A 115,343-nucleotide genomic window follows, 5' to 3' on the forward strand; every position below is an offset into this window, starting at 1 on the left:
GTAGACGACGTCGACGCGGTCGAGGCCGAGCCGCTCCAGGCTCTCCTCCAGGCCTCGGCGTACGCCGTCGGCGCTGAAGTCCCAGACGCGGCGGTGGGTGGCGGGCACGGCGAAGCCGCCCGCGAGGTCGTCGCCGGTGACCTCGTCGACCGGCTCCAGGCGTCGGCCCACCTTGGTGGAGACCGTGTACCCGGACCGGCCGCGCAGCATCGCGCCGACGCGCCGCTCCGACAGGCCGATCCCGTAGTGGGGGGCCGTGTCGAAGTAGCGGATCCCCGCATCCCAGGCGGTGTCGAGTGCGGCGTACGCCTGCTCGTCGCTCACCGGCGTGAACAGGCCCGCGATGCCCGCGGCGCCGAAGGCCAGCTCGGTGACCTGGACGCCGGATCGCCCCAGCCGCCGGGACCGTGTCGGCGTTCGCATCACTGCCCCGCGGGGCGCAGCCGCAGCCCCTGCATGCCGCCGTCCACCGCGAGTGCCGTGCCGGTGGTCGCGCCGGACAAGGGGCTCGCCAAGTAGGCTACGGCGCCCGCGACTTCTGGCGCGGAGACGAGCCGGCCGGTGGGCTGGCGGGCTTCCAGGGCGGCCCGTTCGGCGGCGGGATCCGCCGCGGCGTCCAGGAGGCGGCCGACCCATGGGGTGTCCGCGGTGCCGGGGTTCACGCAGTTGACGCGGATGCCCTCACGGACGTGGTCGGCGGCCATGGCAAGGGTCAGCGACAGGACTGCGCCCTTGGACGCGGAGTACAGGGCGCGTTGCGGGAGGCCCGCGGTGGCCGCGATGGAGCAGGTGTTCACGATGGCCGCGTGCACGGACTCGCGCAGGTGGGGCAGGGCCGCGCGGGCCGTACGCACCATGCCGAGCACGTTGACGTCCAGGACCCGGTGCCATTCGGCGTCGTCGTTGTCCTCGACGGTGCCCTGGGCGCCGATGCCCGCGTTGTTGACCAGCACGTCGAGTCCGCCGAGGTCCGCGACGGCGGCGGCGACGGCCTGGCGTACGGAGGTGTCGTCGCTGACGTCCGCCTGGTATCCGAGCAGGGGCTTGTCGACGCTCGACGGGTCCAGGTCGAGGACGGCGACCTGGGCGCCGCGAGCGGCCAGGAGTTCCGCGGTGGCCCGGCCGATGCCGGACGCGCCGCCCGTCACCAGCGCTTTGAGCCCCGCGAAGTCATGGGTGTCGGTCATGCCGCTGCCCCCTTCTGGCCGGTGACCCGCTGATCGGTGGATGCCTGCTGGGCGAGGTCGGCGGCCCAGAACGTGCCGCCGGGGAACGTGAATTCGGCGAGCGTCTCGGGTCGCATGGTGGCCGAGAAGCCCGGCGCGGTGGGTGCCATGTAGTGACCTTCTCTGATCACCACCGGGTCGAGGAAGTGGTCGTGCAGATGGTCGACGTACTCGATGACCCGGTCATCAGTGGTGCCGGAGAGGGCCACGTAGTCGAACATCGAGAGATGCTGGACGAGTTCGCACAGGCCGACGCCGCCCGCGTGCGGGCAGACGGGCACGCCGAACTTGGCCGCGAGCAGCAGGATCGCGAGGTTCTCGTTGACGCCGCCGACGCGGGCCGCGTCGATCTGCAGGACGTCGATGGCCCCGGCCTGGAGCAGCTGCTTGAAGACGATCCGGTTCTGGACGTGCTCGCCGGTGGCGACCTTGACCGGTGCGACGGCCTTACGGATCCTCGCGTGGCCGAGGACGTCGTCGGGGCTGGTGGGCTCCTCGATCCAGTACGGGTCGAACTCGGCGAGCGCCTTGGTCCACTCGATGGCCTCGTCGACGTTCCAGCGCTGGTTGGCATCGATGGCCATACGGATACCGGGCCCGACGACGGAGCGGGCCACGCGGCAGCGGCGCATGTCGTCGGCAAGGTCAGCGCCGACCTTGAGCTTGATCTGGGTGAAGCCGTCGGCCACGGCCTGGCGGGCAAGGCGGGTGAGCTTCTCGTCGGAGTAGCCCAGCCAGCCGGGCGAGGTGGTGTAGCCGGGGAACCCGCGTTCCTTCAGCAGTTCGGTGCGTTCTGCGGCCCCCTCTCTGCCGCCTCTGAGCAGGTGGAGCGCGTCCTCGGGGGTGAGGACGTCCGCGATGTAGCGGAAGTCGATCTGGGAGACGAGGAACTCGGGGCTGGCGTCGGCGAGCAGCTGCCACAGCGGCTTCTGGGCGCGCTTGGCGGCGAGGTCCCACACGGCGTTCAGGACGGCCCCGATCGCCATGTGCATCACGCCCTTCTCGGGTCCGAGCCAACGCAGCTGGCTGTCCCCGGTCAGGTCCCGGGCCAACGACCCCGGGTCCGCGCACAGTTCGTCCAGCGACCGCCCGAGGACATGCGGGCGCAGCGCGTCGATCGCGGCGACCTGGACCTCGTTGCCCCGCCCGATGGTGAAGGTGAATCCGTGCCCCTCCGGCCCGTCCTCGGCGTCGGTGCGCAGCACGACGTACGCGGCCGAGTAGTCGGGATCCGGATTCATCGCGTCCGAGCCGTCGAGCTCGCGCGAGGTCGGGAAGCGGATGTCGAAGGTGTCGACCGCGGTGATACGGGAGGCGGCAGGTGAGGACACAGAAGTGCCTTTCGGTCAGGAACAGGGAAGCGGACTTTGCCGAAGTCCGGTGCGGTACCGCGCCCCCAAGGAGGCCGCAGGCCTTTCAGGGGCGCGGGGCTGTATCAATGTGCAGCTCCGCCGGGATGGGGGTCCCCCCGCTCGAGCGGAGCCGAGAGCGGGTGAGCGACCAGCCACGACGAACCCGCAGCTTCGAACGTGCTTCCCAGCGGCACGCTTAATCCTGCGCACGGCCGGTCGTCACACGGGCAATCATGAGGGCTACCAGGATGATTCCTCCGTAAATGGCCTGGATCCAGAAGGACGGAACCTGCGCAAGGGTGAGCAGGTTCTGGACAACGCCAAGAAGGAGGACGCCCGTGAGGGCGCCGAACATCGTGCCCTTGCCGCCGTCGAGGCTGATCCCGCCGATGACCGCGGCAGCGAACACCGTGAAGATCATGTTCTGGCCCTGGTTGGCGTTGATCGCGCCGACATAGCCGGTCTGCAACAGCCCGCCGACCGCGGCGAGTGTGCCGGCGATGACGAACACGGCGAGCATCACGCGATCGACCCGGATACCGGCCGCGCGCGCCGCGTCCGCGTTGCCGCCGATCGCGTACAGGGCGCGTCCCCAGCGGTGGTACTTGAGCATGAGGCCCGCGGCACCGAACGCCGCCGCCGCCAGCCACACCGAGATGGGCACCGACAGGAAGGTGGTGGTGGCCAGCGTGTAGAAGGCGTCGGGCATGCCGAACAGCGTCTTGCCCTTGGTCGCGCCGACCAGCAGACCGCGCAGGACGATCAGCATCGCGAGCGTCACGATGAACGCGTTGAGCTTGAACTTCACCACGAGGATGCCGTTGAAGCCGCCGATGACCGCGCCCACGCCGAGGATCGCGAGCAGGGCGAGCCCCGCAGGGAGGTCGGTACCCCAGCCGGAGGCCGCGGCTGGCAGCACCAGCAGCGCGCCGACGGCGGGCGCGATGCCGACGACCGACTCCAGGGACAGGTCGAACTTGCCGGTGATCAGGACCAGCGACTCGGCGAGCACCACCATGGCGAGCGCCGCGGAGGCCCCGAGGATCGAGATCAGGTTGCGCTCGGTGAGGAACGAGTCGTTGACGAACGCACCGAGGACCAGGAGCAGCAACAGCGCCGGTACGAGGGCGAGTTCGCGGGCCCTTCGCAGGAGTACGGACTTGGCGTTGGCGCTGCTCCTCACCGGCTGCTTGGAGGTGGCGGGCGAGGCCGACGGGGCCTTCGTGTCAGCCATGGTCCACTCCTTCTATGGAGGCGATGAGCTCGTGGTCGCGCCAGCCCGCGGGGTGCTCGGCCACGACGCGGCCGTGGAAGAGGACGAGGACGCGGTCGCAGCGGCGCAGATCATCGAGTTCGTCGGAGACGACGAGGACGGCGGTCCCGTCGTCGCGGGCCGAGTCCATGCGGGCGAGCAGGGACTCCTTGGACTTCACGTCGACTCCCGCGGTGGGGTTGATGAGGACGAGAAGCCGTGGGTCGGAGGCGAGGGCGCGGGCCATGACGACCTTCTGGGCGTTGCCTCCGGAGAGGTCGGAGACGGGCTGGTCGGGGCCCTCGGCGTGGATGTCCAGCCGGTCGATCAGTTCGGTGGCGAAGCCACGCTTGCGGGCGGTGCCCACGAACCCGTACTTCCCGAGCCGGTCCAGGATGCTCATGGTGGCGTTGTCGCCGATGGTCATCCCGAAGACGAGCCCCTGGCCGTGCCGGTCGCGCGGGACGCAGCCGACGCCGGCCTTGAGGGCTGCCTGGACATCACCGAACGGCAGCGGCGTGCCGTCCAGAAGGGCAGTTCCCGAGCTGGGGGTGTGCAGTCCGGCGAAGGACTCGGCGAGCGTGATCTTCCCGCTGGCGCTGGAACCGGCGAGGCCGACGACCTCGCCGCGGCGGACCGTGAGGTCGACGTTCTCATACGTGTCGGAGGTCAGGCCTTTCGCCTCCAGCACGACCGGCGCGTCGGCACCGTTGTCCTCCAGCACGGCGTCGGCGTGTTCCAGCACCGCGTCCGCGGCAGCCGCCTGCTGTTCGGCGACCGCCTCCCCCGCCATCGCCTCCACCAGCGCGCCGCGTGGCAGTTGGGCGACCGGCGCCGTGGTGATCCAGCGCGCGTCGCGCAGCACCGTGACGGTCTGGCACACCTCGTACACCTCCTGGAGGTGATGCGAGATGAACAGGAACGTGACGCCGGACTCCTGGAGCGCGCGCATACGCGTGAAGAGGCGCTCGATCTCACGGTTGTCGAGCTGCGCGGTGGGCTCGTCGAGGACGATGAACCGGGCGCCGAAACTCAACGCCCGGGCGATCTCGACCATTTGACGGTCCTCGACCTTGAGATCGGCGGTACGCGCCTCCGGGTCGACGTGCACGTCCCAGGTCTGCAGGACCTCCGCCGCCTGGTCCTTCAGCCGGCGCCAGCTGATGAAGCCGCCGCGGCCCAGGGGCTGCCGGTTGATGAAGAGGTTCTCGGCGACCGACAGCTCCGGGACCACCGTGGGCTTCTGGTAGACGCAGGCCACCTTGCGGCGCCAGGCGTCCCGGTCGGCGAGCGGTGGCGCGGGCTCGCCGTCGAAGCGGACCGTGCCCTCGTCGGCGGCCTGGAGTCCGGTCAGGATCGTGACGAGCGTGGACTTGCCCGCGCCGTTGCGGCCCACGAGGGCGTGGGACTCGCCGGGGAGGACGGTGAGCTGACCGTCTTGGAGGGCGACGGTGGGACCGTACCGCTTGGTGATCCCCCGCGCCTCCACGAGTGGGGTGCTCATCCGACCGTGTTCCCCCACAGCTTCGGGTCGTCGACGTTCTCCTTGGTGACCAGGGGCGCGGGCAGCTGGTCCTCGAGGATGCCGCTGGGCAGCTTGACGATCGTGGAATCGTGGTCGGTCGGACCCGGCTTGAACGTCTTCCCCTGCATCGCCGCCTTGATGTAGTACATGCCGTACTTCGCGTACAGGTCGGCGGGCTGCGAGACGGTCGCGTCGATCTCGCCCTTGCGGATGGCGTCGTACTCCTGCGGGATGCCGTCGTTGGAGACGATCGAGATGTGCCCCTTCTCGCCGGCCTTCTTCAGCATCCCCTTGGACTTGAGGGTCTGCAGCGTCGGCGCGAGGTAGACGCCGCCCGCCTGCATGTATATGCCCTTGATGTCCGGGTTCGCATTGAGAAGCGTGTCCAGCTTGGAGGCCGCGGTGTCGGACTCCCACTTGGCGGGGATCTCCAGGACCTTCAGCTTCGGGTAGTTCTTCTTGACGCAGGCGCGGAACGCCTCCGAGCGGTCGCGGCCGTTGACCGAGGCGAGGTCGCCCATGATCTGTACGACCTTGCCGGACGGGATCTGCTGGCCGAGGTACTCGCAGGCCTTCTCGCCGTACGCCACGTTGTTGGCGCGTACGACCATCGCGACCTTGCCCTTCTCGGGCGCCACGTCGACGGCGACCACGGGCACACCCTTGCGCTCGGCCTGGTCGAGTCCGGCGGAGATCGCGGCGCTGTCCAGGGGGGCCACGACGAGGCCCTTCACGCCCTGGTTGAGCTGGTTGTTGATGTCGGTGATCTGCTGCGAGGGGTCGCTGTTGGAGTTGACGGTCTTGAGTGCGTCGACTCCCTCGGACTTCGCCATCTTCGGCACGTAGTCGTTGTACGACTGCCAGAACGGCGAGGTCAGCAGGGGCAGGATCACCCCGACCTTGCCTTCGCCGCCGCCCTCGCCACCGGAGGCGACGCTGTCCTCGGTGCTGCCGCATGCCGCGAGCACGAAGGTGGCGCAGGCTGCCGCAGCCGCCGTTCGCAGGGGGATCCGCCTCTTCCGCAGTCTCGTACCGGCTGTCTGTCGCCTCATCCGTCGGCTCCTCATCGAGCGAGATCTAGCAGGTGCCCGCATATTTATCAGACCACTTCCCCCTGACAACACCCTCAGACAGCAAACTTCCGCCATTTTGAGCGTAGTGGTCAGACCACTGGGCTGATTAGACTGCGGCACACCCGGTGACAGGAGGAGTGGCGTGGACGAGATCCTGCCCAGGCAGACGGAGCCCGCACCGCAGAAGGGCACCGTGACGCAGCGCGCCATCGAGCAGATCAAGGCGATGATCGCCGAGGGGCGGCTGGAGCCGGGTGCGCGGCTGCCGACCGAGCGCGAACTGGCGGTCCAGCTGGGCATCTCGCGCAGCTCGATGCGCGAGGCGATCCGCGCGCTGACCGTCCTTGGGGTGCTGGAGGCCCGGCACGGGTCCGGTATCTACGTCACCCAGTTGGAAGCCGGTGACCTGCTGGAGACCTTCGGTGTGGTCGCCGATCTCTCCCGCGGACCCCAACTGGTGGAGCTGCTGGAGGTGCGGCGGATCCTGGAGTCGACGGCGACGGCGCTGGCCGCCGCTCGGATCACTACCGGTGAACTCGCCGAGGTCGAGAAGCACTTGGCCGCCATGCATGCGACGGACGACCCGGAGGAGATCCTCTCCCACGACCTGGCGTTCCACCGCGCGATCGTTGCGGCAGCGCGCAACGACACGATGGCGGCGATCCTGGAAGGCCTGTCCTCGCGTACGTTCCGCGCCCGGGTCTGGCGGGGCTATCAGGAGGAGGGCGCCTTCGCGCGCACCCGCCGCGAGCACGCGGCGATTCATCGCGCGCTGGTCGCCCATGATCCGGAGGCGGCCCGGGCGGCTGCCGCCGCGCATGTGGGCGAGGTGGAGGAGTGGCTGCGGACCCAGCTCAGTCAGTAGCGGGGGCGCGGCACACAGGGCCCGTGATGCGGTAAGGCGGTGGCGCCGCGGCGGCCCTCAGGGTCAAGGGAGACGAAAATCGTTTCGCCTCCTTGAGGACTCAAGTGGATCGACACGGTAGAAAGGACCCATGCCGGAGCGTGAGGCACCCGTGATGGGTGTGGACGACGTCGACGAGGTGACCCGCGCGGTGCTGACCGCGTCGAGGTTGCTGGTCGCGGTGTCCGCCCGCTCACTGTCCGCGGTCGAGGAACGGGTGACGCTACCGCAGTTCCGGATGCTGGTGGCGCTGTCGACGAAGGGGGCCACCAAACTGGTCTCCCTGGCCGACCTGCTTCATGTGGCGCCGTCGACGGCCATGCGCATGGTGGACCGGCTGATCGCTGCCGGTCTCGCCGACCGGCAGACCAGTCCCGCCGATCGCCGGGTGACCCTGCTGCGGCTGACCGGCGAGGGCCGGCGCACGGTGCGGGAGGTCACGGCCCGGCGCCGCGCCGACCTCGCCGAGATCGTCAAACGACTCGATCCCGAGCAGCGGGTGGACCTCATCGAGGCGCTCACCGCCTTCAACGAGGCCGGCGGGGAACCTCCCGTTCCGACGGACGATCCCGAGTGCCATCCGCTGGGCTGGGCGGACGACGAGCTGGGACGCGGAGCCTGAAACCGTGTCGTCGATGTGCCGCCCAGTGTGCGCCCGCCCTCGTACGGACCGAGGGCGGGCAGTCAGCGTCACCCAGCCAACGCCGGGTTGGACGTCGAGTTGACCGAGGGCCCGGGGGTCGGCGGGCCGGGCGTCTTGATGTTCAGGTCCGGACGCGGCTTGAGGACCAGGACCGGCGACCCCGGCTGCGGCGGGGGCGGGGTGGTGTCGTCCTTGGGGAGCTTCGGCGGGGCGGTCTGCTGGAAGTTGTTCTGTTCGAAGTTCACCAGCTCTGTCTTCTCGAGAATCGTCATGTGGTCGAGGACCGTGGCATTGGCCAGGTCGGCGAGCTGACGAATCATGGTGTTCTGAGTGGAAGCCCGGATTTTGGCGATGACCGGGAAGATCTGACCGTGCGTCACCCGCATGATGCTGACCGCGGTGGAGTCGAACTGCTTGCCCGAGCTCCCGTCCACGGTTGCCACGAACTGCTGCTGCTGCGGAGACGCCTGGTTGGGCAGGGTGATGCCCAGCTCCGGGGCGATCTGGCGGCACATCACGTCGAGGTTGCCGTGCCCGACGACCAGGTGCTTGCCCGCCTCCTTCATCGCCGGGGTCGTGCCTCGCTCCATGGCCAACTCGCCAAGGGGGTACTCCCACAAGCCTGCCGCACGCACCTTCACCACGAAGTCGCGGTCTGCCTCCGTTATCGGCCCATAACGAGTGTTGGCGATGACACGCTCCGTGTTCGTGGACGTGTTCTCGAGGCCCAGCATCGCCGGGTAGGCGAGTGCGGCGATCGTCATCGTCATGCCGCCGACCACGAAAACAGTTCCCGCTACGTTCCGTGATATGCGCATACATCCTCCTGGCGTGACTGGCGCTGACGCCAGAAGGTACGGACGAATCCGGTGGAGCGATCATTGCACCCGGTAAATTTTTCCGCCCGCCGTGTGATTTGCGTCACACACGTTTAAGACCTGTGAGCGATACAGCGCGAACCCGCACGATACGCATAGCCCTGTGCGCCCCCGTAATCCGCAGCCCGCTGCCAGGTGCCGCCGCCGAGGCTCTCCATGGAGCCCTCTCCACCTGCCGGCAGCACCGACTCGCGGCCCGCCGAACGGAAGTAGACGCAGGTCAACTGCTCGGCGGTCTTGGGCGGTCCAGACCCGCCAGACCCTCGACGTGACGCCCCGACCCGGGCACAGTGCTCCCCATACCAGTGAGTAAGTTCACGCGAAACCCGTACAGAAGGAGCCTTCGTGACCACCTGGGCCGGCCGGACCGCCACCGAGATCGCCGCAGCCGTACGTGAGAAGCGGGTCACGCCCCGTGAGGTGGTGGCCGAGCACCTCGCGCGGATCGAACTGCTCGACGCCCGTGTGGGCGCCTTCCGTCGGCTGCGCGCGGCGGCGGCACTCGCCGAGGCCGACGAGGTGGCGGCCCGCGCCGATCTGGCCGGGCTCCCCCTGGCGGGCGTGCCGGTGGCGATCAAGGACAACCTGGCCGTACGCGGCGAGTCCACCCGCCTCGGTTCCGCCGCGACTTCCGAGACCCCGGCCGACCACGACCATGTCACGGTGGCCCGGATGCGTGCGGCGGGCGCGGTCGTCGTGGGTCTGACGAACGTGCCGGAACTCTGCGTCTTCGGCACCACGGAGGGCGTGCACGGCACCGCACGCAACCCGTGGGACACCACGCGCACTGCGGGCGGCTCGTCCGGCGGCAGCGCGGCCGCGGTCGCCGCCGGGATGGTGCCGATCGCTCTGGGCAACGACGGGATGGGCTCGCTGCGGATACCGGCCGCCAACTGCGGGCTGATAGGCCTCAAGCCGGGCTTCGGCACGGTCCCGGCGGGCATCGGCAACGGCGACTGGTTCGGCATGTCGGAGAACGGTCCGCTGGCGACCACGGTCGAGGATGCCCGGCTGATGTTCTCGGTGCTGGCCGCCACCGATGTCGTACGTGCGGCCGAGCCCGTCACGCACACGGTCGCCGTCTCCGTACGCAGCCCGCTGGTCGGCGTCACGATCAGCCGCCCCTACGCGACCGCGGCCCGTCAGGCGGCTCAACTGCTGGCCGAGGCGGGTCATCGGGTACGGCGGGCCGACCCGCCGTACCCCGTGTGGCTGGGCACGACCTCGCTCGCGCACTGGACGGCGGGGACGGCGGTGGACGCGGAGGGCCTCGACCCGCGGCAGCTCACGCGACGGACACGTGTGCACGCGGCTGTGGGGCGCCGCTTCGTGGGCTCCGTGCGAGGTGGTGCGCGCAGGGATCAGTTGCGCAGACGTATGGAGCCGTTCTTCGCGGAACACGACGTCCTGCTCACTCCGGCTCTCGCCCGGCGGGGGCCCGCCGCCGCGGACTGGCACGAGCGCGGCTGGCTGCGCAATCTGCTGGCCAACACGAACTACTCGCCGCTGACTCCGACTTGGAACCTGACGGGCTGGCCGGCGATGGCTGTGCCGTTCGGGACCCTGCCGTCGGGTGCCCCGTGCGCCGTACAGCTGGTGGGGCGGCCGGGTTCGGAGGCCGAACTCCTTGAGCTGGCCGGGCAGTTGGAGGAGCTACGGCCGTGGCGGCGTACGGCGCCGGTGGCATAGGAGGGCGTAGCAGGGGGTCGTAAATCCCTTGCTGGGGTCGTCTCCCGCGGATCAGGATGCCGCCATGCCTGCCTTCGCCGCCGACGACGGAACCGAACTCGCCTATCACGTCGTGGGCGAGGGCGAACCGCTGCTCTGTCTGCCCGGCGGCCCCATGCGGGCCTCCGCCTACCTGGGCGATCTCGGCGGCCTTTCGAGGCATCGGCAACTGGTCCTGCTCGACCTCCGGGGCACGGGTGACTCCGCGATCCCGGCCGACCCGGCCACGTACCGCTGCGACCGGCAGGTATCCGATGTCGAGGCCCTGCGCCGCCACCTCGGCCTGGAGCACATCGACGTGCTCGCGCACTCGGCGGCCGGAGACCTCGCCCTGCTCTACGCTGCCGGGCACCCCGAGCGCGTACGGAGCCTCACGCTGATCACCGCCCGGGCCCGCGCCCTCGGCGTCGACTTCACCGAGGAGCACCGTCGGGAGGCTGCCGCCCTGCGCTCGGCCGAGCCGTGGTTCGCTGCCACCCGCGTCTCCTTCGAGGCGTTCTTGGCCGGCACCGCGACCGACGCCGACTGGGACGCCATCGCGCCGTACTTCTACGGCCGTTGGGACGAGGCGGCGCAGGCACACGCCGCGCTGGACGTGGCCCAGAGCAACGACAAGGCCGGGGAAATCTACGCTTCGCCCGGCGCCTTCGAGCCCGCGACCACGTGCGCCGCCATCGCCGCGTTGCCCGCACCGGTCCTGCTCATGGCCGGTGAGCTGGACAGCGGCCCGCGCCCTCGCGTCGCCACCGCCATCGCGAGGCTGTTCCGCCATGCGGAGGTGGCCGTCCAGCCGGGCGCCGGTCACTTCCCGTGGCTGGACGATCCGGATCACTTCGCAAGGACGGTCAACGCGTTCCTCGCCTGAGCACTCCACCAAGCGCTCCACGGGGAAGGCGGTTCGAAGCTGCGGGTCCGTTGTGGCTGGTCACTCCCCCACTCTCGGCTCCGTTCGAGCGGGGGGATCCCCATCGCGGCGGGGCCGCACAGGTCACAGCCCCGCGCCCCTATGGGCGCGTCTCAGAGCGTCCGGTACATGATGTGCAGCCCTACCAGCCCATGCCGCGGATGCTCGAACGCCTCCGGAACGGTGCCCAGAATCCTGAAGCCGAGGGACGTCCACAGGTGAACAGCGGGGTTCGTCTCCACGACGGCGTTGAACACCATGCCGCGGTATCCCTCGTCCTTCGCCGTGGTCAGGATGTGTTCGGCGAGGTGGCGGCCGATGCCGCGGCCCGTGTGGTCCGGGTCGACCATGAAGCCGGCGTTGGCGATACGGGCCGCGGGCCCGCCGTAGTTGGGCGTGACATAGGCCGAGCCGACGACCGCTCCGGTGGCGTCCTCGGCGACGTACACGCGCTTGCCCGGTGCCATCCACAGGACGCGGGCGTCCTCTTCGGAGGTGGCCGGGTCCCAGGCGTAGGTCTCGGCGGCGGCGACGATGCGGTGCCAGAAAGGCCAAATCCGCGGCCAGTCGTCGGCCGCGGCTTCTCTGATCAGCATGGGCGTGAGTCTGGCACGCCCATGCCGTCAGCGATCGCGCTGATCCCTCGGGGAACGCCTTAGTCCACGCTGGGCAGGATGTGCGGTTCCGCGAGGTCGTCCTCGTAACCCGCCAGGCGGATCGGGGCGGACCTGGACCACACTTCGAGGCTGCCGAGCGTGTCCTCGGGCCCGCTGCCTCCGCGCTCCACACGTTCCTTGGGGCGCTGATCGCTGTTCTTCGTCTCCGGTGTCACCGCGCACTCCTTATGTGTCGGATCACCCTCAGGGCATGCAGGCCGGTCTACTACCGGTCACATGACGCCCGCTCGGGTCTGGATTACAGGCAGTACGGACGCGGTGGCGCCGGTAACTCAAGTGAGAGCAGGCCGTGGTGACCGGCTTGTCCCGGGACGGACCGTGGGTGTGGGTGGGACCCAATTATGCTGTCCGTTCCGGTACAGGGTACACAGATGAGCGGGGGTCCGCTCGATGGGGCTGAAAACAAAAGGTAACTGTTTCGAGTCGTTCCGCGACAAACCGGACATCAAGCACACCAGCCTCCCTTGGTTCTCCACTGGTTGTCCACAGGCACGGAGCCGGCCGTCCGGCTCTGTGCCAACATGATCAAACGCGCCACTTTCACGCGAAGGAGCCCGACATGGCCGCCCAGCAGGTACGGGGTGTCATCGCCCCCGGCAAGAACGAGCCGGTTGAGGTCCGCACGATCCTGGTTCCGGATCCGGGTCCGGGCGAAGCCGTGGTCCAGGTGCAGGCCTGCGGGGTCTGCCACACGGACCTGCACTACAAGCAGGGTGGCATCAGCGACGAGTATCCGTTCCTTCTCGGCCACGAGGCCGCCGGGATCGTGGAGTCGGTCGGCGAGGGCGTGACCGAGGTGGCGCCCGGCGACTTCGTGATCCTCAACTGGCGTGCGGTCTGCGGCCGTTGCCGGGCCTGTCTGCGCGGGCGGCCCTGGTACTGCTTCGACACGCACAACGCCAAGCAGAAGATGACCCTGGAGGACGGCACGGAGCTCTCGCCCGCCCTTGGGATCGGTGCGTTCGCGGAGAAGACCCTGGTCGCGGCCGGTCAGTGCACCAAGGTGGACCCGTCTGTGTCCCCCGCGGTCGCGGGTCTGCTCGGCTGCGGGGTGATGGCCGGCATCGGCGCGGCCATCAACACCGGTTCGGTGACACGTGGCGACTCGGTGGCGGTCATCGGCTGCGGTGGCGTGGGCGACGCGGCGATCGCCGGGGCCAGTCTGGCCGGCGCGGCACGCATCATCGCCGTCGACATCGACGACAAGAAGCTGGCCACGGCCCGGACGATGGGCGCCACCCACACGGTGAACTCGAAGGAGACCGACCCGGTCGAGGCCATCCGCGAACTGACCGGCGGATTCGGGGCGGACGTCGTCATCGAGGCGGTGGGCCGCCCGGAGACGTACAAGCAGGCGTTCTACGCCCGCGATCTTGCGGGCACGGTGGTCCTGGTCGGCGTCCCGACGCCGGACATGAAGCTTGAGTTGCCGCTGCTGGACGTTTTCGGCCGGGGTGGCGCGCTCAAGTCCTCCTGGTACGGGGACTGCCTGCCCTCGCGTGACTTCCCGATGCTGGTCGACCTGCACCAGCAGGGTCGCCTCGACCTGGCGGCGTTCGTCACCGAGACGATCGAGCTGGGAGCGGTGGAGCAGGCCTTCGACCGGATGCACCAGGGCGATGTGCTGCGTTCCGTGGTGGTGCTGTGATGGCCGCCCGTATCGAGCACCTGGTCACCTCCGGCACGTTCAGCCTGGACGGCGGTACGTGGGACGTCGACAACAACGTATGGATCGTGGGCGACGACTCCGAGGCCATAGTGATCGACGCCGCCCATGACGCCGACGCCATCGCCGAGGCGATCGGCGACCGCCGGCTCGTGGCCGTCGTCTGCACACACGCGCACAACGACCACATCGACGCGGCCCCCGCCCTGGCCGCCCGCACCGGCGCCCCGATCCTCCTCCACCCCGACGACCTCCCGCTGTGGAAGCAGACCCACCCGAACCGGTTGCCGGACGGTGAACTGACCGATGGGCAGCGGCTGTCGGTGGCCGGCACGGAGCTGACCGTGCTGCACACGCCGGGTCACGCCCCGGGCGCCGTCTGCCTGCACGCCCCACAGCTGAGCACCGTCTTCACGGGCGACACGCTCTTCCAGGGAGGACCCGGCGCGACGGGACGCTCCTTCTCCCACTTCCCGACCATCATCGAATCGATCCGCGACCGGCTGCTGACCCTGCCGCCCGAGACGGAGGCCCGTACCGGCCACGGCGACTCCACGACGATCGGCGCCGAGGCCCCGCACCTGAAGGAGTGGATCGACCGGGGCCACTGAGTCCGCGCGGTGAGACCGCGCTCGTTCGGGACGGCCGTGGGGTGCACTCGGTTCGCTATTCAGATCCTGTTGGTCCGGTTGAAAGCTGGCCATGATCTGCTGGCGCGGGACAACGGCCTTTCTCGCGGGCAGGGAGGACTGGCGCATGGAGCTGCGCAGTGTCGATGAGCTGATGGATCTGCTGCACGCCTGCCGGGGGGCCAGGGGCACCCCGGACCTCCCCCACTCGCGGACTCTCCCCCACTCGCGGCTTCGCTCGAGCGGGGAGACCCCCATGAGCGGAGGGCCCCCCGCCGACGGCTCGCTCGATCTGCATGATCACGCACTGCAGACCGCCGCGCTGTTGCGGCGCGGTCATCCCAGTGACAAGGAACTCCAGGTGGCCGGCCTGGTGCACGGCATAGGGCAGCTGCTGCACCCCGGTGACGAGGCCCGCCACGCGGACCACGCGGCGGACGCCGTGCAGTCCCTGCTCGGCGAGCGGGTCGCCCGTCTCGTACGCCTGCATGCCGCCCCGTGGGACGACGGCCCGTTCGACGACGACGTGCTGTCCCTGCGGCAGGCGGACGAGGCGGGCAAGGTCGCCGGGCTGAACGCCGGCGTGCTGGAGGACTGGCGCACCGTCCTGGAGCTGGTCGCGGCGCGCGCCACCGTCCGCCGCTGACGCACACCTCTGGTAGCTGACGGCCCGTCATGAGAACGTACGCGGATGACTTCGCCGTACGGGCTCACGGGCAGGGCCGCGATCGTCACCGGTGCTTCGCGCGGGATCGGGCGAGCGGTCGCGGAGGCCCTCGTCCGGGCGGGCGCACGGGTGTGCGTGACCGCGCGTGATCCGGCCGGGCTGAGCCGGGTCGCCGACGAGCTCGGGGTCGTCGGGCTCGCGGGCTCGGTCACCGAACCGGCGCATCTGCACGAGCTGACGGAGCTGACCCTGCGCGAGTTCGGGCGGATCGACCTGGTGGTGAACAACGCGGCGACGAACGAGCCGTACGGCCCTCTCATGGACGCCGACCCGGACCGCTGGCGCGAGGCGTTCACGGTCAACGTCGAGGCGCCGCTACGGCTGGTGCAGTGCGCCTGGCGGGCCTGGATGGCTCAGCACGGCGGGGCTGTGGTCAACGTCTGCACGGAGGGCGCCGCTCACGTGGGCCCCAACGTGGGCGCGTACGGCACCAGCAAAGCCGCCCTGCTGCACCTCACCCAGCAGCTCGCGGGCGAGCTGGCCCCAAAGGTGCGTGTCAACTCGGTCTCCCCCGGTCTCGTCCGGACCGAGATGGCGCGGTTCGTGTGGGAGCGGGATGAGGACGAGGTGGCCGCCGGGCTGCCCCTGGGCCGGATCGGCGAGCCCGAGGACATCGCGCGAGCAGTCATATGGCTGGCCTCGGACGCGGCGGAGTGGATCACGGGGGCAGACCTGCTGGTGGACGGCGGAACGAGAGTACGGGCGGCACACACGGCGACGGCGTACGCCGTCCACGAGCGCCTGCGGTCACAGGCGCCGCGGAATACCGACGGCAGCGCGTCCTGACACGGCTGAGCACTACACGACGTGTACAGGATGTGCACAGGGTGCCCGAGATCAAGGCGGCTACGCGATTGCCCGCCAACAGGGCAACAGGCCCGCGGAGGGCCTGCACGGAGTCGAACCACGAAGAACGCGTTGCCGGCGCACCGGGCACCCTCACGGTAGGACAGCGGCCCCCGCACGGGCCACCAGATTACCCCGGGCGGGCCCTACCACTTGCCGGGCGCGTAGTCCTTCAAGAACACCCCGTACAGGTCCTCGCCCTGCTCCCCCCGCACGATCGGGTCGTACACCCTCGCAGCCCCGTCGACCAGGTCGAGGGGTGCGTGGAACCCCGCGTCGGCGAGGCGCATCTTGTCCGGGTGAGGGCGCTCGTCGGTGATCCATCCGGTGTCGACGGCGGTCATCAGGATGCGGTCCTTCTCGAACATCTCCTGGGCGCTGGTGCGCGTGAGCATGTTGAGCGCGGCCTTGGCCATGTTGGTGTGCGGGTGCCCCGCGCCCTTGTAGCCGCGGCTGAAGACGCCCTCCATGGCGGACACGTTCACGATGTACGTACGGTTCGCCCCCGAGGCCGCCATCGTGGCGCGCAGCCGGCTGATGAGGATGAACGGCGCGGTGGAGTTGCAGAGCTGTACCTCGAGCAGCTCGACGGGCGTGACCTCCTCCACGGACTGGATCCAGCTGTTGGTGTCGTGCAGGTCGGGCACGAGACCGCCGGCGTCGATCGCCGTACCGGCCGCGATGCGCTCCAGGGAGGCTGACCCGGAGACCAGCGCGAGGTCCGTGACGTCCTGGGCGGTCAGCTCGCCGCCACCGGCCACCGGCAGCGCGGCCACGGCACCTGAGCCGAAGGTACCGATCACCTCGGCGGGCGGCAGCTCGCCCGCGGGGAGCGGGGCGGACTCGGCGGCCAGCAGTTCGCTGTAGGCCCCCGGGGAGCGGCGTACCGTCTGGGCCGCGTTGTTGATCAGGATGTCGAGCGGCCCGGCGGCGGCGACCGAGTCGGCGAGCGCGACCACCTGGGCGGGATCACGCAGGTCGATGCCGACGATCTTCAGGCGCCCGATCCACTCGTCGCTGTCGGGCATGGCCTTGAAGCGGCGGATCGCGTCGTTCGGGAAGCGGGTGGTGATCGTGGTGTGCGCACCGTCGCGCAGCAGCCGCAGCGCGATATACATGCCGATCTTGGCGCGGCCGCCGGTGAGCAGCGCGCGCTTGCCGGTGAGATCCGCGCGGGCGTCGCGGCGGGCCCGGTTCTCGGCGGCGCACTTCTGGCAGAGCTGGTGGTAGAAGTAGTCGACCTCGACGTACCGGGTCTTGCAGGTGTAGCAGGAGCGCGGGCGCTGGAGTATCCCCGCGATCTGCCCGGCATCGACGGCCGACGAGGGCAGGACGCCCTCGGTCTCGTCGTCGATGCGCTGGGCGGAGCCCGTCGCCGTCGCCTCCGTGACCGCCTTGTCGTGGGCGGTCTTGGCGGCCCGGCGTTCTTGGCGGCGGCGCTGCTTCACCGTGCGGTAGACGCCCGCGGTGGCGCGACGCACGGCAACGGCGTCGGGGTGGTCGACCTCCAGCTTGTCCAGCTCCTCGAGCACGCTGAGGCAGACAGCCAGCCGCTCCGGGTCGATGCCGGGACCGTACGAGGCCTCCGCCCCCTCTGCCGTGTCCACGGCGGGGGTCGCCTGGCTGTCCTGTGTCACCGTCATCGCCGTTGCTTCCTCGGGGTTCCGCGCCGCGCTCGAACCGCGCTCGCTTTCGAAGGCGGAATTTTACGGAGCGCGGGGCGAAGGCACCAAACCCGGCGTGATCACGGCTCCCGTCAGGGCGCGCAGGCGACGTTCAGCTCCTCCACCTCCGCGATCACCGCCTTGGCCAGCCGGTCCAGGTCCGGCACGGCCTCCGCATCGGCGACGAGCCCGTAGTGGACGCGCCCGCGGTAGGTGGAGACCGCGACCGCGAGGGACTGGCCGCGGGCGAGCGGGGCGAGCGGATAGACCTCGGTGAGCGGGCAGCCGCCGAGTTTCAGGCCGAGGCTGGGCAGCGGCACGCTGGTGACCAGGATGTCGAAGAGCAGCCGGGCGGCCTGGCCGACGACGGGTCCGCCGAGCCGGTGCCCCAGCGGCAGCACATGGTCGGCGAGCAGGGCGACGGCGCCCGCGCCCCGGTTGGGGCCCGCGTCCTTGTTGCGGTTCATGGCCGTACGCACCGTGTCGAGCCGACCGAGCGGGTCCGCGTCGTCGACGGGCAGCTTGATCAGATAGCCGGAGAGCCGGTTGCCCTGGGGGTGCGCGGTGCGCGGACGGCGTTTGGAGACGGGGATCAGGGCCCGGGGCTCGACGCCCTCGCTGCCGTCGCCGCGCTCGTCCAGCCAGCGGCGCAGAGCGCCCGCGACGATCGCGATCAGTACGTCGTTGACGGTGCCGCCCGCGCTCTTGCGGATCTTGTGCACCTCGTCGAGGTCCAGGTTCACGCCCGCGATACGGCGGGTGCCGGTGGGCTCCGACACCAGGGCGGAGGAGGAGCGTACGCCCAAGGTGGCGCGGGCGACGGAGGCGCCGATGTCGAGGGCCCGGCCCACGTCGGAGAGGGTGCCGCGGACGAGACCCGGCAGTTTGCGGACGTCCGGGAGAAGGCCACGTGCGGGCTCTTCGGGGCGCGGGCGGGGCTCGGGCAGGTCCATGGGGTCCATGACCGCCGCCGCGAGCATCAGCGCCCGCAGTCCGTCGGCGAGGGCGTGGTGGAACTTGAAGAGCACGGCGAACGACGTGCCGTCCACGCCGGGCAGCACATGCGCCTCCCACGGCGGCCTGCCGCGCTCCAGCGGGCGCTGCATGAGCTCGCCCGCCGATTCGTGGAAGTCCGCGGTCGGCGCGTGCAACCGGACATGGTCGAGCGGGTCGAAGTCGGGGGCGGGCTCGCGGACCGCGCCGCCGAAGGCCAGCGGCTGCCCGAAGGCCAGCGGCCGCCATACGTCACGGATCCGCATCCGCAGCCCGGGCACGCCCGCGGCGCGGGCCGCGAGCAGGTCGGCGGCGTGGGCGCCCGCTGCGGGCGAATGGGTCTCGAACACACCGAGAGCGCCGAGATGCATCGGGTGCTCGGCGGACTCGATGTTCCAGAACGCCAGGTCGAGTGGTGCAAGCAGGTCGGAGGTCAATGGCTTGCTCTCGCGTCGACGACGGGTGAACAAGCAGTCAACCCCCGACAAGCGATTACGGTCAAGTACGATCAAGCTACGCACAGTTAACAGCAGATTAAGTCCCATCGCCCATGTGAGTGATGGGACGCATGGGGTTCACGTGGTCGTTTCAGGGTGGTCGAAGCGGCCTGCGGGCCGGATACAGCCGGGTGGCCCGTCCGCCCGCCGCGAAGGTGGGCGGGCGGATTCCGCGCAGCGCGCCGGTCGCAGGATTCAGCCGGATGGCCGTCACGCGACCGGGCAGCCCGCAGTCCAGGGACGTGACGGAGATGACAAACGGCCCCGGTGCGTACTCCGCACCGAGGCCGTCTCGATGATCACCTTTTACGACACCTGCTGGCCCTTCCCCAGCGCGATCACACCGCCCTTGGAAACCGTGTAGAGCTCCTGGTCCCTTTCCGGATTGACGCCGATCGTCGCTCCCGGCGGTACCTGTACGTTCTTGTCGAGCACCGCGCCGCGTACCACCGCACCCCGCCCGATGTGGACGTTGTCGTGCAGCACGGAGCCCTGGACGACGGCGCCCGGGTCGACGACCACGCCCGGCGAGAGCACCGAGCGGCTGACCTGGCCGCGGATGAGGCAGCCGGCGCTGATGATCGACTCGCTGGCGATGCCGCCGGCGTTGAAGCGGGCCGGGGACAGCTGACCGGAGTGGGTGTAGATGGGCCACTGGCGGTTGTAGAGGTTGAAGGCGGGCCGCTCGGCGATCAGATCCATATGGGCGTCGAAGTACGCGTCGAGGGTGCCGACGTCACGCCAGTACCCCTTGTCGCGCACGGTCTCACCGGGCACATGGTTGGCGCTGAAGTCGTACAGCTGGGCCTCGCCGCGTTCAGTGAGCTGCGGCAGGATCGAGCCGCCCATGTCGTGTACGGAGTTCTCTTCCTCGGAGTCCCGCTGGAGGGCCTCGATGAGGGCCTTGGTGGTGAAGATGTAGTTGCCCATCGAGGCGAAGACGGACTCGGGATCGTCCGGGAGACCCGGCGGGTCGGCGGGCTTCTCCAGGAAGCTGTCGACGGTCTGGCCGTCGGATCCCGGGGCGATGACGCCGAAGGCCGACGACTCGCCCCGCGGCACCCGTATCCCGGCGACGGTCACGCCCGCCCCGCTCTCGATGTGCTGGGCGAGCATCTGCCGCGGATCCATGCGGTACACATGGTCGGCACCGAACACCGCGACGTACTCGGGCTGGTCGTCGTACACGAGGTTCAACGACTGCAGGATCGCGTCGGCGCTGCCCAGGTACCAGCGCGGGCCGAGCCGCTGCTGGGCCGGGACCGGCGTGACGTAGTTGCCCAGCAGGCTGGACATCCGCCAGGTCGTGGTGATGTGCCGGTCAAGCGAATGCGACTTGTACTGCGTGAGTACGCAGATGCGCAGGATGTCCGCGTTGACAAGGTTGGAAAGAACGAAGTCCACGAGGCGATACGTTCCGCCAAACGTGACCGCGGGTTTCGCACGGTCGGCGGTCAGGGGCATCAAACGCTTGCCCTCACCGCCCGCCAGTACGATTCCCAGCACCGAAGGTCCACCGCGTCGCATGCCGTGCCGCCCCTCTACCGCCCGGTTGTGCCACTTTCTTGTACTTCACCTGCTTGAGGCTTACCCCTCTTTGAGGAGTTCCTCATACAGCTGAACCGTGCGCCGGGCCACCGCGTCCCAGCCGAACTCCCGCACCGCCCGCTCCTTGCCCGCCTCGCCCATCCGCCGGGCTGTCCCGGGGTCGGCGAGCAGTGCGTCAAGGGCGCGCGCGAGCTGTGCCGCGTGCTGCTCGGCGTTCTCGTCGACGGATACGAGCAGACCCGTCTCGCCGTCCTCGACGACCTCGGGGATCCCGCCTACGCGCGAGGCGACCACGGCCGTGCCGCAGGCCATCGCCTCCAGGTTGACGATGCCCAGCGGCTCGTAGACCGAGGGGCACACGAACACGGCGGCGTGCGTGAGGAGTTGGATCACGTCCGGGCGCGGCAGCATCTGCGGGATCCAGAACACGCCCTGGCGTACGCGGCTGAGTTCCTGGAAGAGATCGCGGAACTCCCGGTCGATCTCCGGCGTGTCGGGAGCGCCCGCGCACAGGACGACCTGTGCGGCCGGGTCGATGTCCCGGACGGCACGCAGCAGTTGCGGCACGCCCTTCTGGCGGGTGATGCGGCCGACGAACAGGACGTACGGGCGGCCGGTATCGAGGCCCACGCGTTCGAGGACGTCCGTGCCGTGGTCCGGCTGGTACAGGGAGGTGTCGATGCCGTTGTGCACGACGCGCACCTTCGCCGGGTCCAGGGCCGGGTAGCAGCCGAGGATGTCCTCGCGCATGGCTCCGGAGACGGCGATCACGGCGTCGGCGGCCTCGATCGCGGTGCGTTCGGCCCAGCTCGACAGGGCGTAACCGCCGCCGAGCTGCTCGGCCTTCCAGGGGCGCAGCGGCTCCAGGGAGTGGGCGGTCATCACGTGCGGGATGCCGTACAGCATTTTCGCGAGGTGGCCGGCGAGATTGGCGTACCAGGTGTGCGAGTGGACGAGCTCGCGGCCTTCGAGGGCGGCGGTCATCGAGAGGTCCACGGAGAAGGTGCGCAGCGCGTCGTTGGCGCCGTCGAGCGTGGGCCAAGGCCGGTGACGGACGACTCCGCCCGCGGCGCCCTCGCCCCAACAGTGCACATCGAGGTCCGTCAGGGGCCGCAGCTCCCTGGCGAGGAACTCGACATGGACGCCCGCGCCGCCGTACACGTCCGGCGGGTACTCCCGGGTCAACAGGCCCACTCGCACCCGGTTACCCCCTGTCTCAGCAGCTTGTTCCCACATGGTCACCCAGAACAGGCCCGCGGGGGAAGAGCGCAAGTGACCGCGGGGGCCGGAACGGTGCGATGGGCGGGCGAAGCGAACAGAGTGCGACCTAACGGACACGGAACGTGGCCGCTGCCGAGATCCACGGAATTCGAGTAGACCAAACGGGCATACCGGTTCGAGCATGGGAGTTGTAGCCGGTGTCACCCAACCTGGGGAGGACGGGGCGCAGGTCGTACTCCATCGGCAGTAGGACCCAATGCCTGCTCAAGGACGACGACGCGAGCGCCTTGAAAGGGCATCGTAATCACCATGAAAACCGACCGTTCGCCGCGCCGGACTCCCCGCCAGCCGGAGCGCGCCAGCCAGACGCAGAGGAGGGACCCATGAGCGCCCTCGCACTGTCTGTGCTGCTTTCGCTCGTGTCCGCCGTCGCCTACGCCGGTGGCGCGATCGTGCAGGAACGGGTCGCCGTGGCGACGCCGGATCAGTCGTACGCTCCCATGCGCCGGCCCGCCTGGTGGGCCGCGGTGGGTCTCAACGGCCTCGGTGGTCTGCTGCACGTTGTGGCCCTCGCCTTCGGCCCTCTGAGTCTGGTGCAGCCGCTGGGCGCGCTGACCATTGTGTTCGCGCTTCCCATGGCGGCTCTCTTCGTTCGCCGCAAGGCCGGTGCGACAGCCTGGCGGGGCGCCATCATGGCGACGGTCGGCCTGGCCGGACTGCTGTCGCTGGTCGGCACGGCCGATTCGCAGTCCCTGGACAACTCCCAGCAGCTGGCGGTGGCCCTGGCCACCGGCGGCGCGGTGGTGGCGCTGATGACGGCGGCCCGCGCGGCACACCGGCACCCGGCGGTGCGCAGTGTGCTGCTGGCAATCGCCTCCGGTGTCGCGTTCGGTATGTCGTCGGTGTTCACGAAGACGGTCGCGGTGGACTGGACGGGCGGCTTCACCCTCGGCCAGTTGCCCACCCTGGCGGTGATCGGCGTCCTGGCCACGGCCGGCATGCTGCTCTCGCAGGCCTCCTACCGGGGCGCGGGACTCGCGGCGCCGCTGGCCACACTGACGGTGGTGAACCCTGTGGTGGCGGCCGCGGTCGGCATCACGATGTTCGGCGAGACCTTCCGTTACGGCTCGACGGGCACCGCCCTCGCGCTGGGCTGCGGTGTCATCGCGGCGGGCGGCCTCATCCTCCTGACCTCGGAGCGGATCAGCAGCACAGAGCGTACGGAGCCGGTTCCGGCCGAGCCCGCCCTGGTGGCCGGGGCTCCGGCCGACGGGGCGGTCCTGCTGCCCGAGCAGCGGACCGCCGAGGTGGCAGGGCTGGTCGCCGCGGCGGCGCCGGTACGGGAAGCAGCTGCGGCGGTGCGGGAAGAGGTGCCCCTCGCGCCGGCCGCGGTCGTCGTGCCGACGCCGGTGGCCGTGCGGGAGGCGGCCGGCCTGGCACGCACCGGGTCCAATGGGCCGCCGCCGGGCGACGGTGCGCGGGACGGCACGGACGAACCGGCCCGGCAGCACGGCCCGTACTACAACGGTCTCTACATCCCGCTGCTCCCGGTGCCGCTGGTGGCCGGCTCCCGCATCAAAACCTGATATCAGGCGTACACGTCGGCAGCTGTCAGAGGCTGACGCCACCCTTGCGCAGATAAGCGACCGGATCGATGTCGCTGCCGAATTCGGGCCCCGTCCGCACCTCGAAGTGCAGATGCGGGCCCGAGCTGTTGCCCGTGGAGCCGGAGCGGCCGATGCGCTGCCCGCTCACCACTTTCTGCCCGTCCTTCACGGAGATCGCCGACAGATGGGCGTACTGGGTGTAGCGGCCGTCGGCGTGCTTGATGACCACCTGGTAGCCGAAGGATCCGCCCCAGCCCGAGGTCACTACCTCGCCCCCGGCGACCGACTTGACCGAGGTGCCGGTGGGCACCGGGAAGTCGACACCCGTGTGATAGCCCTTCGACCAGGACGAACCCGTCGCGCGGTACGGCGTTCCGGCGCCGGCCTCCACCGGGGCGGTGACGGTACGCGCCGACTCACGGGGCTTGCTCTCGGCCCGCTCTTCCTTCTTCTCGGGCTTCTCGGGAGCCGTCGGGTTGGACACCGGCGTACCGGGGGCGGGCTTGTCCGGGGCCTTGGTGCCAAGACTCAGCCGCTGACCGGGGACGATCAGGTTCGGGTCGGCGCCGATGGCCTTGCGGTTGCTGTCGTACAACTGCCGCCAGCCGCCCTGGACTTCACGCGACCCTGCGATGCCGGACAGCGTGTCGCCGCGGACGACGGTGTACATCTCGGCGGTGCCCGCCTGGGACTGGGGCGTGGTCTGCGGCTGCACGTCGCGGACGGTGCGCTGGGGTTTGCGGTCCGCGGTGCCCGAAGGGCTGATGTCGGGGGTGTCACCGCCACGGGTGAGGCCCGCGCGCACGGAGCACACCGGCCAGGCGCCGGGGCCCTGGCCATCGAGGACCTTCTCGGCGATGGCGATCTGCTGGTCCTTGGTGGCGAGGTCGGCGCGTGCGGCGTATGCCGTGCCGCCGAAGGCCTCCCAGGTGGACTGGCTGAACTGCAGCCCGCCGTAATAGCCGTTGCCGGTGTTGATGTCCCACTTGTTGCTGGACTCGCAGGCGGCGACCTTGTTCCAGGTGTCCACATCGGCCGCGTCGGCAACGCCGGTGGCTATGAGGGGCATCGCCATTCCGGCGCCGCCCGCCGTGACCGTCAGCGAAGCCCGGTTGATCCTGTTCGGCTGATACCGGCGGTGCCGGCCCCGTACGGCCATGGAGTAAGCCCCCTCGACATGCGTCAGCGGGGGCAAAAGTAAACGCCGCGAACAGGCCATGACAAGGCGGCAATCAGCCGCTCTGTCCCGCCAAGTGACCGGGAATGCACTGTTGTTGCGGATCGGCTGAGGCAGAAAGGCACGCCATGCGTACACATCGTCGGCAAGTCAGGATGGTCAGTGGGGCGATACTGACGAGCACCACCGTTTTCAGGACCTTTTAGGAGCCAACCGTATGAGCACTTCAGCGCAGATCGGCGTGACGGGTCTCGCGGTCATGGGGCGCAATCTCGCCCGCAACTTCGCGCGCAACGGATACACGGTCGCCCTGCACAACCGGACGGCGTCGCGCACGCACGCGCTGGTCGAGGAGTTCGGCAGCGAGGGGAACTTCATCGCTGCCGAGACCGCCAAGGAGTTCGTGGCCGCCCTGGAGCGCCCGCGCCGACTGGTGATCATGGTGAAGGCCGGCGATCCGACCGACGCGGTGATCCAGGAGTTCGCCCCGCTTCTGGAGCCCGGCGACATGATCATCGACGGGGGCAACGCCCACTTCGCGGACACCCGGCGCCGGGAGCGCGACCTGCGCGAGCAGGGCATCCACTTCGTCGGCATGGGCGTCTCCGGCGGCGAGGAAGGCGCTCTGAACGGACCGAGCATCATGCCGGGCGGCCCGAAGGAGTCGTACGACTCGCTGGGCCCGATGCTCGAGAAGATCTCGGCCAAGGCGGCCGACGGTTCGCCCTGCGTCTCCCATGTCGGTCCGGACGGTGCCGGTCACTTCGTGAAGATGGTGCACAACGGCATCGAGTACGCGGACATGCAGCTGATCGGTGAGGCGTACCAGCTGCTGCGCGATGTGGCGGGCTACTCCCCCGCGCAGATCGCGGACATCTTCCGCACCTGGAACACCGGACGCCTCGACTCCTATCTGATCGAGATCACTGCCGAGGTCCTGTCCCACGTGGACGCGGCCACGGGCAAGCCCTTCGTGGACGTCGTCCAGGACCAGGCCGAGCAGAAGGGCACGGGGCGCTGGACCGTGCAGATCGCGCTGGACCTGGGTGTGCCGGTTTCGGGCATCGCGGAGGCGGTCTTCGCCCGGTCGCTGTCGGGTCACACGGAGCTGCGGGAGGCCTCGCGCGGGCTCGCCGGGCCGAAGGCCACGCCGCTCGGCGAGTCGGAGGCGGCGGCCTTCGCCGACCAGGTGGAACAGGCGTTGTACGCCTCGAAGATCGTGTCGTACACGCAGGGCTTCCACAAGATCGCGGCGGGCAGCGCGGAGTACGACTGGAACATCGATCTGGGTGCGGTGTCCTCGCTCTGGCGCGGTGGGTGCATTATTCGCGCGGCGTTCCTGGATCGGATTCGTGCCGCGTACGACACCCGGCCGGACCTGCCGAGCCTGCTCTCCGACGCGACCTTCGCCCAGGAGATCGGGGCGGCTCAGGACGACTGGCGGGCGGTCCTCGCCACGGCCGTCCAGCAGGGCGTTCCCACGCCTGGGTTTGCTGCGGCCCTGTCTTACTACGACGCTCTGCGTGCGGAGCGGTTGCCTGCGGCGCTTACACAGGGGCAGCGGGACTTCTTTGGGGCGCACACGTATCGGCGTGTGGACCGGGAGGGGTCGTTCCACACCCTGTGGGGTGGGGATCGGTCCGAGGTGGTCGGCTAAGAGCTCGGGGACGTCTGGAGTTGGGCGGCTGCGGGTTGTACGTGGTTGATCGCGCCCACGCGGCGGAGCCGCACATTGAGTACAGCCTCGCGCCCCTTGAGGGGCGTCGCCGCTGACCGGGATTTACACGGTGGCCCGGTGCGGAAGTTCCGCACCGGGCCACGTGTCGTTTGCCCTCTACGGCTGCAGTGGCCCCGGCTTCGGCAGTGGTTCGGGGCCGGGAGGCTCCGGGACCGGGGACGGGCTGGGGTCTGGCACCGGGTGGGGCTTGGGGTTGGGGACCGGCTCCGGGAGGGGTTCCGGGCGGTCGGGGCCCGGGCCCGGAGGAGGGCCCGGGCGGGTGGGGTCGGGATTCGGGTGGGTCATCGTGTCCTCCAGCCATGTGGAACTTCGGCCCCTGGACTTGTTTCCACGCGTACCCGTGCGCCGTGCACGCACTCACCCCGTCGCGGGACGAACGGGGCCCGGATGGACGGTCAGGCGGTGACCGCGGGCACGGCCTGCGGGCTGCGCTCCTGGTCCGAGCCGGGTACCGGCTCGGAGGGGTCCGCGCCGAGAGCCACGATCCGGTTGCCGGCGTCGACGTGCACGACCCGGGGGCGCAGGGCGCGGGCCTCGGCGTCGGAGACCTGGGCGTAGCTGATGATGATCACGAGGTCGCCGGGGTGCACCAGGTGGGCTGCCGCACCGTTGATGCCGATCACGCCGGAGCCGCGCTCTCCCTCGATGACGTACGTCTCCAGGCGGGCGCCGTTGGTGATGTCGACGATGTGGACCAGCTCGCCGGGCAGCAGGTCGGCGGCGTCGAGCAGATCGGCGTCGATGGTCACGGACCCGACGTAGTGCAGGTCGGCCTGGGTGACGGTGGCACGGTGGATCTTGGACTTGAACATGGTACGCAGCATTGAGCGCTCCCAGAATTCGGCTCCCTGCCCGCTTTTGCAGGTCAAGGGCTATTTCTTCTCGGACCAGGGTACGGAACGGCTTCGTGAGCCACACCGAGATCCTCACCACAGCGCAACCGGGCCGGGTAAGCCGCTGAGGGCCCGCGCTACGCGGTCAGCGCTGTCACCCGGCGCATCACGTCATGGCAGAACGCCCCGACCCCGTCCGGGTCGTCGATGAACTGGTTCGGCTTGATGCAGAAGGTCGTGAAGCCCTGTGCGAGCTGTTCCGGGATCGACGCCAGGGCCGCACCGAGATCCGCCGTGGAGCGGTCGTCGGGGAAGACGGCCTGCGTGCCGCCGATCATTTCCAGGTCGGTGACGTCCCGGCCGGCCGCCGCCATGGCTTCCTTCAGCAGCTGCATGTCCTGCGGCGTGGGCCTGCCCAGAGGGTGGAAGCCGTGGCCGTACCGGACGAGCCTGCGCAGGACGGGGCCCTGCAGGCGCTGTCCGCCGAACCACAGTCGCGGGCCCTCCGGTCGGTACGCCTTGGGCTCGAAGTAGACGTCCCGGAACGGGTAGTGCTCGCTGTCGTGCGAGATCGGGGACGGCCCCCATGCCTTCGCCCAGACGTCCAGGTGCTCGTCGAGCAGCCGCCCCCGCCTGCCGAAGGGGACTCCCAGGGCGTCGTACTCGTCCCGGCTCCAGCTGACCGTGGGCTGGACCAGCAGCCGCCCCTCACTGATCAGGTCGAGGGTGCCCAACTCCCGCGCCATGAGCAGCGGATGGCGCAGCGGGGCGAGGACGGCCGCGGCGGCCAGCCGCAGACGTTCGGTTACGGAGGCGATGGCGGCGAGCAGGAGCAGCGAGTTGGGCCAGGGGGTGTACGGGTCCTGGTTGCCCGGGAGGGCATAGTCGCGCGGGTTGCCCATGATGCCGTCGGCACCGGCGTCGGGGCCGAGCACGATGTGTTCGCTGACCATCACCGAGTCGAAGCCCGCGTCCTCGGCCTCGCGGGCCCACCGGACCGCCTTGGGCAGGTCGGCGCGACCGCCGGTCAGGGTCCAGTTCTCGCTGAGGACGAGCAGCATGCGGGGTGTGGTGGTCATCCGGGTTCCCTCTCCACGAAGTACTCGAGGTCCTCGGGCGCGGGCCGCAGCACACCGTCACGCACGGCGAGCGCCGTTGCCTCGGCGCGGGAGCAGCAGCCGGTCTTGCGCAGCAGGTGCTCGATGTGGCTGTGCACCGTGCGCGGCGACAGGAACAGGGCCTGCGCGATGGCCTGGTTGGTCTGGCCCCGGGCGGCTCGCGTGAGAACCTCGAGTTCGCGCGGGCTCAGGCCGTACGGCAGCTCGGCGCGCTCCTCGTACACCAGCACCGCCTCGCGTGCCGCCGGACCCGCCGTGCACCGTTGCAGCACCACCCGGCACCATCCGGACCCGACCGGCCACAGCGCCCGCAACCGCAGCCCTCGCGAGAGCGTGAACGCCTCCGTGAGCCGCCGGAAGTCCTCGTCGCCCAGCGCCCCGGCGGGCGCCCGGCCAGGCAGGTCGATGACGCCGTCGGGGATGACGAGGTTCGCCGCAGCCCCCGCCGGGACTTCGTGGAAGCCACCGGCGTGTGCGGTGGGGTCGGCGAGGGCGCCCAGTGCGGGCAGGATCGAGGCGAGGAGTTGTCTCGCCTCGGTGTCGTAGATGTCCGCGCCTTCCGCGGAGAGGTGGATCAGGCCGACGAGGCGCCCTTGGTGGCGCAGCGCCCCGGTCAGCCCGTCGCGAAAGCCGGCGGGGCGGACCCGCTCTGCGTAGAACCAGCCGTGCCTGAAGCGCGGTCCGGGATCGTCGGCGTCCTCGGAAATGGAGCGCGGCAGCTCCTGCCGTACGACGTTGGCGTACCACGGGGTCGAGACGAACTCGGCGGCCAGGGCCTGCGAGGCCGCGGCGGGGTAGCCGACACCGGCGATCTGCAGGTGCGTCCCGGAGACAGGGTCGATCCCGAGCAGGGACGCGGCGTCGAACGGAAGGGCTCGGCCGAGTTCCTGCATGGCCTGAGCGCAGGCCGTGGCGGTGTCGCGCTCGCGCGTGAGCATGCCGATGCGCGTCGCGGCGGCGATCTGCTGGTGGCCGAGCATGCGAGCCTCCCGACGGCTCTTGTCGCTACGAGGATTGTTCGGACCGATTGTTTGGGCCCTAACGATATGCGGGATACAGGGCGCCGGACAAGCCGTTTGCCGTTCTGTGACAGGGCCTCTCCCGGTCGGCGCCAGGGCACTCGGAGAGTCGGTATTTGTACGGATGGCCAGGCACGTGGTCCGGGGCTTTCCTGTTGGGCACAGCCGGACGCCCGCCATGACGGGCCCGTTCACCTGGGAGAGCCCCGCCATGACCAGATTCCCGCATGCCGTGTCCACGGCCTCACGCCGGCAGTTCCTCGCATGGTCCGGCGGCATCACGGCGGCCACCGCACTGGCCACCGCGGGCTGTTCGGCACCGGACGACGGCGCCGGCTCGACCGCCGCGGCCGCCGGCTCGTCGCCGGGGGCCAAGTCCCTCGGCAAGATCGGCCTGGATTATCCGTTCACCCAGCTCCCCCTGTACTCGACGCTGGTGAAACTTTCCACCAAGGCCGCGAAGAAGCACGGCATCACCCTGCTGACCACGAGCGACGCGAGCAGCGCCGACACTCAGGCCACCAATCTGAGCGCCTGGGTCTCGCAGAAGGTCCCGGCCATCGTGTCGTTCCCGATGGTCTTCGAGGCCACCGAGGCCACCGCCAAGCGGGCGCTGGACTCCGGGCTGATCTGGGTGACGTACGGCGGAACGCTGCAACACCAGAGCGCGGACATCCAGTTCAGCTTCCTCGAGGGCGGCACTCTGCTCGGGGAGGCCGCCGCGCAGTGGGCCAACGAACGGCTCGGCGGCAAGGGCAAGATCGCGTTCCTCACCGACAGCACGATCCAGCTGGGCCGCGAGCGCACCAAGGGCATGATCGACGCCTTCACCGAGCACGCACCCGGTGTCGACGTGGTCGCGAAGGAGCAGGCCATCGACCCGGACACCGGGCTCTCGAAGACCCGGGCCATCCTCGCCAAGCACCCCGACCTCAACATCGTCCTCGGGGTCACGGACGCCGCCGCGTACGGCGGCTTCAAGGCCCTCCAGCAGACAGGGCGGGCGAAGGCCGACGCCAAGACCTTCGTCGGCGGGCAGGACGGCGCCGCCCCTTCCCTCCTCGCCATCAAACAGGGCACGTTCTACCGGGCCTCCGCCGCGCTGGCACCGAACGACATCGCGAACGCCGTCGTCGACGTGCCGCTGGCTGTCGCCGCCGGGAAGGCCAACCCCAGCGCCCAGGTGCCGATCACGCTCGTCCAGCACGCCGACACCGCGCGGATCGACGACCTGCTTGCGCAGAACTCCTAGGCGGCCGGCATGACGGGCATGACGGAACCGAATCTCCGTATCCGCGGACTGAGCAAGTCCTTCGGTGGCGTCCGGGCACTGGACGGCGTGGACCTCACCGTCCCGGCGGGCCAGGTGCACGCCCTCCTCGGCCACAACGGCGCCGGCAAGTCCACCCTGATCAAGTGCCTCGGCGGGGCCTTCCCGCCGGACGCGGGCACGATCGAGGTGGGTGGCAGCAGCCACACACGGCTGAGTCCGCGTGAGTCGATCGCCGCCGGAGTGGCGATCATCTTCCAGACGCTCAGCGTCGTCGACTCCCTGACGGTGGCCGAGAACATCTTCCTCGGCCAGGAGTGGACCAAGTACGGCCGGATCGACCGCCGGGCCCAGGAGGACGTCGCGGCCGGACTGCTCCAGCGGGTGGCGGCGAACTGCTCCCCTCGCGACCGGGTGGGCGAACTTCCCATGGGACAACGGCAGTTGGTGGAGATCGCCAAGGCGCTCAGCCGCAGCGCCTCGGTCCTCGTCCTGGACGAGCCCACCGCCGCCCTGTCCGGGGCCGAGAGCGACGCGCTGGCCGAACGGGTGGAGGACCTGCGCACCCAAGGGCTGGCCATCGTGTACGTCACCCATCTGCTGGCCGAGGTGGAGCGGCTGGCGGACGCCGTGACGGTGCTGCGGGACGGGCGCGTGACCCATCACTCGGAGGTGTCGGGGCGGGGCCGACAGGAGTTGGTCGAGGCGATCGTCGGCCCGGCGCCTCCTCTCTCGCCGGGCGCGACAGCGGACGCACCGGCAGACTCCGGCGCGCCGCGCACGCCCTGCCTCACGGTGGACGGCCTGCGGGGCCCCGGATTCGGTCCCGTCGACGTGGACGTGGCCGAGGGCGAGATCGTCGGCCTGTTCGGACTCATCGGTTCCGGCCGTACGCGCGTCCTGGAGACGCTCTTCGGCAGACGCCGCGCATCGGATGGGACCGTGCACGTCAAAGACCGTGCCGTCGAAGCCACCCGGCCTGCCGACGCACTGGCCGCGGGGATCGCCCTCGTACCGGCGGACCGGCGCAGACAGGGCCTGTTCCCGGTGCTGAGCGCGCAGGACAACGCGCTGCTGCCGGCGATCCGTCCGCTCGCCCGGCGCGGCGTACGGGCGCTGCGCGCCGAGCGGCGGATCTTCGGCTCGCTGTGCGACGCAGTGGGGCTGCGCCCGGCCCGGCCGGGCCTGCCGGCGGCCGCCTTCTCCGGCGGGAACCAGCAGAAGCTTGTCCTCGGCCGCTGGATCAACGAGGCGCACCACGTCGACGTTCTGCTCCTCGACGAGCCCACCCAAGGCGTCGACGTGGGCGCCCGGCAGGAGATCTACCAGGTCGTCTCCTCGCTCGCCGCGCAGCGCGGCACAGCCGTGCTGTTCGCGTCCAGCGATCCGGAGGAAGTCGTCGCACTCGCCCACCGCTGCCTGATCGTCTCCTCCGGACGGATCGTCGGCGAGCTCGGCGGCGCCGGACTCACCGAGGCCGCGCTCCTGTCGGCCGTCCACGACACCGCCCCCGCGACCTCAAAAGGAGCGGCATGACCACCGCGACCACCTTCCCCGCCGACCGCCTCGTTCCTGGCCCGCGCGCCCTGGCCGGCAGCGGACTCGACGCCGTGCGGCGGCATCCGCTGCTCATCGTCCTCGTCCTGATGGTGCTGGTGTTCCAGCTGACGACGGGGAGCTTCCTCGACGGGGGCAACCTGCGCGGCATCGCCACCGACGCGGCCACCCTCACCCTCGTGGCCGTGCCTCTGGCGCTGCTGGTCATCAGCGGTTACCTCGATCTGTCGGTCGGCTCCACCGTCGCTCTGGGCGGGCTGGTCGCCGGTTGGCTCGCCGGGCAGCAGCACCAGTCACCGGTCGTCGCCGTGCTCGGCGCACTGGCCGTGGGTGCGGCGGTGGGCGCCGTGAACGGCGTCCTGTGCTGCTATCTGGGGTTGTCCTCGTTCATCGTGACGCTGGGCATGCTGGCCGCGGTGCGCGGACTCGCGCAGCAGCTCTTCCCGCTGCCGCTGAGCAGCTTCGGCTCCGGGTTCGCCTGGCTCGGCGGGTCACGTATCGCCGGGATCGACGCGCCGGTCGTCATCGCCGTACTGGTGCTCGTCGCCGGTGCGCTGTTCCTGGCCCTCACCCCGGCCGGGCGGCACGTCTTCGCCATCGGCGTCAACCGGGAGGCCGCCTATCTCTCCGGCATCAGCATCCGCCGTACGCCCTTCGCACTGTTCGTCGTCACCTCGGTCGCGGCGGCCCTGGCCGGCGCGATCAAGGCGTCCGTACTGGACAGCGTGGTCGCCGGGACCTCGGGGGCCGGCTTCGAACTGACCGTGCTCACCGCGGTCCTGCTCGGCGGAGTCGCGCTCACCGGCGGCTCGGGCTCCGTCTTCGGAGTGCTGCTCGGCGTACTGTTCCTGGGCTGTCTGCAGAACGGGCTGACGCTGCTGAACGTACCGACGTTCTGGCAGCAGATGGCCCAGGGCATCGCCCTGGTGGCGGGCGCGGCGCTCGCCTACTTCGGTCCGCGGCTGACGCGGTGACCCGTCCCACGACCTTCACGTCCCAGAGAGGATTCGCGTGAGCGACAGCGCCCCCACCCTCATCCTGACCGGCGGCCAGGTCCTGACCGTCGACGACGGCTTCACCGTGGCCGAAGGTGTGGCCGTGCGCGGCCGGACCATCGTCGCCGCCGGCACCGACGCCGAGATCCGCGCCCTGGCCGGGCCCGGCACGCGCGTCGTCGAACTGGGCGGCCGGTCCGTACTGCCCGGCATCAACGACTCTCACCTGCACGGGGCCGCGTACGGCATGACCAAGCCGCCCTTCGCCATCGCCGTCGGCCATCCGGCGGTGGCGTCGATCGCCGACATCGCCGCAGCCGTGCGGAGTCAGGTGCAAGCCTCCCGGCCCGGCGAGTGGATCATCGGCCTCGGCTGGGACCCCGGCTACCTGGCGGAGTGTCTCGCCGATCCCCGTCGCTTCCCCCACCGGCGGGATCTCGACATCGTGGCGCCGGACAACCCGGTCTGCCTGACCGACTTCTCCTCGCACATGGTGTGGGTCAACAGCGCGGCCCTGCGCCAGTGCGGCATCGACGCGTCGAGTGTGCCCCCGTCGGGCGGTGTCATCGACCTCGACCCGGACGGCGAGCCCGCCGGCATCCTGCGCGAGGCCGCCCAGGGACTCGTCCAGGCCGCGCTCCCCTCCCCCACCGTCCCCCAGCGCCGCGAGGCCATCCGGAACGTGATCGCCGAACTCCACTCGCGCGGCATCACCAGCTACACCGAGCCCGGCCTCGGTCCCGGCGGCGCCACGACCCTCTTCGGCGGGCTGAGCACCGACAACTGGACCGCGTACGCCGACCTCGCGGCCACCGGCGGCCTCGATGCCCGGGTCAGCGTCCTGCTGCTGCCCGCGCCGATGGGCGGCTCCGCAGACGACGTACGCAAGGGCCTGGCCGAACTGCGGCGCCCGGAGTCTGCCGACCCCCGGCTCCTGCGCGCCATCGGCGTCAAGATCTTCGCCGACGGAGTACCGCCGAACCGTACGGCCTGGATGAACGAGCCGTACGCCGACGGCGGCCACGGCGCGCTGTGCGTGCACGGCGACACTCCCGCACTCCAGGTCGACGAGCTGCGCGAGATGATCCGGATCGCCCACGAGGCGGGCTTCCAGCTGGGCGTGCACGTCACCGGAGACCGGGCGATCGACACGGTCGTGGACGCGTTCGTCGCGGCCGACGAGGCGGCACCCCGGCCCGACGCCCGGCACTACGTCATCCACGGTGACTTCATCGGCCCCGGCAGCCTCGCGAAACTCGCCGCACACGGTTACGGCATCAACATGAACCCGGCCATCAAGTGGACCATCTCCGACCTGATGGACGAGGTGGTGGGTGCCGAACGCTCCGCCTGCCAATGGCCCGTGCGGTCCGCCGTCGAGGCCGGCGTCGCGGTCTGCGCCAGCTCCGACGCCCCGATCACGGAGCCCGACTGGCGGCAGGGAGTGGCCGCGATGATGCTGCGGGAGTCGAAGGCGAGCGGCCGGCGCAGCGGCCCGGAGCAGTGTGTGGGCCTCGCCGAGGCCCTGCGTGCGTACACGGTCAATGCGGCCCGTCAGGACTTCGCGGAGGAGTGGAAGGGGTCCATCGAAGTCGGCAAGGTCGCGGATCTGTGCGTACTGGACCGACCACTGCTGGAACTGGATCCCCACGAAATCACGGACGCGGAGGTGGACTTGACGGTGTTCGACGGGCGTGTCGTCCACGAGCGCTGAGCGCCATGCGGTCGTGACACCGGAGGAGTGTCCGAGGGCCCGCATCGCCCTCGGGCACTCTCTTCGTACAATTTGAGGCCGAACGGTCAATGCACAACGAGGGAGCGCCCGTGCCCGGCCAGCGATCCATCACCGAAGCCGAGAAGCTCGCCGCGGCGAAACTCGGCGGCATCCCGATCCGCCGGGACCAGATGGCGGCCGTGGCCAACATCTACCGGGCCGCCTCGGCGGTCCGCCAGCACCTGGAGAACTCCGTGCTGCGCGGCTCCGATCTGACGTGGACGGCTTTCGTGGTGCTGTGGGTCGTGTGGGTGTGGGGCGAGTCGGAGACCCGGCATGTGGCCGAGGAGGCCGGCATCTCCAAGGGGACGCTCACCGGGGTGTCGCGCACGCTGGAATCGCGCGGGCTGCTCAGCAGGGCGGGGCACCCCTCGGACGGGAGGCTGGTCCTGCTGAGCCTCACCGACGAGGGTGAGCGGCTGATGCGGCGGCTGTTCCCGCAGTTCAACGAGGAGGAGGCGTTCGTCACCGGGCAGTTGACGGATGAGGAGTGCCGGAGTCTGGCCGAGGACCTGCGGCGCGTTGTGCTGCAGGTCGAGGAGAACGGCGAGGAGCGCCGCCAGTCGCTGCTGAACGGGGCAGAGCCCGCTCCTCGCCGCAGCGGGCGACGCCCGAAGGGCTGAGAGCCCTTCGCTGTGAGCTTCAGCGGGCCGCTCGCACGAGCGCCGCGAAGAGATCGTGCTGGGCGGCGTCCTCGTGCGCGGTGTCCTCGGGGTGCCACTGGACGGCGGTGAACCAACCGCGCGCTCCGGCGAGTTCGAGGCCTTCCGGAGTTCCGTCGGCCGCCCGTGCGGTGACCTCCAGGCCCTCACCGAGTCGGTCCACTCGCTGGTGGTGGTAGCAGGAGGCTTCGGCCTTCTCCGCTCCGGTGGCCTGTTCCAGCAGCGTGCCGCGCCGGATCGCCACCGGATGAACGAGGTGCCGGTGTTCGCGCTGCGGACCGCCCATGTCCTGTTCCAGCGTGCCGCCCAGGGCGACGTTGACGACCTGCATACCTCGGCAGACCGCCAGCAGGGGCAGGCCCGACTCCAGCGCCCGCAGGGCGACTTGGAGGTCGAAGGTGTCCTGGAGGTCGTCGACGTCGTAGACGCTGTCGTGCGTGTCGGTGGCGCCGTACCGGTGCGGGGCGAGGTCGCCGCCGCCGGGGAGCAGGACCCCGTCGAAGCGGGCGAGGCGGGCCTCCACATCGGTGTCGGCGGGGTGCAGGCTCACCGGTTCACCGCCGGCCCGCCATACGGACTCGATCAGGGCGCGGGCATTGACCTCGGCGGCGTGGCGCAGGGCGGAGGTGGTGGCGGCGAAGCGGGCGGGGATCGCGATGAGGGGGCGGGCCGGACTGGAGGTCACAGCTGGATCCAGGTGGTCTTGAGTTCGGTGTACTTCTCGATGGCGTGGACGGACTTGTCCCGGCCGTTGCCCGACTGCTTCATGCCGCCGAAAGGGACGGTCAGGTCGCCCTCCTCGTAGCAGTTGACCCAGACCGTGCCGGCCTTCAGCGCCCGCGAGACCCGGTGGGCGGTGGACAGATCGGAGGTCCACAGGCCGGCGGCGAGGCCGTACTCGGTGGCGTTGGCGAGCCGTATCGCCTCGTCCAGGTCGTCAAAGGCGAGCACGGACAGGACGGGCCCGAAGATCTCCTCGCGGGCCAGCCGCATGCCGGGCTCCACCCGGTCGAAGACCGTCGGTTCCAGGTACGTGCCTCCCGTGCCGGTGAGGATGCGCTCGCCGCCGGCCCGCAGCCGGGCGCCCTCGTCCAGACCGGTGCCGATGTGGTCCCGTACGCGGCTCAGGTGGGCCTCGCCGACCAGGGCGCCCATCTCGGTGGCCGGGTCGAGGGGGTCGCCGACGCGCAGTTCCCGGGCGCGCGCCACGACGGCCGCGACGACGCGTTCGGCGATCGAGGAGTGCACCAGCAGCCGGGAGGGGGCGGTGCACATCTCGCCCTGGTTGAAGAAGATGCCCCAGGCGGCGGTGGCGGCGGCCTTCTCCAGGTCGGGGGCGTCGGGAAGGATGATGTTGGGCGATTTGCCGCCCAGTTCCAGCCAGACGCGTTTGAGGTTGGAGTCGGCCGCGTAGCGCAGGAAGTGGCGGCCGACGGCGGTGGAGCCGGTGAAGGCGAGGACGTCCACGTCCGGGTGCAGTCCGAGGGCCCGGCCGGCGACCGGGCCGTTGCCGTTGACGATGTTGAGCACACCCGGCGGCAGCCCGGCCTCGGTGGCGAGCCGGCCCAGGAGGAGCGCGGACAGCGGCGAGTTCTCGGAGGGCTTGAGGACGACCGTGCAGCCGGCGGCGAGCGCCGGGGCGATCTTCCAACTCGCCAGGGTGAGCGGGAAGTTCCAGGGCACGACCGCGCCCACGACACCGGACGGTTCTCGGGTGATCAGTGCGAGGGCGTCCGGCGCGCTGTGGGGGGCCTCGTCGGTGAGCTTGTCCGCCAGCTGCCCGTACCAGCGGAAGGTGTTGATGGCGGCGCGCAGTTCGATGTCGTACGCGTCCGTGATCGGCTTGCCCATCTCCAGGCTGATGGTCAGCGCGAGCTTCTCGCGCTGCTCGTCGAGCAGTTCGGCGATGCGCAGCAGGGTCCGACCGCGGTCGGCGGGCGCGAGACGGGGCCAGGGGCCGGAGTCGAAGGCCCGGCGCGCGGCGGCCACGGCTGCGTCCACCTCGGCGGCGCCCCCGTCGGCGATCTCGGTCACCACCTGACCGTCCCGGGGGGAGACGACCGTGAAGGCCGCTCCGCCGCCGTCCTCGTCGGCGCCGTCGATGTGGTGGGCGCCGGACACCTCGAAGGTCTTGGCGCGGCGAAGCCACTCGTCGTGGGTGATGTCCGGCATGCGTGGCCTCCAGCTCACGGCAGTAATTTCATTTGATCTCAAACGATATGACCCGGGTGGACCCGGTACAAGAGCCCCCGACGGGCCGGGCGAACACCCGCCACCTGGTCGACGACTTCCTTGACCGGGTGGCGGGTGAGGCGGACTGACGCTCCGCCCTGGGGGGTACGTCAACCGCCGCTGGCCGCCCCGCGCCTCATCGTGGCCGCGACGGTACTCAGGGCCAGCACTGCCGGGACGGTGAGTCCGAGCCAGAGGGCGGTGGCCGGGTCGCCGCCGATGAGCGTGGTGAAGTTCTCGACGATCAGCCAGATCGCGCCGACGATGCCGAGTGCGCCCAGGGCCGGGGCGATCAGTGTGTTCCAGGGCCGGGTGTCCAGGCGTTCCCGGCGGAAGAAGGCGACCACGGAGACCGAGGTCAGGAGGTACAGCAGCATGATCCCCAGGACGGCCACTCCGCTGCCCCAGGAGAACAGGGTCAGGACCGGGTCCTTGCCGGCCAGCGCGAAGGGGGTCACCAGCAGGACGGCGACGGCCGTCTGGACAGTGCCCGCCACACCGGGAGAGTGGCGGCGGTTGATCGACGTCAGCCTGCGGGGCAGCAGCCCGTCGCGACCGAGGGAGAACAGGTAGCGGTTGGCGGAGTTGTGGAAGGCGAGGATGCCCGCGAAGAGCGAGGTGGCCAGCAGGACGGGCAGGACGTCGTTGACCCAGGTGCCGAACTGGTCGGCGATGGGCGCGAAGACGAAGGCCGTCGAGTCGCCGCCCTCCAGCGCTTTGCCGGCGGCCGCGGTCGCGTTCGAGGGGCCGTAGGCGGAGATCAGCATCCAGGAGGCGAAGGCGAAGAAGCCGGTGACGAGGGCGACGGCCAGATAGGTGGCCCGGGGCACCGTTCTGCGGGGTTCGCGCGCCTCCTCGCCGTAGATCGCGGTGGCCTCGAAGCCGATCATCGAGGCGACGGAGAACATCAGCGCCACGCCCGGGGCCCCGTCGAGCGCCGCCACCGGCGAGAAGGACTCGCTGAAGGCGAGGCCCTCGGGCCCACCACCCTGGACGAAGGTGACGAGAGCGAAGGCGCTGAGGATGCTGAACTCCGCCAGGACGAAGACCGCCAGCACCTTGGCGCCCATCTCGATGCCCGAGGCTCCCAGGACCTGGACGATCGCCATGGTGACCAGGACGCACACCCACCAGGGCACGTCCGCCCCCGTGTGGTGTGCCAGCAGACTGCTGACGGTCGCTCCGTAGAGGCCGTACATGGCGGCCTGGATCGCGCAGTAGGCGAAGAGTGCGACGCCGGCGCTGCCGGTGCCGACGTGCCGGCCGAGGCCCTTGCCGATGTACGTGTAGAAGGCACCGGCGTTCACCACGTGCCGGCCCATGGCCACGAAGCCGACCGAGAACAACAGCGTGATCACCCCGGCCGCCACATAGGTGGCAGGGGCGCCGGGTCCGTTGCCGAGGGCGACGGAGAGGGGAACAGCGCCCGCGACGCCGGTGAGCGGCGCCTGGGCGGACAGAACGAAGAAGAGGATGCCCAGGACGCCGAGCGAGTTGGGCTTGAGCCTGCCTGTGGTGGAGGTGTCGGGCGCGGCCTGGTTGCCGACCGCTGTCTGACTGTCCACTCGGATCACCTGCCAGAGAAGGAGGATGGTCGTTTCAGGCCAAACGAGTTGCCCCATGGTGGGCTGGAACTATCCGTTTGACAAGGGGGAGCTCCGGGATTTCCGCCGGAGTTGTCCTCAGCGCGTTTCTGAGCAGCGCGAACGAGGCCCAAATGCCCAGTCGGACGGCCCGTTGGGCCTTGCCTAGCGGTTTGCCGAGCCGGTGTCGCCTTCGGCTTCGAGGAGCCGGAGCAGGTGGCGCAGCTCCTCGACGGCCGCGTCGGTGGTCTCGGGCTCGCCGAAGACGAGCTGGTGCAGCACGATCCCGTCAAGGGCCGCGAAGACCAGTCGGGTCAAGGGGTGGCCCGCGTCGTCGGGGAGGATCCGGGACAGCTCGCGCTTGGTGGCGTCGAAGTAGGCGTCGTACAGCGCGCGGATCTGCGGCAGCAGCTCCGGCCGCCGCCGTGACTCCAGCAGCAGCTCGTACTGGAACGCCTGGATGTCCGGATCCGCCGTGACCATCTCGGAGAGCCCGACCGAGAAGTCGGCGACCTTGCCCGTGCCGGGTTCGAGCGCGCTGGTGCTCAGCGAGGTGCGGATCGCGTGGGCGAGCGCCTCCTCGATCAGCGCGTCGCGCGAGCCGAAGTGGTGGACGACCAGCCCGTGCGTGGTCCCCGCCTCCTGCGCGACGGCCCGGTAGGTGAGCTTGCGCAGCCCGCCCCGCGCCACGACCCGCACAGCGGCGTTGAGCAGCGCCTCGCGGCCCTCCCCGTAGTTCATGCGCCTGCGCGGCTCACGACCTTCGGGCTGCTCGACGGACTCGGTCATGCCGTTGACCATACCCGCCCGCCCGTTCACCGCTTGGGCGGACGGATGCCACGGAACTCCCAGTCGCCGCCGAGCGCCGTGGACAGCACCTCCTCGGACTCGGTGGGTTGCGCGCCGACGTCGGTACGGACGGGCGCCGGACCGGTGACGACGTGGTTGGTGAGGCGGCCCAGGCCCTCGACCTCCACCTCGACCACGTCACCCGGCTGTACGGGACGGGAGTTGGCGGGAGTGCCGGACAGCAGCACGTCACCGGGGTGGAGGGTGATGGTGCGGGCGATGTCGGCGACGAGGTAGTGCATGTCCCACTTCATCTCGTCGGTCGAACCGTCCTGGACGACCTCGCCGTTGACGTACGTTCGCAGCCGCTTGCCGTGGAAGTCCCAGTCGGTGACGAGCCCCGGGCCGAGTGGGCAGAGGGTGTCGGAGCCCTTCACCCGGAGCATGGAGCCGGCGTCGGTGTCGCGGAAGTCGTGCAGGCCGTAGTCGTTGGCGACGGTGTAACCCGCGATGTACTCACCTGCCTGGGCCTGCGAGATGTTGCGCGCCGTCTTCCCGATCACGATGGCGACCTCGCCCTCGTAGTTGAGCCACTTGCAGCCGTCGGGGCGGACGACGGCGCCCTGGTGGGAGTTCAGTGAGGAGGTCGGCTTGTGGAAGTAGGTGGGGGTGTCGGGAAGTTGGATCTGGAACTCGTCGACGCGGCTGCGGTGGTTGAGGTGGACGGCGATCACCTTGGAGGGGACGACCGGGGGCAGATGCCGGGCGTCGTCGGTCTTCACACGGCGGCCGTCCCCGGCGACGAGTTCGTCCCCGTCGACGGTGACCTGGACGGCGGCGCCGTCCAGCAGGATGCGGCGGTATTCGGGCATGGCGATTCTCCTGGTCACAACTGGGCGGAGGGGGTGTGCAGGCCGTTTCCGGTCCAGCCGTCGGCCGGGCGGTCGAACCACAGGTGGACCTGGCCGGTGCCGACGGAGTTCTCGTACTCGCCGTACTGCCGGGCCTTCGCGACGCACGCCTGCTCACCGAGCGCGCCGGCCATCATCAGGTAGTGGAAGAACTTCGCCTCCGGCTTGAACTTCCAGAACTCGTCCATGCGGTCGAGGACCTTGTCGTGGCGGCCCTCCTTGAACCAGGCGATGCGTTCGTAGTCGGCCTCGCGGGCCTCCGGCGTGCGGATGTGCACCGGGTCGCTGGCCTCGTGGTCGCGGATCTCCCGCAGCGGCCAGAAGGTGTGCGACAGCGCGCCCGAGGCGATGAGCAGGACGCGCCGCCCGGGGGTGGCGGCGATCCCGTCCGCGAGCGCACGGCCGAGGCGGAGGTGGTCCTCCATGTCGCCGGTCTGGCAGACGCCGATGGTCACCCATCGCTTGTCCGAGAGCCCCTCGCCGAGAAACTTCCACAGGTTGATGGTGGCGTAGTAGATCGGCAGGTAGTCGTCGTCGATCGCGGTGATCCAGGTGCCGTGCTTGTCGGCGAACTTCTCGATGTTGCGGGCGAGTTCCGGATCGCCGGGGAAGTCGTACGGCATCCGGCACATGCCGCGCGGCAGCTCCTCGGACGTGAACAGGCCCGCGCGCCGCTGCTGGGCGGTGATGACGAACTCGACGGTGGTGGCCCAGTGGGAGTCGAGGACGACGACGGTGTCGTACTCGCCTGCGGTACCGCGCTCGAAGACGTCCCTGCGGAGCTGCTGGAGGCCGGTGACGAGGGTGATCTCCTTGCCCTCGTTCAGTTCCAGCCGGTCGGACTCCGGGAGCACGATGGTGGGCACGTGGGCGAGAAGCCCCGCCCCGACGATCTCACCCATGGTTCTTCCATCCGTTCGGGGCGGTCACGGTGTTCTTCAGGTCGCAGTAGAAGTCGAAGCTCCAGGTGCCGCCCTCACGGCCGACACCGGAGAGGCGGGACCCGCCGAAGGGTGCCTGGAGGTCGCGTACGAAGAAGCAGTTGACCCAGACCGTGCCCGCCACCAGCTGGGCGCTGACGCGTTCGGCGCGCTCCTGGTCGCCGGTGGCGAGGGTGGCGGCCAGCCCGAAGTGGGTGCCGCCCGCGAGGTGGACGGCTTCTTCCTCGGTGGCGAAGGTCTGGAGGGTCAGTACCGGCCCGAAGACCTCCTCCTGGACGATCTCCGAGTCCTGGGCGACATCCGTGAGGAGCGTCGGCGCGTAGTACTGGCCGTCTTTGCGGTGGCCGCCGATGACCGCGCGGGCCCCGCCTTCGAGCGCCCGCTGCACGAAGCCGTCGATCTTCTCCAGCTGGCGGGGGTGGATGTTGGGCCCGATGTCGGTGACCTCCTCCCGAGGGTCGCCCTGCTTCAACCGCGCCGCCTTCTCCACGAAGCGGCGCGTGAACTCCTCGGCGACCGACTCCTCGACGAGGATGCGGGTCGCGGCGAGGCAGACCTGCCCGGCGTTGTCGTACTGCTCGACCGCGAGGTCGACGGCAAGGTCCAGATCGGCGTCGGCGAACACCAACAGGGGTGATTTGCCGCCGAGTTCGAGACTGAGCGGGGTGAGGTTCGGCGCGGCGGACGCAGCGATACGACGCGCCGTCGGCACCGACCCCGTGAAGCTGATCCGGCGCACGTCCGGGTGCGAGGTGAGGGCGTCGCCGATCTCGGCGCCGTAACCCTGGACGACGTTGAGGACACCGGCCGGGAGCCCGGCCTGGGCGGCGATGTCGGCGAGCAGCGAGGCGGTCAGCGGGGACCACTCGGCCGGCTTGAGGATCACGGTGTTGCCGGCCGCCAGGGCAGGGGCGACCTTCCAAGTGGCCAGCATCAGCGGCGCGTTCCACGGGGTGATCAGTACGGAGGGGCCCGCCGGGTCCCAGCTCACGTGGTTCGTGTGGCCCCGGGTCTCGAAGTCCTCATGGTCCAGCTTCAGCAGCCAGTCCGCGAAGAAACGGAAGTTGTGGGCGACGCGCGGCATGACGCCCTGGCGGTGGGAGCGGAGCAGGGCGCCGTTGTCGGTGGTCTCGACGATGGCCAGCTCTTCGATCCGCTTCTCGACGCCGTCGGCGATGGCGTGCAGGATGCGGGCACGTTCGGCGCGGGGGGTGGCAGCCCAGGCGGGGAAGGCCGCCTTGGCGGCGGCCACGGCGGCGTGGGCCTCCGCCGGGGTGCCGCGGCTGATCTCCCCGAGGACGCTTCCATCGATCGGAGAGAGGTCGGTGAAGGTGTCGGCGGAGGCGACGCGTTGGCCTCCGATCCATTGCCGGGGGTCGACGGTGACTCCGGCGACCGTGATGTTGTCGGGCATGCGAAAAGGGCTCCAATCAAACAAGGGGTCAGGGATACCCACCTGGGGGCGCGGGACTGTATCGATTTGCGGCTTCGCCGCGATGGGGGTCCACCCGCTCATGGGGGTCCCCCCGCTCGAGCGAAGCCGAGAGTGGGGGAGAAGCCGAGAGTGGGGGAGCGACCAGCCACGAACAACCCGCAGCCGGTCACCGACCTCACTCGGCAGACGCTCCCGACGTACCGGACTCCAGCAGTCGACCGCCGTCCCAAACCACCCCAACCTGCCGGTAGTACGCTGCGATCGACTCCCGAACCTCCAGCCGCGCCAGCTCCTCCGTGGGTGCCTCGAACAACTCCAACTCCGCATCCCCGACCCACGGCTGCCCGCCCTCAAAAGACGCCGCTCCCGACTCGACCAGCTCATCCAGCGCGAGCCCCTTGCCCTTCTCAATGGACGGCAGCCACCGGTGATGCGCCATGGGATGGCCGTTGACGAACCCGTTCGTCTCCGACGGCTCCCGCAGAGTCACCACGGCCTGGGCCAACCGCCGGTCCGCCGCAGCCAACGTCGCCCCGAACCGCGCCCCCGTCTCGATCCGCGGGGCAGGCCCATACGGATGGGGCCGCGTCTGATGGATGGACCCGAGCTTCTTCGGATACCCCTGGTGCAGCCCCCGGGCGATGGCGAAGTCCTTGTCCACCCAGATGTACACGCAGCGCGAGTACGTCTGTCCCCGGAACTTGCAGCGCACGACCGCGAAGGCCTCCTTGTACTGGGAGAGCACCGGATCCAGCAGTTCGTCCCCGGACTCCGAGCAGGACTGCCAGTCGGCCCAGATCAGCGCTACCGCGCCCGGGTCCTCGTCTGCCAACTCCAGCGGCTCGGGCAGCAGTTCACGAACCCGCGAGGGATCTGTGCGGTACTCGACGGTCAACAGATCACCGGAGTAACACCACGGCGGCGACGGAATCAGCGACGAGGCACCACTCGCCGTCTTGGGATGGAAGTAACCACGGAGACTGGCCACTTGGAGCTCCTTACGCGGTGAGGGCGGGTTGCTTGAGCAGGTGGGCGCGATACTTGGCGGCACCCATCGCGGCCGCTTGGCCGCCGAGCGCGACGACGCCGACGAGTCGACCGTCGACGTGGTAACCGACGAGGACGTCACCGTCCGGCTCGCCGTCCAGCACTCGCACGTCATCGAGGCCGAGACCGGGCGCCCCGAACGACTGGAGCCGGAAGTCGTGCTGGTCGCTCCAGAAGGTGGGCAGTGGTGCGAAGGGCGCCAACTCCCCGTCCCCACCAGCCAGATGAGCGGCCAGCGTCTTCGCGGCATGCTTGGCGGTGTCGGTGGGGATCGACCAGTGCTCGACACGGCGCGGTACGCCGTCGTAGCGGGCGTTGGGGAAGCGGGCGACGTCGCCGACCGCGACCACCTCCGGATGTCCGCCGGCCCGCAGGTGCTCGTCGGTGAGGACACCGTCGGACAGGTCCAGCCCGTTGCCCTGAAGCCACTCGGTGTTGGCAACCGAGCCGACCGATTCCACGACCACGTCGGCGGGCAGCACGGAACCGTCGGCGAGGACGACACCGGTCACACTCCCCCCGCTGCCTCCCCCAGCTACCGTCGGGGGTGCGCCCGGAGGTGCCCCCACGTCACCCTCGAACCCGGCGACTCCCGTGCCGAGGGCGAAGCGAACCCCCCGCTCCTCGTGCCGCTTCAGCAGCGCGCGGGCCAGTAGTTCGCCCAGCGGGCCCACCATGGGCAGGGGCAGCGGATCGACGACGGTCACCTCGCGAACGCCGAGTCCTACGGCGGTGGCGGCGACCTCACAGCCGATGAAGCCGGCGCCGACCACGACGACACGGGCACCGGGCCGGGTCAGTTCGGCTCGCAGGCCCTGGGCGTCGGCGAGCGTACGGACCGTGTGGCGGCCGGCGAGCGGCCCGGGGCAGAGCAGCCGGCGGGGCCGCATGCCGGTGGCGACGACCAGACCGTCGTACGAGAGGGGGGATCCGTCGTCGAGTTCCACGGTCCGGTCGGCGAAGTGCGCCGCGACGACCTTCGTGCCGAGCCGCCACTCCACATCGGCCGCCGAGGCCTTCGGGGTGAAGGCCAGGGACTCGAACGGCGCCTTCCCGGCCAGCACTTCCTTCGACAGCGGCGGTCGGTTGTAGGGCATGTGGGGTTCGTCCCCGACGACCGTGATCGCGCCGGTCCAGCCCGCCGCACGTAGTTGCTCGGCGGCGCGCAGGCCGCCCATCGAGGCGCCGGCTACGACGATGCGTCGGGCCATGGTCTCAGTCCTCGATCCGGACGGCCTGCAGCGGACACACGTCTGCGGCTTCCTCGACCTCGTCGCGCAGGGCGTCGTCCGGGTGGGCGACGTAGGCCAGGTGGCCTGCGTCGTCCATCGAGAAGACGTCGGGGGCCGCGAAGACACACTGGCCGTGGTCCTGGCACTTGTTCATGTCGACGACGACCTTCATGGCGGTCCTCCTGAGGGTGAGGGCGTCGGAGCAGGGCAGGGAGGGGCGGTGGGGAGGGACCCGGCCGTGCGGCCAGGCCCCTCTGCCAAAGGAGTGCGACAGTGCCGCACCCCTGACTCGTTTGGCTTCAAACAAGATAGGAAGCGGAGGGGCCCTGGTCAATACCTGTCCAGGTGGATAAATTCTTGCGACCACCCTCTTGCGGAATGACTGACCCCTCCATACCGTTCGGGATCAAACGACTAGCCCGGAGCCCTTCCCGCACCGCTCCAGGCCCGCGTCGTCCTCACGCCACCCCGCCCATCCGCCCAAGGAGACACCGGTGAGCGCCCAAGACATCCCTGACATCCGCCGGTACCAGGAGCGGCTCGCCGCCGAGGGCATCGACGTGGTCCGGGTGATCTACCCGGACCTGATCGGCACGGACCGCGCCCGCGACGTCCTGACCGACCACCTGCCGACGGCCTGCGAGCAAGGCCTGGCCTTCTGCCGGGCCGTGTTCCACACCAGCCCGCAGGGCGATGTCGTCCCGGTCGCGGGCGGCCTGGACGCGGGCCTGCCGGACGTGACCGTACGCCCCGATCTGTCCACCCTGTCCGCCCTGCCCTGGGAGCCCGGCGTCGCCGTCTGCCTCGGCGAGGTCAGCGACCCGGCGACCGGAGCCCCCGCCGCCGAATCACCGCGCGACCTGCTGCGCGCGGTCCTGGCCAGGTGTGCCGAGCAGGGGCTGCACCCCGTGGTGGGCCCCGAGCTCGAGTACTTCCTGCTGGAGCCGGCCCCCGGCACCCCCACCGGCTGGCGCCGGGCCCCGGAGACCACCGGCGCCGTGTACACCGCCGGACTGCGCGCCGACCCCGGCAACCACCTGCTGCGCACCCTGCGACAACTGCGCGACGCGGGCCTCGGCGTCGTCACCGGCAACCACGAGTTCGACGGCGGCCAGTACGAGATCAACCTCAACCATTCCGCGGCCCTGGACGCCGCCGACCGCGCCTTCCGGTTCAAGGCGGCCGTGAAGGAACTCGCCCGCAAGGAAGGCAACTTGGCCACCTTCATGGCCAAACCCTTCGGCGACACCGGTGGCTCCGGCTTCCACCTCCACCTGTCCTGCGGGGACGCCGACGGACGCAACGCCTTCGACGGCCCCTCCGGCGCGTACGGTCTGTCCACCGCCGCCCGGCACGCGCTCGCAGGCATCATCGCCCACGCTCCCGCGCTCACCGCACTCGCCAACCCGACGGTCAACTCGTACAAGCGCTTCGGTCCCGACAGCCTCGCTCCCTGGCTGATCGACTGGGGGCTGGACAATCGCAGCGCCATGGTCCGCATCCCGCCCGAGCGAGGCTCCGGCGCCCGCTTGGAGCTGCGGCTCGGCGACGCCGGCGCCAATCCGTACCTGCTGATCGCCGGTACCCTCGCCGCCGCGTTGCTCGGTCTCCAGGCGGGAGAAGAGCCCCCGGCGCCGCTGGAGGGCTACGGCTACGACACGGCCAGGTCCGCCGTGCTGCCGATGAGCCTGCCCGCGGCCCTGGACGCGCTGGAGGCGGACACCGCCCTGACCGAGGTGCTCGGCAAGGACTTCACCACCTCATTCCTGACCTACAAGCGCAACGAGGTCGAACGCTTCCAACGGCACGTCACCGACTGGGAGTTCACCGAGTACGCCTACCACCTGTGACGCCGTCCGCGCCGCCGAGGAGCCCTTTGATGACCGAGACCCTGACCGACGCTCTGCGCGAACCGATGCCGCTCGCGGACGTCGACCTCGCCGACCTCGATCACTTCACCGACGGGGTCACCCCCTGGCGCATGTTCCACACCCTGCGCCACGAGGACCCGGTGCACTGGCAGCCCGAGGAGGCCCCCAACTCCGGCTTCTGGGCAGTGACCCGGCACGCCGACATCGCCCGCGTCGACCGCGACGCCGAGACCTTCACCTCCACGAAGTTCGTCAACCTCGAAGAGGTCGACGAGGACCAGATCAAGAAGCGTGCCTCGATCCTGGAGCTGGACGGCGTGCGCCACCGTGCCCTGCGCAGCCTGATCCAGCGTCAGTTCGGGGCGAGCGTCATCAACAGCTATACCGACTTCCTGCGCGGCCTGACCGCCACCACGCTGGACGCCGCCCTGGCCAAGGGCACCTTCGACTTCGTCAAGGAGATCTCGGCAGACTTCCCCATCAACGTGCTGGCCCGCCTCCTCGACGTACCACCTACGGACAACCAGCAGCTCATCGACTGGGGAAACCGCATCATCGGAAACACCGACCCCGACTACGCCGATGTGCTGCTCCACAGCGAGGAGAGCGAGCAGTACCGCGACCTGCCCTTCCGCTCCCCCGCCTCGCTCGAAGTCTTCGAGTACGGACGGGAGTTGGCCCGCCGGCGGCGCGGCGGCGACGGCACCGACCTGGTGTCGAAGCTCGTCAACACCACCCCGCGCGACGGCGTCCCGCTCTCCCCGCAGGACTTCGACAACTACTTCCTGCTGCTGGTCGTCGCCGGCAACGAGACCACCCGCCACACCATCACGCACTCCATGCTGGCCCTGCTCCAGCACCCCGAGCAGCTGGCCCGCCTGCGGGAGGACCCCTCCCTGGTTCCCCTCGCGGTGGAGGAGTTCCTGCGCTGGGCCTCCCCCGTCTACCACTTCCGCCGCACCGCGACCCGCGACGTCGAACTCGGCGGCAAGCGGGTCAAGGAGGGCGACAAGGTCGTCATGTGGTTCGCCTCCGGCAACCGCGACGAAGAGGTCTTCGGCAACCCGTACGACTTCGACGTCACCCGGCAGAACAACGATCACGTCACCTTCGGCAAGGGCAGCCCCCACCTGTGCCTGGGCAACCTGCTCGCCCGCACCGAGATCCGCATCATGTTCGAGGAACTGATCCCGCGCCTTGCGGACATCCGCCTGGCCGGCGACGTCCCCCGCGTCCGCTCGAACTTCGTCAACGGCATCAAGAAACTGCCGGTCGAGGTCACTCTGGCCTGACGCGGGCGCGGGCACTGGGGGGGCGAGCTGACCCGCACCGCTGACGCCTCGTACCCCTCACGCATGGGGGACGACGGCCACGGGGCAGCTCACGTGGTGGATGGCGGCATGGGTGACCGGGCCGGTGCGCGGGCCGGCCGGACGCTCGGTCAGGCGGTGGCCCACCACCAGGAGGCTTGCTCCGGAGGCGGCGCGGAGCAGCGCGGTCGAGGGCTTCTCGCGTGCCACTGTCTCGACGACCTCGACCTCCGGGTACTTGTCCCGCCAGACCTGGAGCACGGCGGACAGGAAACCCTGCCACTCCTGTGCGCGTTGCGGGCCGTTCAGCAGGGCGATGTCGCCCGGTCCGAGGCAGAGGGCGGAGGGATCCTGCCAGGCGTGGACGGCCCGCAGCCGGGCACGCCTGAGCCTCGCCGCCTCGAAGGCGAACTCGATCACCTCGTCGCACGGGTCCGCGACGTCCAGGCCCAGCACCACGTCCCGGTAGCCGGTCTGTGTGGAGGTGCTGCCGTCGGCCGCCGGGAGGTGCTCGTCCTCGGCCTCCTCTCCGGCCCGTACGAGGACGACGGGGCGGGTGGCCCGCGCCACCACGCCGAGGGCGACCGAGCCCAGCAGGAATCCGGTGAACCCACTCAGCCCGCGAGAGCCCAGCACCAGCAGTTCGGCGCCCTCTGCCGCCTTCAGCAAGGCGGCGGTCGCCGGTCCCTGGACCCGTTCGTCGTCCAGAGGCAGGCCGGCGTGGGAACGGCGGATGTTCTCCTCCGCCCGGCGAAGCACACTCCGGTCGAGGTCACGCTCGGCTACGCCCTCACTCCCGGGCGGGTGCCAGTTCGAGGCGTGAACGAGCCGCAGGGGATGCTCGCGGCGCACGGCCTCACGAGCCGCCCACTCGGCTGCGGCCAGGCTCTCTGCGGATCCGTCGACTCCTACGACGACGGGCTCTACGACGACGGGCGGCAACATCGCGCGCACCTCCTGTGCCGGGTCTGCTCTCATCCTCAGCCTCCGGCCGCGGCGACGGCGGCGGGATGGGCCGTACGGGCACACAGCGGACCGTCCGGCCCTGCACTCGCCCGGTACGAGGTCGGCCCCTTGGCCGCCGAACGCCCCACCTGAAACAACAATCACCCATCCCGGGTGAGTGCTCATGTCCGCGGTGACCTCACGCTGAAGTCCGGCTCATCAACATCATCGCCTGCGCGATCCTCATCGTCCTGATCCTCGCCTGAGACAAGCGCACATCCCCGCCTGAGACAGGCGGACAACGAATCGAGGAAATGCCATGACGCAGACAGTGCACCGCCGCTCCCCCGAAACGATGGCTGCTGCCTCCGGACTCGTCGCGTTCGCGGCGGTCATGCTGGTCATCGCCGGAATCCTCGACATCTTCCGGGGCATCATGGCCATCGCCGACGACGATCTCTTCGTCACGACGCCGCAGTACGTCTTCCGGTTCGACCTGACCGGGTGGGGCTGGTTCCACCTGATCCTCGGATTCGTGGGGGTCCTCATCGGTGTCAGCCTGTTCAAGGCCGGGCTCGTGGCCCGGATCGCCGGTGTGGCGATCGCCGGATTCCTGATCATCGCGAACTTCCTGTCCCTGCCCTACTACCCGGTCTGGTCGATCATCGCGATAGCCCTGTACTCCTTCGTCATCTGGGCACTGTGCGTGGTGCGGCCGGAGACCAGGCACTGAGCGGGCCGGCCGCCCACTCTCGTGCGGCTCGTGTGGCGATCATGAGCTTGAGGCCGTCAGATGGAACTGAGGCCTCAGTCACGTCGGAAGCCGCACCCAGAGGGTGGTGGCCATGCCCCGCAGTACAGCCTCAGCAGCGTGGGACAGCGGTGGAGAACCCCGCGACACTCGCGACAACCGCACATCGGAGAACGTCCCGGCTTCCGGCCACGGCGGCGCGGATGCGCTCCGAGGACCGACAGGTGACCCGCTGCTGGCGGCGAAGTTCGCGATTCCGGCCGTGCCACGGACACTCGTACGTCGGCAGCGGCTGCTGGACCGGCTCACCACGGGTACGGCCGGCCCTCTGACGCTGATCACCGGCCCGGCGGGCGCGGGGAAGACGACGCTGGCGGCCTCGTGGGTGGCCGAGGGGACGGCGCCGGGCCCGGTGGTGTGGCTGACTGCCGAGCATGAGGACAGAGCGCCCGGGGTGTTCTGGTCGTACGTTCTCGAAGCGCTGCGCCATCACCAGGTCGAGCTGCCCGAGGACCCGGATCGGCCCGGGTCCGCCGAGTTCGTCGAGTACTCCCTGCTCGCGAGGCTGGCGTCCGGACTGGCCCACCAGCACCGGCCGGTCGTGTTCGTACTCGACGGTCTCGACCAGGTTCCCGTACGCGAGGTGGCCTCAGCCCTGGATTTCGTGCTGAGCCACGCGGGACCGAGTTTGCGCCTGGTCGTCATCAGCCGGATCGACCCCTTGCTTCCGCTGCACCGCTACCGTGCCCAGGGCCGGATCTGCGAGATCCGCAGCGCCCATCTGGCGTTCACCCGGCAAGAGGCCGCCGCGCTGCTGCGCGGACATGGACTGGACTCCTGCGAGGAAAGCGTCGACGTTCTGACGGCTCGCACCGGAGGCTGGGCAGCAGGGCTGAGGCTGTGCGCCCTGGAGATGCAGCGGGCCGACGACCCGAACGGCTTCGCCCGCTCCTTCGCGGCGTCCCAGAGCGCGGTCGCCGACTACCTGCTCGCCGAGGTCCTCGACACCCAGCCCGAGGCCACCCGGGACCTGCTGATGCGCGCGAGCATTCTCGACCGGGTTCACCCCGACCTGGCGAACACGCTGACGGGGCGTGAGGACGCGGAGTGGATCCTGGCGGGGCTCACCCGCGCAGGCGCCTTCGTCGAGCCCGTCGCGGGCACGCGGTGGTGCCGTTTCCATCCGCTGTTCGCCGAGGTCCTCCGCACGCATCTGCGCCACCACCATCCCGGCCTCGAACCCCGGCTGCGCCGCCGGGCCGCGGCCTGGCTCGCCGGCCATGACCGGCTCACCGAGGCGCTGGAGCAGGCGGCCGCCACGGAGGACTGGGAGTGGGCCACCGCCCGGGTGGTCGATCACCTGGAGATCGGGCGTCTGCTCACCGGCCCCGAGGCCCACCGGCTGGAGAACTGCTTCGCCGGTATGCCCCGTGATCTCCCCGGAACCGCGCCCGCGCTCGTCGCGGGCGCCTGCGCCGCCGCCCAGTACGACCTCGCGGGCTGCCGGGCGCACCTGGACCGGGCCGAGGAGCACATACGCACCGAACAGGCACAGCCATCTCCAGAGACACAGCTGGCACTCGCCCTGCTCCGGCTTCTCAGCTCGCCCGGCACGGACCGCGAAGGCGGGTGTGATGCCGTCCAGGAGGCGGACCGGACCCTGGATCTCGCCGGGCACGTGCCCCCGTCGCGGCGTGTGCAGCACCCGGAAATCGAGGCACTACGGCGGTACGGACTGGCCCGCGGGCTGCTGCTGACCGGACACCTCGGCGCCGCCCGCACCGCGTTCGCCGCGGCGGCGGACGGCTGCACCGGTGCGACCGACGTCGTGCGGCACCACAGTCTCGGACAGCTGGCCCTGCTGGAATCACTCCGCGGTGAACTCAACGAGGCCGAGGAACACGCCCGGTTCGCCCTCGCCACCGCCCGCAACCGTTCCGTCCCACCGGCCCGGCAGTCCGGGATCGGCCACCTCGCCCTGGCCGCCGTCGCCCTCGAACGCGGCGATCTCCGGGGCGCCCGCCATCACCTCGACCTCGCTTCCGAATGTCCCGACGCGGAGCACGACCCGGGCACGCGTACCGAAATGCTGGTGCTGCGCTCCCGGTGGAACCTCGCGCAAGGCCGCTGGCGCGCCGCCCTCGCGGCCATCGCGGCACCCGAGGTTCGTCCGCCGACGCTGCCACCGTGGCCGTCGCAGCGCATCGCCCTCGCGAACTCGGCCATCCAGCTGGCCCGGGGCGATCCAGCGGCGGCGATCACCGCCCTGCACGGAGCCGGCCCTGACACGTCGGCGCACGTCATCGCCCTTGCCCGCGCTCACCTCGCGTCAGGAGACCCGGACCGGACGCTCGGTCTCCTCCCAGCGCCGGGCGATCAGCGAGACGCGGGACTCGCGCAACGGGTCGACATCCTCCTGATACGGGCCCACGCCGCGCTCCTGGCCAAGGACACCGAGACGGCGCACAGCACGCTCGGCGAAGCGCTGACCGCCGCCCGACCCGAAACACTGCGCCGCCCCTTCCTCGAGGCGGGCCCCTGGGTGCGGCATCTCCTGGAGCTGCGGCCTGAGACGGCCCTCAGGCACGCATGGCTCACGGCCCGACTGGCGGCCGTCAACGGTACGTTCCGCGCGGACCGCCTCCCCGCGGACGGAAGCCCCTCGGCCCCTCTTGTCGTGGAGCAGCTCAGCGACCGCGAGCGTCAAGTGCTCCAGCACTGCGCACAGGTCATGTCGACCGAGGAGATCGCGGAGGCGATGTGCCTGTCGGTCAACACGGTCAAGACGCATCTGCGGAGCATCTACCGCAAGCTCGTCGTCTCCCGCCGGGGCGAGGCGGTACGGCGAGCACGGGAGCTCGGCCTGCTCTTCTGAGGGGACTCCTCGGGGCTGCGCCCCGGGCCCCCGCCAGGGGGTGGTGGGTGACACTTCGTCTCGCGGCTGCGGGTTGTGTGTGGCTGGTCGCGCCCACGCGGCGGAGCCGCAAATCGACACAGCCCCGCACCCCTGAAAGCAAAAGCCTGCGACTGCCCGCGCCCAGAAGGAGCCCGCGCCCCGACGACACCGGCTCCCTCCCACCGGCGGGAGGGGACGTGGGCCGGTGCGTCGTATGCCCGTCGCGTAGGTTCTGTCTCGGCCCATCTGCGCCCTGTATCAGCACAGGGCCGTACGCCCTGTTGGCGACGGGCTGACGCACCGGCCCACGGCCCCGCACCCACCACCCACCCAGGGGCGCGGGGCTGTGACATCAGCGGCTCTGCCGCGGGGCGCGACCAGCCACGACGGACCCGCACCCGGCAACGGATCTCACCTGATGCGAGTGATGCCACCCCGACGTGGCGCGAGCCACGCTCGCAGGCAACGGCTCCACCGGCCGAGGGAGAGCCATGCCGATGCGATACGAGTTCCGCGTGACCGGCCGACTGTCCGCAGCCCTTGCCGGGGCATTTCCCGAGCTGGACAAGGTCCCGGCCCCGGGGCAGACCCTCCTCTTCGGACGGGTCACCGACGAGGCGCACCTCTACGGGCTGCTCCTCCGGTTCCAGGACCTGGGCCTGCAGGTCGTCGAAATGCGCCGACTGCCGGAAGGGTGACGCTGCTCATGCCGCCGCCTCGAGCGGCGCAGCCTTCTGGAACTGCGTCCGGTACAGCTCCGCGTACCGCCCGCCCACCGCGAGCAACTCCTCGTGTGTGCCCCGCTCCACGATCCGGCCCGCCTCGACCACGAGGATCGCGTCGGCGGCCCTTACCGTCGACAGCCGGTGGGCGATGACTACCGCCGTGCGGCCCTCCAGGGCTTCGGTGAGCGCCTCCTGGACGGCGGCTTCCGAGGTGTTGTCCAGGTGGGCGGTGGCCTCGTCGAGGATGACGATCCGCTGGCGGGCCAGCAGCAGGCGGGCGATCGTCATGCGCTGGCGTTCGCCGCCGGAGAGCCGGTAGCCGCGCTCGCCGACCACGGTGTCAAGGCCGTCGGGCAGGGAGCGTACGAGGTCGTCGAGGCGGGCGCGGCGCAGGACGTCCCACAGTTCGTCGTCGTCGGCGCCCGGCCGGGCGAGCAGCAGGTTGGCGCGGACCGAGTCGTGGAAGAGGTGCCCGTCCTGGGTGACCATGCCGACGGCTGCGCGCATCGACTCGGCGCTCAGTTCGCGTACGTCGACGCCGCCGATGCGTACGGAGCCCTCGTCGGTGTCGTACAGCCGGGGCAGCAGTTGCGCGATGGTCGACTTTCCGGCGCCGGAGGAGCCGACGAGGGCGACGGTCTGTCCGGGTTCGGCGCGGAAGGAGATGCCGTGCAGGACCTCGGCGCCACCGCGGGTGTCCAACGAGGCGACCTCCTCCAGCGAGGCCAGGGAGACCTTGTCGGCGGAGGGGTAGCCGAAGCGGACATCGGTGAACTCCACGGAGACCGGACCGTCCGGCACCTTCCGGGCGCCCGGCTTCTCCTCGATCAGCGGCTTCAGGTCGAGCACCTCGAAAACGCGCTCGAAGCTCACGAGGGCGCTCATGACCTCGACTCGGGCTCCCGCCAAGGATGTCAGCGGCGCGTACAGGCGGGTGAGGAGCAGCGCAAGCGACACCACGGCGCCCGGCTCCAGGCTGCCGCGCAGCGCGAACCAGCCGCCCAGGCCGTACACCAGGGCGAGTGCGAGCGCGGAGACGAGGGTCAGCGCGGTGATGAACGCCGTCTGCGCCATCGCCGTACGCACCCCGATGTCGCGCACCCGCCGGGCCCGCGCCGCGAACTCCTCCGACTCGTCGTCCGGCCGCCCGAAGAGCTTGACCAGCGTGGCGCCGGGCGCCGAGAAGCGCTCGGTCATGCGGGTGCCCATCGCGGCGTTCAGGTCCGCGGCCTCGCGCTGGAGCTTCGCCATCCGGCGGCCCATGCGGCGGGCGGGGACGACGAACACCGGGAGCAGGACCAGGGCGAGCAAGGTGATCTGCCAGGACAGGGTGAGCATGACGGCGAGGGTGAGCAGCAGCGTCACGAGGTTGCCGACCACTCCGGACAGGGTGTTGCTGAACGCCCGCTGGGCGCCGATCACGTCGTTGTTGAGACGGCTGACGAGCGCTCCCGTACGCGTGCGTGTGAAGAACGCGACCGGCATGCGCTGCACATGATCGAACACCGCCGTCCGCAGATCGAGGATGAGTCCCTCACCGAGCCTCGACGAGAGCCAGCGGCTCGCAAGGCCCAGCCCCGCCTCGGCGAACGCGATCAGGGCGATGAGCAGGGCAAGGCGTATGACCGTGCCCTCCTCACCGCCGGACACGATCGCGTCCACGACGCGCCCGGCGAGGACCGGCGTCGCCACCGCGAGCAGCGCGGTCGCCACGCTGAGCAGGACGAACTGCGCTATACGGCGGCGGTGCGGACGGGCGAAGCCGGCGATGCGGCGCAGCGTCGCGCGGGCGAAGGGGCGGCGTTCCTGCTGGGCGTTCATGACGCTGTGCAGCTGCATCCATGCTGTGGTTTCCATGCTCATGGAGACGACGTTAGAACCTCAAGCAACATTGAGGTCAAGGGGTTGATCGATACGCGTGATCCAAGGACGTGCGCGGCGCGTAAGCCGCCGTCCCCGTGCACGCAACCCCCCGTTGGCGCGGCGCGGAAAACCTCCCGGTGTGACGGACGTACGACTTGCCCCAGCCCTCCACCGACGCATCCCGGTCCGCCAGATCCTGTGCCTGCTTCCGCTCGCCCTCGTGGCCGTGGTCGCGGTGCGCCACTGGTCCGTGCTCGTGGACGGCTTCGGCCACCTGGCGACAGCCAAGTGGCCCTGGCTGCTGGCAGCGGGGGCGGCGACCTGCCTCACCTGGGTCGCGGCGGCCGTCACCCGTCAGGGCGCCCTGGTCGAGCGGCTGCCCAGGTGCCGGCTGCTCGCCACGCAGTTCGCCGCGGGCGCCGCCAACCATCTGCTGCCGACCGGGCTCGGCGCGAGCGCCGTCAACCTCCGGTTCATGGCGGTGTGCGGTGTTCCGCTGGCCCGCTCCTCGGCCGCGCTCGCGCTCTATCTGCTCGCGGAGTCCATAGCCCGGACCGGCCTGTTGCTGGCCCTCCTGATCGCCTTCCCCGACGCGTTGCGACTCGGCAAGCTCATTCCGGACGCCGCGGCCGGTCCGCTGCTGCTGGCCGCCGGTGCGGCAGTGTGCGTCGCGGTGGCGGTCCTGCTGCTCGTACGACGGCTGCGTACCGCCGTGTCGACCTTCCTGCGGACCGCGCTGGGTGAGGCGCGCTCCGTGCACACCCGGCCGGCGCGCGCCCTCGCATTGTGGGGCGGTTCGTTCTCCTTTCCCATCCTGCAGGCGGCCGGACTGGTCGCGGTGGGGCTGGCGTTGGGGCTGCCGGTGTCTCCGTTGCACATCGTGGTCGCGTATCTGGCGGCGACGGTCGCCGTCGCACTCATCCCCACGCCGGGCGGTATCGGCTCGGTCGAGGCCGCGCTGATCGTCGCGCTGGTGGCGGCGGGCGGCCCGGCCGCGGTGGCGACAGCGGTCGTACTCGCGTACCGCATCATCACGGTGTGGCTGCCGCTGCTGCCGGGGGCATTGACGCTGGGCGCGCTGGTGCGCCTGAAGATGATCTGACACCCCTCCCCGACGTCGGCGCATCCAGGCCAACTTGGGCGCTGCGATGACCAGGGTGGGCCCCACCCCCGAGTCGTCTGTGATCACTCCACGCAAGCCTTGCCCCAGCCGCGCCGCGCGTCCACACGCCCGTTGCGCCTACGACGATGGCCGGAAACGAAGTGGGCCAGGGGCGAGGCAAGCGCGCGGATGCGGCAGGATGAGCGAGCCCGTCGGACTTCGCACAGATGTCCCGGCGGGAGCGCACATCACGGAATCGAGCAGCAGGTGGCCAAGTGACGAGACATCACATACCGGGCGTACGCGCCCTTCCCGGCGTGACGGGAGGCAGCTGGTGAACCGCGATCTCACCGCGCAGGACATGATCATCGCCGGCGTCTGGGTGGCCGTCGGACTTGCGGCGGGCGTCCTGGCGCGGATGCTGCTGCGCTGGCTGGGCAAGCACGCGGACCGTACGAGCTGGAGGGGGGACGACGTCATCGTCGACTCGCTTCGCGCGCTGGTACCGATCGCGGCGCTCGCCGGCGGTGTGGCCGCCGCCGCGGCGGCCCTGCCCCTGACGAGCCGGGTCAATCACAACGTCAACCAGATCCTGACGGTTCTCCTCATCCTCGCCTCCACCATCACGGCGGCGCGCATCGTCACGGGCCTGGTGCGGGCGGTGACCCAGTCACGGCAGGGCGTCGCCGGATCGGCCACGATCTTCGTCAACATCACCCGTGTCGTCGTGCTGGCGATCGGCATCCTGATCGTCCTGCAGACCCTGGGCATCTCCATCGCGCCGCTGCTCACCGCCCTCGGCGTCGGCGGTCTCGCGGTCGCCCTCGCCCTCCAGGACACCCTCGCGAACCTCTTCGCGGGCATCCACATCCTCGCCTCGAAGACGATCCAGCCCGGTGACTACATCCGGCTGACGAGTGGTGAGGAGGGCTACGTCGTCGACATCAACTGGCGCAACACCGTCGTACGTAATCTCTCCAACAACCTCGTGATCATCCCCAACGCCCAGCTGTCCAGCACGAACATGACCAACTACAGCCGTCCCGAACAGGAGATGACGCTCACTGTTCAGGTCGGGGTCGGCTACGACAGTGACCTGGAGCATGTGGAGCGGGTGACCTCCGAGGTCGTGATCGAGGTGATGACGGAGGTCGAGGGCGCCATGCCCGAGCACGAACCCGCCATCCGCTTCCACACGTTCGGGGATTCGCGGATCAGCTTCACGGTCATCCTGGGGGTCGGCGAGTTCAGCGACCAGTACCGGATCAAGCACGAGTTCATCAAGCGGCTGCACACGCGCTACCGGGTCGAGGGCATCAGGATTCCCTCCCCCGCGCGGACGATCGCGCTGCAGAACGGCGGTCCGAACGGCAGCGGGGCCATTCCGCCGCAGTGGGACGGCGTCACAACCATCTCCGTAGACGCGCAGAAAGCATGAGCCGAGCGGGAGGTCACCGTGTCAACACCGGTGACCTCCCCGGCAGTTGCCCCGCCCGGAGAGGGGGCGTCAGGGTACGTACGTGGCGTTCTGCGCCGTGGTGATCACCTGCTGACCGTCGGCCTGGGTGAGCCGGCCCGCGGACACCCACGCGTCCACCGTCGACCGCACCCGCGTCACCAGCGCGCTCTTGCCGGCGAACGGCACCCCGGCCCAGATCTCGTCGAGCAGCGTCGTCCCGTCGGTCTTCGCCGGGTTGGCGACCCCGGAGTCCGTGTTCCCGAAGACGACCTTGGGCTCCGCCCGGCGGACATAGGCGTGCGTCCGGTCCTCGGTGCCCTCGTAGAAGGGGGCGAACTCGGTGCCGTTCAGCGTGTAGTGGAGGGGCTTGCCGGACACCGGCGTCAGTGAGGGCAGCAGGTCGCCGGAGAGTGCGGCGTTCTTGTAGAGCCCGACCTGGAGGTGGCTCGTGCTGGAGTTGCGGCCCACCAGGTTGACCGGCCCGTAGAACAGGGTCTGCAGGGACGGGTCGTCGAGTGCCTTCTCCACCCGCAGCCGGAACGGGATGGTGACGCGTACGGTGTCGCCGCTCTGCCAGTTCCGGGAGATGGTGAAGTAGCTGCCGGGGGTCGGGGTCCCGCTCACCGCGCTGCCGTTGACGGTCACCCGGAAGCCGCCGGTCGCCCAGGACGGCACGCGCAGCTTCATCTCGAAGGAGGCGCTGCCGCCGCTGATGGTGAGCGTGGAGCCCTGCTCCCTCGGGTAGTCCGTGGCCTGCGTGACGGTGATGCCCTTCGCGGACCAGGTCAGCGTGGAGGGGCTGTACAGGTTGACGTACAGGGCGGAGTTGTCGGCCTTCGTGAAGTACACCGAGTCCTGGTACTTGGTGGCGCTCTCCATGCCGGTGCCCTCGCAGCAGGTGGTGCCCTGCTTGGGCGTGTAGTCGCGCACATGCCCGGGAGTGAGGCCGATGAAGTACGTGACGAGCGGTTTCTCCGCGTCCGCCTTGTCCTGCTTGGAGCCGAGGACCTGGTTGTACAGACCCCGCTCGTAGTAGTCCATGTACTTCGGGTCCTGGTCGTGGAAGAACAGCGTCCGGCTCAGCTTGAGCAGGTTGTACGCGCAGCAGGACTCGGCGCTGGTGTCGCTGATCGTGCCTGCGATGACGCCGCGGGCCTTCCAGAACTCGGCCGTGCTCGTACCGCCGATGCCGAACATCCGGTGCGGGATGACCATGCCCCAGAAGTTCTTGGCGGCGGTGAGGTAGCGGGTCTCGCCGGTCGCGTCGTACAGCCGGACGTACCCGGTGAAGATCGGGATGTGCTGGTTGGCGTGCAGGCCGTCCAGCGTGTCGGTGTTCGCGGCGCAGGCGTCGATGAGCTTGTCGAGGTCGAACAGCTTGGCCAGTGCGAGGTGTTCGGCCTTGCCGGTGATCGAGTGCAGGTCGACGATCGTCTCCACGATGCCGCCGAACTCGCCGCTGGAGAAGATGCCCCACATCCGCTGGAGGGTGGAGTCGGGCAGCTTGGACAGCCGGGAGTACATCCAGTCGCACATGCCGGACGCGAGGTCGAGCGCCCGGTCGTCGTCCGTGGCGAGGTAGGCGTCCAGCAGACCCTTGAGGATCTTGTGCGCGGTGTAGTAGGGAGCCCAGACCTTGGTGTAGTCCGCGGTGGTCCGCGACTCCAGGTCGATGAACTGCGTCTCCGGATACGCGGCGAGGAACCCGGGGTGGCTCGGCCCGCCCCAGGTGCGGCGCAGGGTGGCGGTCAGGCCGCGGCCCGAGGCGTCCGCGAAGGTGCCGCCGGTGGTGGTGGCGAAGTAGTACGACGCGAGGTTGCCGAGTCCGGCGGCGGAGTTCTTCGCCTCGTTCGTCTGCAGCGAGGTGATCTCGGCCGCGGACAGGGCCCGTGACCAGACGTTGAACTCGTCGAAGGCGCCCGCGAACACCGGGTCGCCGGAGAAGTTCGAGCGGCCCAGCCAGTTGTTCGTCAGGGTGCCCAGGACGGACGGGTTGAGCGTCATCGAGGTGTTCTGGGCGACGGCGGTGCCGTTGACGTAGAGGGTGCCGGTGCTGCCGGAGATGGTCACCGCCAGATGGCTCCACTGGTTCAGCGGCAGTGCGGCGGTGCCGTTGAGCCCCTGCTCCCCGCCCGGCCCGTTGGTGGTGATGGCGAACCGCGGCACTCCGTTCGCGTTGCGGCCGGCCAGGTACATGTACCGGGTGGCGTTGTTGCCGAAGTCGAAGACACGCTGCCAGTTGGCGTTGTGGGTGGGCTTCACCCAGACCGACAGGGTGATCGCCGCGGCACCGCCGAGCACGGCGGCCGGAAGATCGACGTACTGGTACGACCCCCGGACGTTCTCGTGGGCGCCGCCCCACTTCCCGGTGACGGCGAGCATGCGCGGGTCGCTGCGCAGTGCCGCGCGCACGTCGGTCAGTGCTCCGATCATGGTGCGGATCTTGTCGGCGTACGCCTGGTCGCCGGTCGACGCGTATGCCTGCGACAGCATGGTCAGGAAGTGGCCGGTGTAGTGGCCGCGGAGGTTGCCGTTGGCCTCGCCGTCCAGACCCTCCCAGCCGCCGGGGGCCACCGCCCCGCCCGTGGAGAGCCCGGCGTTGGCGCGGAAGACCTGGAGCAGCCGGTTCACGTCGTAGCCGCGGCCGTGGTCGAGCATCAGCTGGCGCTTGGTGGCGAAGACGCCCTGCCCGAGCTTCACGTCCTCCAGCTCGAACGGCCGCACCGCCCAGGCGGTCGGCGCCGGCAGCCCGGCCGCGACGGCGACTGCCGCCGCGGCGGCGCGGGTTTCGGCGGCGGCGCGGCCGACGGGGATCGTGGACACCACGGGGGCCGCGGCGACCAGGGCGGCGGTGCGGAGAACGGCTCTTCGTGAGGGCGATGACGCCATGGGGGGCCTCTTCTGCTCAAGCTTCCAGTCGGGAGCGTGTCCGATATATCGATCACGGTTCGGACAACCGACCAGAACGTAAGAGGCGGTAGGGAACACGTCAATGGTTACGTCACGATCGGCGAGTGCGTACGCCTGCGCCTCACCGGCAACAGAAGTCGCCATGCGTTCACGAAGTCTTGACGGAGCCCCACCTGCACCTTACGTTCTGACCGGCTTGCCGAACTCCGTTCGAAATGTCGGCCGTTGGCCGGTGCTGTTCATGGTTCCTGACCGCGCGGCACGGCAACGTTCCGCGGTCGGGTGACCACTCAAAGGCGACATCCGTCCGGACAGGAAGAGGAAGCCTTATGCGCACAGTCGGTGTGCTCACCGGATTACTCGTGCTGGGTGCCGCGGTGCCGGCGACGATGGCGACAGCGACGGCCGAGGAGATGCCAGCCGCCGCCACGCCCACCATCGTCGTGGCCGTGAACGGCGACGACTCCGCTACCGGAACGCTCGCGCGTCCGCTGCGGACGATCCAGAAGGCCGTGGACAAGGCGCGGCCCGGTGACGTCATCGCCGTCCGCGGCGGTACGTACGGGATGACCGACAACATCACCATCACCACCTCGGGCACGGCGTCCCAGCCGATCACCCTGGAGGCGTACCAGGGTGAACGCGTCGTCGTCGACGGGGAGCAACTTCCCGCCAGTCACACGCCCGTGGGCGGCAGCATCCCGCGTGCCGAGCGCGGCGCCATCCACCAGGAGGCGTCCCACTGGCGGATCTCGGGACTGGAGATCGTGAACGGCCCGTACGGCATCTACTGCGACGGCTGCAACAACAACGTCTTCTCCGGCTTGCGAACCCACGACAACTACGAGTCGGGGTTCCAGCTTCAGGGTGCCTCCAGCAACAACCAGATCCTGAACCTGGACAGTTACGGCAACCGCGATCCGCGCAAGAACGGCGAGAGCGCGGACGGGCTCGCCATCAAGGAAGGCAGCGGAAGCGGCAACGTAGTGCAGGGCGCGCGGCTGTGGAACAACGTCGACGACGGCTTCGACGCCTGGGAGTTCACCTCGCCGATCGTCATCGAGGACACGATCGCGTACGGCAACGGCTTCAACCGCTGGAACTTCCCCGACTTCGCGGGCGACGGCAACGGCTTCAAGATGGGCGGCGGGGACCCCGACCCGTCGGTCGCCCACACCCTGCGCAACAGCGTCTCCTTCAAGAACGCCAAGCACGGCATCACCGACAACGGCAACCCCGGAGCGCTCGCGCTCAGCCGCAACTCCACCTTCGGCAACGCCGGAACGGGCTTCGACGCCGACGGTGCGGGATCGCGTGCCGTGCTGAAGGAGAACCTGTCGGTCGCGGACGGGCGGGCCGCCGCCGTCGGCTCGGGCACCGTTGCCACCGGCAACTCCTGGAATCTGGGCGGCAGTTGGGGCGAGTCGTCCGTCCAGAGCACAAACCCGGCCGCGCTCACGGGACCCCGCGACGCCGACGGCTCGCTTCCGTCCGCCGCCGGCTTCCTGGTCCCGCGTAACGGCACCGCCATCGGGGCGCGCCTGTGAACTGACCGCCGCGTACGGCCCGTTCCACAGGGCCCCGAACAACAAGCAGGGCCCATGGGACGGGCCGTACCCGCAGAAGAAAGCACCGAGGAGAGCCGCACATGAACACACCGGACAGACCCGCCGCCGTACCGACCGGCACCAGATCCCCGAACTCCCTGTCGCCGTCCCGCCGTGGCGTGCTGCGAGCGATGGCCGCCCTCCCCGCTTCGGCGGTCCTCCTGGGCGCACTGCCCGGAACGCTCGGCTCGGCCCTGGCCGCGGCACCGCCCCGCGGCTCCGCCACCCGCTACACCATCGTGCCGTTCCTCAACAGCACCGATGCCACGGTCAATGTGTACGAGTCCGACGACGCCACCGACTTCCGGCTCGTGAAGGCGTCCGCGTACACCCCGCCTGCCAACCGGATCCGTGACGCCAGCATCTTCCGGCACTCCAACGGCTACTACTACGTCACGTACACCACGCACACCTGGCAGGACACCAGCACCACGATCGGCTTCGCCCGCAGCTCGGACCGGGTCAACTGGACGTTCCTGTACGACTACACCGTCCCCATCGCGAATCTGTCGCGCGCCTGGGCGCCCGAGTGGTTCGTCGACAGCGACGGCAGCGTGAACATCATCCTGTCCTGCTCGACCGCCAACGACCAGTGGATCTTCACGCCGTATCTGCTGAGAGCCACCAACTCCGCGCTCACCACGTGGAGTTCACCCGTGGCGCTGTCCGGCATCGGCGCCAACCACATCGACACGTTCATCGTGAAGCTCGGCTCCACCTACCACGCGTTCACGAAGAACGAGACGACGAAGTACATCGAGTACGCCACCGCCACCGCCCTGACCGGCCCGTACACCATTCGCAGGACCGGCAACTGGGCGGGCTGGGGCGGTACGCGCGAGGGCGCCGCGCTGGTGCAGCTCGACAACGGCGCGTGGCGGATCTTCTTCGACGGCTACGGCGACGGCAGTTACTACTACAGCGACAGCTACGACACGTTCGCCACCTGGAGCGCCCCGAAGAAGCTGCCGTCGATCTCCGGCACGGCACGTCACTTCACCGTGCTCAAGGAGACGGTATCCGGCGGGGTGAACCTGCCGGCGAACGTCACCCGCTCGTTCCGCTCGGCCAACTACACCACCCGCTACTGGCAGGAGCAGTCCGCCCTGCTCAACCTCCCCGTGGTCAGCTCCACGAGCAGCGCCGCGGAAAGGCAGGCGTCCACGTTCACGGTCGTGCCGGGTCTCGCCGACGCGGGCGGCTACTCCTTCCGGAACGCGGCCGGGAACTATCTGCGCCACTGGGACTTCCGGGCCCGCTTCGACGCGAACGACGGCTCGTCGACCTTCGCCAGGGACGCCACGTACATCGCCCGTACGGGCACGGCGAGCGGCTCCGTCCGCTTCGAGTCGTACAACTACCCGGGCTACTACCTGCGCCACTACGGCTTCCAACTCCGGGTGGACCCGACGGACGGCTCCGCCGTGTTCCGCCAGGACAGCTCCTTCGTGCCCGTAAACCCGCTCTGACCTGCGAGGCAAGCTCGTCTGGCGAAAGCCGTTGCACATCGGTTGCACACCCTGGTGCATGTTTCCTTCGTGCACCAGGTCTGTGGTCACGCGAGGCCGGGCCCACTCCCTGCCGCCGGCGCTCGCGGCGGGGCGGGAGCGCTGCCGGTGTTCTAAGGTGTGCGATGTGGCCGTATCCGGTCGCAGGACCCCGGGGGTGGCCGGGAAGAGGTGAGGCGCGCCGATGAGCGGCGACGAGAGCCTTCAGCGCCGGCATCCGCCGACAGGGTTCGGCCCGGCCCGGGATGCGGACCTGAATCGCATCGCGGAGCAGGTCGAACGACTCACCCGAGCTCAGGGACGCATGCACGCGCTGCTGGATGCAGTGCTCGCGGTCAGCCGGGAGCTGGAGCTGCCTGTGGTGCTGCGGCAGATCGTGAGTGCCGCGATGCAGCTGGTGAACGCCCGCTACGGCGCCCTAGGCGTGTTCGACGAGGACCGGGCGGGCCTTCAGGACTTCATCCCGCTCGGCCTGAGCGATACCGAGCGCCAGGACCTGGCGGGAGTCCACCCTCCGCACGGCCGCGGACTGCTCGCGCACCTGATCGAGCAGCACGAACCGCTGCGCGTGGACGACGTACCGCACCATCCGGACGCGGTCGGCTTCCCCGCGGGGCATCCGTCGATGCGGAACCTGCTCGGGGTGGCGATCGGCGTGCACGGGCGCATCTACGGCAACCTCTACCTGTCCGACCGGCGCGACGGCCAACCGTTCGATGACCAGGACGCGGCGGTCGTCCTCGCGCTGGCCGGGGCTGCCGGCATCGCCATCGAGAACGCCCGGCTGTATCAGCAGGTGCGTTCGTCCGCCGAGCAGTTCCAGCGCCTCCTCCTGCCCACCCTGCCCGACCTGACCCCGTTCACCGCGGCCGCGGTGTACCGGCCGGCGACCGGCCCCGGCCACCACCTGGGCGGCGACTGGTACGACGCCCTGCTGCTCCCGGACGGCGCCTGCGCCGCGATCATCGGCGACGTGCGGGGCCACGACCTGACGGCGGCGGCCGCCATGGCGCAGACCCGCAACATGCTCCGCGCCCTGCTATACGACCGGCTCACCCCGCCGAGCCTGGTCCTGGACCGGCTCGACGACACCCTGGACTCCATCACCGAGGCCCCCGTCACCACCGCCTGCCTGGCCCGCATCGAATCCGACGGCGAAGGCTGGCGCATGTACTGGTCGACGGCCGGCCACCTGCCGCCCCTGGTCGTCACCGCCGACGGCCGCACCCGCTACCTGCTGGCCGAACCCGGCGTGCCCCTGGGCGTCGACACCCGGCTGCCACGCCCCGACCACACTCATCCACTGGCCCCCGGAGACACGGTGCTGCTGTTCACCGACGGCCTGGTCGAACACCCCGAGCGCCCTCTGGATGCCGGACTGGACACGCTTGCCGCCACCGCCGCCGCCCACGTCGGGCTGCCCCTCGACGCACTCTGCCGCACACTGGCCGACCACAGCCCCGGCGACGGCCACGACGACCTCGCCCTTCTCGCCGTACGCATCCCGCCCATCGGCCCCGGGCACCACCAGGACCGATAGACCTGCCCGCCTCCGGGATCACCGCGTCGGTGCCGGGACAGCAGCAGACGACCATCGGGGGGTTCAGCGACCTCGTGGAAGGCACCCGAGGAGCGCAGCGCCTGCGGTCCGCCGGACGGGTTCAGCGCACGAGACAAGGCCGCTTGCTGTCGAAGGCCCAGTCCTTGACGAGGTATCGCATCGCGAGAGCGTCGTCGCGGGCCGACAGGTTCTTCTCGCGGTAGAGGTCGTGGGCCGCGAGGAGGCGGTCCATGTCGAGGTGGACGCCGAGGCCGGGGGTGTCGGGGACGGCGACCTCGCCGTCGGCGATACGCGGAGGTTGGGTGGTCAGCCGTTCCAGGCCCTCCTGCCAGATCCAGTGCGTATCAAGGGCGTTGTACTCGCCGGGGGCGGCGGCCCCGCAGTGGGCCATCATCGCCAGGGAGATGTCGAAGTGGTTGTTGGAGTGACAGCCCCAGGTCAGCCCCATCGCGTCGCAGAGCTGGGCGACGCGTACCGAACCCTGCATCGTCCAGAAGTGCGGGTCCGCGAGCGGGATGGAGACCGACTGGAGGGCCAGCGCGTGGGTCAGCTGCCGCCAGTCCGTCGCGATCATGTTGGTCGCCGTGGGCAGTCCGGTGGCCCGGCGGAACTCCGCGAGGATCTCACGCCCCGAGTAGCCGCCTTCGGCTCCGCACGGATCCTCGGCGTAGGCGAGCGTGCCGACCAGGGGCTTGCACAGTTCGACGGCCTCCCGCAGGGACCAGGCGCCGTTCGGGTCGAGGGTGATCCGGGCTTCGGGGAAGCGCTCCTTGAGCGCCCGCACCGCCTCGACCTCCTCGCTCCCGGGCAGAACACCGCCCTTGAGCTTGAAGTCGCGGAAGCCGTACAGGTCGTAGGTCGCCTCGGCCTGACGGACGATCGCCTCGGGGGTCAGGGCCTCCTCGTGCCGGATCCGGTACCAGTGCACGGCCGAGCCGGGTTCGCGTACGTACTCCAGATCGGTCCGGTCGGGGTCGCCGACGTAGAAGAGGTAACCGAGGACCCGTACGGAATCGCGCTGCTTCCCGTCACCCAGGAGCGCGGCGACGGGAACCTCCAGGTGTTGCCCGAGGAGATCCAAAAGCGCCGACTCGACGGCGGTGACCGCGTGCACGGTGGTGCGCAGATCGAAGGTCTGGCCGCCTCTGCCGCCCGAGTCGCGGTCCGCGAATCTGTCGCCGATGGCCCGCAGGACGCGCTTGTAGTCACCCACGCGCGCGCCGACGACGAGGGATTCGGCGTCGCGCAGGGTCCTCGTGATCTTCTCCCCGCCGGGTACCTCCCCCAGTCCCGTACGCCCCTCGGAGTCCTCGAGGACGACGACGTTCCGGGTGAAGTACGGACCGTGGGCGCCGGAGAGGTTGAGCTCCATGGAGTCCTGGCCGGCGACCGGGTAGACGGAGAACTTGGTGACGGTGGGCTGGCTCATGACTGGTCCCTAAGCATGTTGGCGGTCCGGGATGTGTTCTGCGGGCCATGCATCACAGGTTGAGGACGTCCAGGGCCCATTCGACGGCCAGTACGCCGCCCAGGCCCAGGATCGCGAGCACGGTCGTGTAGGTGGTGCGCGCCTTGATCGCGTCGATGACGGACAGGTTGAAGTACTCCTTGAACATCCAGAAGCCCGGGTCGTTCACGTGGGAGAACGCGATCGAGCCGCAGGACACGGCGAGCACCATGATCTCCGGGTGGACTCCGCTGCCCGCGAGCAGCGGCAGCACCACGCCCGAGGCCGTGACGACGGCGACGGTCGCCGAGCCGAGGGCCACGCGGAGGATGGCCGCGATGAGCCAGGCGAGGATGATCGGCGAGATGGACCAGCCCTCGGTGGTGTCCTTGATGTAGTCGGAGATCCCGCCGTCGACGAGGACCTGCTTGAAGGCTCCGCCCGCGCCGATCACGAGCAGGATCATCGCCATCGCCTGGGCCGCCGACCTGCACGAGGCGGCGACTTCATCCAGGCTGCGACCGATCCGCGGGCCGAAGGCCCAGATGGCGATGCACAGCGTCAGCAGGAGGGCGACCGGTGCCGAGCCGATGAAGGCGATGAAGTGCGGGACGGGGCCGGACGCGGACGTGGCCATGTCGGTCACGGCCGCCCCGGCGATCAGTACGACGGGCAGAAGGGCGACCGACAGCGACCAGGCCATGCCCGGCATCTCCTCGTCGTCGAAGACACGCTCGCTGACGAGACCTTCGGGGATGGAGGGGTTCATCGCCCGGATGAACGGCAGGCGCGGCCACAGCAGGGCGATGAGCGCGCCGGCGGGGAGGGCGATGAACAGGCCGTAGAACAGCGTCAGTCCGACCGAGGCGTCGAAGGAGGCGGCCACCGCGGTCGGGCCGGGGTGAGGCGGCAGGAAGCTGTGCATGGTGGACAGGGCGATCGACATGGGGAGCCCGACCCACAGCAGGTTCTTCCCGGTGACGCGCACGATGGTGAACGCGATCGGCACGATGATCACGAACGCGACCTCGTAGAACATCGTGACGCCGATGAGCATGGCCGTCAGCACCATGGCCACCTGCACCCAGCGCGGGCCGCAGATGTCGAGGAGCTTGCCGGCTATTCGCTGGGCCGCCCCGGAGTCCCCCATCACCCGGCCGACCATCGCGCCGAGCCCGATGGTGAGCATCGTGTCGCCGATCTGCCCTCCGATGCCCTCCGAGAGGACCTCAGGGATCTTCTCCAGCGGGATCCCCTGGACGAGTCCGACGCCCACGGCCACGAGGAGGAGGGCGGCGAAGCCGTTGAGTTTCAGCTTCGTCATCAGGAAGAGCAGGACCAGAACACTGATCCCGACGACAACAAGTGGCATGTACCAGTTCCCCTTTGAACCCTGGACGCCGTCTTCAGTGGGACTTTCGACCAGGCTGTCTTCATATGAAGACAGCGTCCACGTATGAGGATGGAGGCTAGGCTCATGGACACGAACAGGTCAATGGCCCGCGGCCCACGGATTGCCGACGGACTTACGATCGGCTCATGTCACAGGCTGGGGGCGTACCCGAGGTCAAGTCGGCGGTCCGTACGGTCGCGTTGCTCGAACTGCTCGCCGCACGGGGCGACCGGCCGGCGCGGCTGCGCGAGCTCTCCGAGGAGCTGGGCGTGCCCCGCAGCAGCATGTACGCGCTGCTGCAGACACTCGTCGAGCACGGCTGGGTCCGCACGGATGTGACCGGTTCGCTGTACGGCATCGGGATCCGCGCGCTGCTCACCGGCACCAGCTATCTCGACGGTGACAAGCGGGTACGCACAGTCCGCCCCTACCTCGACGAGGCCTCGGACGCGCTCGGCGAGACCATCCACCTGGCCCGCCTCGACGGCTCCGACGTCGTCTACCTCGCGACCCGCGAGTCCCACGAATACCTGCGCACGATCAGCCGGGTCGGCCGCCGCGTCCCCGCCCATGCCGGAGCCCTCGGCAAGGCCCTGCTCGCGGAACGCCCCGACGCCGAACTCCCCCTGTCCGACGAGCCGTTGACGGCCTGCACGGAGAACACGCACACCACCCGGGCGACGCTGCTGACCGACCTCGCCGAGGTACGCGCACGCGGTTACGCGATCGACCGCGAGGAAACCGTCCCCGGCATCGCCGGCTTCGGCTTCGCGCTGCGCTACGACACCCCCGCCACCGACGCCATCAGCTGCTCGGTACCGGTGTCCCGCCTCACCGAAGAGCATCAGCACCGCATCGTCGCCGTGATGCGGGAGGTACGGGCGAAGATCGAGACACTCCTGCCGCCGACCTCTCGCGATCCCGGTTGGCGTTAGGTGCCGGTTGCGTCAGCTGCCGGGCGGCACCCGGCCAGGCGCAGCATCACCTTGCTGCTCGCGTTCGTCGGGTCGGCGGCGACGGCCAGCGCCTGCGCGGCCTGCTCCAGCGGGAAGCGGTGGCTGATCACCGGTGTCACATCCAGGCCGTCCCGCAGGGCCCCCAGCGCGTCGTCGATCTCCTCGACGAAACGGTACGAGCCGATCCAGGTGACTTCGCGGGTGACGAGGTCGCCCAGGACTGCGGGCGCGGCCGTCCCCGGCAGGTTCCCGACCTGGACGAGGGTGCCGCCGCGAGCCGTGGCCCGCAGCACGGGGCCGAGCGCGGCCGGTGCGCCGGAGGCCTCGAAGACCACCTCCACGTCCTCGGGCAGCCCTTCACCGCGGGAGAGTTCACGCGTCTCGTCGGCGCCCATGGCGCGCGCGACGGCCAGCGAGGACGCGGCCAGGTCGGCGGCGACGACGGTGCCCGCCCCGCGGTGCTTGGCGGCGGCGACGACCAGGGAGCCGATCGGCCCGGCACCGTTGACGAGGACGCTGCGGCCGCGCAGTTCGGGGACCCGGCCCACGGCGTGCAGCGCGACGGCCAACGGCTCGGCCAGCGCGCCCTGTTCGGTGCTGACGCCGTCCGGCAGGGGCCGGATCTGTGTGGCGCGCACGGCCCGGTACTCACTGAACCCGCCGTCGGTGTGCGGGTGGAAGGCCGCCGAGCCGAAGTAGCGGACGCGCGGGTGGAGGTTCGTACGTCCCGCGATCCGCTCCGGCAGCCGGCCGTCACCGACCGGCTCGGCCGGGTGGACGGTGACCGGCTGCCCCTCGGCGAGACCTCTCACGCCGGGGCCGAGTGCGGCGATCCGGCCCGCGACCTCGTGGCCGAGGACCATCGGGTGCTTGAGCGAAGCGGTGCCGGATGCCCCGTACTTCCAGTAGGCGAGGTCGGACCCGCAGATCCCGCCCCACTCCATGGCGAGCAGCACCTCGCCCTCCGCCGGGACCGGACGGGGCCGCCCGTCGATCCGTACATCTGAGGGCCCATGGACCACGACGGCCTTCATTGCGCTCGTACGACTCGTACGGTTCATGCGGCGTCCTCCAGCCGGACCAGATCGCGTCCGCGTGTCTCGGGTGAGAGGAGTGCGCTGACGAGGGTGACGAGCGAGTAGACGACGAGCATCGCGGCGATGGGCCACCAACTGCCGGTGACGGCGGTGAGCGTGGCCGCGAGGACCGGGCCGATCGCGGTGGCGAGGATGCCGCCGATCTCCTTGGCGAGCGCGAGCTGGGTGAACCGGGTGCGGGATCCGAAGAGTTCGGCCATCGTCACGCTCTCCAGCGAGAACAGGCCGAGGACACCGATGTTCAGACCGAGGATCATGCCGAGCATGACCGCCGCGGTGGAACCGGAGCTGATGAGCAGCATCACCGGGAAGGCCGCGACGATGGTCAGCACGCTGAGCGCGAGGTACACCGCCCGGCGGCCGTAGCGGTCGCCGAGCAGGCCGACGGCCGGAACGGTGACGAAGCCCAGCAGCGAGCCGTACACGATGGCGTCCGTGGGAACGGAGCGTCCGACCGAGAGGTTGGTGGCGATGTAGCCGACCAGGAACGTCTGCACCAGGCCGGAGTTGCCCGCCTGGCCGAAGCGCAGGCCGAGCGCGAGGAAGAACGCCTTGCCCTTGCGCTGGCGTATACCCGCCTCCAGGACGCTGCTGTGGTGCTCCTCGTCTCGAGGGTTCTCGGTGGTCGTTCCGGTGCCCTTCTCGGCACTGGTCTGGGCGCTCGTTCTGGAGATCACCGACTCGACCTCGCCGCGGGTCATCGCCACGCCGTTCACGACGTCGGGGCGCTCCTCGAAGACCGGGCTCTCCTTGAGGCCGCGCCGCAGCCAGACCGCGAACAGCATCAGGCCGAAGCTCAGCAGGAAGGGCAGCCGCCAGCCCCAGGACAGCAGTTGCTCCTCGGTGAGCACGGCGAGCAGGATCGCCCACAGCCCGGAGGCCGCCAGCGTCCCGGAGTTTGTGCCGAGCGACACCAGCGAGGAGATCAGCCCGCGGCGCCTGACGGGGGCGTACTCGGCGAGCATGACGGTCGCTCCGGCGATCTCGGCGCCCGCACCGAAGCCCTGCGCGAGTCGGAGCACCACGAGCAGGATCGGCGCGAGGATGCCGATCATGGCGTATGTGGGCAGGACGCCGATCAGCGTGGTGGAGGCACCCATCAGCAAGATGGTGAGGTACAGGACCTTCTTGCGGCCGAGCCGGTCTCCCATCCGGCCGAAGTAGACGGCACCGGCGAGCCGGGCGACGTAGCCGACGCCGTAGGTGGCCATCGCCGCGATCAGACCGATCGCTGGGCTGACGTCCGGGAAGAAGATCTTGTTGAAGACGATCGCGGCGGCCAGCGAGTAGAGCTGGAAGTCCATGAACTCCATGGCCGTGCCGAGCCAGCCGGAGACGGCGGCCCTGGTGAGATCGCTGGTCGTCCGCCGGGCGGTGCTCGATGGCTGTGCGGCGGTGACGCTGTCCTTCATGTGAACTCCGTTGTTCAGGCACTGCGTTGAGCGGGTGGAACGCGAGGGAAACGCGGGGACGGGGAGCAGGGAGTCAAGGTTCGGACGGCGGGGGCTGAGCTTCAGATCTCGACGCGGCCCGCCCGTACGGCGGGCAGCCGGTCCGCGACGGCTGTGGTGAGGGCCGTGTCGTCCGCCAGGTCCGCCGCTCCGACGACGCGCAGCAGCGCGCTCACCGTTTCGGCGGGACGCGCGCCCGGCCCCCAGCAGGCGGCGAGCGCGTCGTGTGCGGGGTCGGTGATGTCGGTGGGCGGGCGTGTTGCGTCGACCCAGCCGGCGAGGGCGAGTTCGAGCACCGGAGTGGCCGCGCCGTGCGCCCGCAGGGAGCGCAGCACGGGCAGCCAGCGTTCCGTGATCTTCAGCGATCCGTCGGAGCCGATCTGCCGCAGCAGGTGCTGCATGGCGGGATTGCGGAAGCGTACGACGAGGTCGTCGGCGTACGCTCCCGGATCGGGGCCCCCGTCCGGCAGGGTGGGAGCGACCTCCGCGCACAGGGCCCGGACCAGGCGCTCGCCCCAGTCGGTCGCCATGGTGTCGGCGATCGTGGTGCGGTCCGCAGCCAGGCCGAGGTAGGCCAGCGCGGAGTGGGAGCCGTTGAGCAGTCGCAGCTTGGTGAGCTGGTACGGCGCGGCGTCCGGCACGAACAGGGCGCCGTCCAGCTCCCAGGGTGGCCGGGGTGCGGTGAAGGAGTCCTCCAGGACCCACTGCCGGTACGGCTCGCCCACCACGGGAACCGCGTCGTGCACGCCGAGCGCGGCACCGGCCGCCGCCCGGTCCGTGTCGGTGGCCGCGGGAACGATCCGGTCCACGACGGTCGAGGGAAAGGCGACGGTCTCGGACATCCGGTCCAGGATCTCGGCGCGGTCCGGCCAGGCGGCGGCTCGTACGAAGTCGGACACGACCTGGCCGAGTACGACGCCGTTGGAGGCCATGTTGTCGCAGGACACGACGCTGATCGGCGGCGCTCCCGAGCGCATCCGTGCGGCCAGTCCGGCGGCCAAGCGCCCGACCACGGTGGTGCGTTCACCATCGGGGCCTGCCGCCAGGTCGGCGGCGACCGCCGGGTCCGTCGTGTCCAGGCCACCGGTCCGCGCCGAGCGGTGATAGCCCTTCTCCGTGACGGTCAGCGTCACCACCGTCACCTCGGGGTCGGCGAGCAGGGCGTCGACGGCGGCGGCGTCCGGGCGCAGGGCCAGGACGCCGGTGACCGCGCCGACGACACGGGAGACGCTGCCGCCGGGTCGGCGTTCCGTGAGGGAGTACAGGCAGTCCTGGTCCCGCAGGGCACCCAGCGTCCGGGCCGACCGGGGTGCGACGGCGGTGATGCCCCAGGGTTCGCCGGAGCGGGCGGCGGCGTTCTCGGTGTAGACCGCCTGGTGCGCCCGGTGGAAGGCCCCGAGCCCGAAGTGCAGGACACGGCTGCGCAGTTCGGCGGGGTCGACGGCGGGACGCTGTTCGGGCTCGAGCCCGGCGAGCGCCTTACGGTTCAGCGGCGGAAGTCCGGCGGCGCTCACCAGTCGTGCACCGAACCGTCGAGGCGGCGCGCGACCGGAAGGTAGCGCCTTTCGTACGGGAAGCGCTCGGCGGCCTTCTCGTCGTACTCGACACCGAGGCCGGGCTCGTCCGAGGGGTGGAGCATGCCGTCGGCGAACGTGACGCCGGTACGGAACACCTCGCCGGTCTCGTCCGGGTGGCCCATGTACTCCTGGATGCCGAAGTTCGGTACGGCGATGTCGAGGTGCACGGCGGCGGCCATGCTCACGGGCGAGAGGTCCGTCGCGCCGTGGGATCCGGTCCGCACGTGGTAGAGGGCGGCGAGGTCGAAGATCCGCCGCAGGTGGGTGATGCCGCCCGCGTGCACGACGGTGGTGCGTACGTAGTCGATGAGCTGTTCCGTGATCAGGTGCTGGGCGTCCCAGATCGAGTTGAACACCTCCCCCACCGCGATCGGTGTCGTGGTGTGCCGGCGGATGAGGCGGAAGGCCTCCTGGTTCTCGGCCGGGGTCGGGTCCTCCATCCAGAACAGCCGGCATGCCTCGACGCTCTGGCCGAAACGGGCCGCCTCGATCGGGCTGAGCCGGTGGTGGATGTCGTGCAGCAGGTGGAAATCGAAGCCGAAGCGCTCCCGTACCGCTTCCAGATAGGTGGGCGCGAAGCGGAGGTAGGCCTCGGTGTCCCAGGGTTGCTCGTCGGGCAGTTCCATTGCCGCGGGCTCGTACACCTTGCCCTTGCGGATGCCGTACGTACCGCCGACATCGGGTACCGCTGCCTGCGCCCGGACCGCTCTGTAGCCCAGCTCCAGATAGCGCTCGACGTCGTCCAGCAGGGACGGTACGTCCGTGCCGCTGGCGTGCGAATAGACGAGGACGCCGTCCCGGGACCGGCCGCCGAGCAGCTGGTAGACGGGGAGCCTGGCGACCTTGCCCTTGATGTCCCACAGCGCGGTGTCGACGGCGGCGATGGCCGTCATGGTGACGGGACCGCGCCGCCAGTAGGCGCCCCGGTAGAGGAACTGCCACATGTCCTCGATACGGGCGGGATCCTTGCCGATCAGCAGCGGGACGAGGTGGTCGCGCAGATAACTGGCGACAGCCAGCTCACGGCCGTTGAGCGTGGCGTCACCGAGGCCGGTCACACCGTCGGTCGTGGTGATGCGCAGCGTGACGAACGTGCGCCCGGGAGAGGCGACCAACACCTCGGCGCGCTCGATCTTGCTCACAGGTGCTCCTCCTGATCCAGGATGTCGCGAAGTACTTGTATACAAGCAGCTGTCGCACAGTACGGCAATACCTGTGTCATCGATACGATGGGCTCATGGCCCAACCCCAACGTCAGCGGACGAACCGGCGCGCGATCTACACGACGTTGCGTCAGATGGTTCTGACCCTCGAACTCCCGCCCGGCGCCGCCCTGTCGGAGAACGAGCTGGCGGCGTCGCTCGGGGTGAGCCGCACGCCGGTACGGGAGAGCCTGATCCTTCTCGCCCAGGAGGGACTGGTGCAGGTCTTCCCGCAGATCGGGTCGTTCGTCTCCCGGGTGGACCCGGCTCAGGTCGCGGACGCGCAGTTTCTACGGGAAGCCGTCGAACTCGCCTCGCTCGACGACCTGCCCGCGGAGCTCGACCCCGCGGTCGTCACAGACCTGCGCGGCAACCTGGAGCAGCAGAAGCGGGCGGACCTCGGACTCGAGGAGTTCTTCGAGCTGGACGAGGCGTTCCATCAGGGACTGATGCGGCTGAGCGGCCATGGCAACGCATGGACGACCGTCGCCGCCGCCAAGGGGCACCTGGACCGGGCCCGGCGACTCGGCCTCCACGAGAACGTGTCTCCCGCCGTGTTCGCCGCCCAGCATCACGAGATCTTCGACGCGGTGGTCGGCGGTGACGTGTCGCTCGCGCGCACGGCCATGCGCGCCCATCTGCGGGCGGTCTTCAGCGACATCGAACGCATCCGCGCCCACTCACCGGAACTGTTCGCCTCCGGCCCCGCGAAGGCACCGGTGCGGCGGAACGTCGTGGTCTGGGAATAGCCGCCCCCTCCCGGCCTGAGCCAGGAATCCCCTCGCTCTTCAGGGAGGGGAGGATTCAACCCAGGTCGACCCACGTTCCCTGCTCGGCCGAGCGCGCCATGGCGTCAAGCGTCACGGCACTCGCCACGGCGTCGGCCGGCGTCGGCCCGTAAGGAACGCCCTCGGTGATCGAACGCACGAAGTGGTACGCCTCGATGACCTTCAGGTCGTCGTACCCCATGCTGTTGGCCGAGCCCGGCTGGAAGGCAGCGTACTCGCCGTGTCCGGGGCCTACGTACAGGGTGCTCACGGGCTGGTCCTGGTAGCTGGTGCCGCGGCTGACGGCGAGCTCTCCCATACGGCGGTAGTCCCAGGACACCGCGCCGGTGGTGCCGTGGATCTCGAATCCGTAGTTGTTCTGCTCGCCGACCGAGACCCGGGACGCCTCCAGGACACCGCGGGCGCCGGAGGCGAAACGGAGGAGGCAGTTGACGTAGTCCTCGTTCTCCACCGGACCGAGTTCGCCGCCGACGGCCCGGGTGTGACCGGCGGTGGCGCCGGTGGGGCGGGCCCGCTCGGGGATGAAGACGGCGGTGTCGGCGGTGAGGGAGGCGATGTCCCCGAGCAGGAAGCGGGCCAGGTCGACTCCGTGTGAGGCCAGGTCGCCCAGCACCCCGGCACCCCCGCGCTCTCGCTCGTACCGCCAGGTCAGGGCTCCCTCGGGGTGCGCCGCGTAGTCACTGAACAGCCGGATGCGTACGTGCGTGACCGTGCCGATCTCGCCGGAGGCGACCAGCTCGCGGGCGGCCTCGACGGCGGGCGCGTTGCGGTAGTTGAAGCCGACCGTGCCCTGTACGCCCGCCTTGCCGAGGGCGTCGGCGACGGCTCTGGCGTCCTCGGCGGTCAGGCCCACCGGCTTCTCGATCCAGATGTGCTTGCCTGCCTCGGCCATCGCCACGCCGATCTCGCGGTGCAGGAAGTTCGGGGCGGTGATGCTCACCGCTCGCACCCGCGGATCGGCGGCCACCTCCCGCCAGTCGCGGGCCGCGGACGCGAAGCCGTACCGCTCTGCCGCCTCCTCGGCCCGGCCGGGCACCTCGTCCGCGACGGTGACCAGTTCGGGCCTCAGGGGCAGCTGCGGGAAGTGGTGCGGCAGGCGGGCGTACGCCTGTGTGTGCACGCGTCCCATCCAGCCGAAGCCGACGACGGCGATGCCGAGCTTGTTCACCATGAGGAGCCCTTCATTGGACCGATCCAGAACCTGCGGCCCACAACTCTGCCTCATGGCACATGCCGGTGCGGTACCGCGCCCCTTCAGGGGCGCGGGGAGCTCCGCGACCAGCCACGATGGACCCACAGCTCCGAACCGCCGCCGGCAGGCCAGGTCACGGCCGCGCCGTGAGATAGCCCCCCATCGTGCGGAAGTAGTCCGTCGCCGCGTGCTCCGTACCGTCCTCGGTGCGGACCCGCTTCACGCAGAGGCCGCGCAACTGGCCGTTCCGGGCCTCGGCGCCGGCGACGATGACCACGCCGTCGCCCTCGCGGATGAAGATACGGCCGGGAGTGCCGCCGTAACGGCCTTCCGACACCGCTGCCTCGACGATGCGCAGGCGCTGCCCGCGGTGGTAGGTGAAGGCGTTGGGGTACGGGTCGCACTGGGCGCGTACCAGGCGCTCCAGGTCCTCGGCCGGCCAGGTCCAGTCGATCCGGCTGTCCTCGAGCGACCGCTTGTGGAAGAAGCTCGCCCGGCTGCGGTCCTGCGGGATCCACCGCGCGCGGCCCGAGGCGATCAGGTCCAGGGACTCGGTCACGACCGGTGTGATCAGGTCGACCGTGCGGTGGAACAGATCGGTGACGGTGTCGGTGGGGCCCACCGGAACGGCTCGCTGCAACAGGATGTCGCCCGCGTCGAGTTCGGCGTTCATCCGGTGCGCCGTGACGCCGACTTCCCGCTCGCCGTTGATCAGCGCCCAGATCAGCGGGGAGAAGCCCGCGTACGCCGGCAGCAGCGAGTCGTGGATGTTGAGCGTGCCGTGGGGCGGGAGGTCGAAGACCTCGGAAGGCAGCACGGTCCGCCAGTTGTTGGCGACGATCAGGTCCGGTTCCGCTTCGCGCAGCGCGGTGAGGAGTTCGGCGTCGTCGGGGCGGTTGCGCAGCAGTACCGGGATGCCGTGCTTCTCGGCGAGATCGGCCACCGAGTCGTCCCAGATCTTCTCGTACACGTGGTCGCTCTTGGGGTGGGTCACGGCCATGACCACCTCGTGATCGGACTCCAGCAGAGCCTGGAGGGTGCGGTGCCCCCAGGTCTGATAGCCGAACATGACGACCCGCATACTCGATCCTCTCCTAGGACACACCATTGCAAGGTAAGGCTAACCTTATTTAACATCAGTGGCGCCTAAGGGAAGGAAAGTTGCGGTGAACGCACTGCACGACGAACCGGACGCCATCCACGATCTGATCGGCGTAGGTTTTGGCCCGTCAAATCTCGCGCTGGCCATCGCGGTTGAGGAACACAACTCCCGAGCCGCCCCCGCCCAGCGCCTTCGAGCCCGGTTCCTGGAGCGCCAGCCGTCCTTCGGCTGGCACCGTGGCATGCTCATCGACGATGCCACGATGCAGGTGTCCTTCCTCAAGGACCTTGTCACGATGCGCAATCCGACCAGCGATTTCAGCTTCCTGTGCTTCCTGCGGGAGCGCGGCAGACTCGTGGACTTCCTCAACGCGAAGACGCTCTTCCCGCTGCGGATCGAGTTCCACGAATACTTCGAGTGGGCCGCCGCCCGGATCGCGCACCAGGTCGACTACGGCGCCGAAGTCGTGTCCGTCGAGCCGGTACTGGCCGAGAACGGCGAGGTCCGCTGGTTCGATGTCATCAGCCGCGTCCCCGGCGCCCCCGAACGCACCGTCGTACGCAGGGCCCGTAACATCTCGGTGGCCGCCGGTCTGGAGCCCCATCTCCCGCCGGGCACCGAGCTGTCGGACCGTATCTGGCACAACAGCCAACTGGTGCCGCGCGTACGCGAGTTGAACAACTCCGGCGCTTCGGTGGGCCGCATTCTGGTCCTCGGAGCCGGTCAGAGCGCCGCGGAGGCGGTCGACTATCTGCACCGCTCCTTCCCCGAGGCGGAAATCTGCGCGGTCTTCGCCAAGTACGGGTACACACCCGCCGACGACAGCCCCTTCGCCAACCGGATCTTCGACCCGGAGGCCGTGGACGTCTACTTCCAGGCCAAGCCGGAGGTGAAGCAGTCCCTGGTCGACTACCACCGCAGCACCAACTACTCGGTGGTGGACATGGACTTGATCGAGTCGCTGTACGCGACCATGTACCGCGAGAAGGTCCAGGGCCACGAGCGGCTGCGCATGCGCAATGTCTCCCGCATCCGGGACGTCCGCACGCTGGACGACCGCCTGGACGTCACCGTCGAGTTCCTCCCCACCGGTGAGCGGGAGGTGCTCTCCGCCGACCTGCTGGTCCATGCGACCGGCTACCGGCCCCGGGACCTCGACCAACTGCTGGGCAGGACAGCGAAGCTCTGCCTGCGGGACGACGACGACGCCGTACGCGTGGGCCGCGACCATCGCGTGGAGGCCGCGCCCGATGTCACCGCCGGCATCTATCTGCAGGGCGCGACCGAGCACACGCACGGTCTCACCTCGACCCTGCTGTCCACCACGGCCGTGCGCTCCGGCGAGATCCTCGACTCCCTGCTCACCCATCGTGCGAGCGACGCGGCCACGGGCACCCGTCCCTCTGTCGATTCCTCGGCCAGTTCATCCGTCAATTCCTCGGTCTGAAAGGGCGGTTCATCGTCGTGACGACGGCACGCGCGCGCGTGCCGTCGCCCGGCGCCCGAGGTGGTCGCGTGCGCGCCCCGGGCTGGGCAGGCATCTCAACTTAGGGTAGCCTCACCTTGGTTTTTCTCTTTGTCCGATCCCGGAGGGGTACGGGTGGGTCCTTCATATCCGTCGGGACGGGACGTCCTGAGGGACGCGGTCAGGGGTCAGCGACGCAATGTCGCTCTCGGCTCTCTCCTCGGTTCCGGGCATCAGATCGGCGAGGCACTGGTGCCGGTTCTGATCGGCATCGTGATCGACCAGGCCGTCACGGACTCCGACACCGGCGCCCTGTTCCTCTGGCTGGCGATCCTCGCCGTGGTCTATGTGGGACTGGCGTTGAGCTTCCGCATCGGCGCCTGGTCCGGTGAAAAGGCCTCCGTGCAGGCCGAGCACTCGCTGCGCATCACCCTCGTACGAAGGGTCCTGGACCCCGGCGGCGGAGCGGAGGAGGGCCGGCTGCCCGGAGCGCTGGCCAATATCGCGACCGAGGACGCCAAGCGGGTCGGCGTCGTCAACTTGGCGCTGATGTTCGGGATTTCGGCACTGATGGGCCTGCTCACCTGTGCCGTCGTCCTACTGCGTACGTCTGTGCTGCTCGGTCTGGTGGTGCTGCTCGGCACTCCTGTCCTGCTCTGGCTCGGGCATCTGCTGAGCAAGCCGCTGGAGAGCCGCAGCGAGGCCGAGCAGGAGCGGGCGGCGCATGCCTCGGCCGTGGCCGCCGACCTGGTGGCCGGACTGCGGATCCTGAAGGGCATCGGCGGCGAGTCCACGGCCATCGCCCGCTACCGCACCACCAGCCGCGACTCCCTGCAGGCGACCTTGCGGGCCGCTCGCGCTCAGGCCTTCCAGAACGGCATGGTCCTGGCGCTGACGGGCTGTCTGATCGCCGTCGTGGCACTGGTCGGTGGCCGACTGGCCGCTCAAGGCAGCATCAGCCTGGGCGAGTTGGTGTCGGCGGTCGGGCTCGCGCTCTTCCTGCTCGGACCCCTGGAGACGCTCGCCTGGGTCAACGCCGAGTTCGCGCAGGGCCGGGCCTCGGCCGCCCGGATCGCGGAGGTGCTGGCCACGCCGCAAGCCGTCACGTCCGGCGGCCGGATCCTGCCGCAGCAGGTGCGCGGCGCGGTCCGGCTGAGCGGGCTGAGCCATGGCGGGCTGCGCGAGGTGGACCTGGACATCGCACCCGGTGAACTCCTCGGCGTGGTCGCGACCGACCCCGCGCACGCCGCCGACCTGCTGCGCTGCCTGTCCCGGCAGACCGACCCCGAAGCCGGAACGGTCGAACTGGACGGGGTGCCCCTGCGCGACCTTGATCCCGCCGAGTTGCGTACGAGCCTGCTGGTGGCCGAGCACGACGCGGACCTCTTCGAGGGAACCGTCCGCGAGAACGTCACGGCCGCCGTGATCGCCGGTTCCGAATCCGCCGATCCGGAGGCGGCGATGGCCGCGGCCGGGGTGGCCCAGGTGGCGCAGACCCTGCCGGACGGCGAGGACACGGCGGTCAGTGAGCGTGGCCGGTCCCTCTCGGGCGGGCAGCGTCAACGGGTCGCTCTGGCCCGCGCGTTGGCGGCCGACCGGCCCGTGCTGGTGGTCCACGATCCGACCACCGCGGTCGACGCGGTGACCGAGGCCCGGATCGCGGCCGGCCTGAGGGAGATCCGCAAGGGCCGCACCACGGTGCTCGTGACGACCAGCCCGGCGCTGCTCGCGGTCACGGACCGGGTGGTGCTGCTCGACGACGGCCGGATCGCCGACTCGGCCCCGCACACCGATCTGGTACGCCGTCACGAGGCGTACCGCGCGGCGGTGCTGTCATGAGCGGCACCTCGGCGAACGGGAACGACGGGAACAAGAAAGCGATGACTGGCGCAGACCCCGGTACTGGCCCCAGTACGGACGAGCAGGCGCCCGGCACCCGGGAACTGTTGCCGACGGCGACCGGGTCCCGCACCCGTGCCGCCGTCCGCGAACTGGTGCGTCCGCGGCGCGGCCTGGCCCTCGGCAGCTTCGCGGTGATGGTCGCGGCCACCGGTGTGGGGCTGCTCGTCCAGCCGCTGCTGGGCCGCATCGTGGACGTGGTGGCCGAGGGTCGCCCGCCCGGGGATGTGACGGCTCCGGTCGTCCTCCTGGTGCTGGTCGCCCTCGCCCAGGGCGGCACCACCGCGCTGGGCCTGACGCTGGTCTCCCGGCTCGGCGAGACCTTGCTGGCGCAGCTGCGCGAGCGGTTCGTGGAGAAGGCGCTGCGGCTGCCGCTGGAACAGGTGGAGAAGGCGGGCGCGGGAGACCTCACCGCCCGGGTCACCAGGGACGTCTCGGTGGTCGCCGAGGCGGTGCGCAACGCCCTGCCCGAACTGGCCCGTTCCCTGCTGGCCATCGTGCTGACGCTGGGCGCGATGGCGGCGCTGGACTGGCGTTTCCTGCTCGCGGCCCTCCTCGCGGTGCCCGTCCAGGCGCACACCGCCCGTTGGTACGTGCGCCACGCCGTTCCGCTCTACGCCCGTCAGCGCATCGCGACGGGCGCTCAGCAGCAGCAGCTCCTCGACTCCATCTCCGGGGCGGGTACGGTACGGGCGTTCCGGCTGGAGGAGCAGCACACCGCGCATGTGACCCGGCGTTCGTCGGCGGCGGTCGAGCTGACCTTGCGCGGAGTGAAGCTGGTGCTGCGGTTCTACAACCGGCTGCACGTGGCCGAGTACACCGGCCTCGCCGCGGTCCTCGTCACCGGGTTCCTGCTCGTGCGCGCCGACTCTGTGTCCATCGGCACCGCGACCGCCGCGGCCCTGTACTTCCACAGTCTGTTCGCCCCGATCAACGCCGCGCTGGTACTGCTCGACGACGCGCAGTCGGCGACTGCCGCACTCGCCCGGCTGGTCGGGGTCGCCGACCAGCCGGACCCCGAGCCGGAGGAAACGGCACAACCGCACCGGCGGCGGGAGCCGGCCCCGGCGGCGGACGGCACCGTCACCGTGACCGGCATCGACCACGCGTACGAGCCCGGCCGCCCCGTCCTGCACGAGGTGGACCTGACCCTCCGGGCCGGCGAACGCGTGGCCCTGGTCGGCCCGAGCGGCGCGGGCAAGACGACCCTGGCCAAGCTCATCGCGGGCGTACACGCCCCGACGTCCGGCTCGGTGCACCTGACCGGCGTCGGAGCGTACGGCGACGGCGAGGGTCTGCCGGTGGCCCTGGTCACTCAGGAGACGCATGTCTTCGCCGGTTCGCTCGCGGAGGACCTGCGACTGGCGCGGGCCGAAGCCACCGACGAAGGGCTGCGCACGGCCCTCGCCACCGTGGAGGCCCTGGACTGGGTCGAAGCGCTGCCGGAGGGCCTGGACACGGTCGTGGGCGAGGGCGGACACCGCCTCACGCCCGCCCAGGTCCAACAACTCGCCCTGGCGCGACTGGTGTTGGCCGATCCCCCGGTGGCCGTGCTCGACGAGGCGACCGCCGAGGCAGGCAGCACCGGAGCCCGACTGCTGGAGCGAGCGGCCGACCAGGCGGTGGACGGCCGCACGGCGCTGGTCGTCGCACACCGCCTCACCCAGGCCGCGGCCGCGGACCGGATCGTCGTCATGGACGGCGGCCGGATCGTGGAGAGCGGCACCCATGACGAGCTGTGCGCTGCGGGCGGGACCTACGCCTCCCTGTGGGAGGCCTGGTCCGGTACGCGCAGTACAGCCGATCAGCCCCCCACGCAGCACGACGTCCCCGACACAACCACGATGAAGGACCATTGATGCTCGGCTCTCTCAGAGGCACACGCCTCGCCGCGGCGCTCGTCTCCGCGCTACTGCTCTTCACCACCGCCACGGCCTGCGGCTCGGGAGATGATTCCGAGGCAGCCGCAGAGAACAAGGAATCCGCGAACAGCGCCTTCCCGGTGTCCGTCCCGCACAAGTACGGCAGCACCTCCATCAAGGCGGAGCCCAAGCGGATCGTCACGGTCGGTCTGACCGACCAGGACGCCGTGCTCGCCCTGGGCAAGGTGCCCGTCGGCACCACCGAGTGGCTCGGCGGCTACAAGGGCGCCATCGGCCCGTGGGCCGCCGACAAGCTGGGCAGTTCGAAGGCGCCCACGGTGCTCAAGGACACCGGCACCGGTCCGCAGACGGAGAAGATCGCCGCGCTCAAGCCCGACCTGATCCTCGCGGTCTACGGGGGTCTGACCAAGGAACAGTACGAGACCCTGTCGAAGTTCGCGCCGGTGGTGGCCCAGCCGAAGGCGTACAACGACTACGGCGTCCCGTGGCAGGAGCAGACCGAGATCATCGGCAAGGCGCTCGGCCAGGAGGCGGAGGCCAAGGAGCTCGTCGAGGGCGTCCAGGCCGACTTCAAGAAGGCGGCCGAGGACAACCCGGACTTCGCCGGGAAGACCGCCGTGATGGCCACCCCGTACGAGGGCATGTTCGTCTTCGGCAGCCAGGACCCGCGCTCGCGGCTGCTCACGGATCTCGGTTTCAAGCTGCCCACCGATCTGGACAAGGTCATCGGCGACGAGTTCGGCGCCAACATCAGCAAGGAGCGCACCGATCTGCTGGACACGGACGCCCTCGTGTGGATCGTCTCCGATGTGGCCAAGGACGAGGCCAAGCTCGACAAGAACGCCCTCTACGCCGACTTGAACGTGGCGAAGCAGGACCGTGAGGTCTTCGTCCCGGAGACGAGCGACTACGGCAACTCCGTGTCGTTCGTGACGGTCCTGAGCCTGCCGTACATGCTCGACCGCCTGGTGCCGCAGTTGGCTGCCGCCGTTGACGGCGACACCGCGACCAAGGTGGAGCAGCCGGCGTCCTGAGACACCGGCTGCTCAGATGGAAGCGGAGTTCGTCTGCGGGTCCGTTGTGGCTGGTCGCGCAGTTCCCCGCGCCCCTGAAAGGAGGCCGCAGGCCTTCCTTTCAGGGGCGCGGGGGCGAGGCCGGCTGCTGCGCTCCACCGGGCGGGACCAGCTGGTCGGTTAGTCGTCAGTCTCCTGACCGTCGACGAACGTCGTCACCACCTCGATGTCCCCGATGCGCGAGGTGTCGACCCGCCTCGGGTCGTCTCCCAGCACGACCAGGTCGGCGCGCTTGCCCGGGGTGAGACTGCCCGCGACGGAGTCCCAGTGGCAGGCGAAGGCCCCGCCGACGGTGTACGCGCGCAGGGCCTCGTCGACGGTGACGGACTCGTCCGGGCCGATCACCTGGCCCGACTCCGAGGCCCGCTCGACCATGAACTGGACGGCCCGCAGCGGTGATCCGTCCGCGACGGGCCGGTCGGAGCTGCCCACCAGTGTGATTCCGTGCTCGAGGAATCCCCTTCCCCGGTACATCCACGGCGCCCGCTCCTCGCCCATGATCGAGGCGTAGTCGTCGCCGAAGTAGCGCAGGAAGTTCGGCTGCACCACGGCGCTCACGCCGAGCCGCGCCATGCGGGTCAGCTGGTCGGGCCGGATCAGTCCCGCGTGTTCGATGCGGTGCCGTGCGCCCGGGCGCGGCCGGAGGTGATGCGCCCGCTCCAGGGCGTCAAGGGCGACGTCGGCCGCGCGGTCGCCGATGGCGTGGACGGCGAGCTGCCAGCCACCGAGATGGCCGTCCACGATCGTGTCCGCGAGCACCTCGGGCTCGTCCTGCAACTGGCCGGCGTGGTCCAGGCCTTCGTACGGGCTGCTGAGTGCGGCCGTACGGGCCATCATGCCGCCGTCGGTGTAGATCTTCAGCGCGCCCACGGAGAGCCATTCGTCCCCGAACCCGGTGCGCAGTCCGAGGTCGAGGGCGCGCGGGATGCCGTCGTCCTCGTGTGCGGCGACCGGGTTCAGCCGGTCCGCTGCCACCATGAGCTGCACCCGCAGCGGCAACTTCCCCTGCTCGCGGGCGAGTTGGTAGGCGCCCAGCTCGACCGGACTGTGCCCGAACAGGGCGCCGCCGATGCCCGCCTCGGCGCAGGCCGTCACGCCCTCGGCCAGACAGACCCGGGCCGCGCGCCCGATCGCCTGCGCCAACTCCTCCTGGGAGTACGGCAGTCGCAGCGCCCGTGCGGCTCCCATGGCCTGCTCGGCGAGGAAGCCGTCCTCGTGCCGTACATGGGCGGGCAGCAGCTCCAGGACGGCGGTGTTGACCACACAGCCGTGTCCGGAGTCGTGCAGCAGGTACACCTTGCGCCCCTCGCTGACCTTGTCCAGCTCGGCGGCGGTCAGATGGCGGCCCAGTGCCCGCTGGTCGTACCCCACGAGCTGCGCCCAGCCTCCGGGCGGCGTGCCCGCCACGGCGGCCGCGACGACCCCGAGCACGTCGTCGGCCGAGGTGCACGGCGCCACGCTCGGGGTGGCCGCCTTGAAACCCGTCCACGCCAGGTGCACATGGCTGTCGATGAACCCGGGCAGCACGGTGGCGCCCTGGAGATCCACCACCCGGCGCGCGGGCAGCGCGGTCACCGCCTCGTCCAGGCCCACGATCCGGCCCTGCCAGATGCCGAGGTCGTGGGCGACGGGGTGGTCCGGGTCCATCGTCAGGATGTGCGCGTTGGTGAGTCTGGTGCTGAGCATCGGGTCAGCCGGTCCGCTCCATCCGCTCCACCAGACTCGTGGGTCGCATGTCGGTCCAGTTGGTCTCGATGTAGTCGAGGCACTCCTGACGCGGGCCCGGGCCGTGGACGACGGTCCAGCCCGCCGGGACGTCCACGAAGTCGGGCCAGAGGCTGTGCTGACCCTCGTCGTTGACGAGCACGGAGTAGACGCCGTCGGGGTTCTCGAACGGGTTGGTGTTGCCGCTGCTCATGCGGATCCTCCTTGGTGCGGGGCTTCGGGCAGGTGCTGGGTGCGGGTGACAAGGGCCTTCAGGGCGCGGAACCAGGTCTCGGCCAGGTCGCGGACCGCCTCCTCGGACAGTACGGCCTCGGGCCAGGACCAGTGGGCGGCCAGGACGGGGCCGTCGGCGCGGTCCTCGGTCACGACGTTGATGCCGAGGGCGTGGCCCTCGCGCATCTCCGGTTCGGCGCCGATGTCCGCGACGTCCTCCTCCGGGGCGTACGACCAGTCCGTCTCCTCGGGGATGCCGAACCGGCCCAGGTAGTTGAACTCGATCGCCGGTGTCTCGAAGGCGGCGAGGACCGGTGCCGTACGGGGGTTGAGGTGGCGCAGCATGCCGTAGCCGACACCGTTCGCGGGCAGCGAGCCGAGATGCCGTCGTACCGCGGCCACCGCCTCGTCCGCGGCCGGGCCGCCCTGGAGCGCGTCGTCCAGGTCGGCGGGGCCGGTGTCCAGGCGGACCGGGAAGACGCTGGTGAACCAGCCGACCGTACTCGACAGATCGGCGTCCCCCGCCAACTCCTCCTCGCGACCGTGGCTTTCGAGGTCGACGAGGACCGGGCCCGCCGAGCCGTCCCCGTGGCGTCGCCGCCAGTCGGCCACGGCGAGGCCGAGACCGGTGAGCAGGACGTCGTTGACGTTCGCGCCGAAGGCGGCGGGCACGGCCGAGAGCAGCGGGCCCGTCTGGTCTGCGGGCAGGCGCAGCGCCAGTTCCCGTACCGTGCCGACGGTGTCGCGGTCCGGGTCGAGCGGCCGGTCCAGCGGGAAGGGCGCGGCGCCGTCGAACACGTCGGTCCAGAACGGCAGTTCCGACTCGCGGGCCGGGTCCTGGGCCAGCTCGGACAGCTTGCGGGACCAGGTGCGGAAGGAGGTGTCCACGGGCGGCAGTTCCGCCGGGCGCCCGGCCGCGACGTCCTGCCAGGCGGCGGCCAGGTCGGGCAGCAGGACGCGCCAGGAGACGCCGTCGGTGACGAGGTGGTGGGCCATCAGGAGCAGCCTGCCCGGCTCACCGCCCGCGTCGAACCACACCGCCCGCACCATGGCACCGGCATCCGGGTCGAGCGTCGCGCGGGCGGCATGGGCGCGTTCCGCGACCACCGTCCGCAGCGCCTCGGCGTCCAGCCCGGCGACGTCGACCCGCTCGATCCATGCCTCGGTGTCCACCGCGTCAGGGCCCGGGACCTCGATGGCCCAGTCGTCGGCTCCCGTACTGCCCGTGCCCCCCGTACGGACCAGCCTGCCGCGCAGCATGGCGTGCCGATCCGAGAGGGCCCGCAGCACGGCGGCCAGCTTCGGCCGGTCCAGGGCGGCGGGCGTCCGGACCAGGGCGGCCTGGTGGTAGCCCTTGAAGGAGCCGCCGAGTTCGCGCAGCCAGTGCATGACCGGCGTCAGTGGAACGGTGCCGATTCCGACGTCGGCGGGGCGGGCACCGGCGGCCTCGGGTCCGGCAGCCGTCGCCACCTCGGCGAGAGCGGCGACCGTACGGTGCCGGAACACCAGGCGCGGGGTGATCCGCACCCCCGCCGCCCGGGCCCTGCTCACGAGCTGCATGGCCACGATGCTGTCGCCGCCCAGGGTGAAGAAGTCGTCGTCGACGCCCACTTCGTCCAGTCCGAGCACGTCGGCGAAGACGCCGCACAGCGTCTTCTCCAGCTCCGTGCCGGGAGCCCGGCCGGTGGAGACGGCGCTGAAGTCCGGGGCGGGCAGGGCGGCCCGGTCCAGCTTGCCGTTGGCCAGTGCGGGCAGCCGGTCCAGGAGTACGACGGCGGCCGGGACCATGTAGTCCGGCAACTGCCCGCCGACGTGCGCACGCAGCCGTCCGGCGTCGGGGAGCCGTCCGGCGACCGGAACGACGTACGCCACCAGCAGTTTCCGCGGCCCCTCCTGGCGTACCGTCACCACTGCTTGGGCGATGTCGGGGTGGGAGGAGAGCACGGACTCGATCTCGCCGGGTTCGATCCGGAAGCCGCGGATCTTCACCTGGTCGTCGGCACGGCCCAGATAGTCGATCTGTCCGTCGGCGGTCCACCGGGCCAGGTCACCGGTCCGGTACAGCCGCGAGCCGGGCGGCCCGAACGGGTCGGCGACGAAGCGCTCGGCGGTCAGCGCGGGGCGGCCCAGGTAGCCGCGGGCCAGGCCGCCACCGGCCAGGTACAGCTCGCCCGTGACGCCGGGCGGTACGGGTTGCAGCCGGTCGTCGAGTACGTATGCCCGGGTGCCCGCCACGGGCCGGCCGACGAGCGGCCGGTCGCTGTCGCGGACCCGCGCCACCAAGGCGTCGACGGTGGACTCGGTGGGCCCGTACAGGTTGAACGCCTCGGTGCCGGGCAGTTGCCCGAGCCGCTCCCACTGCGCCGCCGGTACGGCCTCGCCGCCGACGCCGACGACGGCGAGCGGGCAGCTGCCGTCCTCGCGGACCAGCCCCGTCTCCGCCATCTGCGCGAAGAAGGACGGCGTGACCTCCAGGAAGTCGAAGCCGTGCTCGACGACGGCCGCCGCGAGCAGTTCGGGGTCGCGACGGGTCTCGTCCGACACCACATGCACGCAGTGCCCGTCGAGCAGCCACAACTGTGGTTGCCAGGAGGCGTCGAAGGAGAACGCCCAGGCGTGCCCGGCCCGTAGATGCCGCCGGCCTGTGGCCGCCTTGGCCGGTGCGTACAGCGTCTCGCGGTGGCTGTGGAAGAGGTTGCCCACGGTCTCGTGGGTGACGACAACTCCCTTGGGGCGGCCGGTGGAACCGGAGGTGTAGATCACATAGGCCGGGTGGCGCGGCGCCAGCGGTGTGGTGCGGTCGGTGTCGAGAAGGTTGGCGGGGCTCTCGCCCGCGAGCAGTTCCACGGTCCTCGGGTCGTCGAGGAGCATGGCCGGCGGGCCGTCCGGGGGCAGCAGCGGGGCGAGGTCCTTCGTGGTGAGGACGAGTACCGGGCGGGCGTCGTCGAGCATGTCGCGGGTACGGCCCGCCGGGGCGTCCGGGTCGAGCGGCAGATACGCGGCACCGGTCTTCTGCACCGCCAGGACGGCGAGCAGGGTGCGGGCGGTACGGGGCAGCGCCAGGGCGACGATCCGCTCGGGTCCGGCGCCGTGCGCGAGCAGCAGCCGGGCGAGCCGGTTGGCCTTGGCGTTCAGTTGGGCGAAGGTCAGCCGGATGCCGTCGGAGGCCACGGCGGGGGCGCCCGGGGAGAGTTCGGCCTGCCGCTCGAAGAGGGCCGGGACGGTGGTGGGCGGGGCGAGTGCGGGCGTGTCGTTCCACTCGGTGAGGATCCGTCGGCGTTCGGCGGCGCCGAGGACGTCGATCCGGGTGATCGGGGTGTCGGGGGCGGCAACCACCGCACGCAGCAGTCGGATCAGCCGCTCGGCAACGGCCTCGGCGGTGGCGTGGTCGAACAGGTCGGTGCTGTACTCCAGGACTCCGTCGACGCCTTCGCCGTCGGCCCGCTCCACGAAGTCGAAGGAGAGGTCGAACTTGGCGGTGGTCTGACCGATCTCCTCCCGCCGCGAGCGCAGCCCGGCGAAGCCGTCCTCGGCACCGCCCGCGGCGAGGTACACGACCATGACCTGGAACAGTGGGTGCCGCGCGAGCGAGCGAGCGGGACTGAGCGCGTCCACCACCCGCTCGAACGGCACGTCCTGGTGGTCGAAGGCGGCGAGGTCCGTCTCCCGCACGCGGCCGAGGAGTTCGCGGAAGGTGGGGTCGCCCGCGGTGTCGGTGCGCAGTACCAGCGTGTTGAGGAAGAACCCGACCAGGTCCTCCAGCGCCTCCTCGGTGCGACCGGCGATCGGGCTGCCCAGCGGGATGTCGGTACCGGCTCCGAGCCGGGTCAGCAGCGCCGCCACCGCGGCCTGGACGACCATGAACATGCTCACGTTGCCCGTCCGGGCCAGTTCGCGCAGCTCCGCAGCCAACGTCGGGTCCAGCGGCATGTGCACGGTCCCGCCGCGGTAACTGGCCTCCAGCGGACGCGGCCGGTCGACGGGCAGCGCAAGCTCCTCCGGAAGTCCCGCCAAGTTCTGCTGCCAGAAGGCGAGTTGACGCGAGGCCAGGCCGGCCGGGTCCTTCTCGTCGCCGAGCATCGCCCGCTGCCACAGGCTGAAGTCGGCGTACTGGACGGGCAGGGGTGCCCGGTCCGGGGCACGGCCCGCGGCCCGTGCCGCGTACGCGTCGGTCAGGTCCCGGGTGAGCGGCAGGTCGGACCACTCGTCGCCCGCAATGTGGTGGAGCAGGAGCAGCAGTACGTGTTCGTCGTCGGCGACCTGGAACAGGCGGACGCGCAGCGGCGGTTCACGGTCGAGCTCGAAGCCGTACGCGGCGGCCTCGACGAGCCGCCCGTCCAGCTCCTCCTCGGTGGTGCGGATGACCTCCACCTGGATCCCGGCCTGTTCGGGGTCGAGAATCAACTGGTGGGCGCGGCCGTCCTGTTCGGGGAAGACGGTGCGCAGCGGCTCGTGCCGGGCGACCAGATCGTCGACGGCGAGCCGGAGCGCGTCCGTGTCGAGCGCTCCGGAAAGCCGCCAGACGATCGGGATGTTGTACGTGGGGCTGGGGCCCTCCACCTGATACAGCACCCACAGCCGCTGCTGGGCGAAGGACAGGGGCAGCCGCTCCGGCCGCTCCAAGGCAGCGGTCAGGACCGGGCGCGCGGGCTCGTCGGCGGCACCCGCCGTCTGCTCCGCGAGCCGGGCCACCGTCGGGGCCTCGAACACCGTGCGCAGCGCCAGCTCGACGCCCAGAGCCGCCCGTACGCGGCTGACCAGCCGCATGGCCAGGAGCGAGTGGCCGCCGAGCGCGAAGAAGTCGTCGTCGACACCGATCCGTTCCAGGCCCAGCACGTCCGCGAACAGTCCGCAGAGGATCTCCTCGCGCGGGGTGCGCGGCCCCTTGCCGCTGCCCGTTTCCGCCGTGAAGTCGGGGGCGGGCAGGGCCTTGCGGTCGAGCTTGCCGTTGGGGGTGAGCGGCAGGGCGTCGACCGCCACGAAGGCCGCGGGGACCATGTGTTCGGGCAGGGCTGCCCCGGTGTGGGCACGCAAGGCGGCCGATTCAGGTGCCCGATCCGAGGCCGGGACGATATACGCGACGAGCCGCTGGTCATGCGGAATGACGACGGCGTGGGCGACGGCCTCGTGCCGGGCGAGCACGGCCTCGACCTCGCCGAGTTCGATGCGGAAGCCGCGGATCTTGACCTGGTCGTCGGTGCGACCGAGATATTCGACTGTGCCGTCGGCCGTCCAACGGGCGAGGTCTCCCGTGCGGTACATGCGGGCGCCGGGTTCGCCGTACGGATCGGCGACGAACCGCTCGGCGGTCAGGCCGGGACGGTCGAGATATCCCCGGGCGAGCTGGACGCCCGCCAGGTAGAGCTCGCCGGGGACGCCCGGAGGTACCGGACGCAGTCCGGCGTCCAGGACGTACACGCCGGTGTTCCACACCGGGCGGCCGATCGGCACGCTCTCCGCTTCCGGTCGCACCTCGATCGCGGTGACGTCGACGGACGCCTCGGTCGGGCCGTAGAGGTTGTGCAGCTCGGCGGAGAGCACCTGGTGGAAGCGGTTCGCCAGCGGTACGGGCAGGGCCTCACCGCTGCACATCACGCGGCGCAGACCGGTGCACTGCGCGGCGGAGGGCTCCTCGAGGAACAGCTGGAGCATCGACGGCACGAAGTGCACCGTCGTGATCTGCTGCTGCTGGATCAACTCGGCGAGATAGGCCGGGTCCTTGTGGCCTTCCGGCCGGGCCAGGACGAGAGTCGCCCCGGTGATCAGCGGCCAGAAGAACTCCCACACGGACACGTCGAAGCTGGACGGTGTCTTCTGCAACACCCGGTCGTCGCCGGTGAGTTCGTACGCGGCCTGCATCCACTGCAGACGGTTGACGATGCCCTGGTGCGGCACCACCACGCCCTTGGGACGGCCTGTGGACCCGGAGGTGTAGATGACGTACGCCGGACTCAACGGGTCGTAGCCCAGCGGCAGTTCACCTGCCGATCCGTCAGGCAGGGCGTCGCGGATCACGCACACGGGACGGGCGTCCTCCACCATGAGGGCGAGCCGCTCCTCCGGGTAGTCGGCGTCCAGCGGCAGGTACGCCCCACCCGCGCGGTGCACCGCCAGCAGCGCCACCACGAGGTCCACCGATCGAGGCAGCGCGACCGCCACCGTGCCCTCCGGGCCCACGCCCATGCCGGCCAGCACCCGCGCGGTGTGCTCGACGCGCGAGTCCAACTCGGCATAGGTCAGCCGCTGTTCGCCGAGGACGAGGGCGAGCGCGTCGGGTGTGCGGGCCGCCTGGGCGCGGAACAGCTCCGGCAGGGTGGTCGGCTCCACATCGTGCGCGGTGTCGTTCCAACGGCCGAGGACGGACTGCCGCTCGGACTCCTCCAGGACCTCCAGGTCCCGTACGGGCTGGTCCGGATCGGCCACCACCTGCTCCAGCAGCCGCACCAGACGCCCGGCCAGCCGCTCGGCGGTCGTCTCGTCGCACAGGTCGGCCGCGTATTCCAGGAGCAGCACCAGACGGTCCCGGCCTGCCTCGTCCACGAAGGTGAAGTGGAGGTCGAACTTCGCCATGCCGGTGTCCATGTCGAACCACTCGGCCGGCATGCCGAGCACGTCCGGGTCGCCGTCGGGCCGGTAGTGGTATCCGAGCATGACCTGGAAGAGCGGGTTGCGCCCGGCCACGCGCGCCGGGTTGACCGCCTCGACGACCTGGTCGAAGGGCAGGTCCTGGTGCTCGAACGCCTCCAGTGCCGACTCCCTTACACGCCCGAGGAGTTGGCGGAAGGTGAGGTCATCGCCGGACACAGGGCCGCTGGACAGATCGGTACGCAGGACAAGCGTGTTGACGAAGAAGCCGACCAGATCGTCGAGCGCGTCATCCGTGCGGCCCGCGATCGGTGCGCCGAGCGGAATGTCGTCCCCGGCGCCGAGCCGGTGCAGCAAGGCGGCGGTGGCAGCCTGGAACAGCATGAACATGCTGGTGCCCGTGGCGGCGGACAGCTCTCGCAGCTCCCGGCCTGAGCCGGTGGGCAGTTCGAAGCGGACCTTGCCGCCCCGGCCCGTGGGCTCGGCCGGGCGGGGCCGGTCCAGGGGCAGGGTCAGTTCGTCCGGGAGGGCGCGCAAGGCCTCGGTCCAGTGGGCGAGTTGCTCCTCGCCGAGCCGACCGCCGAGCAAGGTGTCCTGCCAGAGTGTGTAGTCGGCGTACTGCACCGGGAGCGGCGCCCACTCCGGCTCGCGGCCCTCGCGACGAGCCTGGTAAGCGGTGGTGAGGTCGTTGAGGAACGGCCGGTCGGACCACTCGTCGGTGGTGATGTGGTGCAGGACCACGGCCACGACATGGTCGTCCGGAGCGATCCGGAACACCTCGCAGCGCAGCGGGAGTTCACGGCTGAGGTCGAAGGGGCGGCGCTGGGCCGTCTCGACCAGGGTGGGCAGGGCGTCCTCGGCGCAGTCCGTGACGGTGAACGAGGGCTCGCCCTCGGCCGCCGGGACGATCCGCTGGTACGGCTCCCCGTCCTCCTCGAGGAACACGGTGCGCAGCGCCTCGTGCCGGCCGGCCACGTCCCGCAGGGCGGCTCGCAGTGCGTCCAGGTCGAGTTCGCCGCGGAGCCGGAAGACCAGCGGGAAGTTGTACGCGACGCCGCTGCCCGTGATCTGTTCCACCAGCCACAGGCGGCGCTGGGCCGCCGACAGCGGGATGCGTTCGGGCCGGTCGACGACGGGCACGACGGCTGGGCGTGCCGGTCGTCCGCCGTCGGCGCGGGCGGCGAGCAGCTCCGGTGTCGGCGCCTCGAAGAGGTCGCGGATCGCCAGTTCGGCGCCCAGCTCGGTGCGGGCCCGGCTGATCAGCCGGGTGGCGAGCAGGGAGTGGCCGCCGAGGTCGAAGAAGCCGTCCTCGGCGCCGACTTCGGGCAGGCCGAGGACCTCCGCGAAGAGCCGGCAGAGCACCTCCTCCTCGGGAGTGCGCGGTCCTCGTCCGGTGCCGAGCGCGACGGCCGGTTCGGCTTCGGGCAGGGCGCGCACGTCGAGCTTGCCGTTGTCGTTCATGGGCAGCCGGTCGAGGGTGACGAAGGCGGCCGGGACCATGTAGTCGGGCAGCCGCTGCTTGAGGTCGTCACGGAGCTGCCGGACCAGGCTGTTCGCGTCCCGCGCGGCGGTCGGCTCATTGGCGTACGGGGCCGCCCCGCCGCCGGGGCGATACAGCCCGGCGGTCAGCCCGGGAGCGTCACCGGCGTCACCGGCGTCACCGCCGTCGTCGGCCAGGAACACGGCGTCGTACGTGCCCACTTCGCGGGACCACGTGGTCAGCACGCGGTGACCGCGCTCGGCAACGAGGTCGTGCAGCGTTTGCGGGTCCACTCCCCCGTCGGCTCCGATACGGGCGTCGGGGATACCGGCGAGACGCAGCGGGGCCGTGCTGACGAGCTCTGCCAGATCGAGGTCTCCGGTGAAGTCGACGGCGGGGACGTCGTCGAGACGCAGGGCAGGATCGCCCGCGTAGAGAACGGCGTCGTAGCGGTAGCGGCTGAGCTCGTTGTGGTGGCGGGCGCGCTTGGTGCGGAGGTCGACTCCGTAGCCGAGGGTGGTGAAGTAGTCGGGGTCGACGAGGAGTTCCTTCTCCAGGCGCAGTCCGCGTTCGACGGCCTTGCCCAGGGCGTCACCACTCACGCCGCGCGCGAGCTGGATCTCCGTCTGGAAGGTGCGGGCGAGCCGCAGGTTGCGTACGTCGCCTACGAAGAGCGCGCCGCCGGGGGCGAGCAGCTCCATGGCGCCCTGGATCACCGACGTGAGGTAGTCGATGCTCGGGAAGTACTGGATGACGGAGTTGATGACGATCGTGTCGAAGTAGCCGTCGCCGGGCAGCCCGTTGAGGTCGTCGGCGGGCTGGGCGCGGAGCGTGACCTTGGCGGCGAGTGCCGGGTCCTGGCCCAGGTCCTCGCCGATCTTGCGGATGACGGGGGCGGCGAAGTCGGTGGCCCAGTAGGCCTCGGTCTGCGGTGCGAGCTTGGACAGCAGCAGGCCGGAGCCGACGCCGATCTCCAGGATGCGCCGGGGCCGCAGCGAACCGATGCGCTCGACGGTGGCCTCGCGCCACTCCCGCATGTGGTCGAAGGGGATGGGCTGCCCGTCGTACGAGGAGTCCCAGCCGGCGTAGTCCTCGGTGAAGACGGCGGTGCTGATCTCCTCGTACTCGTCGGAGTAGATCTCCTGCCATTCGCCGACCTGTTCGCGCTCGGCGGTGTCCCGGTCGCCGCCGGTGGGGCGGTCGGGGACGACGTAGCCGACGAGCCGGTCGTCGCGGACGAGGACGGCGGCCTGGGCCACCCGGGGGTGCTGGGCGAGCGCGGTCTCGATCTCGCCGAGCTCCACGCGGTAGCCGCGGATCTTGACCTGGTCGTCGGTGCGGCCCAGGAAGTCCAGGTTGCCGTCGGCGCGACGGCGCACCAGGTCGCCGGTGCGGTACATGCGCTCGCCGGGCTCGCCGAACGGGTCGGCGACGAAGCGCTCTGCGGTCAGGCCGGGGCGGCCGAGGTAGCCGCGGGCCAGGCCGATACCGGCGATGTAGAGCTCGCCGGGCACGCCGTCCGGGACCGGTCGCAGCCAGCCGTCCAGGATGTGGGCCCGGGTCCCGCGGATCGGACGCCCGACGGTGGGCGTCGCGCTGTCGAGGGTGCCGCCGCCGAGGGTGTTGATGGTGTACTCGGTCGGCCCGTAGAGGTTGTAGCCGTATGTGCCCTCGGTGTCGCGCAGCCGGTTCCACACCGTCTCCGAGACGGCCTCGCCGCCGAGCAGCACCAGTGGCGGCCGGTGGCCCTCCAACAGGCCCTGTTCGATGAGGAGATGGGCGTATGTGGGGGTCACGTTGACGACGTCCACGCGATGAGCTTCGCAGTACGCGACCAGGGCTTCGGCGTCGCGCCGCAGCTCCTCGTCGCAGATGTGCACCTCATGCCCCTCGACCAGCCACAGCAGCTCCTCCCACGACATGTCGAAGGCGAAGGACACCGTGTGCGCGATGCGCAGCCGACGGCCGCCCGCCGAGGCGATGGCCGGTTCGAAGATCTCCCGCTGGTGGTTGAGCTGCATATTGGTCAGGCCGCGGTACGGCGTGACGACGCCCTTGGGGCGGCCGGTGGAGCCGGAGGTGTAAATGACGTACGCCGGGTGCTCCAGGCTGAACCCCTGACGCGTCAAGTCGCCCGGAAGCGCGGCCAGTTCGGCCGTCACGGCCGGGTCGTCGAGCAGCACGCGCGGGCTGCCGGGGGCGGCGCCCTCCAGTCGTGCGGCGACCCCTTCAGTGGACAGGATCAGTGTCGGCCGGGCGTCGTCGAGCATCGTGGCGAGCCGGTCGTCCGGGTAGTCCAGTTCCAGCGGCAGATACGCGGCTCCGGTGCGCAGTACGGCGAACAGGGCGACGACCATGTCCAGGGAACGGGGCAGCCCGAGGGCGACGACCCTCTCGGGCGCGGCACCGCGGGCGAGCAGCAGCCGGGCCATGCGGTTGATACGGGTGTCGAGTTCGGCGTACGACAGCGTCGTGTCGCCGAAGACGAGCGCGGTGTCCTCAGGGGTGGCGGCGGCCTGCGCGGCCAGGAGGTCGGCGATGGTGTCCTCGGGGTCGGGGACACGGCTCGCGGCCCGCTCGCGTTCCAAATCGGCGTGCTCGGCGGGAAGCAGCGGGTCGAGGCCGCCCACGGGGGCGTCCAGGTCGTGGGCCAGCCGCTCCAGCAGCAGCGTGAAGCGGTCGAGCAGGTCCTGCGCCTGCCGCCCGTCGATGACGTCGGCCCGGTGGGTGAGGGTGACGTGGATGCGCTGCCCCGGTGTGACGACCAGGTTCACGGGATAGTGCGTCGCGTCGACGTTGGCGACGGCTCGTGCGCCGTGCCGGTCCGCCAGCTCGGCGAGCCGTTCCTCCGTGTCGCTGTTGCGCAGCACGAAGAGCGTGTCGAACAGCCGGCGGTGGCCGGTCTCGGCCTGGAGGACGCCGAGGCCCAGGTACTCGTACGGCATCACGGCAAGGCGTTCGTCCTGGACGCGCCGCAGCAGGCCGAGCACGGGCTCGGCGGGGTCGTAGGCGATCCGGGCGGGGACGGTGTTGAGGAACATGCCGATGACGTGCTCGATGTCCGGCACCTCGCTCGGCCGGCCCGCGACGGTGGTGCCGAAGACCACGTCGGTACGGCCGGTCGCGCTCGCCAGGGTCAGGCCCCAGGCAGCGGTGAGCACCGAGTTGAGGGTCAGGCCGTGCCGGCGTGCGGTGTCGCGCAGCCGCTCGCCCAGGTCCGCGGGGAGGGCGGTGTCCAGGCTTTCCGGGATGTCCGGCTCCAGGCCCTGGTCGGCGGCGGCGAGCAGGGTGGGCTCGTCCAGACCGGCGAGGGCCGTACGCCACGCGCGGGTGGCGACCGCGGTGTCCTGGGCCTCCAGCCAGGTGAGGTAGTCGCGGTAGGAGCCGGGCGCGGGCAGGGCACTCGCGTCGCCGCCGGACTCGTACAGGGCGAAGAGCTGGTCCAGGAACAGCCAGGCCGACCAGCCGTCCCACAGCAGCAGATGCCGGCCGACGACCAGCCGGTCGCCGCGCTCCTCACCGAGCCGCACGAGAAGCATCCGGAACAGCAGCGGCCGGGTCAGGTCGAAGCGGCGGGTGCGCTCCTCGTCCATCAACTCCCGTAGTCGTATGTCCTGTTCGGCAACGGGCAGCCCGGACAGGTCGACCTCGTGGAGCGGGATCTCCGGCTCGCGGACGATGAACTGCACCGGCTGGCGCAGGCCTTCGCTGGTGAACCCGGCGCGCAGGCTCGGGTGGCGTTCCAGCAGCACGCGAGCCGCGGTGCGCAGCCGGTCCGCCTCGACGGGCGTGGCGAAGTCGAACGACTCGTGGACGGTGTAGACGTCCAGGGCGCTGTCGTCGTACGTCGAGTGGAAGAACAGCCCTTCCTGGAGCGGGGCCAGCGGCCAGATGTCCTCGACGGGGTACGGGCTGAGCCGGTGAACGCGCTCGGTCTCCTCGGCGGTGAGGGAGAACGCGGAGGTCAGCGTGCGGGCCGCGGCCACCGGGACGGCCGCCGCGGCGAGGGCCGCGGGAGTGCGGTGCTCGAAGACGTCCCGCGGATTGAGCTCCAGGCCTGCACTGCGGGCGCGGCTGGAGACGCCGATCGAGGTGATGCTGTCGCCGCCGAGCATGAAGAAGTCGTCGTCGATGCCGACGTCGTCGAGCTTCAGCACGGCCGCGAAGATCTCGGTGAGGGCGCGTTCGCGCTCGTCGCGGGGAGCCCGCGCCTGGGCGCGTACCGTCTGCGGCGCGGGCAGTGCGGCCCGGTCGAGCTTGCCGCTGGGGGTCAACGGCAGGGCATCCAGGACGACATAGGCGCCGGGCACCATGGGCGCGGGCAGCGATTCTGCCAGAGCGGCCTGAAGTTCCGCGGGCTCCGGCCGGGCGTCGCGGGTGGGGACGACGTACGCGATCAGTGCGCTGCCCGCGACGGTGACGGCGGCCTGGGCGACGCCGGGCCCGCGGGTCAACGCCGCCTCGATCTCGCCGAGTTCGATGCGGTTGCCGCGGATCTTGACCTGGCGGTCGGTGCGCCCCAGGTACTCGACGCTCCCGTCGGCGCGGCGGCGCACCAGGTCACCCGTGCGGTACATGCGCTCGCCGGGCGCGCCGTACGGATCGGCCACGAACCGCTCGGCGGTCAGACCAGGGCGCGCGTGGTAGCCACGCGCCAGCTGAATGCCCGTCAGGTACAGCTCACCGGGGGTGCCTTCGGGCACCGGGCGCAGGCAGGAGTCCAGGACGCGCAGGCCGGTGTTCCACACCGGGCGGCCGATGGGCACGGTGGTGCCGGGTGTGCCGTCGTACGGGTGGTACGTGACGTCGACGGCGGCCTCGGTGGGGCCGTACAGGTTGTGCAGCGGTACCCCGGTGAGCTCCCGCCAGCGGTACGCGGCGGCGCCGGACAGGGCCTCGCCGCTGCTGAAGACGCGGCGCAGTGGGGCCGCCCAGGCCGGGTCGGCGGTGATCTCCTCGGACTGCAGGAAGGCTTCGAGCATCGAGGGCACGAAGTGCAGGGTGGTGACGCCCTGTTCGCGGATCAGCCCGGCCAGGTACGCCGGGTCGCGGTGCCCGTCGGGGCGCGCGAGGACGACCGCGGCGCCCTCGCACAGCGCCCAGAAGAACTCCCAGACACTGACGTCGAAGCTGGCCGGGGTCTTCTGCAACACGCGGTCGTCGGTGGTCAGTTGGTACTCACCCTGCATCCAGGCCAGACGGTTGACGATCGCCCGGTGGGTGACGACGACGCCCTTGGGGCGGCCGGTTGAGCCGGAGGTGTAGATCAGGTAGGCCGGGTCGTCGGGGCGGGCCGGGACGGGGGCAGTGGTGGCGGTGGTGTGTGCCTCGTCGTCGGCCGGGGTGTCCAGGGTGTCCAGCAGCAGGGGTGTGAGTCCGGCGACTTCGGGCAGCCGCGGTGCGGTGGCCGTCGTGGTGACGACCGTCGCCGCTCCCGAGTCGGTGAGCATGTGCGTCACACGGTCGGCCGGGTAGTCCACGTCGATGGGGAGGTAGGCGGCGCCGGACTTGAGCACGCCCAGCAGGGCGACCATGAGTTCCGCCGAGCGCGGTACGGCGACCGCGACGACCGAGCCGGGACGGGCGCCCCGGGTACGGAGCCGTGCCGCCAGCTCCTCTGCGCGGGCGTCGAGTTCGCGATACGTGAGCGTCTCGTCCTCGTACACCACGGCCGTGGCCCGCGGAGTGCGGGCGACCTGGGCGTCGAAGGCGGCGGCCAGCGTCGTCTCCGGCACGTCCCGCCGGTCGCCGGCCGGATGGGCGAGGGACAGTTCCTCCGCGGAGAGCAGTTCCAGGCCGGCGGCCGGCTGCCCGGGGTCGGCGGCGAGGGCGTCCAGGATCCGGGTGAGCCGGTCCGCGATCCGGTGCACGCTCTCGGCGTCGAGCCGCTGGGCGTGGTGCTTGAGGCGCAGGTCGAGTCGGCGGCCCGGCTTCACGATCAGGGCGAGCGGGTAGTGCACGGCGTCGTGGAACTCGTGGCCCGTGACGTGGACGGTGCCGGACGGGTCGGTGAGGCCGCTCGCGGACGGGTAGTTCTCGAAGACGACCAGGGTGTCGAAGAGCTCGCCGCTGCCTGCGAGCCCGGCGACCCGCTGAAGCTCCGCGAGGCCGAGGTGCTGGTGGTCCAGCAGCCGCGCCTGCTCGTCCTGGAGCCGGCCGAGCAGCTCGGCAAGGGTGTCGGCGGGCTCCCAGCAAAAGCGCGTGGGCAGGGTGTTGATGAACAGGCCGACCATGGACTCGATGCCCTCGACCTCGGCATCGCGTCCGGAGACGGTGGTGCCGAACACCACGTCCTGCCGGGCGGTCAGCCGCCCGATCAGCAGACCCCAGGCGCTCTGCACGACCGTGCCCAGAGTCACCCCGAGCTCCCGGGCACGCGCCGCCAGCCTGGCGGTGACCTGCTCGGACAGTTCGACGCGGACCTGCGCAGGCTCGATCTGCGTACCGTCGGCGGGCGCCTCGACCAGCCGCGTGGGCTCGTCGAGACCGGCGAGAGCGGTGCGCCAGGCCTCGCGGGCGGCATCGCGGTCGGCGGTGGCCAGGCGGCGTAGATACGCGTCGTACGGCGCGACCTCGGGCAGTTCGGCCGGCGTGTCCCCGTAGCAGGCCATCAGCTCGCGGTGCAGCACCGGCAGGGACCAGCCGTCGGCGACGATGTGATGGAACGTCAGCAGCAGTCGGCTGCGGTTCTCGTCGAGCCGTACGAGCGCGCAGCGCAGCAGCGGCGGGCGGGCGAGGTCGAAGCGCCGGGCACGTTCGTCGGCGGCGACCGCGTCGGCGAGCGGCGGCCGGGCGTCCGCGTTCTGCGCGGTCAGGTCCACCTCGCGCCAGGGCAGCTCCAGCCGGTCGGCGACGATCTGCACCGGGCGGCCGTCGGCGAGCGGGCGGAAGCAGGCGCGCAGCGGTGCGTGCCGCTCCAGGACACGCTGGGCGGCCCGGCGCAGGGTCTCGCCGTCGACCGGGCCGGACAGTTCGAGGGCCTGCTGGACGACGTACGCGTCGCGGTCGGCGCCGTCGACGAGGGAGTGGAAGTAGAAGCCCTCCTGGAGCGGGCTCAGCGGCAGCAACTCCTGGACGCCGACCGGGTGTTCACCTCGCAGCTCGGCGAGTTCGGCTTCCGTGAGCCGGACGAGCGGCGCATCCTCCCCGGTGTCCTGCGCGTCGGTCCGTACGTCGGCGGCTGCTGCGAGGGCCGCGACCGTACGGTGCCGGAAGACGTCGCGGGAGCTGAGGCGCAGTCCGGCCCGACGGGCGTGGACGAGGAGCTGGATGGCGGTGATGCTGTCACCGCCGAGGGCGAAGAAGTCGTCGTCGATGGTGGCCGAGCGCAGGCCCAGGACCTCGGCGTAGGCCGCGCACAGCAGTTCCTCGCGGGCGTCGCGCGGCGGGCGGCCGGAGCTGAGGGCGCCGTAGTCGGGGATGGGCAGCGCGGCCGAGTCGAGCTTGCCGCTGGGGGTGACCGGGAGGCGGTCGAGGGGGACGACGGCGGCCGGGACCATGTACTCCGGGAGCCGGTCCGCCGCGTACGAACGCAGGGCCTTCATCAGGGCGTTCACGTCACGGAAGGGCGCGGGGCGGTTGGCGTGCGGGACCGTGCCGGACGGGCGGTACACGCGGCCGTCGTACGAGGCGTCACCGAGGGCGAACAGCACATCGAGGCTGCCGTCGTCGGCGGAGCCGTTCCAGGTGACGGCGACCCGGTGCCCGTGCCGGGAACCGAGGGCATGAAACGCCTCCGGATCCGGTGCGCCGGCCGGCGCGGCGGTGCGGCTGCTGCCGTCCAGGGCGGACAACGCGGCCAGGTCCTCGGCGAGTCGGACGTTCGGCACGCCCACCACCCGGAGCATGGACGGCCGTTCGCCCAGGCGGGCGTCGAGGTCGTCCAGGCCACCGAGGCCGGCCCACGCGATCTCGTCGCTGTCGGCCGGTGCCGAAGTGGCGGCGGCGCGCTTGGTGAGCACCACGTCATAGCGGTACCGGGTCAGCTCGTTGTGATGGGCTCCGCGCTTGACGCGGATGTCGGCGTCGAAGCCGTCGAGCGCGGCGAAGAAGTCGGGGTCGAGCAGCAGCTCCCCCTCCCAGGCCACCGACCGCTCCACCGCGGTGCGTAGAGCCTGCTTGTCCTCCGGGTCGTCGGCGCGGCGGGTCTCGACTGCCGCGCGCAGACAGCGCAGCAGGCGGGCATTGCGGACGTCACCGACGAACAGCCGGCCGCCGGGCGCCAGCAGCTCGGCGGCGGCGCCCAGTACCTCGGCGAGGTAGTCGGCGCTCGGGAAGTACTGGGCAACGGAGTTGATGACGACGGTGTCGAAGTAGCCCTTCGGCAGCCGGGAGGTGTCGTGGGCGGGCTGGGCGCTCAGGCGCACCCGGTCGGCCAGTTCCGGCACGGATTCGACCTGGGTGCGCAGGGCGCGTACGGCCTCCTCGGAGAGGTCGGTGCCCCAGTACGCCTCGCATCCGGGCGCGACTCGCGAGAGGATCAGTCCGCTGCCGACGCCGATCTCCAGGACCCGGCGGGGTGTCAGTTCCTCGATACGGGCGACGGTGGCGTCACGCCATTCCCGCATCTCGTCGACGGGGATGGGCAGTCCGTCGTACATGCTGTTCCAGCCCGCGAAGTTCTCGCGGAAGCCCGCCGAGTTGTCCCGGCGGCCCTCGGATCCCGCCGCCGAGTAGAGCAGTTCGTGCAGGTCCTTCCACTCCTGGACCTGCTCGGTCTCGTCCGGGGCCGCCTCGGCGTCCAGGGAGGGCACGACGTAGGCCGCCAGTCGGCGGTCGCCGGGCCGGTCCTCACGCACCACGACCGCCGCCTGGTCCACGGCCGGGTGGCCGCGCAGTACGGACTCGATCTCGCCGGGTTCGATGCGGAAGCCGCGGATCTTGACCTGGGAGTCGGCCCGGCCGAGGAACTCAAGGCGTCCGTCGGCCTTCCAGCGCACCAGGTCGCCGGTGCGGTACAGCCGCTCGCCGGGCGCCGCGGCGATGTCGGCGGGGGCGGCGACGAACCGTTCGGCTGTCAGGTCCGGCCGCCCCAGGTAGCCGCGGGCCAGGCCCGCGCCCCCGAGGTAGAGCTCGCCCGCCACGCCCGCCGGGACGGGCTTCAGCCGGGCGTCGAGGACGTAGGCGCGGGTCCCGGGGTCGGGGACACCGATCGGCACGATGGTGCCGGAGGGGGTGTCGGGGTCGCAGAGGCCGAGGGTGGAGTTGGTGGTCGCCTCGGTCGGGCCGTACGCGTTGAACATCATCCGGCCGCGCGCATAACGGCCGACGAGTTCGGGCGAGACGCGTTCGGTGCCGGCGAGGAGGGTGGCGGGCGGCAGTTCGATGTCCTCGGGCATGGCCGCGAGCAGGGCCGGCGGGAGGATCATGAAGGTGATGCCGTGGGCGTGCGCGTACTCGGCGAGCGGTGCGCCCGGCACCCGGCCTTCGGTCGGCACGACGACGAGCCGGCCGCCCGAGAGCAGTCCGAGGCACAGGTCCCAGAACGCCACGTCGAAGCTGGGCGAGGCGAACTGGAGCACTCTGCTGTGCGGGCCGATGCCGAACCGTTCGGTCTGCGTCGCGACCAGCTTGGCGACGCCCGCGTGCGAGAGCACCACGCCCTTGGGCCGGCCGGTGGAGCCGGAGGTGTAGATGACGTAGGCGGCGTTGCCGGTGGACAGCGCTTCGGGGGTGGGACCGTGCGCCGGGCGCTGCCCCAACTCCCGTACGGTGTCGGGCTCGTCGAGGATCAGGCGGTCCATGCCGTCGCTCGGCGGGATGTCGGCGGCGGCCTCTGTGGTGGTGACCAGGCAGGCGGGGGCCGCGTCGGTGAGCATGTAGGAGATGCGGTCCGCCGGGTAGTCGGTGTCCACCGGCAGGTAGGCGGCGCCGGACTTGAGCACGGCGACCTCGGCGATGATCAGCTCGGCCGAGCGGGGCACCGCGAGCGCGACGACCCGTTCGGGTCCGGCGCCGCGCGCGATGAGGGCGTGGGCCAGCCGGCTGGCGCGCTCGTCGACCTCGGCGTAGGTCAGTCGGGTGTCCTCGAAGACGAGGGCGACGGCGTCCGGGCGCAGGCGTACCTGCTCGGCGAACAACTCCGGCCAGGTGCGCGACGGAACGTCGTGGTCGGTGTCGTTCCACTCCTCGACGATGCGCCGGCGCTCCTCGGCGGCGAGCAGTTCCAGCTCGCCGACGGGAGTACCCGGCCGGGTGAGGGCGTCGGCCAGCAGGGTCGCGTAGTGGTCCGCGATGCGCTCGGCGGTCCCGGCCTCGAATAGATCCTGACGGTAGGTCACGCGAACTTCGCCCGCGGAGACTTCGCCGGCGGAGACTTCGAGCGTGACGTCCAGCGGGCCGGCCGATGCGGTGTCCCCGAAGGCCGTGTTGAACAGCAGACCGCCGCCGCGGGTGGGCTCCGGGCGCAACTGGGCCACGAGCGTGGACAGTTCGACCCGGTGGTCCCGGGCCTCGGCACACGCCTCGGCCACCCGGCGCACCAGTTCGGTGAACTCCGTGGCGCCGTCCAGGGCGACGCCGACCGGCAGGCCGTCGAACCCGACGGTGACGTCCCGTGCGCCGCTGTAGCGGTGCAGCACCGCGACATACGCGGACAGCAGCGTCACCTCGTCGGCCATGGTGCCCAACGGGCGGCTCACCGACCGCTGTTCCCCGCCGGGCCGCAGGGGATACGGGAAGTCGACGGGGAGGGCTGTCTCCTGAGGGAGCGGGTCGAGCCGTCGACTCCAGAACGCCTGAACTTCGTTGTCGTCGATGCCTGACACACGCTCTACAAAACCGGACACAGCTGACCGTGCCTCCCGGGTGTGCGGAACCGGCTCTGCCGGAGGACCGCAGGTCATACTAAGGTAAGGATTACCTAACCAAAAGACCCAATCGCCACAGAGGCCAAGCTCACGACTAGGATTAAGGCCTGCCTAACCTAAGGGAGTCTGGTCCGTGGAGACCGAACGGTGAAGCGGGGCAAGAGACTTCGCCCCGTACTGCTGGTGGCGCTGCTCGGCGTTGTTCTGGTGGTGCTCTGTCTGCTGTCGCTCGCGCTGGGCGCGGCCAGTGTTCCGCCGGACCAGGTGATCCGGACGCTGTTCGGCGACGCGCCGAGCCGGTTCGTGGACAACGTCGTCTGGTCGGCACGAGTGCCGCGCACCACGCTGGGCCTCGCGGCGGGCGCCGCCTTGGGCCTTGCGGGCGCCCTCATGCAGGCCCTGACCCGCAATCCGCTCGCGGATCCCGGGATCCTGGGGGTCAGCGCGGGCGCCACCTTCGCCATCGTGCTGGCGGTCGGGGTGTTCGGTTTCGGCTCGTTCTACGGGTACGTCTGGTTCGCCTTCGCGGGCGCGCTTGCGGCAAGCGTCGTGGTCTACCTCCTCGGCGGCCTTGGACGTTCCGGCCAGACGCCGGTGAAGCTGGCGCTCGCCGGTATCGCGGTGACCTTCCTGCTCACCTCGCTCACCAGCGCCATCGCCCTGACCGACCCGGACGCGCTGAACCGCTACCGCTTCTTCACCGCCGGTTCGATGGCCGACCAGGACGGTGCAACAGTGCTGCGGATCCTGCCCTTCCTCGCCGCCGGCGCCATTCTGGCCATGGCCTGCGCGCCGGCCCTCAACAGCCTGGCCCTCGGCGAGGACGTGGCAGCCTCCCTCGGCCGAAACCTCGGCCTGATCCGGCTGCAGGGCGTCGCCGCGGTCACCCTGCTGACCGGGGCCGCAGTCGCGGTCATCGGCCCGGTCGTCTTCATCGGCCTGGTGGTTCCCCATGTCGCCCGGGTCCTCGCCCAGATGGCGGGGATCGGCCCCGACCACCGCTGGCTGCTGCCGCTGTCGGCCGTCCTTGCCCCGAGCCTGCTGCTCGCCGCGGACATCATCGGCCGCCTCGTCGCACGGCCGACCGAGGTCCAGGCGGGCATCGTCGTCGCCTTCATCGGCGGCCCGTTCTTCATCGCCATGGTCCGCCGACGCCAGCTCGCGGAGGTGTGACCATGGCCAACTCAAAGTCCACCCTCACCAAGTCCCCCTTGGACTCCGGCACTTCGCCCGCCCCCGCACGCGTCCGCTCCTACCGCACCTTCCGACTGGCCGCCCCGCCGGTCTCCGGGATCTTTCGTCCCCGCCTGGTGGCGCTGAGCGCGGTGCTCGCCACAGCCACCTTCCTGCTGTTCTGCTGGGGCCTGACGATCGGCGACTATCCGATCGCCTTCGCCGATGTCGTACGCGCCCTCGTCGGCACCGGCGACCCCGGCACCGTCCTGGTCGTCCAAGAGCTGCGGCTGCCACGCTCTCTGGTCGGTCTGCTGGCCGGGATCGCGTTCGCCGTCTCCGGTGCGCTGTTCCAGACCATGACCCGCAATCCGCTGGCCAGCCCCGACATGATCGGCCTCACCCAAGGTGCGGGCACCGCCGTGGTGGCGGGCATCGTGCTGGGCTGGGACGGCGGCCTCGGCACCCAGGCCCTCGGACTGCTCGGCGCACTCGCCACCGCCCTGATCGTGTATGCCCTGGCCTGGCGGCGCGGCACCACCGGCTACCGGATCATCCTGATCGGCATCGGCGTGGCCTGGATCTGCACCAGCGCCACCGACTATCTGGTGGCCAAGGGCGGACGGTTCGAGGCGCAGGCCGCCCTCGGCTGGCTGGTGGGCAACCTCAACGGCCGTACGTGGGACCAGGTCACCCCGCTCGCCGTCCTGCTGGCGGTGCTGCTGCCGGCGGCGCTGCTGCTCGGACGGCTGCTGCGCACCCTCCAGCTCGGCGACGACGTCGCCACCGGCCTCGGTACCCGGGTGCAGTTCGTGCGCCTGTCCATCCTGCTCACCGGGGTCGGTCTGATCGCCTTCGCCACCGCGTCCGCGGGACCCGTCGCCTTCGTGGCGCTCGCCGCGCCGCAGATCGCCCAGCGGCTGGCCGGCACCGCCTGGCCGCCCCCCGTCGCCTCGGCACTGACCGGGGCCCTGATGGTCCTCGGCAGCGATCTCATCGCCCGTACGCTCGTCCCCGGCACGGAACTGCCGGTCGGAATCGTCACCGGCGTGCTCGGCGCGCCGGTCCTGCTCTGGTTGCTCGTCCGCGTGAACCGCGCGGGTTCAGGAGGTTGATCCATGTCGGTTGAACCCAAGTCGGCGGACGCCTCGCCCGGAACCGACCCGGACCTGCGGGCGAGCGGACTGCGCCTGGCGTACGACAACCGGCTGGTCGTGGACGGCCTGGACCTGGCCGTACCGCCCGGCCGGATCACCGCGATCGTCGGCGCCAACGCCTGCGGCAAGTCCACGCTGCTGCGCGCCCTGGCCCGGCTGCTCGCCCCCCGTGAGGGCGCCGTCCACCTGGACGGCCGGGCCCTGCACTCCATCCCGTCGCGGGAACTCGCCCAGCGCCTCGGCATCCTGCCGCAGAGCCCGGTCGCACCCGAGGGGCTGACCGTCATCGACCTGGTCAACCGCGGCCGTTCACCACACCAGACCTGGTGGCGGCAGTGGTCCAAGGCCGACGAGCAGGCCGTGCACCAGGCGCTGGCCGCCACCGCCATGACCGACCTCGCGGACCGTCCCGTCGACGAGCTCTCCGGCGGTCAGCGCCAGCGCGCCTGGATCGCCATGGCGGTCGCCCAGGGCACGCCCGTACTGCTCCTCGACGAGCCGACGACGTATCTGGACCTGGCCCACCAGATCGACGTGCTGGACCTCATCACCGACCTCAACCGGCGCGAGATGCGCACTGTCGTGATGGTGCTGCACGATCTCAACCAGGCCTGCCGCTACGCCGACCACGTCGTCGCCATGAAGTCCGGCCGGATCGTCGCCGAGGGCCCGCCGGCCGAGGTCATCACCGCCGAGACCGTGGCGGACGTCTTCGACCTGAACTGCAAGATCACCATGGACCCGGTCAGCGGCACACCCCTGGTCATTCCGATGGGACGCCACCACGGGGCCGACACCGGTCAACCTGCCCGTACGTGAGTCACGGCTCAGCCGGCCCGTACACCTGGACCGCGTGCCCATGGATCAGGTGCCGTTGACCCACTGGCACCAGGCGGATTCCGGATCGGCGTACAGGGTGAACCGCGGGTCGCCGGTGACGGACTCGCGGATGCGATCGGGGGCTCCGATGAGGTGGAAGCGCGCGACAGGATCCTTGGGGAACAGTGCGCGCAGTTCGCCGTCCGAAAGCCCGTCGGCACAGCGGAGTTCTTGCAGGTCGAGGAAGAACTCCCGGTGTCCGTCGTCGACTTGATCGTGTAACCGCTGTCTGAGCTGCCGTTGCGTGGTGCCGCCCAGCGTGCCGCCGACCGCCATCCACAGCCGGAACGGCGCCTCAGCCAGCAGGCGCATGCGTATGACCGTGATTTCCAAGGGTGTTGTGCTCCAGTGGCGCTTGTGTCGCGGTGCGCGCCGTATGCCCGCTTGCCAGCCGTGCCCTTGCTACTCCACCTCGCAGGCCGCCAGAAGTGCGCGCCCCACGGATGCGCGAACCCTCCCCTTGCCCCACACAGGCGTAACGATGCGCTCCACATGGCAGTGCGTCAGGAAAGGACCACGTCAGGAAAGGGGGCCGCTCGTCTCCCCGGTCAGCTCGCGCAGCCTGCGCAGCACCGCACCGTGTTCCGGGCGGTGCAGGGGCGAGGCGGACAGCAGCTGCGTCAGCACCTCGCCTCGATCTCCATGACCACCCCCTGGACCCTGAGCTGGCCCGGCCATGACCCGTTCCTGCTCCCTGCCACGAACCGCTCCCCTCACAGTGCGGGTGATCAGCCGACGTCCTGACGCGAGACTTCCGGGACCGTTCCTAACGACTGAGCGGTAGTGAGTCCTGTTGCCAGAACCCATGCTCAGCCGTGTGCCCCGAACGGTGCTGGGCACACTGGTCCCCCGCTTTCGCTCCACCACCGGGCGGCGCGCCTCGTGTGCGCGGTCCGGGCAGGTGGGGGCGGGATTCCTCACGCCGCCGGGTCCCCGGTCGGGCCTGGACGGTCCGATGCCCCGCAACATCACTCTGGTGCTGCAGGGGCGGTGCCGTCCGTCGCCTGATCGGATGCCCGAGGGCGCGTCGCCCGACCGCGATGCTCGCCGCATCGTGCCGGGACGTCTTGCGTCGTGAGGTGGTCAGCTGCTTCTGCCAGTGCTGCGCACCCCACTTGCTGGTGTAGGCCGGGTCGACCGCGACGATCGCCACGTCCTGCTCGGCGGCCATAGACACCAGCCGGGTCTTGAGTTTGGCGGTCGGAAAGCGGGAGATCAGGCGGCGGAAGCGTTTGTTGCGGCCGTGCTTCTCCCGGCACTTCTCCGCCGCGAAGTCGAGGTCCTCGAGGGCGATCGCGGCGGCTCCGCAGCGGCGGGTGTGGTGCAGCAGCCGGGTCAGCGCGTGCCGGATCTGGGCGTCGCGGTGGTCCGCGTTGCCCGAGAGGTCGTAGTAGAAGCGCTGCGGCCCGCCGACCGGATTACCGTGTACGTCGAGGTGCCAGGCGGCCAGGTGATCGTCGTTCATGTCCACCCCGACCACTCCCCGGGCCAGGGCCGCCTGAAGCGGCAGCGCGGGGGCGGGGGCGCGCTGCCAGGACGCGGTCACATACCAGCGGCCACGCGCCGTGTCGTGGTGGATGCGGTAGGCCACCGCCCGGTTGGCGGTGATCCGGTCGCACCACTCCTGCCCGCGATGCTTGAACGCCACGGTCGCATCCAGCACGTACCGGCCGTGCGGCGCGTTGGCACGGTGAGCCAGCGCAGCCGGGAGCTTGATGGAGAGCTGTCCGGTGTCGGTGATCCGAATGGTCTCTTTGCCGAACCGCTTGCCGGACTCCCCATCCGCGGCCAGGAACATCCGCGCCGCCTGCCAGCGTGCCCGCCACTCCTGCTCGCTCAGCCCGGCCGCCTCCAGGTGGTGGCGGGTGTTGGCGAGGGGCTTGCCGCCGCGCACCACGCGCACCAAGCCCGCCGCCCTGTCCGCCTCCACCACCGCGAGCCGGTCCTCGAGGGCATGCTTGCGGCGGGACTTGGCATGCCACTCGACGCGCGAGCCGTAGCCGCGCGCCAGCCCTCCCCGCTTGTCCGCCTTAGCGCCCAACGGCCTAGCCAGCCGCGCCTCGATCGAGGCGATCTGCCCGCGCAGCCAGGCCATGTGGGCGGCCTGGCCGCGCCTCGCCAGCGCCCACTGGTCATGGGTAGCCTTGGTGATACTGCCCGCCCAGCGCGCCGACGAGTTGCCCGTCAAACCTTGCTTGCGCACCGCCCACGAGGCGGCATCATGCGCCAGGCCCTGCCGGGACCGCTCCGCGAGATCAGCCGAGGCCAGCGACCCGAGATAGACGCCGACCTCGCGCAGCACCGCCGCATCCGTCTCCGACACCCGCAGCCGGTCCCGGATGGCCACCCCGGCGGGACCGGGCAGCACGAACGACGCAGCCAACTCCCGCAACCCGCCCACCCGTTCACCACCATCCGGCCGAAGATCCCGTCACGGCAGTCAACGAGCATCACCCGCAAAGGTCACCCATTCGACTCAAGAACCTGCGTTCCCCCTGGAAACGGGGCCCAGAACACACCCCGGGGCGATGAAACCCCGACACGATGAACCATCGGACCACCACCTCAGACCCTGGCACTCACCCATACTCCCCAAAAGGCACTGCCGCTCAACACACCGGCAGTAGCTCCCGACCCCTCACCAAGATCTTCATCGGCCTTCTAGGCCAGGGCCGCGGCACGCGGGGACCGACCCGTGTACGCCGCCCTCAGCACCTCCAGCGCCCCGCCCATCGTGACCGTCCGCGGATTGGGATACGCCTCTGCCGCGGTCTGTCCGGCTGCCACCGTCAAATCGTCGTCGGTCAGGCCCAGTTGGGCAAGGGAGCGGGGCGCGCCGAGGCGTCCGGCCAGGTCCCAGAGGGCGTGTGGGGCGTTGTCCGTGCCGAGGGCGCGGTTGAGGGCGGTGATCGCCTCGGGGGCGGCGGGTGCGTTGTAGGCCAGGGCGTGCGGGAGCACGACCGTGTGCGTCTCGGCGTGCGGCAGGCCGAAGGCGCCGCCCAGAACATGGCACAGCTTGTGGTGCAGGCCCATGGTGGTCGCGCCCAGGCAGGAGCCGCAGAGCCAGGCCCCGTAGAGAGCACGGCTGCGTGGCCCGACGGCCTCCGGGTCGGCCACCACCCGTGGAAGCGCGGACGTCATGGCGCGGACGCCCTCCTCGGCCATCAGCGCGACGAGGGGCGAGGTGTCGGGGGCGTACAGCGCCTCGGCCGCATGGGCGACGGCGTTGAAGCCGCTGGTCACCGAGAGGGCCGGGGGCAGGCTCAAGGTGAGTTCGGGGTCGTAGACGACGCTGCGGGGCAGGACGGCCGGGTTGCGTCCGGTGCGCTTGACGCCGTGCTCGGTCACGCCCCAGACGGACGTCATCTCGGAGCCGGCATAGGTGGAGGGCACGGCAATCAGCGGCAGGCCGGTACGCAGGGCGATCGCCTTGCCGAGGCCGATCGCGCTGCCGCCGCCGACCGCGACGCAGCCGTCGGCGCCCGCCGCGTGCGCCACCTCGACGGCCCGGTCGGCGACCTCGACGGGGACGTGCATACGGGCCTCGGAGTGCAGCCCCGCGCACAGGGAACCCAGCGAGGTGGCGACCGCACGGGCGGTGACCGCGCCCTGCCTGCCGCAGACCACCAGCAGGCGCCTGAGACCGAGCCGCCCGGCCTCGTCGGCCGGCGCGGCCGTCGCGGCACCGGGGCGGAACACGACCCGTACCGGCCGGCTCTCGTAGGAGAAGTCGGGAACGTTCATGGCGTTCGTGCTGTTCATGGCGTTCATGGCATCGTGGCGTTCATTGAGGGGCGCTCCGGGGCGAGCGGGGTGAGTACGCGGTGGCTGTTCTTCCCTGCGAATACCGCGTCTCTTCGAGTACCGCGTCTCTTCTCTGCGAATACCGCGTCCGGGTGCGGATAATCGCTGTTGGCCGCGAAGATGTGCGTGGTGAGGGCGGGTACCGGCTCGTTGGCGGGCCCCTGGCCGTGACAACCGGTAACCCCGGCGCTAACCTCCGGTCGGGAACCGGTTGCCACAAGTGTTGCCGCAGTTCCCGAGCCACTGAGCGGTCGAAGGGGCGGGGCGATGACGAGAAAGAGCAACGGGGACATCGGGAACCGGAGCACGATCCGGGACGTGGCGGCCCGGGCGGGGGTGTCCGCCTCGACGGTGTCGCGCGTCCTGGCCGGCGACTACCCGGTGAGCACGGCGACGCGTACGCGCGTGATGCGGGCGGTCCGTGAGCTGGACTACGTCGCCGACGCCCGCGCCAAGGCGATCGCGGGCGTCGGCACGCCGACCCTCGCCTTCGTGCTGGACGACATCACCGGCCCGTCGTTCGCGCACATGGCGCACGGTGTGGAGCGCGAGGCGACCCGGCTCGGTCATCTGTGTCTGGTGTGCAGCACGGACGGCGACACCGAGCACGAGCTGGAGTTCATCGAGACGATGCGGGCCCAGCGTGCCGCCGCCGTGATCCTGGTCGGCGGCACCGCGGACACCGCCGAGTACCGCGCGCGGATGTCCCGTATCGCCGACTCCCTGGCCTCGGCGGGCTCACGGCTCGTGCTGTGCGGCCGGCCGCCGCTGGATCCCGGCACTCCGGTGACGGTGATCGAGTACGACAACGAGAGCGGGGCGTACGCGCTGTGCGCCCACCTCCTCGCCCAGGGCCACCGGCGCATCCTGTTCCTCGGGGGGAAGCCGGCGAACACCACGGCCCAGGGCCGCGAGCGCGGCTATCTGGCCGCGCACCGCGCCCGCGGCGAAGAACCGGACCCTCAGCTGCGCCTCGCCGGGGACTTCACCCGTGACTCGGGCCACCGCCGCATCCGCCAGGCGCTGTCCCAGGGGCTGGAGTTCACGGCAGTGATGGCCGCCACCGACATGGTCGCGGCGGGCGCGCTCACCGCCCTGCACGAGGCGGGCCTGGCCGTCCCGGACGACGTCTCCCTCGTCGGCTACGACGACATCCCCTTCGCCCGCGACCTGCATCCTCCGCTGACCACGGTCCACGTCCCCTACGAGGAACTCGGCCGCCTCGCCGTCCGTACGGCCCTCGGCAGGACCCCGGACGCCCCGAACGAGCACCTCCTGCTGGGAACGCATGTGGTGGTGCGGGATTCGGTGGCGGCGGTGCCGGGGCAGTTGGTCCCGGACGCAAGCGCCAGGGTTTCCTCGCAAGCTCCTGCTGGAGGGTTGACGTGACAACGAACAACACCGGTCCGATCCGCCTCACCGACGGTGCGCACACGGCATTGCGTCCGGCGACCGCGGCCCGGATCACCGGCGGTTTCTGGGCGACCAGACGGCGCACGAACGCCGAGGTGAGCATCCCGCAGGGCCCGGCGAAGCTGGAGGAGGCGGGCAACCTCGCCAATCTGCGGGCGGCGGCCGGCGGCAAGGGTGCTTTCACCGGTGACTTCCAGTTCCAGGACTCGGATGTGCACAAGTGGCTGGAGGCGGCGTCCTGGCAGCTTGCCGACAGTCCGGAGAACAGTCAACTTGCTTCGCACATAAGCGAGTTGACCACCCTCCTGGCTGCCGCCCAGGACGCGGACGGCTATCTGCAGACGTACTATCAGGTCGCCCGCCCCGAGCTGCGCTGGCAGGAGCTGGGCTGGGGCCACGAGTTGTACTGCGCGGGCCATCTCTTCCAGGCGGCGGTGGCCCACCACCGGGCGACCGGTCGGCGTGAACTCCTGGATGTGGCCGAGTGGTTCGCGGCCCATATCGACGCGACGTTCGGCAAGGAGAAGGCGATCGACGGGGTGTGCGGGCACCCCGAGATCGAGACGGCGCTGGTCGAGCTGTACCGCGAGACCGGCGAGCGCCGCTGGCTGGACCTCGCCGCCTACTTCGTCGACCGGCGCGGCCACGGCGTGCTGAGCGCGGGCGTCGACCGCGGCCACGACCGTGACATGGGCCAGGCCTACTGGCAGGACCACACTCCGGTGCGCGAGGCGGACACGGTCGAGGGCCATGCCGTACGGCAGCTGTATCTGCTCGCGGGGGCGACCGACCTGGTGGCGGAGACCGGCGATCCGGAGCTGCGGGCCGCGCTGGAGCGCATGTGGGACGCCATGGTGGCGACGAAGACGTATGTCACCGGCGGGGTCGGTTCGCGGCACGAGGGCGAGGCCTTCGGTGACCCGTTCGAGCTGCCGCCGGACCGGGCGTACGCCGAGACCTGCGCGGCGATCTCGTCCGTCCAGTGGTCGTGGCGGATGGCCCTGCTGACGGGCGAGGCGAAGTACTCCGACCTCGTCGAGCGCACCCTCTTCAACGGCTTCCTCTCCGGTGTCGGCCTCGACGGCGACAGCTGGCTGTACGTCAACCCGCTCCAGGTCCGCGAGGAGTACGCCGACCGCGGCGGCGACCAGACGGCTCGCCGCACCCCGTGGTTCCGGTGCGCCTGCTGCCCGCCGAACG

The 115,343-nt window shown here is 70.6% G+C and carries 80 protein-coding genes (2 of these 80 only partly in view); 36 read left to right on the forward strand and 44 right to left on the reverse strand.

Annotated elements, in window-relative coordinates; all coding sequences use genetic code 11:
* The 6 genes from ACGFNK_RS23915 to ACGFNK_RS23940 all read right to left on the reverse strand — a co-directional run.
* Positions 1-423 carry the 5' portion of an aldo/keto reductase gene (locus tag ACGFNK_RS23915; protein WP_393418967.1) on the reverse strand. Its footprint begins 597 nt before the window's first position, so the window shows 423 of its 1,020 coding nt (coding positions 1-423); the start codon lies at positions 421-423; the stop codon falls past the left edge of the window.
* A complete protein-coding gene (locus tag ACGFNK_RS23920) occupies positions 423-1,187 on the reverse strand; it encodes an SDR family NAD(P)-dependent oxidoreductase (RefSeq protein WP_393418969.1) in 765 nt (254 codons plus the stop codon). Before ACGFNK_RS23920 ends, ACGFNK_RS23915 begins: the two co-directional genes overlap by 1 nt.
* Positions 1,184-2,557: an L-fuconate dehydratase gene (locus ACGFNK_RS23925; protein ID WP_393418971.1), complete on the reverse strand. Its 1,374-nt coding sequence runs from the start codon at positions 2,555-2,557 to the stop codon at positions 1,184-1,186. Before ACGFNK_RS23925 ends, ACGFNK_RS23920 begins: the two co-directional genes overlap by 4 nt.
* A gap of 217 nt (positions 2,558-2,774) precedes the next feature.
* Positions 2,775-3,812 (reverse strand): ABC transporter permease, encoded by a 1,038-nt coding sequence (locus tag ACGFNK_RS23930; protein WP_393418973.1) that lies wholly within the window; start codon positions 3,810-3,812, stop codon positions 2,775-2,777.
* Positions 3,805-5,334, reverse strand: a complete 1,530-nt coding sequence (locus ACGFNK_RS23935; protein ID WP_393418975.1) for a sugar ABC transporter ATP-binding protein — start codon at positions 5,332-5,334, stop codon at positions 3,805-3,807. Before ACGFNK_RS23935 ends, ACGFNK_RS23930 begins: the two co-directional genes overlap by 8 nt.
* Positions 5,331-6,407 (reverse strand): sugar ABC transporter substrate-binding protein, encoded by a 1,077-nt coding sequence (locus tag ACGFNK_RS23940; RefSeq protein ID WP_393418977.1) that lies wholly within the window; start codon positions 6,405-6,407, stop codon positions 5,331-5,333. Before ACGFNK_RS23940 ends, ACGFNK_RS23935 begins: the two co-directional genes overlap by 4 nt.
* 163 nt (positions 6,408-6,570) lie before the next feature.
* Here ACGFNK_RS23940 and ACGFNK_RS23945 point away from each other — a divergent pair, with 163 nt between their 5' ends.
* Both ACGFNK_RS23945 and ACGFNK_RS23950 read left to right on the forward strand, forming a co-directional pair.
* Positions 6,571-7,293, forward strand: a complete 723-nt coding sequence (locus ACGFNK_RS23945; RefSeq protein WP_393418979.1) for a FadR/GntR family transcriptional regulator — start codon at positions 6,571-6,573, stop codon at positions 7,291-7,293.
* 130 nt (positions 7,294-7,423) lie between these two features.
* Positions 7,424-7,954, forward strand: coding sequence for a MarR family winged helix-turn-helix transcriptional regulator (locus tag ACGFNK_RS23950; protein WP_393418981.1), 531 nt, complete (start codon positions 7,424-7,426; stop codon positions 7,952-7,954).
* A gap of 68 nt (positions 7,955-8,022) precedes the next feature.
* On the opposite strand, the gene ACGFNK_RS23955 is transcribed toward ACGFNK_RS23950, so the two are convergent.
* Positions 8,023-8,793: a DUF4142 domain-containing protein gene (locus tag ACGFNK_RS23955; RefSeq protein WP_393418983.1), complete on the reverse strand. Its 771-nt coding sequence runs from the start codon at positions 8,791-8,793 to the stop codon at positions 8,023-8,025.
* A 405-nt stretch (positions 8,794-9,198) separates the two neighbouring features.
* Here ACGFNK_RS23955 and ACGFNK_RS23960 point away from each other — a divergent pair, with 405 nt between their 5' ends.
* Together ACGFNK_RS23960 and ACGFNK_RS23965 are read left to right on the forward strand one after the other, a co-directional pair.
* Positions 9,199-10,542 carry an amidase gene (locus ACGFNK_RS23960; RefSeq protein ID WP_393418985.1) on the forward strand — a complete coding sequence of 448 codons (1,344 nt, stop codon included), beginning with the start codon at positions 9,199-9,201 and terminating at the stop codon, positions 10,540-10,542.
* A 64-nt stretch (positions 10,543-10,606) separates the two neighbouring features.
* Positions 10,607-11,446, forward strand: coding sequence for an alpha/beta fold hydrolase (locus ACGFNK_RS23965; protein WP_393418987.1), 840 nt, complete (start codon positions 10,607-10,609; stop codon positions 11,444-11,446).
* 152 nt (positions 11,447-11,598) lie between these two features.
* On the opposite strand, the gene ACGFNK_RS23970 is transcribed toward ACGFNK_RS23965, so the two are convergent.
* On the reverse strand, positions 11,599-12,081 hold the full coding sequence (locus tag ACGFNK_RS23970; RefSeq protein ID WP_393418989.1) for a GNAT family N-acetyltransferase: 483 nt from the start codon (positions 12,079-12,081) through the stop codon (positions 11,599-11,601).
* A 59-nt stretch (positions 12,082-12,140) separates the two neighbouring features.
* Positions 12,141-12,317 carry a hypothetical protein gene (locus tag ACGFNK_RS23975; RefSeq protein ID WP_393418991.1) on the reverse strand — a complete coding sequence of 59 codons (177 nt, stop codon included), beginning with the start codon at positions 12,315-12,317 and terminating at the stop codon, positions 12,141-12,143.
* 404 nt (positions 12,318-12,721) lie between these two features.
* On the opposite strand from ACGFNK_RS23975, the gene ACGFNK_RS23980 reads away from it, so the two are divergent.
* The 4 genes from ACGFNK_RS23980 to ACGFNK_RS23995 all read left to right on the forward strand — a co-directional run bounded on the left by ACGFNK_RS23980 (position 12,722) and on the right by ACGFNK_RS23995 (position 15,970).
* On the forward strand, positions 12,722-13,810 hold the full coding sequence (locus ACGFNK_RS23980) for an S-(hydroxymethyl)mycothiol dehydrogenase (protein WP_386343127.1): 1,089 nt from the start codon (positions 12,722-12,724) through the stop codon (positions 13,808-13,810).
* Positions 13,810-14,439: an MBL fold metallo-hydrolase gene (locus ACGFNK_RS23985; RefSeq protein WP_393418994.1), complete on the forward strand. Its 630-nt coding sequence runs from the start codon at positions 13,810-13,812 to the stop codon at positions 14,437-14,439. The genes ACGFNK_RS23980 and ACGFNK_RS23985 overlap by 1 nt, the downstream gene beginning before the upstream one ends.
* Positions 14,440-14,584: 145 nt before the next feature.
* Complete coding sequence (locus ACGFNK_RS23990) at positions 14,585-15,103, forward strand: hypothetical protein (RefSeq protein ID WP_393418996.1); 519 nt, start codon at positions 14,585-14,587, stop codon at positions 15,101-15,103.
* 45 nt (positions 15,104-15,148) lie between these two features.
* The gene (locus tag ACGFNK_RS23995) at positions 15,149-15,970 is read left to right on the forward strand and encodes an SDR family oxidoreductase (protein ID WP_393418998.1); all 822 of its coding nucleotides are present in this window, start codon (positions 15,149-15,151) and stop codon (positions 15,968-15,970) included.
* A 206-nt stretch (positions 15,971-16,176) separates the two neighbouring features.
* Here the strand turns inward: ACGFNK_RS23995 and ACGFNK_RS24000 are convergent, their stop codons facing one another.
* The 4 genes from ACGFNK_RS24000 to glgA all read right to left on the reverse strand — a co-directional run bounded on the left by ACGFNK_RS24000 (position 16,177) and on the right by glgA (position 21,932).
* The gene (locus ACGFNK_RS24000; protein WP_393419000.1) at positions 16,177-17,673 is read right to left on the reverse strand and encodes an SDR family NAD(P)-dependent oxidoreductase; all 1,497 of its coding nucleotides are present in this window, start codon (positions 17,671-17,673) and stop codon (positions 16,177-16,179) included.
* Between the two features lie 113 nt (positions 17,674-17,786).
* Positions 17,787-19,124 carry a wax ester/triacylglycerol synthase family O-acyltransferase gene (locus tag ACGFNK_RS24005; RefSeq protein ID WP_386343136.1) on the reverse strand — a complete coding sequence of 446 codons (1,338 nt, stop codon included), beginning with the start codon at positions 19,122-19,124 and terminating at the stop codon, positions 17,787-17,789.
* Between the two features lie 366 nt (positions 19,125-19,490).
* The gene (gene glgC / locus ACGFNK_RS24010) at positions 19,491-20,711 is read right to left on the reverse strand and encodes a glucose-1-phosphate adenylyltransferase (protein WP_393419002.1); all 1,221 of its coding nucleotides are present in this window, start codon (positions 20,709-20,711) and stop codon (positions 19,491-19,493) included.
* Positions 20,712-20,771: 60 nt separating this feature from the next.
* Positions 20,772-21,932 carry a glycogen synthase gene (glgA, locus tag ACGFNK_RS24015; protein WP_393419004.1) on the reverse strand — a complete coding sequence of 387 codons (1,161 nt, stop codon included), beginning with the start codon at positions 21,930-21,932 and terminating at the stop codon, positions 20,772-20,774.
* Positions 21,933-22,336: 404 nt separating this feature from the next.
* Here glgA and ACGFNK_RS24020 point away from each other — a divergent pair, with 404 nt between their 5' ends.
* Complete coding sequence (locus tag ACGFNK_RS24020; protein WP_393419006.1) at positions 22,337-23,539, forward strand: DMT family transporter; 1,203 nt, start codon at positions 22,337-22,339, stop codon at positions 23,537-23,539.
* A 25-nt stretch (positions 23,540-23,564) separates the two neighbouring features.
* Here the strand turns inward: ACGFNK_RS24020 and ACGFNK_RS24025 are convergent, their stop codons facing one another.
* Positions 23,565-24,719, reverse strand: a complete 1,155-nt coding sequence (locus ACGFNK_RS24025) for a transglycosylase family protein (protein WP_393419008.1) — start codon at positions 24,717-24,719, stop codon at positions 23,565-23,567.
* A 235-nt stretch (positions 24,720-24,954) separates the two neighbouring features.
* Here ACGFNK_RS24025 and gndA point away from each other — a divergent pair, with 235 nt between their 5' ends.
* Positions 24,955-26,394, forward strand: a complete 1,440-nt coding sequence (gene gndA / locus ACGFNK_RS24030; RefSeq protein ID WP_393419010.1) for an NADP-dependent phosphogluconate dehydrogenase — start codon at positions 24,955-24,957, stop codon at positions 26,392-26,394.
* Between the two features lie 476 nt (positions 26,395-26,870).
* On the opposite strand, the gene panD is transcribed toward gndA, so the two are convergent.
* From panD to ACGFNK_RS24045, 3 genes are all read right to left on the reverse strand, one after another.
* Positions 26,871-27,299 carry an aspartate 1-decarboxylase gene (panD, locus tag ACGFNK_RS24035; RefSeq protein WP_393419012.1) on the reverse strand — a complete coding sequence of 143 codons (429 nt, stop codon included), beginning with the start codon at positions 27,297-27,299 and terminating at the stop codon, positions 26,871-26,873.
* Between the two features lie 146 nt (positions 27,300-27,445).
* Entirely contained in the window at positions 27,446-28,387 is a 942-nt protein-coding gene (locus ACGFNK_RS24040) for a TIGR03619 family F420-dependent LLM class oxidoreductase (protein ID WP_393419014.1), read from the reverse strand.
* On the reverse strand, positions 28,384-29,406 hold the full coding sequence (locus ACGFNK_RS24045; RefSeq protein WP_393419016.1) for a response regulator transcription factor: 1,023 nt from the start codon (positions 29,404-29,406) through the stop codon (positions 28,384-28,386). Before ACGFNK_RS24045 ends, ACGFNK_RS24040 begins: the two co-directional genes overlap by 4 nt.
* 250 nt (positions 29,407-29,656) lie before the next feature.
* On the opposite strand from ACGFNK_RS24045, the gene ACGFNK_RS24050 reads away from it, so the two are divergent.
* The 5 genes from ACGFNK_RS24050 (at position 29,657) to ACGFNK_RS24070 (ending at position 35,664) form a co-directional block, all read left to right on the forward strand.
* Complete coding sequence (locus ACGFNK_RS24050; protein WP_393419018.1) at positions 29,657-30,697, forward strand: sugar ABC transporter substrate-binding protein; 1,041 nt, start codon at positions 29,657-29,659, stop codon at positions 30,695-30,697.
* A gap of 18 nt (positions 30,698-30,715) precedes the next feature.
* Positions 30,716-32,251 (forward strand): sugar ABC transporter ATP-binding protein, encoded by a 1,536-nt coding sequence (locus ACGFNK_RS24055; protein ID WP_393419020.1) that lies wholly within the window; start codon positions 30,716-30,718, stop codon positions 32,249-32,251.
* Positions 32,248-33,246, forward strand: coding sequence for an ABC transporter permease (locus ACGFNK_RS24060; RefSeq protein WP_393419022.1), 999 nt, complete (start codon positions 32,248-32,250; stop codon positions 33,244-33,246). The genes ACGFNK_RS24055 and ACGFNK_RS24060 overlap by 4 nt, the downstream gene beginning before the upstream one ends.
* A gap of 37 nt (positions 33,247-33,283) precedes the next feature.
* Entirely contained in the window at positions 33,284-34,981 is a 1,698-nt protein-coding gene (locus tag ACGFNK_RS24065; protein ID WP_393419024.1) for an amidohydrolase, read from the forward strand.
* A 110-nt stretch (positions 34,982-35,091) separates the two neighbouring features.
* Positions 35,092-35,664, forward strand: coding sequence for a MarR family winged helix-turn-helix transcriptional regulator (locus tag ACGFNK_RS24070; RefSeq protein ID WP_344397565.1), 573 nt, complete (start codon positions 35,092-35,094; stop codon positions 35,662-35,664).
* 19 nt (positions 35,665-35,683) lie between these two features.
* Here ACGFNK_RS24070 and ACGFNK_RS24075 read toward each other — a convergent pair whose 3' ends face one another.
* The 10 genes from ACGFNK_RS24075 to ACGFNK_RS24120 form a co-directional block, all read right to left on the reverse strand.
* On the reverse strand, positions 35,684-36,388 hold the full coding sequence (locus ACGFNK_RS24075; RefSeq protein ID WP_393419026.1) for a gamma-glutamyl-gamma-aminobutyrate hydrolase family protein: 705 nt from the start codon (positions 36,386-36,388) through the stop codon (positions 35,684-35,686).
* The gene (locus ACGFNK_RS24080; protein WP_393419028.1) at positions 36,385-37,875 is read right to left on the reverse strand and encodes an aldehyde dehydrogenase; all 1,491 of its coding nucleotides are present in this window, start codon (positions 37,873-37,875) and stop codon (positions 36,385-36,387) included. The genes ACGFNK_RS24075 and ACGFNK_RS24080 overlap by 4 nt, the downstream gene beginning before the upstream one ends.
* A 170-nt stretch (positions 37,876-38,045) precedes the next feature.
* Entirely contained in the window at positions 38,046-39,500 is a 1,455-nt protein-coding gene (locus ACGFNK_RS24085; protein WP_393419030.1) for an APC family permease, read from the reverse strand.
* A gap of 183 nt (positions 39,501-39,683) precedes the next feature.
* Positions 39,684-40,307, reverse strand: a complete 624-nt coding sequence (locus ACGFNK_RS24090; RefSeq protein ID WP_393419032.1) for a TetR/AcrR family transcriptional regulator — start codon at positions 40,305-40,307, stop codon at positions 39,684-39,686.
* A 26-nt stretch (positions 40,308-40,333) separates the two neighbouring features.
* On the reverse strand, positions 40,334-41,179 hold the full coding sequence (locus tag ACGFNK_RS24095) for a fumarylacetoacetate hydrolase family protein (protein WP_393419034.1): 846 nt from the start codon (positions 41,177-41,179) through the stop codon (positions 40,334-40,336).
* Positions 41,180-41,193: 14 nt separating this feature from the next.
* Entirely contained in the window at positions 41,194-42,120 is a 927-nt protein-coding gene (locus tag ACGFNK_RS24100) for a 3,4-dihydroxyphenylacetate 2,3-dioxygenase (RefSeq protein ID WP_393419036.1), read from the reverse strand.
* Positions 42,113-43,573 carry an aldehyde dehydrogenase gene (locus tag ACGFNK_RS24105; RefSeq protein WP_393419038.1) on the reverse strand — a complete coding sequence of 487 codons (1,461 nt, stop codon included), beginning with the start codon at positions 43,571-43,573 and terminating at the stop codon, positions 42,113-42,115. Before ACGFNK_RS24105 ends, ACGFNK_RS24100 begins: the two co-directional genes overlap by 8 nt.
* A gap of 196 nt (positions 43,574-43,769) precedes the next feature.
* The gene (locus tag ACGFNK_RS24110; protein ID WP_393419040.1) at positions 43,770-44,582 is read right to left on the reverse strand and encodes an acetoacetate decarboxylase family protein; all 813 of its coding nucleotides are present in this window, start codon (positions 44,580-44,582) and stop codon (positions 43,770-43,772) included.
* Positions 44,583-44,592: 10 nt separating this feature from the next.
* The gene (locus ACGFNK_RS24115) at positions 44,593-45,852 is read right to left on the reverse strand and encodes an NAD(P)/FAD-dependent oxidoreductase (RefSeq protein ID WP_393419042.1); all 1,260 of its coding nucleotides are present in this window, start codon (positions 45,850-45,852) and stop codon (positions 44,593-44,595) included.
* Positions 45,853-45,856: 4 nt separating this feature from the next.
* Positions 45,857-46,045, reverse strand: a complete 189-nt coding sequence (locus ACGFNK_RS24120; protein ID WP_388668815.1) for a ferredoxin — start codon at positions 46,043-46,045, stop codon at positions 45,857-45,859.
* Positions 46,046-46,367: 322 nt separating this feature from the next.
* Between ACGFNK_RS24120 and ACGFNK_RS24125 the strand changes: the two genes are divergently transcribed.
* Both ACGFNK_RS24125 and ACGFNK_RS24130 read left to right on the forward strand, forming a co-directional pair.
* Positions 46,368-47,723: a glutamine synthetase family protein gene (locus ACGFNK_RS24125; RefSeq protein ID WP_393419044.1), complete on the forward strand. Its 1,356-nt coding sequence runs from the start codon at positions 46,368-46,370 to the stop codon at positions 47,721-47,723.
* Positions 47,724-47,752: 29 nt separating this feature from the next.
* Entirely contained in the window at positions 47,753-49,036 is a 1,284-nt protein-coding gene (locus ACGFNK_RS24130; RefSeq protein ID WP_393419046.1) for a cytochrome P450, read from the forward strand.
* 57 nt (positions 49,037-49,093) lie between these two features.
* Here ACGFNK_RS24130 and ACGFNK_RS24135 read toward each other — a convergent pair whose 3' ends face one another.
* Complete coding sequence (locus ACGFNK_RS24135; protein WP_393419048.1) at positions 49,094-50,032, reverse strand: universal stress protein; 939 nt, start codon at positions 50,030-50,032, stop codon at positions 49,094-49,096.
* 286 nt (positions 50,033-50,318) lie between these two features.
* Between ACGFNK_RS24135 and ACGFNK_RS24140 the strand changes: the two genes are divergently transcribed.
* From ACGFNK_RS24140 to ACGFNK_RS24150, 3 genes are all read left to right on the forward strand, one after another.
* Positions 50,319-50,732 carry a hypothetical protein gene (locus tag ACGFNK_RS24140; protein WP_386343156.1) on the forward strand — a complete coding sequence of 138 codons (414 nt, stop codon included), beginning with the start codon at positions 50,319-50,321 and terminating at the stop codon, positions 50,730-50,732.
* A gap of 112 nt (positions 50,733-50,844) precedes the next feature.
* Positions 50,845-53,625 carry a LuxR C-terminal-related transcriptional regulator gene (locus ACGFNK_RS24145; RefSeq protein WP_393419050.1) on the forward strand — a complete coding sequence of 927 codons (2,781 nt, stop codon included), beginning with the start codon at positions 50,845-50,847 and terminating at the stop codon, positions 53,623-53,625.
* Between the two features lie 518 nt (positions 53,626-54,143).
* Positions 54,144-54,344, forward strand: a complete 201-nt coding sequence (locus ACGFNK_RS24150) for a hypothetical protein (protein WP_393419052.1) — start codon at positions 54,144-54,146, stop codon at positions 54,342-54,344.
* Positions 54,345-54,350: 6 nt separating this feature from the next.
* Here the strand turns inward: ACGFNK_RS24150 and ACGFNK_RS24155 are convergent, their stop codons facing one another.
* Positions 54,351-56,228, reverse strand: a complete 1,878-nt coding sequence (locus ACGFNK_RS24155; protein WP_393419411.1) for an ABC transporter ATP-binding protein — start codon at positions 56,226-56,228, stop codon at positions 54,351-54,353.
* A gap of 145 nt (positions 56,229-56,373) precedes the next feature.
* Between ACGFNK_RS24155 and ACGFNK_RS24160 the strand changes: the two genes are divergently transcribed.
* Both ACGFNK_RS24160 and ACGFNK_RS24165 read left to right on the forward strand, forming a co-directional pair.
* Entirely contained in the window at positions 56,374-57,336 is a 963-nt protein-coding gene (locus tag ACGFNK_RS24160; protein ID WP_393419054.1) for a YbhN family protein, read from the forward strand.
* A gap of 334 nt (positions 57,337-57,670) precedes the next feature.
* Positions 57,671-58,774, forward strand: a complete 1,104-nt coding sequence (locus ACGFNK_RS24165; protein ID WP_393419056.1) for a mechanosensitive ion channel family protein — start codon at positions 57,671-57,673, stop codon at positions 58,772-58,774.
* Positions 58,775-58,843: 69 nt separating this feature from the next.
* On the opposite strand, the gene ACGFNK_RS24170 is transcribed toward ACGFNK_RS24165, so the two are convergent.
* On the reverse strand, positions 58,844-61,684 hold the full coding sequence (locus ACGFNK_RS24170) for a beta-L-arabinofuranosidase domain-containing protein (protein WP_393419058.1): 2,841 nt from the start codon (positions 61,682-61,684) through the stop codon (positions 58,844-58,846).
* 350 nt (positions 61,685-62,034) lie between these two features.
* Here ACGFNK_RS24170 and ACGFNK_RS24175 point away from each other — a divergent pair, with 350 nt between their 5' ends.
* The 3 genes from ACGFNK_RS24175 to ACGFNK_RS24185 all read left to right on the forward strand — a co-directional run bounded on the left by ACGFNK_RS24175 (position 62,035) and on the right by ACGFNK_RS24185 (position 66,360).
* Positions 62,035-63,252 carry a right-handed parallel beta-helix repeat-containing protein gene (locus tag ACGFNK_RS24175; RefSeq protein ID WP_393419060.1) on the forward strand — a complete coding sequence of 406 codons (1,218 nt, stop codon included), beginning with the start codon at positions 62,035-62,037 and terminating at the stop codon, positions 63,250-63,252.
* 101 nt (positions 63,253-63,353) lie between these two features.
* Positions 63,354-64,781, forward strand: coding sequence for a glycoside hydrolase family 43 protein (locus ACGFNK_RS24180; protein ID WP_393419062.1), 1,428 nt, complete (start codon positions 63,354-63,356; stop codon positions 64,779-64,781).
* 223 nt (positions 64,782-65,004) lie between these two features.
* On the forward strand, positions 65,005-66,360 hold the full coding sequence (locus tag ACGFNK_RS24185) for a PP2C family protein-serine/threonine phosphatase (RefSeq protein WP_393419064.1): 1,356 nt from the start codon (positions 65,005-65,007) through the stop codon (positions 66,358-66,360).
* Positions 66,361-66,481: 121 nt separating this feature from the next.
* On the opposite strand, the gene ACGFNK_RS24190 is transcribed toward ACGFNK_RS24185, so the two are convergent.
* Complete coding sequence (locus ACGFNK_RS24190) at positions 66,482-67,810, reverse strand: enolase C-terminal domain-like protein (RefSeq protein ID WP_393419066.1); 1,329 nt, start codon at positions 67,808-67,810, stop codon at positions 66,482-66,484.
* Between the two features lie 52 nt (positions 67,811-67,862).
* Positions 67,863-69,254, reverse strand: coding sequence for a gluconate:H+ symporter (locus tag ACGFNK_RS24195; protein WP_393419413.1), 1,392 nt, complete (start codon positions 69,252-69,254; stop codon positions 67,863-67,865).
* Positions 69,255-69,367: 113 nt separating this feature from the next.
* Here ACGFNK_RS24195 and ACGFNK_RS24200 point away from each other — a divergent pair, with 113 nt between their 5' ends.
* A complete protein-coding gene (locus ACGFNK_RS24200; protein WP_393419068.1) occupies positions 69,368-70,156 on the forward strand; it encodes an IclR family transcriptional regulator in 789 nt (262 codons plus the stop codon).
* Here ACGFNK_RS24200 and ACGFNK_RS24205 read toward each other — a convergent pair.
* The 4 genes from ACGFNK_RS24205 to manD form a co-directional block, all read right to left on the reverse strand.
* Positions 70,153-71,238, reverse strand: a complete 1,086-nt coding sequence (locus ACGFNK_RS24205) for an L-idonate 5-dehydrogenase (protein WP_393419070.1) — start codon at positions 71,236-71,238, stop codon at positions 70,153-70,155. The genes ACGFNK_RS24200 and ACGFNK_RS24205 overlap by 4 nt on opposite strands.
* Complete coding sequence (locus tag ACGFNK_RS24210) at positions 71,235-72,686, reverse strand: MFS transporter (protein WP_393419072.1); 1,452 nt, start codon at positions 72,684-72,686, stop codon at positions 71,235-71,237. The genes ACGFNK_RS24205 and ACGFNK_RS24210 overlap by 4 nt, the downstream gene beginning before the upstream one ends.
* A 101-nt stretch (positions 72,687-72,787) precedes the next feature.
* A complete protein-coding gene (locus tag ACGFNK_RS24215) occupies positions 72,788-74,239 on the reverse strand; it encodes a mannitol dehydrogenase family protein (protein ID WP_393419074.1) in 1,452 nt (483 codons plus the stop codon).
* Complete coding sequence (gene manD, locus ACGFNK_RS24220; RefSeq protein ID WP_393419076.1) at positions 74,236-75,444, reverse strand: D-mannonate dehydratase ManD; 1,209 nt, start codon at positions 75,442-75,444, stop codon at positions 74,236-74,238. Before manD ends, ACGFNK_RS24215 begins: the two co-directional genes overlap by 4 nt.
* Positions 75,445-75,539: 95 nt before the next feature.
* On the opposite strand from manD, the gene ACGFNK_RS24225 reads away from it, so the two are divergent.
* Positions 75,540-76,253, forward strand: a complete 714-nt coding sequence (locus tag ACGFNK_RS24225) for a GntR family transcriptional regulator (protein ID WP_393419078.1) — start codon at positions 75,540-75,542, stop codon at positions 76,251-76,253.
* A 55-nt stretch (positions 76,254-76,308) separates the two neighbouring features.
* Here ACGFNK_RS24225 and ACGFNK_RS24230 read toward each other — a convergent pair whose 3' ends face one another.
* Both ACGFNK_RS24230 and ACGFNK_RS24235 read right to left on the reverse strand, forming a co-directional pair.
* Positions 76,309-77,463, reverse strand: coding sequence for a Gfo/Idh/MocA family protein (locus ACGFNK_RS24230; protein ID WP_393419080.1), 1,155 nt, complete (start codon positions 77,461-77,463; stop codon positions 76,309-76,311).
* 154 nt (positions 77,464-77,617) lie between these two features.
* Positions 77,618-78,565, reverse strand: a complete 948-nt coding sequence (locus ACGFNK_RS24235; RefSeq protein WP_393419082.1) for a methionyl-tRNA formyltransferase — start codon at positions 78,563-78,565, stop codon at positions 77,618-77,620.
* Positions 78,566-78,650: 85 nt separating this feature from the next.
* Here ACGFNK_RS24235 and ACGFNK_RS24240 point away from each other — a divergent pair, with 85 nt between their 5' ends.
* The 4 genes from ACGFNK_RS24240 to ACGFNK_RS24255 all read left to right on the forward strand — a co-directional run bounded on the left by ACGFNK_RS24240 (position 78,651) and on the right by ACGFNK_RS24255 (position 84,867).
* Positions 78,651-80,033, forward strand: a complete 1,383-nt coding sequence (locus ACGFNK_RS24240; protein ID WP_393419084.1) for a lysine N(6)-hydroxylase/L-ornithine N(5)-oxygenase family protein — start codon at positions 78,651-78,653, stop codon at positions 80,031-80,033.
* A 153-nt stretch (positions 80,034-80,186) separates the two neighbouring features.
* Complete coding sequence (locus tag ACGFNK_RS24245; protein ID WP_393419086.1) at positions 80,187-81,890, forward strand: ABC transporter ATP-binding protein; 1,704 nt, start codon at positions 80,187-80,189, stop codon at positions 81,888-81,890.
* Between the two features lie 41 nt (positions 81,891-81,931).
* Positions 81,932-83,809 (forward strand): ABC transporter ATP-binding protein, encoded by a 1,878-nt coding sequence (locus tag ACGFNK_RS24250; RefSeq protein WP_393419088.1) that lies wholly within the window; start codon positions 81,932-81,934, stop codon positions 83,807-83,809.
* The gene (locus ACGFNK_RS24255) at positions 83,809-84,867 is read left to right on the forward strand and encodes an iron-siderophore ABC transporter substrate-binding protein (RefSeq protein ID WP_393419090.1); all 1,059 of its coding nucleotides are present in this window, start codon (positions 83,809-83,811) and stop codon (positions 84,865-84,867) included. Before ACGFNK_RS24250 ends, ACGFNK_RS24255 begins: the two co-directional genes overlap by 1 nt.
* Positions 84,868-85,026: 159 nt before the next feature.
* On the opposite strand, the gene ACGFNK_RS24260 is transcribed toward ACGFNK_RS24255, so the two are convergent.
* Genes ACGFNK_RS24260 through ACGFNK_RS24270 form a run of 3 tightly spaced genes read right to left on the reverse strand, consistent with a single transcriptional unit; the run spans position 85,027 to position 105,675 of the window.
* Complete coding sequence (locus ACGFNK_RS24260; protein WP_393419092.1) at positions 85,027-86,592, reverse strand: amidohydrolase; 1,566 nt, start codon at positions 86,590-86,592, stop codon at positions 85,027-85,029.
* A gap of 4 nt (positions 86,593-86,596) precedes the next feature.
* The gene (locus ACGFNK_RS24265; protein ID WP_352370378.1) at positions 86,597-86,824 is read right to left on the reverse strand and encodes an MbtH family protein; all 228 of its coding nucleotides are present in this window, start codon (positions 86,822-86,824) and stop codon (positions 86,597-86,599) included.
* The gene (locus ACGFNK_RS24270; protein WP_393419094.1) at positions 86,821-105,675 is read right to left on the reverse strand and encodes an amino acid adenylation domain-containing protein; all 18,855 of its coding nucleotides are present in this window, start codon (positions 105,673-105,675) and stop codon (positions 86,821-86,823) included. The genes ACGFNK_RS24265 and ACGFNK_RS24270 overlap by 4 nt, the downstream gene beginning before the upstream one ends.
* A gap of 189 nt (positions 105,676-105,864) precedes the next feature.
* Here ACGFNK_RS24270 and ACGFNK_RS24275 point away from each other — a divergent pair, with 189 nt between their 5' ends.
* The 3 genes from ACGFNK_RS24275 to ACGFNK_RS24285 are packed head-to-tail and all read left to right on the forward strand — an operon-like array spanning position 105,865 to position 108,866.
* Positions 105,865-106,890, forward strand: coding sequence for a FecCD family ABC transporter permease (locus tag ACGFNK_RS24275; protein WP_393419096.1), 1,026 nt, complete (start codon positions 105,865-105,867; stop codon positions 106,888-106,890).
* Positions 106,891-106,892: 2 nt separating this feature from the next.
* A complete protein-coding gene (locus tag ACGFNK_RS24280; RefSeq protein WP_393419098.1) occupies positions 106,893-108,005 on the forward strand; it encodes a FecCD family ABC transporter permease in 1,113 nt (370 codons plus the stop codon).
* Between the two features lie 3 nt (positions 108,006-108,008).
* Complete coding sequence (locus ACGFNK_RS24285) at positions 108,009-108,866, forward strand: ABC transporter ATP-binding protein (protein WP_393419100.1); 858 nt, start codon at positions 108,009-108,011, stop codon at positions 108,864-108,866.
* A gap of 45 nt (positions 108,867-108,911) precedes the next feature.
* Here the strand turns inward: ACGFNK_RS24285 and ACGFNK_RS24290 are convergent, their stop codons facing one another.
* From ACGFNK_RS24290 to ACGFNK_RS24300, 3 genes are all read right to left on the reverse strand, one after another.
* Positions 108,912-109,238, reverse strand: coding sequence for a hypothetical protein (locus tag ACGFNK_RS24290; protein ID WP_393419102.1), 327 nt, complete (start codon positions 109,236-109,238; stop codon positions 108,912-108,914).
* Positions 109,239-109,692: 454 nt separating this feature from the next.
* Complete coding sequence (locus ACGFNK_RS24295) at positions 109,693-111,327, reverse strand: IS200/IS605 family accessory protein TnpB-related protein (protein ID WP_393419104.1); 1,635 nt, start codon at positions 111,325-111,327, stop codon at positions 109,693-109,695.
* A gap of 260 nt (positions 111,328-111,587) precedes the next feature.
* On the reverse strand, positions 111,588-112,688 hold the full coding sequence (locus tag ACGFNK_RS24300) for a maleylacetate reductase (protein ID WP_393419106.1): 1,101 nt from the start codon (positions 112,686-112,688) through the stop codon (positions 111,588-111,590).
* A gap of 309 nt (positions 112,689-112,997) precedes the next feature.
* Here ACGFNK_RS24300 and ACGFNK_RS24305 point away from each other — a divergent pair, with 309 nt between their 5' ends.
* Both ACGFNK_RS24305 and ACGFNK_RS24310 read left to right on the forward strand, forming a co-directional pair.
* Positions 112,998-114,119 carry a LacI family DNA-binding transcriptional regulator gene (locus ACGFNK_RS24305; protein ID WP_393419108.1) on the forward strand — a complete coding sequence of 374 codons (1,122 nt, stop codon included), beginning with the start codon at positions 112,998-113,000 and terminating at the stop codon, positions 114,117-114,119.
* Positions 114,116-115,343 carry the 5' portion of a glycoside hydrolase family 127 protein gene (locus ACGFNK_RS24310; protein ID WP_393419110.1) on the forward strand. 647 nt of this gene lie beyond the right edge of the window, so the window shows 1,228 of its 1,875 coding nt (coding positions 1-1,228); its start codon is at positions 114,116-114,118; its stop codon lies beyond the right edge, outside the window. Before ACGFNK_RS24305 ends, ACGFNK_RS24310 begins: the two co-directional genes overlap by 4 nt.

The sequence above is a fragment of the Streptomyces sp. NPDC048825 genome (assembly GCF_043198355.1).
GTDB lineage: Bacteria > Actinomycetota > Actinomycetes > Streptomycetales > Streptomycetaceae > Streptomyces > Streptomyces xiangluensis.

What these genes read in the sequence shown, in the direction of transcription:
- ACGFNK_RS24210 (WP_393419072.1), bottom strand. Translation starts at nt 72,686, where the DNA reads ATGAAGGACAGCGTCACCGCCGCACAGCCATCGAGCACCGCCCGGCGG.
- ACGFNK_RS23920 (WP_393418969.1), bottom strand. Translation starts at nt 1,187, where the DNA reads ATGACCGACACCCATGACTTCGCGGGGCTCAAAGCGCTGGTGACGGGC.
- ACGFNK_RS24285 (WP_393419100.1), top strand. Translation starts at nt 108,009, where the DNA reads ATGTCGGTTGAACCCAAGTCGGCGGACGCCTCGCCCGGAACCGACCCG.
- ACGFNK_RS24280 (WP_393419098.1), top strand. Translation starts at nt 106,893, where the DNA reads ATGGCCAACTCAAAGTCCACCCTCACCAAGTCCCCCTTGGACTCCGGC.
- ACGFNK_RS24170 (WP_393419058.1), bottom strand. Translation starts at nt 61,684, where the DNA reads ATGGCGTCATCGCCCTCACGAAGAGCCGTTCTCCGCACCGCCGCCCTG.
- ACGFNK_RS24020 (WP_393419006.1), top strand. Translation starts at nt 22,337, where the DNA reads ATGAGCGCCCTCGCACTGTCTGTGCTGCTTTCGCTCGTGTCCGCCGTC.
- ACGFNK_RS24260 (WP_393419092.1), bottom strand. Translation starts at nt 86,592, where the DNA reads ATGCTCAGCACCAGACTCACCAACGCGCACATCCTGACGATGGACCCG.
- ACGFNK_RS23965 (WP_393418987.1), top strand. Translation starts at nt 10,607, where the DNA reads ATGCCTGCCTTCGCCGCCGACGACGGAACCGAACTCGCCTATCACGTC.
- ACGFNK_RS24175 (WP_393419060.1), top strand. Translation starts at nt 62,035, where the DNA reads ATGCGCACAGTCGGTGTGCTCACCGGATTACTCGTGCTGGGTGCCGCG.
- ACGFNK_RS24190 (WP_393419066.1), bottom strand. Translation starts at nt 67,810, where the DNA reads ATGAGCCAGCCCACCGTCACCAAGTTCTCCGTCTACCCGGTCGCCGGC.
- ACGFNK_RS24105 (WP_393419038.1), bottom strand. Translation starts at nt 43,573, where the DNA reads ATGCCCGACAACATCACGGTCGCCGGAGTCACCGTCGACCCCCGGCAA.
- gndA (WP_393419010.1), top strand. Translation starts at nt 24,955, where the DNA reads ATGAGCACTTCAGCGCAGATCGGCGTGACGGGTCTCGCGGTCATGGGG.
- ACGFNK_RS24045 (WP_393419016.1), bottom strand. Translation starts at nt 29,406, where the DNA reads ATGCTCGGCCACCAGCAGATCGCCGCCGCGACGCGCATCGGCATGCTC.
- ACGFNK_RS24095 (WP_393419034.1), bottom strand. Translation starts at nt 41,179, where the DNA reads ATGCCCGAATACCGCCGCATCCTGCTGGACGGCGCCGCCGTCCAGGTC.
- ACGFNK_RS24130 (WP_393419046.1), top strand. Translation starts at nt 47,753, where the DNA reads ATGACCGAGACCCTGACCGACGCTCTGCGCGAACCGATGCCGCTCGCG.
- ACGFNK_RS24290 (WP_393419102.1), bottom strand. Translation starts at nt 109,238, where the DNA reads ATGCGCCTGCTGGCTGAGGCGCCGTTCCGGCTGTGGATGGCGGTCGGC.
- ACGFNK_RS24155 (WP_393419411.1), bottom strand. Translation starts at nt 56,228, where the DNA reads ATGGAAACCACAGCATGGATGCAGCTGCACAGCGTCATGAACGCCCAG.
- ACGFNK_RS24235 (WP_393419082.1), bottom strand. Translation starts at nt 78,565, where the DNA reads ATGCGGGTCGTCATGTTCGGCTATCAGACCTGGGGGCACCGCACCCTC.
- ACGFNK_RS23980 (WP_386343127.1), top strand. Translation starts at nt 12,722, where the DNA reads ATGGCCGCCCAGCAGGTACGGGGTGTCATCGCCCCCGGCAAGAACGAG.
- ACGFNK_RS24060 (WP_393419022.1), top strand. Translation starts at nt 32,248, where the DNA reads ATGACCACCGCGACCACCTTCCCCGCCGACCGCCTCGTTCCTGGCCCG.
- ACGFNK_RS24250 (WP_393419088.1), top strand. Translation starts at nt 81,932, where the DNA reads ATGACTGGCGCAGACCCCGGTACTGGCCCCAGTACGGACGAGCAGGCG.
- ACGFNK_RS24185 (WP_393419064.1), top strand. Translation starts at nt 65,005, where the DNA reads ATGAGCGGCGACGAGAGCCTTCAGCGCCGGCATCCGCCGACAGGGTTC.
- ACGFNK_RS24150 (WP_393419052.1), top strand. Translation starts at nt 54,144, where the DNA reads ATGCGATACGAGTTCCGCGTGACCGGCCGACTGTCCGCAGCCCTTGCC.
- ACGFNK_RS24100 (WP_393419036.1), bottom strand. Translation starts at nt 42,120, where the DNA reads ATGGGTGAGATCGTCGGGGCGGGGCTTCTCGCCCACGTGCCCACCATC.
- ACGFNK_RS23940 (WP_393418977.1), bottom strand. Translation starts at nt 6,407, where the DNA reads ATGAGGCGACAGACAGCCGGTACGAGACTGCGGAAGAGGCGGATCCCC.
- ACGFNK_RS23970 (WP_393418989.1), bottom strand. Translation starts at nt 12,081, where the DNA reads ATGCTGATCAGAGAAGCCGCGGCCGACGACTGGCCGCGGATTTGGCCT.
- ACGFNK_RS24200 (WP_393419068.1), top strand. Translation starts at nt 69,368, where the DNA reads ATGTCACAGGCTGGGGGCGTACCCGAGGTCAAGTCGGCGGTCCGTACG.
- ACGFNK_RS24000 (WP_393419000.1), bottom strand. Translation starts at nt 17,673, where the DNA reads ATGACGGTGACACAGGACAGCCAGGCGACCCCCGCCGTGGACACGGCA.
- panD (WP_393419012.1), bottom strand. Translation starts at nt 27,299, where the DNA reads ATGCTGCGTACCATGTTCAAGTCCAAGATCCACCGTGCCACCGTCACC.
- ACGFNK_RS24115 (WP_393419042.1), bottom strand. Translation starts at nt 45,852, where the DNA reads ATGGCCCGACGCATCGTCGTAGCCGGCGCCTCGATGGGCGGCCTGCGC.
- ACGFNK_RS23985 (WP_393418994.1), top strand. Translation starts at nt 13,810, where the DNA reads ATGGCCGCCCGTATCGAGCACCTGGTCACCTCCGGCACGTTCAGCCTG.
- ACGFNK_RS23990 (WP_393418996.1), top strand. Translation starts at nt 14,585, where the DNA reads ATGGAGCTGCGCAGTGTCGATGAGCTGATGGATCTGCTGCACGCCTGC.
- ACGFNK_RS23955 (WP_393418983.1), bottom strand. Translation starts at nt 8,793, where the DNA reads ATGCGCATATCACGGAACGTAGCGGGAACTGTTTTCGTGGTCGGCGGC.
- ACGFNK_RS24080 (WP_393419028.1), bottom strand. Translation starts at nt 37,875, where the DNA reads ATGCCGGACATCACCCACGACGAGTGGCTTCGCCGCGCCAAGACCTTC.
- ACGFNK_RS24255 (WP_393419090.1), top strand. Translation starts at nt 83,809, where the DNA reads ATGCTCGGCTCTCTCAGAGGCACACGCCTCGCCGCGGCGCTCGTCTCC.
- ACGFNK_RS23950 (WP_393418981.1), top strand. Translation starts at nt 7,424, where the DNA reads ATGCCGGAGCGTGAGGCACCCGTGATGGGTGTGGACGACGTCGACGAG.
- ACGFNK_RS24300 (WP_393419106.1), bottom strand. Translation starts at nt 112,688, where the DNA reads ATGAACAGCACGAACGCCATGAACGTTCCCGACTTCTCCTACGAGAGC.
- ACGFNK_RS23995 (WP_393418998.1), top strand. Translation starts at nt 15,149, where the DNA reads ATGACTTCGCCGTACGGGCTCACGGGCAGGGCCGCGATCGTCACCGGT.
- ACGFNK_RS24090 (WP_393419032.1), bottom strand. Translation starts at nt 40,307, where the DNA reads ATGACCGAGTCCGTCGAGCAGCCCGAAGGTCGTGAGCCGCGCAGGCGC.
- ACGFNK_RS23935 (WP_393418975.1), bottom strand. Translation starts at nt 5,334, where the DNA reads ATGAGCACCCCACTCGTGGAGGCGCGGGGGATCACCAAGCGGTACGGT.
- ACGFNK_RS24225 (WP_393419078.1), top strand. Translation starts at nt 75,540, where the DNA reads ATGGCCCAACCCCAACGTCAGCGGACGAACCGGCGCGCGATCTACACG.
- ACGFNK_RS24120 (WP_388668815.1), bottom strand. Translation starts at nt 46,045, where the DNA reads ATGAAGGTCGTCGTCGACATGAACAAGTGCCAGGACCACGGCCAGTGT.
- ACGFNK_RS24145 (WP_393419050.1), top strand. Translation starts at nt 50,845, where the DNA reads ATGCCCCGCAGTACAGCCTCAGCAGCGTGGGACAGCGGTGGAGAACCC.
- ACGFNK_RS24135 (WP_393419048.1), bottom strand. Translation starts at nt 50,032, where the DNA reads ATGAGAGCAGACCCGGCACAGGAGGTGCGCGCGATGTTGCCGCCCGTC.
- ACGFNK_RS23930 (WP_393418973.1), bottom strand. Translation starts at nt 3,812, where the DNA reads ATGGCTGACACGAAGGCCCCGTCGGCCTCGCCCGCCACCTCCAAGCAG.
- glgC (WP_393419002.1), bottom strand. Translation starts at nt 20,711, where the DNA reads ATGCGACGCGGTGGACCTTCGGTGCTGGGAATCGTACTGGCGGGCGGT.
- ACGFNK_RS24025 (WP_393419008.1), bottom strand. Translation starts at nt 24,719, where the DNA reads ATGGCCGTACGGGGCCGGCACCGCCGGTATCAGCCGAACAGGATCAAC.
- ACGFNK_RS24205 (WP_393419070.1), bottom strand. Translation starts at nt 71,238, where the DNA reads ATGAACCGTACGAGTCGTACGAGCGCAATGAAGGCCGTCGTGGTCCAT.
- ACGFNK_RS24230 (WP_393419080.1), bottom strand. Translation starts at nt 77,463, where the DNA reads ATGGTGAACAAGCTCGGCATCGCCGTCGTCGGCTTCGGCTGGATGGGA.
- ACGFNK_RS24050 (WP_393419018.1), top strand. Translation starts at nt 29,657, where the DNA reads ATGACCAGATTCCCGCATGCCGTGTCCACGGCCTCACGCCGGCAGTTC.
- ACGFNK_RS24305 (WP_393419108.1), top strand. Translation starts at nt 112,998, where the DNA reads ATGACGAGAAAGAGCAACGGGGACATCGGGAACCGGAGCACGATCCGG.
- ACGFNK_RS24055 (WP_393419020.1), top strand. Translation starts at nt 30,716, where the DNA reads ATGACGGAACCGAATCTCCGTATCCGCGGACTGAGCAAGTCCTTCGGT.
- ACGFNK_RS24140 (WP_386343156.1), top strand. Translation starts at nt 50,319, where the DNA reads ATGACGCAGACAGTGCACCGCCGCTCCCCCGAAACGATGGCTGCTGCC.
- ACGFNK_RS24040 (WP_393419014.1), bottom strand. Translation starts at nt 28,387, where the DNA reads ATGACCACCACACCCCGCATGCTGCTCGTCCTCAGCGAGAACTGGACC.
- ACGFNK_RS24265 (WP_352370378.1), bottom strand. Translation starts at nt 86,824, where the DNA reads ATGAGCAGCGGCAACACCAACCCGTTCGAGAACCCCGACGGCGTCTAC.
- ACGFNK_RS24180 (WP_393419062.1), top strand. Translation starts at nt 63,354, where the DNA reads ATGAACACACCGGACAGACCCGCCGCCGTACCGACCGGCACCAGATCC.